The 98929-nt window shown below is 67.7% G+C and carries 89 protein-coding genes; 31 read left to right on the top strand and 58 right to left on the bottom strand.

The annotated features are described in order from the left end of the window. Positions 1-75 precede the first annotated feature (75 nt). Entirely contained in the window at positions 76-1038 is a 963-nt protein-coding gene (locus D3654_RS02210; protein ID WP_120519905.1) for a heme o synthase, read from the bottom strand. Between the two features lie 439 nt (positions 1039-1477). On the opposite strand from D3654_RS02210, the gene tkt reads away from it, so the two are divergent. From tkt to pgl, 6 genes are read left to right on the top strand one after another with little or no spacing between them, the layout of a single operon-like run. After that, entirely contained in the window at positions 1478-3595 is a 2118-nt protein-coding gene (tkt, locus tag D3654_RS02215; RefSeq protein ID WP_120519978.1) for a transketolase, read from the top strand. A 20-nt stretch (positions 3596-3615) separates the two neighbouring features. Continuing rightward, positions 3616-4731, top strand: coding sequence for a transaldolase (tal, locus tag D3654_RS02220; protein WP_120519906.1), 1116 nt, complete (start codon positions 3616-3618; stop codon positions 4729-4731). Between the two features lie 5 nt (positions 4732-4736). Further along, positions 4737-6368, top strand: coding sequence for a glucose-6-phosphate isomerase (locus tag D3654_RS02225; protein WP_120519907.1), 1632 nt, complete (start codon positions 4737-4739; stop codon positions 6366-6368). A 14-nt stretch (positions 6369-6382) separates the two neighbouring features. Continuing rightward, positions 6383-7936 (top strand): glucose-6-phosphate dehydrogenase, encoded by a 1554-nt coding sequence (gene zwf, locus D3654_RS02230; RefSeq protein WP_115787355.1) that lies wholly within the window; start codon positions 6383-6385, stop codon positions 7934-7936. After that, positions 7933-8856 (top strand): glucose-6-phosphate dehydrogenase assembly protein OpcA, encoded by a 924-nt coding sequence (locus tag D3654_RS02235; protein WP_120519908.1) that lies wholly within the window; start codon positions 7933-7935, stop codon positions 8854-8856. The genes zwf and D3654_RS02235 overlap by 4 nt, the downstream gene beginning before the upstream one ends. 6 nt (positions 8857-8862) lie before the next feature. Next, entirely contained in the window at positions 8863-9681 is an 819-nt protein-coding gene (gene pgl, locus D3654_RS02240) for a 6-phosphogluconolactonase (protein WP_120519909.1), read from the top strand. Here pgl and D3654_RS02245 read toward each other — a convergent pair. The 17 genes from D3654_RS02245 to D3654_RS02325 all read right to left on the bottom strand — a co-directional run bounded on the left by D3654_RS02245 (position 9652) and on the right by D3654_RS02325 (position 29192). After that, positions 9652-10029 (bottom strand): RNA polymerase-binding protein RbpA, encoded by a 378-nt coding sequence (locus D3654_RS02245; protein ID WP_120519910.1) that lies wholly within the window; start codon positions 10027-10029, stop codon positions 9652-9654. The genes pgl and D3654_RS02245 overlap by 30 nt on opposite strands. Before the next feature lie 108 nt (positions 10030-10137). After that, the gene (gene secG, locus D3654_RS02250; RefSeq protein WP_074589634.1) at positions 10138-10395 is read right to left on the bottom strand and encodes a preprotein translocase subunit SecG; all 258 of its coding nucleotides are present in this window, start codon (positions 10393-10395) and stop codon (positions 10138-10140) included. A 42-nt stretch (positions 10396-10437) separates the two neighbouring features. Beyond that, complete coding sequence (tpiA, locus tag D3654_RS02255) at positions 10438-11253, bottom strand: triose-phosphate isomerase (protein WP_120519911.1); 816 nt, start codon at positions 11251-11253, stop codon at positions 10438-10440. A 98-nt stretch (positions 11254-11351) separates the two neighbouring features. After that, positions 11352-12578, bottom strand: a complete 1227-nt coding sequence (locus D3654_RS02260) for a phosphoglycerate kinase (RefSeq protein WP_120519912.1) — start codon at positions 12576-12578, stop codon at positions 11352-11354. A gap of 9 nt (positions 12579-12587) precedes the next feature. Beyond that, entirely contained in the window at positions 12588-13595 is a 1008-nt protein-coding gene (gene gap / locus D3654_RS02265) for a type I glyceraldehyde-3-phosphate dehydrogenase (protein ID WP_120519913.1), read from the bottom strand. Between the two features lie 266 nt (positions 13596-13861). Then, the gene (locus D3654_RS02270) at positions 13862-14485 is read right to left on the bottom strand and encodes a superoxide dismutase (RefSeq protein WP_115787362.1); all 624 of its coding nucleotides are present in this window, start codon (positions 14483-14485) and stop codon (positions 13862-13864) included. A gap of 175 nt (positions 14486-14660) precedes the next feature. After that, entirely contained in the window at positions 14661-15641 is a 981-nt protein-coding gene (whiA, locus tag D3654_RS02275; RefSeq protein WP_070349529.1) for a DNA-binding protein WhiA, read from the bottom strand. Positions 15642-15650: 9 nt separating this feature from the next. Beyond that, on the bottom strand, positions 15651-16667 hold the full coding sequence (locus tag D3654_RS02280) for a gluconeogenesis factor YvcK family protein (protein ID WP_120519914.1): 1017 nt from the start codon (positions 16665-16667) through the stop codon (positions 15651-15653). Continuing rightward, positions 16667-17590: an RNase adapter RapZ gene (rapZ, locus tag D3654_RS02285; protein WP_120519915.1), complete on the bottom strand. Its 924-nt coding sequence runs from the start codon at positions 17588-17590 to the stop codon at positions 16667-16669. The genes D3654_RS02280 and rapZ overlap by 1 nt, the downstream gene beginning before the upstream one ends. An 87-nt stretch (positions 17591-17677) precedes the next feature. Beyond that, positions 17678-19693 (bottom strand): excinuclease ABC subunit UvrC, encoded by a 2016-nt coding sequence (gene uvrC, locus D3654_RS02290; protein ID WP_120519916.1) that lies wholly within the window; start codon positions 19691-19693, stop codon positions 17678-17680. A 41-nt stretch (positions 19694-19734) separates the two neighbouring features. Then, entirely contained in the window at positions 19735-20403 is a 669-nt protein-coding gene (locus D3654_RS02295; protein WP_120519917.1) for a lysophospholipid acyltransferase family protein, read from the bottom strand. Then, positions 20390-21124 (bottom strand): HAD hydrolase-like protein, encoded by a 735-nt coding sequence (locus D3654_RS02300; protein WP_120519918.1) that lies wholly within the window; start codon positions 21122-21124, stop codon positions 20390-20392. Before D3654_RS02300 ends, D3654_RS02295 begins: the two co-directional genes overlap by 14 nt. Positions 21125-21230: 106 nt before the next feature. Then, entirely contained in the window at positions 21231-24161 is a 2931-nt protein-coding gene (gene uvrA / locus D3654_RS02305) for an excinuclease ABC subunit UvrA (protein ID WP_120519919.1), read from the bottom strand. Positions 24162-24259: 98 nt separating this feature from the next. Next, positions 24260-24640, bottom strand: coding sequence for a GntR family transcriptional regulator (locus tag D3654_RS02310; protein ID WP_120519920.1), 381 nt, complete (start codon positions 24638-24640; stop codon positions 24260-24262). After that, complete coding sequence (locus D3654_RS02315) at positions 24637-26490, bottom strand: ABC transporter ATP-binding protein (protein ID WP_120519921.1); 1854 nt, start codon at positions 26488-26490, stop codon at positions 24637-24639. Before D3654_RS02315 ends, D3654_RS02310 begins: the two co-directional genes overlap by 4 nt. Further along, on the bottom strand, positions 26487-28259 hold the full coding sequence (locus tag D3654_RS02320) for an ABC transporter ATP-binding protein (protein WP_120519922.1): 1773 nt from the start codon (positions 28257-28259) through the stop codon (positions 26487-26489). Before D3654_RS02320 ends, D3654_RS02315 begins: the two co-directional genes overlap by 4 nt. 147 nt (positions 28260-28406) lie before the next feature. Further along, positions 28407-29192 carry a trans-aconitate 2-methyltransferase gene (locus tag D3654_RS02325; protein ID WP_120519923.1) on the bottom strand — a complete coding sequence of 262 codons (786 nt, stop codon included), beginning with the start codon at positions 29190-29192 and terminating at the stop codon, positions 28407-28409. Positions 29193-29249: 57 nt separating this feature from the next. On the opposite strand from D3654_RS02325, the gene D3654_RS02330 reads away from it, so the two are divergent. Continuing rightward, the gene (locus D3654_RS02330; RefSeq protein ID WP_120519924.1) at positions 29250-31796 is read left to right on the top strand and encodes a DEAD/DEAH box helicase; all 2547 of its coding nucleotides are present in this window, start codon (positions 29250-29252) and stop codon (positions 31794-31796) included. A 95-nt stretch (positions 31797-31891) separates the two neighbouring features. Here D3654_RS02330 and bfr read toward each other — a convergent pair whose 3' ends face one another. Next, positions 31892-32383, bottom strand: a complete 492-nt coding sequence (gene bfr / locus D3654_RS02335) for a bacterioferritin (protein WP_120519925.1) — start codon at positions 32381-32383, stop codon at positions 31892-31894. Next, positions 32370-32573: a (2Fe-2S)-binding protein gene (locus tag D3654_RS20995; RefSeq protein WP_120519926.1), complete on the bottom strand. Its 204-nt coding sequence runs from the start codon at positions 32571-32573 to the stop codon at positions 32370-32372. The genes bfr and D3654_RS20995 overlap by 14 nt, the downstream gene beginning before the upstream one ends. Positions 32574-33198: 625 nt before the next feature. Here D3654_RS20995 and D3654_RS02345 point away from each other — a divergent pair. Together D3654_RS02345 and D3654_RS02350 are read left to right on the top strand one after the other, a co-directional pair. Further along, complete coding sequence (locus D3654_RS02345) at positions 33199-33705, top strand: GNAT family N-acetyltransferase (protein WP_120519927.1); 507 nt, start codon at positions 33199-33201, stop codon at positions 33703-33705. A 13-nt stretch (positions 33706-33718) separates the two neighbouring features. After that, positions 33719-35050, top strand: coding sequence for an alpha/beta fold hydrolase (locus tag D3654_RS02350; RefSeq protein ID WP_120519979.1), 1332 nt, complete (start codon positions 33719-33721; stop codon positions 35048-35050). 5 nt (positions 35051-35055) lie between these two features. Here D3654_RS02350 and D3654_RS02355 read toward each other — a convergent pair whose 3' ends face one another. The 3 genes from D3654_RS02355 to uvrB form a co-directional block, all read right to left on the bottom strand. Next, complete coding sequence (locus D3654_RS02355) at positions 35056-36369, bottom strand: MFS transporter (protein WP_120519928.1); 1314 nt, start codon at positions 36367-36369, stop codon at positions 35056-35058. A 116-nt stretch (positions 36370-36485) separates the two neighbouring features. After that, a complete protein-coding gene (locus tag D3654_RS02360; RefSeq protein WP_120519929.1) occupies positions 36486-37514 on the bottom strand; it encodes a TerC family protein in 1029 nt (342 codons plus the stop codon). Between the two features lie 165 nt (positions 37515-37679). Further along, on the bottom strand, positions 37680-39812 hold the full coding sequence (gene uvrB / locus D3654_RS02365) for an excinuclease ABC subunit UvrB (protein WP_120519930.1): 2133 nt from the start codon (positions 39810-39812) through the stop codon (positions 37680-37682). 83 nt (positions 39813-39895) lie between these two features. Here uvrB and D3654_RS02370 point away from each other — a divergent pair, with 83 nt between their 5' ends. Next, positions 39896-40294 (top strand): RidA family protein, encoded by a 399-nt coding sequence (locus D3654_RS02370; protein WP_120519931.1) that lies wholly within the window; start codon positions 39896-39898, stop codon positions 40292-40294. A 19-nt stretch (positions 40295-40313) separates the two neighbouring features. Here D3654_RS02370 and coaE read toward each other — a convergent pair whose 3' ends face one another. After that, on the bottom strand, positions 40314-41522 hold the full coding sequence (coaE, locus tag D3654_RS02375) for a dephospho-CoA kinase (protein WP_120519932.1): 1209 nt from the start codon (positions 41520-41522) through the stop codon (positions 40314-40316). A gap of 26 nt (positions 41523-41548) precedes the next feature. On the opposite strand from coaE, the gene D3654_RS02380 reads away from it, so the two are divergent. Then, positions 41549-42235, top strand: a complete 687-nt coding sequence (locus D3654_RS02380) for a YigZ family protein (RefSeq protein ID WP_120519933.1) — start codon at positions 41549-41551, stop codon at positions 42233-42235. A 146-nt stretch (positions 42236-42381) separates the two neighbouring features. On the opposite strand, the gene rpsA is transcribed toward D3654_RS02380, so the two are convergent. The 3 genes from rpsA to polA all read right to left on the bottom strand — a co-directional run bounded on the left by rpsA (position 42382) and on the right by polA (position 48069). Next, positions 42382-43857, bottom strand: a complete 1476-nt coding sequence (gene rpsA / locus D3654_RS02385) for a 30S ribosomal protein S1 (RefSeq protein ID WP_120519934.1) — start codon at positions 43855-43857, stop codon at positions 42382-42384. Between the two features lie 189 nt (positions 43858-44046). After that, entirely contained in the window at positions 44047-45384 is a 1338-nt protein-coding gene (locus D3654_RS02390) for a GNAT family N-acetyltransferase (RefSeq protein ID WP_120519935.1), read from the bottom strand. Positions 45385-45426: 42 nt separating this feature from the next. Then, positions 45427-48069, bottom strand: a complete 2643-nt coding sequence (gene polA / locus D3654_RS02395; RefSeq protein ID WP_245413038.1) for a DNA polymerase I — start codon at positions 48067-48069, stop codon at positions 45427-45429. 202 nt (positions 48070-48271) lie between these two features. Here polA and D3654_RS02400 point away from each other — a divergent pair, with 202 nt between their 5' ends. Then, positions 48272-48739 (top strand): hotdog fold thioesterase, encoded by a 468-nt coding sequence (locus tag D3654_RS02400; RefSeq protein ID WP_120519937.1) that lies wholly within the window; start codon positions 48272-48274, stop codon positions 48737-48739. 45 nt (positions 48740-48784) lie between these two features. Here D3654_RS02400 and D3654_RS02405 read toward each other — a convergent pair whose 3' ends face one another. The 6 genes from D3654_RS02405 to D3654_RS02430 form a co-directional block, all read right to left on the bottom strand. Then, on the bottom strand, positions 48785-49339 hold the full coding sequence (locus D3654_RS02405) for a dihydrofolate reductase family protein (RefSeq protein WP_120519938.1): 555 nt from the start codon (positions 49337-49339) through the stop codon (positions 48785-48787). Between the two features lie 13 nt (positions 49340-49352). Next, on the bottom strand, positions 49353-50270 hold the full coding sequence (locus D3654_RS02410; RefSeq protein WP_245413034.1) for a hypothetical protein: 918 nt from the start codon (positions 50268-50270) through the stop codon (positions 49353-49355). Beyond that, positions 50267-51262 (bottom strand): hypothetical protein, encoded by a 996-nt coding sequence (locus D3654_RS02415; protein ID WP_120519939.1) that lies wholly within the window; start codon positions 51260-51262, stop codon positions 50267-50269. The genes D3654_RS02410 and D3654_RS02415 overlap by 4 nt, the downstream gene beginning before the upstream one ends. 122 nt (positions 51263-51384) lie before the next feature. Beyond that, positions 51385-51606, bottom strand: a complete 222-nt coding sequence (locus D3654_RS02420) for a hypothetical protein (RefSeq protein ID WP_120519940.1) — start codon at positions 51604-51606, stop codon at positions 51385-51387. Further along, positions 51603-52817 (bottom strand): inorganic phosphate transporter, encoded by a 1215-nt coding sequence (locus D3654_RS02425; RefSeq protein WP_120519981.1) that lies wholly within the window; start codon positions 52815-52817, stop codon positions 51603-51605. Before D3654_RS02425 ends, D3654_RS02420 begins: the two co-directional genes overlap by 4 nt. Positions 52818-52999: 182 nt before the next feature. Further along, positions 53000-53494, bottom strand: coding sequence for an HAD domain-containing protein (locus D3654_RS02430; protein WP_120519941.1), 495 nt, complete (start codon positions 53492-53494; stop codon positions 53000-53002). Between the two features lie 259 nt (positions 53495-53753). On the opposite strand from D3654_RS02430, the gene D3654_RS02435 reads away from it, so the two are divergent. The 7 genes from D3654_RS02435 (at position 53754) to D3654_RS02465 (ending at position 60216) form a co-directional block, all read left to right on the top strand. Next, on the top strand, positions 53754-54995 hold the full coding sequence (locus tag D3654_RS02435) for a kynureninase (protein WP_120519942.1): 1242 nt from the start codon (positions 53754-53756) through the stop codon (positions 54993-54995). Then, a complete protein-coding gene (locus D3654_RS02440) occupies positions 54992-55849 on the top strand; it encodes a PaaX family transcriptional regulator (RefSeq protein WP_120519943.1) in 858 nt (285 codons plus the stop codon). Before D3654_RS02435 ends, D3654_RS02440 begins: the two co-directional genes overlap by 4 nt. Positions 55850-55946: 97 nt before the next feature. Continuing rightward, the gene (locus tag D3654_RS02445; protein ID WP_205571709.1) at positions 55947-57044 is read left to right on the top strand and encodes a LolA family protein; all 1098 of its coding nucleotides are present in this window, start codon (positions 55947-55949) and stop codon (positions 57042-57044) included. Beyond that, the gene (locus D3654_RS02450; protein ID WP_120519944.1) at positions 57041-58018 is read left to right on the top strand and encodes an ABC transporter ATP-binding protein; all 978 of its coding nucleotides are present in this window, start codon (positions 57041-57043) and stop codon (positions 58016-58018) included. Before D3654_RS02445 ends, D3654_RS02450 begins: the two co-directional genes overlap by 4 nt. A 4-nt stretch (positions 58019-58022) precedes the next feature. After that, a complete protein-coding gene (locus D3654_RS02455; protein WP_120519945.1) occupies positions 58023-58907 on the top strand; it encodes an ABC transporter permease in 885 nt (294 codons plus the stop codon). A gap of 26 nt (positions 58908-58933) precedes the next feature. Beyond that, on the top strand, positions 58934-59554 hold the full coding sequence (locus tag D3654_RS02460; RefSeq protein WP_120519946.1) for an L-threonylcarbamoyladenylate synthase: 621 nt from the start codon (positions 58934-58936) through the stop codon (positions 59552-59554). Beyond that, positions 59551-60216, top strand: a complete 666-nt coding sequence (locus D3654_RS02465; protein WP_120519947.1) for an alpha/beta hydrolase family protein — start codon at positions 59551-59553, stop codon at positions 60214-60216. Before D3654_RS02460 ends, D3654_RS02465 begins: the two co-directional genes overlap by 4 nt. Positions 60217-60244: 28 nt before the next feature. Here the strand turns inward: D3654_RS02465 and hrpB are convergent, their stop codons facing one another. After that, positions 60245-62887 carry an ATP-dependent helicase HrpB gene (gene hrpB, locus D3654_RS02470; protein WP_425359383.1) on the bottom strand — a complete coding sequence of 881 codons (2643 nt, stop codon included), beginning with the start codon at positions 62885-62887 and terminating at the stop codon, positions 60245-60247. Positions 62888-63149: 262 nt separating this feature from the next. Between hrpB and D3654_RS20350 the strand changes: the two genes are divergently transcribed. The 6 genes from D3654_RS20350 (at position 63150) to D3654_RS02495 (ending at position 66599) form a co-directional block, all read left to right on the top strand. Beyond that, on the top strand, positions 63150-63320 hold the full coding sequence (locus D3654_RS20350; RefSeq protein ID WP_162943594.1) for a hypothetical protein: 171 nt from the start codon (positions 63150-63152) through the stop codon (positions 63318-63320). 81 nt (positions 63321-63401) lie between these two features. Beyond that, entirely contained in the window at positions 63402-63659 is a 258-nt protein-coding gene (locus D3654_RS02475; RefSeq protein WP_120519948.1) for a DUF6458 family protein, read from the top strand. Positions 63660-63728: 69 nt separating this feature from the next. Then, on the top strand, positions 63729-64550 hold the full coding sequence (locus D3654_RS02480) for a DUF1206 domain-containing protein (protein ID WP_120519949.1): 822 nt from the start codon (positions 63729-63731) through the stop codon (positions 64548-64550). Between the two features lie 8 nt (positions 64551-64558). Next, positions 64559-65410, top strand: coding sequence for a DNA topoisomerase IB (locus D3654_RS02485; RefSeq protein WP_120519950.1), 852 nt, complete (start codon positions 64559-64561; stop codon positions 65408-65410). 25 nt (positions 65411-65435) lie between these two features. Continuing rightward, on the top strand, positions 65436-66044 hold the full coding sequence (locus D3654_RS02490) for a cysteine hydrolase family protein (RefSeq protein WP_120519951.1): 609 nt from the start codon (positions 65436-65438) through the stop codon (positions 66042-66044). A 90-nt stretch (positions 66045-66134) separates the two neighbouring features. Continuing rightward, positions 66135-66599 carry an SRPBCC family protein gene (locus D3654_RS02495; RefSeq protein ID WP_120519952.1) on the top strand — a complete coding sequence of 155 codons (465 nt, stop codon included), beginning with the start codon at positions 66135-66137 and terminating at the stop codon, positions 66597-66599. A gap of 86 nt (positions 66600-66685) precedes the next feature. Here D3654_RS02495 and D3654_RS02500 read toward each other — a convergent pair whose 3' ends face one another. From D3654_RS02500 to D3654_RS02550, 11 genes are all read right to left on the bottom strand, one after another. Continuing rightward, positions 66686-66949: a hypothetical protein gene (locus D3654_RS02500; protein WP_162943595.1), complete on the bottom strand. Its 264-nt coding sequence runs from the start codon at positions 66947-66949 to the stop codon at positions 66686-66688. A gap of 120 nt (positions 66950-67069) precedes the next feature. After that, positions 67070-67609: an SRPBCC family protein gene (locus tag D3654_RS02505; RefSeq protein WP_120519954.1), complete on the bottom strand. Its 540-nt coding sequence runs from the start codon at positions 67607-67609 to the stop codon at positions 67070-67072. A 269-nt stretch (positions 67610-67878) separates the two neighbouring features. Next, positions 67879-68526, bottom strand: coding sequence for a D-sedoheptulose-7-phosphate isomerase (locus D3654_RS02510; RefSeq protein WP_120519955.1), 648 nt, complete (start codon positions 68524-68526; stop codon positions 67879-67881). A gap of 148 nt (positions 68527-68674) precedes the next feature. Continuing rightward, on the bottom strand, positions 68675-70522 hold the full coding sequence (gene ggt, locus D3654_RS02515; RefSeq protein ID WP_120519956.1) for a gamma-glutamyltransferase: 1848 nt from the start codon (positions 70520-70522) through the stop codon (positions 68675-68677). A 63-nt stretch (positions 70523-70585) separates the two neighbouring features. Next, complete coding sequence (locus tag D3654_RS02520) at positions 70586-72214, bottom strand: ATP-binding cassette domain-containing protein (RefSeq protein ID WP_120519957.1); 1629 nt, start codon at positions 72212-72214, stop codon at positions 70586-70588. Next, positions 72207-73034 (bottom strand): ABC transporter permease, encoded by an 828-nt coding sequence (locus D3654_RS02525; RefSeq protein ID WP_425359384.1) that lies wholly within the window; start codon positions 73032-73034, stop codon positions 72207-72209. The genes D3654_RS02520 and D3654_RS02525 overlap by 8 nt, the downstream gene beginning before the upstream one ends. Then, the gene (locus tag D3654_RS02530; RefSeq protein ID WP_120519959.1) at positions 73027-73968 is read right to left on the bottom strand and encodes an ABC transporter permease subunit; all 942 of its coding nucleotides are present in this window, start codon (positions 73966-73968) and stop codon (positions 73027-73029) included. The genes D3654_RS02525 and D3654_RS02530 overlap by 8 nt, the downstream gene beginning before the upstream one ends. Positions 73969-73984: 16 nt before the next feature. Further along, positions 73985-75532 carry an ABC transporter substrate-binding protein gene (locus D3654_RS02535; protein WP_205571710.1) on the bottom strand — a complete coding sequence of 516 codons (1548 nt, stop codon included), beginning with the start codon at positions 75530-75532 and terminating at the stop codon, positions 73985-73987. A 142-nt stretch (positions 75533-75674) separates the two neighbouring features. Further along, entirely contained in the window at positions 75675-76688 is a 1014-nt protein-coding gene (locus tag D3654_RS02540; RefSeq protein WP_120519961.1) for an isopenicillin N synthase family dioxygenase, read from the bottom strand. Positions 76689-76766: 78 nt separating this feature from the next. Continuing rightward, the gene (locus D3654_RS02545; protein ID WP_205571711.1) at positions 76767-78923 is read right to left on the bottom strand and encodes a bifunctional polysaccharide deacetylase/glycosyltransferase family 2 protein; all 2157 of its coding nucleotides are present in this window, start codon (positions 78921-78923) and stop codon (positions 76767-76769) included. Further along, positions 78920-79387: a hypothetical protein gene (locus D3654_RS02550; protein WP_162943597.1), complete on the bottom strand. Its 468-nt coding sequence runs from the start codon at positions 79385-79387 to the stop codon at positions 78920-78922. The genes D3654_RS02545 and D3654_RS02550 overlap by 4 nt, the downstream gene beginning before the upstream one ends. A gap of 133 nt (positions 79388-79520) precedes the next feature. Between D3654_RS02550 and D3654_RS02555 the strand changes: the two genes are divergently transcribed. Then, complete coding sequence (locus D3654_RS02555) at positions 79521-80003, top strand: NUDIX hydrolase (protein WP_120519963.1); 483 nt, start codon at positions 79521-79523, stop codon at positions 80001-80003. A gap of 9 nt (positions 80004-80012) precedes the next feature. Here the strand turns inward: D3654_RS02555 and D3654_RS02560 are convergent, their stop codons facing one another. Then, positions 80013-81707 carry a sensor histidine kinase gene (locus D3654_RS02560; RefSeq protein ID WP_120519964.1) on the bottom strand — a complete coding sequence of 565 codons (1695 nt, stop codon included), beginning with the start codon at positions 81705-81707 and terminating at the stop codon, positions 80013-80015. A gap of 281 nt (positions 81708-81988) precedes the next feature. On the opposite strand from D3654_RS02560, the gene D3654_RS02565 reads away from it, so the two are divergent. After that, on the top strand, positions 81989-82786 hold the full coding sequence (locus tag D3654_RS02565; RefSeq protein WP_120519965.1) for a response regulator transcription factor: 798 nt from the start codon (positions 81989-81991) through the stop codon (positions 82784-82786). 18 nt (positions 82787-82804) lie between these two features. On the opposite strand, the gene D3654_RS02570 is transcribed toward D3654_RS02565, so the two are convergent. The 11 genes from D3654_RS02570 to D3654_RS02620 all read right to left on the bottom strand — a co-directional run bounded on the left by D3654_RS02570 (position 82805) and on the right by D3654_RS02620 (position 92031). Next, positions 82805-83254, bottom strand: coding sequence for an Hpt domain-containing protein (locus tag D3654_RS02570; RefSeq protein ID WP_162943598.1), 450 nt, complete (start codon positions 83252-83254; stop codon positions 82805-82807). A gap of 124 nt (positions 83255-83378) precedes the next feature. Beyond that, a complete protein-coding gene (locus D3654_RS02575) occupies positions 83379-84263 on the bottom strand; it encodes a type II secretion system F family protein (protein WP_120519967.1) in 885 nt (294 codons plus the stop codon). An 8-nt stretch (positions 84264-84271) separates the two neighbouring features. Continuing rightward, positions 84272-85204, bottom strand: a complete 933-nt coding sequence (locus D3654_RS02580; RefSeq protein ID WP_120519968.1) for a type II secretion system F family protein — start codon at positions 85202-85204, stop codon at positions 84272-84274. Between the two features lie 7 nt (positions 85205-85211). Beyond that, entirely contained in the window at positions 85212-86819 is a 1608-nt protein-coding gene (locus D3654_RS02585) for a TadA family conjugal transfer-associated ATPase (RefSeq protein ID WP_425359385.1), read from the bottom strand. Then, the gene (locus D3654_RS02590) at positions 86820-88013 is read right to left on the bottom strand and encodes a CpaE/TadZ family protein (RefSeq protein ID WP_120519969.1); all 1194 of its coding nucleotides are present in this window, start codon (positions 88011-88013) and stop codon (positions 86820-86822) included. It lies immediately after the preceding gene. After that, positions 88010-88777 carry a Flp pilus assembly protein CpaB gene (gene cpaB / locus D3654_RS02595; protein WP_205571712.1) on the bottom strand — a complete coding sequence of 256 codons (768 nt, stop codon included), beginning with the start codon at positions 88775-88777 and terminating at the stop codon, positions 88010-88012. The genes D3654_RS02590 and cpaB overlap by 4 nt, the downstream gene beginning before the upstream one ends. Positions 88778-88814: 37 nt before the next feature. After that, positions 88815-89846, bottom strand: a complete 1032-nt coding sequence (locus tag D3654_RS02600) for a Tad domain-containing protein (RefSeq protein ID WP_120519970.1) — start codon at positions 89844-89846, stop codon at positions 88815-88817. After that, entirely contained in the window at positions 89834-90208 is a 375-nt protein-coding gene (locus tag D3654_RS02605; protein ID WP_120519971.1) for a TadE/TadG family type IV pilus assembly protein, read from the bottom strand. Before D3654_RS02605 ends, D3654_RS02600 begins: the two co-directional genes overlap by 13 nt. 130 nt (positions 90209-90338) lie before the next feature. Next, positions 90339-90584 carry a Flp family type IVb pilin gene (locus tag D3654_RS02610; protein WP_120519972.1) on the bottom strand — a complete coding sequence of 82 codons (246 nt, stop codon included), beginning with the start codon at positions 90582-90584 and terminating at the stop codon, positions 90339-90341. A gap of 193 nt (positions 90585-90777) precedes the next feature. Next, complete coding sequence (locus tag D3654_RS02615; RefSeq protein WP_245413036.1) at positions 90778-91176, bottom strand: hypothetical protein; 399 nt, start codon at positions 91174-91176, stop codon at positions 90778-90780. Between the two features lie 225 nt (positions 91177-91401). After that, positions 91402-92031, bottom strand: a complete 630-nt coding sequence (locus D3654_RS02620) for a TetR/AcrR family transcriptional regulator (RefSeq protein WP_120519973.1) — start codon at positions 92029-92031, stop codon at positions 91402-91404. 103 nt (positions 92032-92134) lie between these two features. On the opposite strand from D3654_RS02620, the gene D3654_RS02625 reads away from it, so the two are divergent. The 3 genes from D3654_RS02625 (at position 92135) to D3654_RS02635 (ending at position 96242) form a co-directional block, all read left to right on the top strand. Further along, complete coding sequence (locus D3654_RS02625; protein WP_120519974.1) at positions 92135-94087, top strand: primary-amine oxidase; 1953 nt, start codon at positions 92135-92137, stop codon at positions 94085-94087. Positions 94088-94113: 26 nt separating this feature from the next. Beyond that, the gene (locus D3654_RS02630; RefSeq protein ID WP_120519975.1) at positions 94114-94653 is read left to right on the top strand and encodes a hypothetical protein; all 540 of its coding nucleotides are present in this window, start codon (positions 94114-94116) and stop codon (positions 94651-94653) included. Between the two features lie 176 nt (positions 94654-94829). Further along, positions 94830-96242 (top strand): aldehyde dehydrogenase family protein, encoded by a 1413-nt coding sequence (locus D3654_RS02635; protein ID WP_120519976.1) that lies wholly within the window; start codon positions 94830-94832, stop codon positions 96240-96242. Between the two features lie 94 nt (positions 96243-96336). On the opposite strand, the gene nirD is transcribed toward D3654_RS02635, so the two are convergent. Beyond that, positions 96337-96705: a nitrite reductase small subunit NirD gene (nirD, locus tag D3654_RS02640; RefSeq protein WP_120519977.1), complete on the bottom strand. Its 369-nt coding sequence runs from the start codon at positions 96703-96705 to the stop codon at positions 96337-96339. Positions 96706-96982: 277 nt separating this feature from the next. Here nirD and nirB point away from each other — a divergent pair. Next, a partial coding sequence (gene nirB / locus D3654_RS02645) for a nitrite reductase large subunit NirB (protein WP_162943599.1) occupies positions 96983-98929 on the top strand: 1947 nt, incomplete at its 3' end.

The following is a 98929-nucleotide window of genomic DNA, read 5'->3' on the forward strand; positions in this document are numbered from 1 at the left end:
CACCCGCCGTCCTTTTCCGGACGGCGGGTGGCGCTTTCTTGGTATCGGTTTCTCCTTCGGGAACCTGGCGGGCGGCTAGCCGCCCATCAGCGCGCCGCCGACGAACGGGTCCACGGCCAGGGCGATGAACAGCAGGGTCAGGTAGCTGATGGAGCCGTGGAAGACCTTCATGGCGCCCTTGTTGGACACGTCGCCCTTCTGGGCGCGCTCGTACAGGGCGTGGGATTCGTACAGGAACCAGGCGCCCGCCAGGACAGCGGCAACGGTGTACACCCAGCCGGCGCCGCCCAACGGAACCATCAGCAGCGAGCAAGCAACCATGGCCCACGCGTACAGCACCACCTGCACGGAGACGACCTTGGCCCCGGCGATCGCGCCGAGCATGGGGACGTTCGCCTTGCGGTAGTCCTCGCCGTAGCGCATGGAGAGCGGCCAGTAGTGCGGCGGGGTCCAGAGGAAGATGACCATGAACAGCACGACGGCGGGCCATTCGACTGTGTTCGTCACGGCGGACCAGGCGATCAGCACCGGGAAGCAGCCTGCGGCGCCGCCCCACACGATGTTCTGCGCGGTGCGGCGCTTGAGGATCATCGTGTAGATGACGACGTAGAAGACGATGGCGGCGAGGCCGAGCCAAGCGGAGAGCGGGTTGGCGCCGAACCAGAGGATGGCGATCGCCGCGGCACCGAGCACCCAGCCGAACACCAGGGCCTCACGCGGTGAGACCTCACCGGTCACGAGGGGCCGGTTTTCGGTGCGGTGCATCAGCTTGTCGATGTCTCGGTCGATGTAGCAATTGAAGACCCCGGCGCTGCCGGCGGCGAACGCGCCGCCCACGAGCGTGGCCAGGATCAGCCCGATGGACGGGAACCCGCGCTGGGCGAAGATCATGGTGGGCAGGGTGCTGACCAGGAGCAACTCGATGACCCGCGGCTTAGTCAGTGCCAGATACGCCTTGAACTTCCGGGAAAATCCACTCCCCTGTATAGCGGCAGAGGCATCGAGGTTGGTATCGCTTGTGCTCACGGTGGCAGTCACTCTGTTCTTTAGCTCTTGGTGTTCCTGCGGCGAAGCAACCGCGCCGTTCCCGTGGATGGGTCCGGGGTTGCACATGCCGCTGGCGGCCTCCGAATATCATACCGTGGCCCGGATGGACAGAAGGAACCTGCGAAACACCCATGTTTCGGAATGTTCACCCCCTCCCGGACGCCATGGTGATTCATAAATCGGAATTTTGCGGACAAATTTCCTGAATCCCACCAATAGGCCCGTTCTCTCGGGCTAAGCTGTCAGCAGATCAGCTCGTGCAGCCTCCTGAGAAAACGCATTCTCAGAAGTCCGGGTCTGGATGATAGATCAACGTTTCAATGGTGAACGGCTGGTGGACACCTCGCAGCGGGCACCGTTTCCCGCTCCGCGTCTGCTGTTCACCCCCGCCGCCGTCAGCACAGAGAGGGGCTCGGTTTACGTGCCACATTTGGAAGAGCAAGAACTGACTTGGACCAGCCTGGACCAGCGTGCAGTGGACACCGTGCGTGTCCTGGCCGCCGACGCAGTGGAGAAGGTCGGCAACGGCCACCCCGGCACGGCCATGAGCCTGGCACCGGCGGCATACCTGCTGTTCCAGAAGCTGATGCGCCACGACCCGAAGAACCCGGACTGGATCGGCCGCGACCGCTTCATCCTGTCCCCCGGCCACACGTCCCTGACCCTCTACATCCAGCTGTTCCTCTCCGGCTACGGCCTGGAACTGAAGGACCTTGAGGCCCTGCGCACCTGGGGCTCCCTGACCCCGGGCCACCCGGAGTACAAGCACACTGCGGGTGTGGAGATCACCACCGGCCCGCTGGGCCAGGGCCTGGCCTCCTCGGTCGGCTTCGCCTACTCGCAGCGCCGCCAGCGCGGCCTGTTCGACGCCGATGCTCCCGCCGGCGAGTCCCCGTTCGACCACACCATCTGGGTCATCGCCTCCGACGGCGACCTGCAGGAAGGTGTCACCTCCGAGGCGTCGTCGCTGGCCGGCCACCAGGAACTGGGCAACCTCGTTGTGGTGTACGACGAGAACCACATCTCCATCGAAGACGACACCGACATCGCCTTCACCGAAGACGTGCTGAAGCGCTATGAGTCCTACGGCTGGCACACCCAGCGGGTCGACTGGACCAAAACGGGCGAGTACGTCGAAGACGTCCAGGAACTGTACTCGGCACTGCTCGCGGCGAAGGCCGAGACGTCCAAGCCGTCCATCATTTCGCTGCGCACCATCATCGGCTACCCGGCACCGAAGAAGCAGAACACCGGCAAGATCCACGGCTCGGCCCTCGGTGCCGAGGAGGTCGCAGCCCTGAAGAACGTCCTGGGCTTCGATGCTGCCAAGTCCTTCCAGGTCGACGACGAGGTCCTGGCCCACGCCCGCCAGCTGGTCGAGCGCGGCGCCGCTGCGCGCACCGAGTGGCAGGCCTCCTTCGAGGCATGGCAGTCGGCCAACCCGGAGAAGGCAGCCCTGCTCGAGCGCATCGAGGCCAAGAAGCTCCCGGCCGAGCTCGACGCCGCCCTCCCGGTGTTCGAAGCCGGCAAGGACGTCTCCACCCGTGCCGCCTCCGGCAAGGTCCTGAACGCCATCGGCCCGGTGCTTCCGGAGCTGTGGGGCGGTTCGGCCGACCTCGCTGAGTCGAACAACACCACCATCGAGGGCTCGCCGTCGTTCATCCCGGCCTCCCGCTCCACCGACGCGTGGACCGGCAACCCGTACGGCCGGGTGCTGCACTTCGGCATCCGCGAGCACGCCGCCGCGTCGATCGTGAACGGCATCAGCCTGCACGGACGCACCCGTGCGTTCTCGGGCACCTTCCTGATCTTCTCCGACTACCAGCGCCCCGCGATCCGCCTCGGCGCGCTGATGGGTGTGCCGTCCCTGTACGTGTGGACGCACGACTCCATCGGCCTGGGCGAAGACGGCCCCACCCACCAGCCGGTGGAACAGCTCGCGTCCCTGCGTGCCATCCCGGGCCTGGACGTGGTCCGCCCCGGTGACGCGAACGAGGTCGCCGTGGCATGGAAGACCATGCTGGAGAACCACGAGAACCCGGCCGGCATCGTGCTGACCCGCCAGAACATCCCCACCTACGCACGTGGTGCGGGCGACGCCGCGGGTGACACCTTCGCCTCCACCGCAGGCGTTGCAAAGGGTGCCTACGTGCTGGCCGAGGCTTCCAAGGACGGCGCCACCGTCCCGGCCGACGTGATCCTGATCGCCACCGGTTCCGAGGTCCAGCTGGCCGTCCAGGCCCGCGAAAACCTGCAGGCCGAAGGCATCGCCGCCCGCGTGGTCTCCGTGCCCTGCGTGGAATGGTTCAAGAAGCAGGACCCGGCCTACCGTGAATCCGTCCTGCCGGCAGCCGTGAAGGCCCGCGTCTCCGTCGAGGCAGGCCTGGCCCTGGGCTGGTCCGAGTTCGTCGGCGACGCCGGCCGCTCCATCAGCCTCGAACACTACGGCGCCTCCGCCGACTACAAGCGCCTCTTCAACGAGTTCGGCATCACCGCCGACGCCGTCACCGCGGCGGCCAAAGACTCCCTCGCCGGCCTTTCGGCCTGATTTCCAAGGAGAAACACAAAATGACTACTCCCACCCAGCAGCTGTCCGACGTCGGCGTTTCGATCTGGCTCGACGACCTGTCCCGTGAGCGCCTCGCCAGCGGCAGCCTTGCCAAGCTGATCGAGGAAAAGAACGTCGTCGGCGTCACCACCAACCCGTCGATCTTCCACGCGGCCATCACCTCCGGCCACGACTACGACGCGAAGATCGCCGAAGAAGCAGCCAAGGGCGCTTCGGTGGAAGAGACCATCTTCGAGATCACCACCACCGACGTCGCCGACGCCTGCGACCTGTTCGCGCCGGTCGCCGCAGCCACCAATGGCGTGGACGGCCGCGTGTCCATCGAGGTCGACCCGCGCCTGGCCTGGGACACCGAAGGCACCATCGCCGAGGCCAAGCACCTCTACAAGAGGGTCGCCAAGGACAACGTCCACATCAAGATCCCGGCAACCGTTGAAGGCCTCGCAGCCATCACCGCCGTGCTCGGCGAAGGCATCAGCGTCAACGTGACCCTGATCTTCTCCCTGGAGCGCTACCGGGCAGTGATCAACGCCTTCCAGTCCGGCCTCGAGCTGGCCAAGGAAAACGGCCACGACCTGTCCAAGATCCACTCCGTCGCCTCGTTCTTCGTCTCCCGCGTGGACACCGAGATCGACAAGCGCCTGGACGCGATCGGCACGGAGGAAGCCAAGGCCCTCAAGGGCAAGGCCGGCGTCGCGAACGCCCGCTTGGCATTCCAGGTCTACGAAGAGCTGTTCTCCACCGAACGCTGGGCCGTGCTGGCCGAAGCCGGCGCCCTGCCGCAGCGTCCGCTGTGGGCTTCCACCGGCGTGAAGGACCCGGCCTACCCGGACACCCTCTACGTCACCGAACTGGCTGCAGCCGGCGTCGTGAACACCATGCCGGAGAAGACCCTCGATGCCACCTTCGACCACGGCGTGGTCACCGGTGACACCATCGCCGGCAGCTACGAGGAAGCCAACTCCGTCCTGAACGCCCTCGAAGGCCTCGGCGTCTCCTACAACGACGTTGTCGCCCTTCTGGAATCCGAAGGCCTGGACAAGTTCGTGGCTTCCTGGAAGGAACTCCTCGGAGACGTCGAAGGCGCCCTCGCATCCGCACGGAAGGCTTCCTGACCCTTATGAGCTCACTCAGCTACGACGCAAGCGGTGCCGCACAGCAGGCCATCGAGCAGCATGTCCCGGCACTTGTTGAAGACCGGATCGCCAGCCGGATCTTCGCGAAGGACCACACCCTTTGGGGTGCCGACGCGGAATCCGAATCGGCCATCCGCCTCGGATGGGTGGAAGCGGCCACCGTTTCCCAGCCCCTGGTCGAAGGGATCCTGGAACTCCGGGACGCCCTGAAGGCAGAAGGCATCACCCGGATTGTCCTGTGCGGCATGGGCGGCTCCTCGCTCGCCCCGGAAGTCATTGCCGGAACCGCCGGCGTCGAGCTGACCGTGCTGGACAGCACCGACCCCGAACAGGTCGGTGCTGTCCTCGCGGACCGCCTCGCCGAAACCGCCATCGTGGTTTCGTCCAAGTCCGGCTCCACCGTGGAAACCGACTCCCAGCGGCGTGTCTTCGAGAAGGCGTTCGACGACGCCGGCATCGATGCCAAGAGCCGCATCATCATCGTCACCGACCCGGGCTCGCCGCTGGACAAGGCCTCCCGTGAAGCCGGGTACCGTGCGGTCTTCAACGCCGACCCCAACGTCGGCGGCCGTTTCTCCGCCCTGACCGCCTTCGGGCTGGTTCCGTGTGGCCTGGCCGGCGTCGACATCCAGGCACTCCTGGACGAAGCGGAAGAAGCCGCGGAAATCCTCCGCGAGGACTCCGCAGACAACATCGGCCTGCGCCTGGGCGCCGCCCTCGGCGGCACCTCCCCGCTGCGCAACAAGATCGTCATCGCCGAAGACGGTTCCGGCATCGTCGGTTTCGCCGACTGGGCCGAACAGCTCATCGCCGAATCGACCGGCAAGCTGGGCACCGGTGTGCTGCCCGTCGTCGCGGGCCCCTCGGCCCCCGAGGTCAGCGGCGGCGCCGACGACGTCCTGGTGGTCCGCCTGGTGGGCGCCGATTCCGACGTCGAACTCGGAGCGAACGAAGCGGCGATCGCCGGCGGCCTCGCCACCCAGATGTTCGTGTGGGAGTTCGCCACCGCCGTCGCCGGACGCCTGCTCGGTATCAACCCCTTCGACCAGCCCGACGTCGAGGCCGCCAAGGTGGCTGCGCGCGGCCTGCTGGACGCACGCCCCGAGCCCACCCCGGCCAACTTCACCGACGGCGCCATCGAGGTCCGCGGCGGAAACTGGCTGGGCGCTGCGGCCACTGTGGAAGAGGCTGTGAAGGCGGTGCTCGGCGGGCTCGGCCAGGACGGCTACCTCAGTGTCCAGGCCTACTTCGACCGGATCGCCTTCGCACCGTTCGAGGCCGTCCGCGACCAGCTCGCAGCTGCCAGCGGCCGTCCGGTAACGTTCGGTTGGGGTCCGCGGTTCCTGCACTCCACCGGCCAGTTCCACAAGGGCGGCCCGGCGATCGGCTCGTTCCTGCAGATCACGGCGGCCGGTTCCGGGGACGTCGAGATCCCTGAGCGCCCCTTCACGTTCGGCCAGCTGATCGCAGCCCAGGCCGCAGGTGATGCCCAGGTCCTCGAAAACCACGGACGTCCCGTCCTCCGCCTGCACCTCGTGGAGCGGAGCGCGGGTGTCGCCCAGCTCCAGGAAATCGTCGCCGCGCTGGCCCCCCAGGCCACCGCGCTCGAAAGCTAAGGCACAATCCAAACATGCCAGAAACTGAAAACGGCAGGAAAACTGCCGTCCGCAATCCCCTGCGGGATCCGCGCGACCGGCGCCTGAACCGCATCGCGGGACCGTCGTCGTTGGTGTTCTTCGGAGTCACCGGCGACCTCGCCCGCAAGAAGCTCATGCCGGCCGTGTACGACCTCGCGAACCGCGGGCTGCTGCCACCTAGCTTCGCGCTGGTCGGCTTCGGCCGCCGCGACTGGAGCAACGAGGACTTCGCCAACGAAGTGCGGGAGAACGTCAAGGCGCACTCCCGCACCCCGTTCGACGAGGCGGTCTGGAACCAGCTGTCCGAGGGCATCCGGTTCGTCCAGGGCGAGTTCGACGACGACGAGGCGTTCAAGCGCCTCGACGCCACACTGGCCGAGCTGGACGAGAACCGCGGCACCCGGGGCAACCACGGCTTCTACCTGTCGATTCCGCCGAAGGCGTTCGAGCAGGTCTGCCGGCAGCTGTCCCGCCACGGACTCGCCCAGGCCGCGGACGGCCAGTGGCGCCGTGTGGTCATCGAGAAGCCCTTCGGCCACGACCTTGAGTCGGCCCGGAAGCTGAACGACATCGTCGAATCCGTGTTCCCGCAGGACGCGGTGTTCCGCATCGACCACTACCTGGGCAAGGAAACGGTCCAGAACATCCTGGCGCTGCGCTTCGCGAACCAGCTGTTCGAACCGATCTGGAACGCCAACTACGTGGACCACGTGCAGATCACCATGGCCGAGGACATCGGCACCGGCGGCCGCGCCGGCTACTACGACGGCGTGGGCGCGGCCCGCGACGTCATCCAGAACCACCTCCTGCAGCTGCTGGCCCTGACCGCCATGGAGGAGCCCATCTCCTTCAACGCGGACGACCTGCGTGCCGAGAAGGAAAAGGTCCTGGCCGCCGTCAAGCTGCCCGAGGACCTGTCCACGCACTCGGCCCGCGGCCAGTTCACCGGCGGCTGGCAGGGCGGCGAGCTCGTCCAGGGCTACCTTGAGGAAGACGGCATTCCCGCCGATTCCAAGACGGAAACCTACGCTGCCATCCGGCTGGACATCAACACCCGCCGCTGGAGCGGGGCGCCGTTCTACCTGCGCGCCGGCAAGCGCCTGGGCCGCCGCGTCACCGAGATCGCGGTCGTGTTCAAGCGTGCCCCCAACCTGCTGTTCCGTGACCACAGCGAGGACGACTTCGGCCAGAACGCCGTGGTGATCCGGGTGCAACCGGACGAGGGCGCCACGATCCGTTTCGGGTCGAAGGTCCCGGGCACGCAAATGGAAGTCCGCGACGTGACCATGGACTTCGGCTACGGCCACTCCTTCACGGAGTCCAGCCCCGAAGCCTACGAACGGCTGATCCTCGACGTTCTGCTGGGCGAACCGCCGCTGTTCCCCCGCCACCAGGAAGTCGAAGAGTCCTGGAAGATCCTGGACCCCTTCGAGGAGTACTGGGCAGGCCTGGATGAACAGCCCGAACCTTATGCTCCGGGCAGCTGGGGGCCGGCTTCGGCCGACGAACTGCTGGCCCGTGACGGACGAAGCTGGAGAAGGCCATGATTGTAGATCTTCCCGACACAACCACCTCCAAGATCTCCAAGAAGATCACTTCCCTGCGCGAACAGGGCGGCGTCATCGCCCTGGGGCGGGTGCTGACTCTCGTGGTCGTCACCAAGTCCGGCCTGGAGGAAGAAGCGATCGAGGCGGCCAACGAGGCCAGCCGCGAACACCCCTGCCGGATCATCGTGCTGGCCGACGCCGGGGCCGAGGCCCCGGACCGGCTGGACGCCCAGATCCGTGTGGGCGGCGACGCCGGTGCCTCCGAGGTGATCGTGCTGCGCGGTTTTGGTTCACTGGCCAAGGAGAGCGAATCGCTCGTGGCCGGGCTGCTGCTGCCGGACGCCCCGATCGTGGCCTGGTGGCCGCACGGCGCCCCGGACAACGCCTGCGAAACGTCCATCGGCCGGATCTCGCACCGCCGCATCACGGATTCGGCCAATGAGCCCGATCCGTCTGCCGCCCTGGAACGGATCCGCACCACGTACCGGGCCGGCGACACCGACCTGGCCTGGACCCGCCTGACGAACTGGCGCCTGCAGCTCGCCGCGGCGCTGGACCAGGTGGACGACTCCCCCGTTACGGCCATCACCGTGGAGGGCGCCTCGGATTCACCGAGCACCCTGCTGCTCGCCGCCTGGCTGACCCTCTTCCTCGACGCCCCGGTGGAGATCGTGGAGGACCCGGCCGGCACCGGAATCCGGCGGGTACTGCTGAGCCGTGCCACCGGCGACGTCCAGCTGCACCGTCCGGGACTGACCGTGGCCGAGCTGACCCAGCCCGGCCAGCCGGCCCAGCGCATTTCGCTGCCCCGCCGCAGCCTGCGCGATTGCCTCGCGGAAGAACTGCGCCGGCTCGATCCGGATGACGTCTTCGGCGAAGTGATTACTATGGGACTGCCCCGCACCGACAGCAAGGAGTAGCGTTCCGTGACCGTTGAGCCCAGAGTAAGCATCCACCCCGACTCCACCGTCCTGATGGCCGCGATAGCGGCCCGCCTCATCACCAAGCTGGTCGATGTGCAGGACAAGCACGGGGAAGCCACCGTCGTCCTGACGGGCGGCACCGTGGGAATCGGAACCCTCAAGGCCGTGGCGGCCTCCCCGGCGGCCCCGGCCGTGGACTGGTCCCGAGTCAACCTCTGGTGGGGTGACGAACGGTTCGTGGCCAAGGACAGCCCGGACCGCAACACCCGCCAGGCACGCGAGGCGCTGCTGTCCGTCCTGCCGCTCGATCCGGAGCGAGTCCACGAGCCCGGTTCCTCGGACGAATTCGCCTCGGCCGACGACGCCGCCGCGGACTACGCCGCCCGGTTGAAGGCGGCCGCCGAGGCCGAGCACGCCGCCGACACCTCGGACAACCGTCCGGCGGAAGCAGGCAATCTGCCGCGCTTCGACGTGCTGCTGCTCGGCGTCGGCCCCGATGCGCACATCGCCTCGCTCTTCCCCGAGCAGGCAGGCATCCGGGTCCAGGACCGCACGGTTGTGGGCGTGGAGAACTCCCCCAAGCCGCCGCCGTCGCGCGTTTCGCTGACGCTGCCGGCTATCAACTCTGCGCAGGAGATCTGGATGGTCGTCGCAGGCGAGGACAAGGCCGGCGCGGTCGGCCTGGCCCTCGCCGGTGCGAACCCGGTGCAGGTCCCGGCAGCGGGACCGCACGGCCGCTCGCGCACGCTGTGGCTGATCGACGAGAACGCGGCCTCCCGCGTTCCCCAGCAGCTAGTCCGCAAGGATCCCGCGGGAGCGTAACCTTTTCAGCGCTCCAGCCAGGACACGTTCAGCGTCCTGGCTGGAGCGCCTTTCTTTAACGTAATCGAGGTGGCTCTTGAACACCTCGTCATCCTGCCGTTCGCAGGGCGCCACGCCGGGCTCCCGGGCGGCCACGAGGCCGCACTTCGGGCAGTCCCAAGTCGGCGGGATCTGGTCGTCGGGCAGCTTAAGAAAAACAAGCCGCGTCTCGTGTCCATTGGCGCACCAATAGGGGACACGAATACGCGGCAAGTTTTCGCCGACAGTGCTGTCGGACTCGTTTTTGGGACCTGTTCCGGCGGTTACGCCGGCCCTGGTGCCCCGGAATCCCTGGCTGCCATGGACCATCGTCAAGCTCCTTGAGAGTCGGCTGCATCGCGTGAAGCCACGCAGCCAAGTCTAATGCCGGGAGCCCGACGGCGGCAGTGCCGGTTTCCGTCGCGGAAAGGCTTTTGCCTAGGAGTCTCCGCCGGAGGTGAAGCGCATGATCAGCCCGAGGCCGATGATCACCACGCCCCAGGTGCAGCCGAGCACGATGGTGAAGCGGTTGAGGTTGCGCTCCGCGACGCCCGAGGAGCTGAGGCCGGAGCTCATGCCGCCGCCGAACATGTCGGACAGCCCGCCGCCGCGGCCCTTGTGGAGCAGGATGAGCAGGGTCAGCAGAAGGCTGGTGATGCCCAGCAGGATCTGCAGGATTACTTGAAGAACGTCCACGACGGCCTTTCAGGAGTGCGGAAAGCGGGAGCGCTACCGGGCCTAGACCGCGGTGATGTGGCTCTCGAACCTGACAATGTTAGCAAACTCGGCCGGGTCGAGGCTGGCGCCACCCACGAGGAGTCCGTCCACGTCGGCTTCGGCCATGATCGCTGCGGCGTTGTTGGCCTTGACGGAGCCGCCGTAGAGGAGGCGGGTGCCGGCGGCCACGGCGTCGTCGAACAGGGAAGCCAATTCCGCGCGGATGGCGGCACACATTTCCTGGGCGTCTTCCGGACCTGCGACCTCGCCCGTGCCGATGGCCCAGACGGGCTCGTACGCGACGACGAGTTCATTGGCCTGGTCTGCGGTGAGGCCTTCGACGCCGGCGCGCAGCTGGGCGAGCGTGTGCTCCACGTGGGTGCCGGCCTGGCGGATGTCGAGGCCTTCGCCGATGCACAAGACCGGGGTGACCTCGTGGCGGAAGGCAGCCTTCACCTTGGCGTTGAGGACCTCGTCGGACTCGTTGTGGATGGTGCGGCGTTCGCTGTGGCCCACCAGGACGTAGGAGCAGCCGAGCTTGTTGAGGAACTGGCCGGAGATGTCGCCGGTGTAGGCGCCGGAGTCGAACTGGGACAGGTCCTGCCCGCCGTAGACGACCTTGAGCTCGTCGCCCTGGACGAGGGTCTGGACGCCGCGGAGGTCGGTGAACGGCGGGAAGACGGCAACCTCAACCCGGCTGTAGTCGTGCTTGGCGTCGGACAGGGTCCAGGCAAGCTTCTGCAGCAGGGTGATGCCCTGGACATGGTCCATGTTCATCTTCCAGTTGCCGGCGATGAACGGCGTGCGGACGAAGTTTCCGTTGGCAGAGGTTGTCACGTGTGCTCCAAAGAAGTAGTGAAAAGGGAACCGGCAAGGTGCTGCTCCAAATAGAGCGGCACCTTGCCGGCCTGGTGCCTGCTGGCGGGTGTTGCTGCCTAGCGGTCGAGAACGCTCAGGCCCGGGAGTTCCTTGCCTTCAAGGTATTCCAGGCTGGCGCCGCCGCCCGTGGAGATGTGGCCGAACTGCGAATCCTCGAAGCCGAGCGTGCGCACGGCCGCGGCAGAGTCGCCGCCGCCGACCACGGTGAAGGCTTCGGTTTCCGTCAGCGCCTGCGCGATCGCGCGGGTGCCGGCGGCGAAGGCCTCGAACTCGAAGACGCCCATGGGGCCGTTCCAGAACACGGTGCGTGCGCCCTTGATCTGTTCGGCGAACAGGGCCGCCGATTCCGGTCCGATGTCCAGGCCGATGCCTGCGGCACCGAAGGAGCTTTCTTCGATGGCGTCCGCGGCGACGGTCTCGTGCTCGGCGTCAGCGGCGAAGCGGCTGACGACGACGACGTCGACCGGGATCACGAAGGTGGTGCCGGCGTCGGACGCGCGCTTGAGGTAGTCCTGGACCACCGGGATCTGGTCTTCCTCGAGGAGGCTGCTTGCCACCTTGTGGCCGGCGGCGGCCAGGAAGGTGAAGAGCATGCCGCCGCCCACCAGGATGGTGTCGGCCTTGCCCAGGAGGTTGTCGATCACGGCGAGTTTGTCCGAGACCTTGGAACCGCCGAGGACCACCACGTAGGGACGCTGGGTGTCGGCCGTGAGCTTGCGCAGGACCTCGACCTCGGTGCGCACGAGGTCGCCCTGGTAGGACGGCAGGCGGGTGGCGACGTCGTAGACGCTGGCGTGCTTGCGGTGCACGGCACCGAAGGCATCGTCCACGAAGGCACCGTTGTCCCCGGTCAGGGCCACCAGCTCGTCGGCGAAGGCGCCGCGCCCGGCGTCGTCCTTGCTGGTTTCGCGGGCGTCGAAGCGGACGTTCTCCAGGACGAGCACTCCGCCGTCCTGCAGGCCGGCTGCGGCCTCCTTGGCGGCGGTACCGACGGTATCCGCTGCCAGGGCGACCGGGAAGTCAGCCAGTTCGGCGAGGCGCGCCACGGCGGGCTTCAGGGAGTACTTGTCTTCGGGAGCGCCCTTGGGGCGGCCGAGGTGGGCGGTTACGAGCACACGGGCACCGGCGTCCGAGAGCTTCTTGAGGACCGGGAGGGAGGCCTTGATGCGGCCGTCGTCGGTCACTGTAGAGCCGTCGAGCGGCACGTTCAGGTCACTTCTGACGAGAACGTACCGCCCGCGGACACCTTCAGCGATGAGTTCGTTGAGGGTGTGAGATGTCATGTGTCTACCCTAGCCCAGCTTGGATGCGACGAGCTCCGTGAGGTCGACCAGGCGGTTGGAGTAGCCCCACTCGTTGTCATACCAGGACACAACCTTGACCTGGTTGCCGATGACCTTGGTCAGGCCGGAGTCGAAGATCGAGGAGGTGGGGTCGCCGACGATGTCGGAGGAGACGATCGGGGCGTCGGTGTAGCTGAGGATGCCCTTGAGGCTGGACTCTGCGGCGGCCTTGACGGCGGCGTTGACCTCGTCGACCGTGACTTCGCGGGAAACGGTGACGGTGAGGTCGGTGGCGGAGCCGGTGGGGACGGGAACGCGGATGGCGTAGCCGTCGAGCTTGCCCTTCAGTTCCGGCAGGACCAGGCCGATGGCCTTGGCGGCACCGGTGGAGGTGGGAACCATGTTGATGGCGGCGGCGCGGGCGCGGCGGAGGTCGCCGTGCGGGCCGTCCTGGAGGTTCTGGTCGGCGGTGTAGGCGTGGACGGTGGTCATCAGGCCGCGTTCGATGCCGAAGGAGTCGTTGATGACCTTGGCCAGCGGGCCGAGGCAGTTGGTGGTGCAGGACGCGTTGGAGATGATGTTGTGCGCTGCGGGGTCGTAGAGGCCGTCGTTCACGCCCATCACGATGGTGATGTCCTCGTCGCTGGCGGGTGCGGAGATCAGGACCTTCTTGGCGCCGGCGTCGATGTGCTTCTGTGCAGCGGCGGCCTTGGTGAAGAAGCCGGTGGACTCGATGACGATGTCCACGCCGAGCTCGCCCCAAGGCAGGTTTGCGGGATCGCGTTCGGCGAGGACCTTGATGGCCTTGCCGTCCACCACGAGCTGGCCGTCGACAACCTCGACGGACTGGGTCAGGCGACCACCGACGGAGTCGTACTTCAGCAAGTGGGCCAGCGCTTCGGGGCTGGTGAGGTCGTTGACCGCAACGATCTCGAGGTCGGCGCCCTGGGCCAGAGCTGCGCGGAAGTAGTTGCGTCCGATGCGGCCGAAGCCGTTGATACCAATACGGGTGGTCACTTTTTGTCTCCTTGGTGCTTTCTCAAGCACATCTAGTGAGTCGGAACTTGAGTCCAACTAACAAATCCCGCACGTCATTGGGCAGAAGTGATTATCAGATCGGAGGGCGACCAGCCACGTTGCTGAAGGCTGACGACGCCTTCCGTGACCTATCTTACGTTCAAGAAAGCCCGCCCCTGCAACTGCAGGGGCGGGCTTTCCGCCATTTGGGCGAAATTCACGCGAATGTGAAGTTTGTTACACCCGCGTGTATTCCGGATCACGCACTAGAGGACGATGAGTCCCGTGGCGTTGGCGCGGGCTGCTTCGAAGCGCTTGGCGACGTCGGCCCAGTTGACGATGTTCCAGAACGCCTTGACGTAGTCGGCCTTCACATTGACGTAGTCCAGGTAGAAGGCGTGCTCCCACATGTCCAGCATCAGCAGCGGGGTGGTGCCGACGGCGACGTTGCCCTGCTGGTCGTAGAGCTGCTCGATCAGCAGGTTGCCGGCGATGGGCTCGTAGGCCAGGAACGCCCAGCCGGAGCCCTGCAGGCCGAGGGCGGCCGCGGTGAACTGGGCGCGGAAGGCGTCGAAGGAGCCGAAAGCGTCCTCGATGGCGGCCGCGAGTTCGCCTTCGGGCTTGTCGCCGCCGTCCGGGGAGATGTTGTTCCAGAACACCGAGTGGTTGATGTGGCCGCCGGTGTGGAACGCCAGGTCCTTCGACAGGCGGTTGATGTTGGCGAAGTCGCCCTTTTCGCGGGCTTCGGCCAGCTGGGCCAGGGCGTTGTTGGCGCCGGCAACATAGGCGGCATGGTGCTTGCTGTGGTGCAGCTCCATGATCTTCGCCGAAATGTGCGGTTCAAGCGCCGCGTAGTCGTAGCCAAGCTCGGGCAGTACGTACTCTGTCACGAAACCCTCCAATGTCGTGGACCGTCGGTCCTGTTGCTAACTCTCGTTCTGTTCATCCGGCCGGAGCACCGGCCGGAAATCCCTGGGGAGTACTGCTGTTCCCGGCCGACCATCGGCATAACCGAGGGATCCGCCCGGGTATTTCACCCCGCCGTGTCGATTCTAGGCACGGTGGCTATTCGTCCATCATTTCCGGAGTCACATTTGCCTCAGTGCCCGGGATGTCCAGCTCGGCGGCGCGTTTGTCGGCCATGGCGAGCAGGCGCCGGATCCGGCCGGCGATCGCGTCCTTGGTCATGGGCGGGTCAGCGAGGCGGCCGAGTTCATCCAGGCTTGCCTGCTTGTGCGCAACGCGCAGCTCACCCGCGTACTTCAGGTGGTCCGGGACGTCGTCGCCGAGGATCTCCAGAGCGCGGTCCACACGGGCTCCGGCGGCGACAGCCGCCTGGGCGGACCGGCGCAAGTTGGCGTCGTCGAAGTTGGCCAGGCGGTTCGCGGTGGCGCGCACCTCCTTGCGCATGCGCCGCTCTTCCCAGACCATCAGTGCGTCATGGGCGCCCATCCGGGTAAGGAGCTCGGCGATCGTGTCGCCGTCGCGGATCACCACGCGGTCCACGCCGCGCACTTCGCGGGCCTTGGCCTGGATGCCGAGGCGGCGGGCCGCGCCCACCAGGGCGAGGGCGGACTCGGGGCCGGGGCAGGTGACTTCCAGCGAGGAGGAACGGCCCGGCTCGGTCAGCGAGCCATGGGCGAGGAAGGCGCCGCGCCAGACAGCTTCGGCGTCGGCGGCGGAGCCGTTCACGACGGCGGACGGCAGCCCGCGGACGGGTCGGCCCCGGCCGTCGAGCAAGCCGGTCTGCCGGGCGAGGGCCTCGCCGTCGCGCACCACCCGGACGACGTAGCGGCTGCCGCGCCGCAGTCCCCCGCCGGAGACGACGATGATCTCGCTCTGGTGGCCGTAGACCTCGGCGATGGCGGCGCGCAGCCGCCGGGCCGTGGAGGCGAGGTCGACTTCGGCCTCGATGACGATCCGGCCCGAGATGATGTGCAGCCCTCCGGCGAAGCGCAGCATGGCCGAGACTTCGGCTTTGCGCACGGAGGACTTCTTGATATCCAGCCGGGAAAGTTCTTCCTTGACCGACGCGGTCAGTGCCATGGCGTGTTCCTAACTGTTCCCGAAAATATCGTGGTACGCCGCCGCCAGGAGGAGGGGGTCGTGGACCGGGCGGCGCCGGGACGCACCTACTCTACCGAAGACGACCTCCGCGCCGATGCGCCCGGCGGCCTTTTCGAATGTAGCGACGTCGGACACGGATTCCGGATCGGCCAGGACCACGTCCACGCTGAACTCCGGGGCGTACTTGCGCAGCGCGTCAAGGTGGTCGGCCGCGCTCATGCCGGAGGTTTCCTTGGTGTCCATGGCAAGGTTCATGGTCAGGCACCGCTTGGCGGCGGTGCCCACGAGGGCCTGGCGCATCTCGGGAAGGAGCAGGTGCGGCAGCACGGAGGTGTACCAGGAGCCGGGGCCGAGGATGATCCAGTCCGCCAGCTCGATGGCCGTGAGGGCGTCGGTGCAGGCCGGTGCGTCCTGCGGGATGAGCCGGACGTCTTCCAACGACCCGGCCACCGCGCATTTGGCCTGGCCCGTGATGGTCTGGACGTCGTAGCCGCCGGCGGGCAGCGGGACGCGGACGTCGCCTTCGATGGTGAGCGGCACGCTGGACATCGGCAGCACCTGCCCGCGGGCGCCGAGCAGCGCACCGGCCCATTTCAGCCCGGCGACGGTGTCGCCCAGGAGTTCCCAGAGGGTCATGATGAGCAGGTTGCCCATGGCGTGGTTGTCGAGCGGGCTTTCGCGGCCTTCCGGGGCCTTGAAGCGGTGCTGCATGACGTCGCGCCAGGTGCGTCCCCAGTCGGTGTCGTCGCAGAGGGCGCTCAGCGCCATGCGCAGGTCGCCCGGCGGGAGGACGCCGTACTGTTCGCGGAGGCGCCCGGACGAGCCGCCGTCGTCGGCCACTGTCACGATGGCGGTCAGCTCGGAGGTGAGGAGGCGCAGCGCGGACAGCGACGCGGCCAGGCCGTGGCCGCCGCCGAGCGCCACCACGGAGGGGGTCTTGTCCTTCTGGCTACCCGGCGTTCCCTTCGGCGGGATGAGCGGCAGCGGCCCAGTCAGGACCCCCATTACTCGCGGCCCAGATCGCGGTGGCTGGTGGTGACGGTCACGCGCGGATACTGCGCGAGGCGTTTGGAGAGCTCGACGGCGACCGCCACCGAGCGGTGCTTGCCGCCGGTGCAGCCCACGGCGATGGTGGCGTAGTGCTTGTTCTCGGTGCGGTATCCGTCCAGGACGGGTTCCAGGGCGCGCACGTAGCGGTCCACGAATTCCTTCACCCCGGCGCCCTCGAGCACATAGTCGCGGACGTCGGCGTCCAGCCCGGTGTGCGGGCGCAGCTGGGGGACCCAGTGCGGGTTGGGGATGAAACGGGCGTCGGCCACGAAGTTGGCGTCCACGGGGAGGCCGTACTTGAAGCCGAAGCTCATGACGTTCAGGCGCAGCGTCACCGGTCCGGTTTCGCTGAACAGTTCGGTGATGGCGGTGGCGAGCCCGTGGACGTTGAAGGCGCTGGTGTCCAGGACGATGTCCGCGGATTCGCGCAGTTCCCGCAGCACCTCGCGTTCAGCGGCGATGCCGTCCAGGATGCGTCCGCCGCCCTGCAGCGGGTGGGGCCGCCGGCCTTGTTCGAAGCGCCGCACCAGGACGTCGTCGCTGGCGTCGAGGAAGAGGACCCGGAACGTGATTCCGCTGGTGCTCAGGGCACCCAGTGCGGCACGGATCTCGCTGAACAACCCCTTGCTGCGGACGTCGACGACGATCGCGAGTTTCGGGATGGAGCCAGGGGCGTGGGAGACGATCTCGGCCAGTGTGCCGAGCATCTGGGGCGGGAGGCCTTCCACGACGTACCAGCCGTGGTCCTCAAGCGCGTCGGACGCGGTGCTCCGGCCCGCCCCGGACATGCCTGTCACCACCAGCAGTTCCGCTTCGGCAGGCTTGACGGGAACCAGTCCGTCCTGCTCCGCGCCGGATTCTGCCGTTGGTTCTGACATCAAATCTCCCCCGTTTTCGAGATGGTCCGTTACCGGAGCCGCTGCGGCAGCGGCCGGTTCCTTCGTTGGCTGGCTTTCCTACCCTAGCTAAGATTCGAGGATTTCGCCGGTGGCCATGTTGATGGCGACGGCGGCTTCGTTGCCTTCGGCTGCCTCGCCCAGATGCCTGCTGATCGCCTCCGCCAGTGCAGGCCCGATGCCCTTGGCCGCGGTGAGTTCGACGACGGACGCGGCCTTGATCTTCTTGAGCGAACCGAAGTGGGTCAGGAGGGCCTTCCGCTTCGCTTCGCCTAGGCCCGGCACGCCGTCCAGCGCGGAGACGGTCATGGCCTTTCCGCGCTTCTGGCGGTGGAAGGTGATGGCGAAGCGGTGGGCTTCGTCGCGGATGCGCTGGAGCAGGTACAGGCCCTGCGAGGTGCGGGGCAGGATCACGGGGAAGTCGCTGTCCGGCAGCCAGACTTCCTCGAGCCGCTTGGCCAGGCCCACCACGTAGACGTCGTCGATGCCGAGGTCCGCGAGGGCCCGCGCGGCGGCGTTCACCTGGGGCTGGCCGCCATCGACGACGACGAGGTTGGGCGGGTAGGCGAACTTGGCTTTCGCAGGGGCCACGGCGTCGTCGGCCTGCTGCGTGCCAGGCTCCCTTGCCGGGCTTCCTGCGGGCTCCCCGGCGGGGATCTCGCCCGATTTGGGCGGCTGCGCTGCCTTGTCCTGCAGGTAGTGCCGGAAGCGCCGGGTCAGGACGTCGTGCATGGCCGCGGTGTCGTCGCGGGCGGCCTCGCCGGTGATCGAGAACTTGCGGTAGTCGGCCTTCTTGGGCAGCCCGTCCTCGACCACCACCATGGAGGCCACCACGTTGGTGCCCTGGACGTGGGAAATGTCGAAGCATTCGATCCGCAGCAGGGGCACGGGAAGCTCGAGGGCCTCCTGGAGTTCCTGCAGCGCCTGGGAACGCACGGTGATGTCCCCGGCGCGGCGCACCTTGTGCAGCTTCAGCGCCTGTTCGGCGTTTTCCCGGACGGTGGACATGAGGGCTGCCTTGTCGCCGCGCTGCGGAACGCGGATGTCCACCTTAGCGCCGCGCAGCCCGCCCAGCCACTCAATGAGTTCGGCGTGGTTGGCCGGCGTCTCCGGAACGAGGACTTCCCGGGGGATCCGTTCCTGGTACTCGCCGTCCTCGCCGTAGACCTGCTGCAGGAGGTGTTCGATGAGTTCGGGCGTCGTCACGTCTTCGACCTTTTCGACGACCCACCCGCGCTGGCCCCGGATGCGGCCGCCGCGGACGTGGAAGACCTGCACCGACGCTTCCAGGTCGTCTTCGTGCAGGGCGAAGACGTCTGCTTCGGTGTCCTCCGAGAGCACCACGGCGTTGCGTTCGAACACCTTGCGCAGCGCGGCGATGTCGTCGCGGACCCGGGCGGCGCGTTCGTAGTCGAGTTCGGCGACGGCCCCGGCCATTTCCTTCTCCAGGCGGCGGATGAACCTGCCGGCTTCGCCGCCCATGAAGGCGCAGAAGTCCTCCGCCAGCTGCCGGTGCTCTTCCGGTGTGACACGGCCGACGCACGGGGCGGAGCATTTGTCGATGTAACCCAGAAGGCACGGCCGGCCGCTCGCCTGGGCCCGTTTCAGGACTCCGGCGCTGCAGCTGCGCACCGGGAAGACCCGGAGGAGGGTGTCCATGGTTTCCCGGATGGCGCCGGCAGTGTAGGGGCCGAAGTAGCGGGTGCCCTTGCGCCGTTCCCCGCGCAGCACCTGCACGCGGGGCAGCTTCTCCCCCATCGTCACGGCGAGGTAGGGGTAGCTCTTGTCGTCGCGGAAGACGACGTTGAAGCGGGGCTTGAATTCCTTGATCCAGGTGTATTCGAGCTGCAGGGACTCCAGCTCGCTGGCGACCACGGTCCACTCGACGCTGCTCGCGGCGTGGACCATGGCATGGGTTTTGGGCAGGAGCCCGGCGGGGTTGGCGAAGTAGGAGTTCAGCCGGGAGCGGAGGTTCTTGGCCTTGCCGACATAGATGACCCGGCCGTGCGGGTCCCGGAAGCGGTACACGCCCGGCGTCGTCGGAATTTCGCCCGTCCGGGGCCGGTAACTCGCTGGATCTGCCACGGGTCCAGTCTAGTAAGGGAAACCGTGTCCCGCCGCCAGGGCTATTCGGCGCTCTTGCTCTGGTTGTAGCCGGCAGCGCGTTCCTGCCCGCTCAGCTCCGCGATGGCGTCCATGATCCGGTCCGTGACCTCGCGGCGCGCCGGCAGGGAGTGGTCCGGGCCCGTCTTGTCGAAGTACAGCGGCTCCCCCACCTTCATGGTGAAGTGCTGCGGACGGACGGCGTTGGTTTCGATCGACTGAAGCTTGTCCGTGCCGATCAGGCCCACCGGGACCACCGGGGCGCCGGTGGTGAGGGCGAGCCAGCCGACGCCGGTGCGGCCGCGGTACAGCAGCCCGTCGCGGGATCGGGTGCCCTCCGGGTAGATGCCGATTCCGCGGCCGGCTTCGAGGATGTCCAGCAGGGTCTTGAGCGCCTGCACGCTGGCCGCCTGCTCGCCGCGCTCCACCGGAATGGACCCAACGGCCTGGAAGAACGCCTTCATGGCACGGCCCTTGAAGCCCTTGCCCGTGAAGTATTCGGCTTTCGCGAAGAATGCCACACCGCGGGGCATCAGCGCCTGGACGATCACGCTGTCGAGGAAGGAAAGATGATTCGGGGCGACGATGAACGGGCCGTCCTTGGGCACGTTCTCCAGGCCGATGACCGTGGGCCGGCAGGTCCCGGAGATCAGTCCGCGGGTTGTCCAGCGGATGACATCAAAGGCTTCCATCGTTCTGCACCTCGCTCAGCGCCGCCGCACGGACAACGTCCAATTCTTCAATCTTCTTCCGCAACTCGTCCGTGGTGTGGACCACCGCGACGGCGCCGGCTTCTTCAAGCTCCCCGTCCGGTGCGAAGCCCCAGCGGACTCCGACGCAGTCGAGGCCGTTGGCCATGGCCCCTGCGACGTCCTGGTGCCGGTCCCCGACCATCACCGCGCACTGGCCGCCCAGTTCGGCGAGGGCCGCGCCCACGATCTCGACCTTTCCGGGGGGCACGCTCCTGCCGGACGGCAGCACGGCGTCCGGGGATTCGTCGTCGGACGATCCGCAGATCGCCGTGAAGAACCCGGCGATGCCGTGGTGCTCCAGGACGATCCTGGCCAACCGTTGCGGTTTCTGAGTGGCGACGGCGACGGGCCGGCCGGCGGTGGAGAAGTGGTCCAGCAGTCCGTGGATGCCGGGGTAGAGCCGGCTGGCGGCGATCCCGGTGGCCAGGTAGTGGGCCCGGTAGCGGGTGATCGCTTCCTCGACCAGCTCCGCGGGGACGCCGGCGATGGTGCCCAGGGAGTCGCTGAGCTTGGGCCCGACCATTGAATCCAGGGTTTCCTGGTCCGGGACGGGCAAGCCCATTTCCCCCAACGCGGCGGCGATGCCGCCTGTGATTCCGCCGGCAGGATCGACAAGGGTGCCGTCCAGATCGAAGATTACGGGCACCGATGTTTGAGTCACCGGGTTAGTTTCTCACGAGTTCAGGCATGCCTGAAATTCACATTCCGGCCGGGGAATACTCCGGAGTGCGTCGGACGCGCGACACCGGGTTCCCCGGCCGGGGAGCCTACAACCGGCCCAGGATCTCCGACAGGAAAGTGCCTGTGTGGCTGTCCGGGGACTTGGCGACCTGCTCTGGGGTGCCCGTGGCCACGATGCGCCCGCCGCCGGAACCGCCGTTGGGGCCGAGGTCCACGATCCAGTCGGCGGACTTGATGACGTCCAGGTTGTGCTCGATGGTGATCACCGTGTTTCCCTTGTCCACCAGGCCCTGGAGCACCAGGAGGAGCTTGCGGATGTCCTCGAAGTGCAGGCCGGTGGTCGGCTCGTCCAGGACGTAGATACTGCGGCCGTTGGAGCGCTTCTGCAGTTCCGAGGCAAGCTTCACGCGCTGCGCCTCACCGCCGGACAGGGTGGTGGCCGGCTGGCCGAGGCGCACATAGCCCAGGCCGACGTCGACCAGGGTGTTCAGGTGCCGGGCGATCGGGGTGAACGCGGCGAAGAACTCCGCTCCCTCCTCGATGGGCATGTTCAGCACATCGGCGATGGTCTTGCCCTTGTAGTGGACTTCCAGGGTTTCGCGGTTGTAGCGCGCACCGTGGCATACCTCGCACGGAACGTAGACGTCCGGAAGGAAGTTCATCTCGATCTTCAGGGTGCCGTCACCCGAGCAGGCCTCGCAGCGCCCGCCCTTGACGTTGAAGGAGAAGCGCCCGGGCTGGTAGCCGCGGACCTTGGCCTCGGTGGTCTCGGCGAAGAGCTTGCGGATGTTGTCGAATACGCCCGTGTAGGTGGCCGGGTTGGAGCGCGGGGTGCGGCCGATGGGGCTCTGGTCCACGTGCACCACCTTGTCCAGGTGCTCCAGGCCCTGGACGGAGCGGTGCCGGCCGGCCACCTGCTTGGCGCCGTTGAGCTTGTTCGCCAGCACCTTGTAAAGGATCTCGTTGACCAGGGTGGACTTGCCGGAACCGCTGACGCCGGTCACCGCGGTGAGCAGGCCGAGCGGGAAGGTGGCGTCCACGTTGTTGAGGTTGTTCTCGCGGGCGCCGATGACCTTCAGCTCTCGCTTCTTGTCATACTTGCGACGCTTCGCGGGGATTTCGATGCTGCGCCGGCCGGACAGGTAATCGCCGGTGAGCGACTGCCGGTTTTCCAGGAGTTCCCGGTAGGGACCGGAGTGCACCACCTGGCCGCCGTGCTCACCGGCGCCGGGTCCGATGTCCACCACCCAGTCGGCTTCGTGGATGGTGTCCTCGTCGTGCTCCACCACGATCAGGGTGTTGCCGAGGTCGCGCAGGCGGGTGAGGGTTTCGATCAGCCTGCGGTTGTCCTTCTGGTGCAGGCCGATGGACGGCTCGTCCAGGACATACAGCACGCCCACCAGGCCGGACCCGATCTGGGTGGCCAGGCGGATGCGCTGGGCTTCACCGCCGGACAGGGTGCCGGAGGGGCGCTCGAGGTTCAGGTATTCGAGCCCGACATCCAGGAGGAAGGTCAGGCGCGCCTGGATCTCCTTGAGGACCTGGTGCGCGATCTGGGCTTCACGGCCGGTCAGGGTGAGGTTGCCCAGGAATGCGGCGCATTCGCGCATGGGCAGCGCCGAGACCTCGGCAATGGACTTGCCGTTGATCAGGACGGACAGGGAGGCCGGGTTCAGGCGTGCTCCATTGCATTCCGGGCACGGGATCTGGCGCATGTACTCTTCATAGCGGTCGCGGGCCCAGTCCGAATCGGTTTCACCGTGCTTGCGGTGCACGTACTGGATGGCGCCCTCGAACCCGGTGCTGTACTTGCGTTCCCGGCCGAAGCGGTTGCGGTACTGGACGACGACCTTGTGGTCCTTGCCGTGCAACACGGTGCGGCGGACGTCGGCGGGCAGCTTCTCCCAGGCGGTGTCCATGGAGAAGCCGAGCTCCAGGGCCAGGCCCTCGAGCAGCCGGTTCCAGTATTCCGTGGTGGCGGTGCCCAGGGACCACGGGGCGATGGCGCCCTCATTGAGCGAAAGCTCGGGGTTGGGGACCACCAGTTCCTCGTCCACCTCTAGCTTGGTGCCGATGCCGGTGCAGGCTGGGCAGGCGCCGAAGGGGTTGTTGAAGGAAAAGGAGCGCGGCTCGATTTCGTCGATGGCCAGCGGGTGCTCGTTGGGGCACGCCAGGTTCTCCGAGAACGCCCGGATGCGGTGGGGGTCCTCCTGGTCCAGGTCCACGAACTCGGCGAGCACACGGCCTTCGGCCAGGGACAGGGCCGTTTCGATGGAGTCGGTGAGGCGCTGGCTGATGCCTTCCTTGACCACCAGGCGGTCCACCACCACTTCGATGGTGTGCTTGAACTGCTTGCCGAGCTTGGGCGGGTCGCTCAGCTGGATGAGTTCGCCGTCCACGCGGGCGCGCGCGTAGCCCTTGGCGGTGAGTTCCTTGAAGAGTTCTACGAACTCGCCCTTGCGTCCGCGGACCACCGGCGCCAGGACCTGGAAGCGGGTTCCGGCGTCGAGCTCCAGGAGCTGGTCCACGATCTGCTGCGGCGTCTGGCGGGTGATGGGCTCATGGCACACCGGGCAGTGCGGGCGGCCGACACGGGCCCACAGCAGGCGCATGTAGTCGTAGATCTCGGTGATGGTGCCCACCGTGGAGCGCGGGTTCTTGCTGGTGGACTTCTGGTCGATGGACACCGCCGGGGACAGGCCCTCGATGAAGTCGACGTCCGGCTTGTCCACCTGGCCGAGGAACTGCCGGGCGTAGGCCGAGAGGGATTCCACGTAGCGGCGCTGGCCCTCGGCGAAGATGGTGTCGAACGCGAGGGACGACTTGCCGGACCCGGACAGGCCGGTGAACACGATCATGGCGTCACGGGGCAGGTCGAGGTCGACGTTGCGGAGGTTGTGCTCCCGCGCACCCTTGACGACGAGCCGGGACAGGTCATGTCCGGCTGGCTTCAGGGGAGCTGGGGGAACGCTCTTGAGGGTTTCGACGGCGGAGTCTTCAGCTACGGCTTTGGGCACCCACTAATGCTAATCGAAAACTTCTTCGAATTTCCATGTGTGCCTGGCCACCCATGCCGCACTGCCGAAGCAGGGTCCGACGGCGGCCCGGACCGCGGCTACGCTTCGTCGTAGGCGGCCGCGAGAAGCTGGACGGCCTCGGCGAAACTAGCGCCCTGCGCCCGGGCGGCGGCGGCGTATTCGGCGGCGACGGCGGCGAGCACGCTGTGCCGTTCGTCGCGGGCGCAGACCACGGTTCCGTTCCGGCCCCGGGTGGCGACGACGCCGGCTGCCTCGAGTTCCTTGTAGGAGCGGGCCACGGTGTGCGGGGCGACGTCCAGCTGCTCGGCCAGCTTCCGTACTGCGGGCAGCCTGCTGCCGACCGGAAGCGTGCCGCTGTCCGCGAGGTCGATGATGCGCAGCCGGAGCTGCTCAAACAGCGGCACCGAACTCGTCTGGCTGGGCCGCCACTCCCCTGGGAACACGTCCTGGGCGCTCATCGCGCCATCCCGCTGCCAGCGCCGTCGAGCGGCGTGTCCGGTTCGTCGCTCCCGGCGAACTGCGCCTCGTGCAGCGTGGCGTAGTGGCCACCCCGGGCCAGCAGGGTCTGGTGCGTGCCGTGCTCGACAATCCGTCCGTGGTCCATGACGAGAATTAGATCAGCGTCCCTGATCGTGGACAAGCGGTGCGCGATCACGAAGGACGTCCGGTTGCTCCGGAGCCGGTGCATGGCGTGCCGGATCAGCACCTCCGTGCGGGTGTCCACCCAGCTGGTGGCCTCATCCAGGACCAGGACCGGCCGGCCCGAAAGCCTGGCCCGTGCGATGCTGAGCAGCTGCCGCTGGCCCTGGCTCAGCGGCTCCCCGCCGTTGCTGAGCATGGTGGCGTACCCGTCGGGGAGGGAGCGGACGAAGTGGTCCACGTGGCTCGCTTCGGCGGCGGCGACGATGTCCGCGTCGCTGGCGGACGGGTCACCGTAGGCGATGTTCTCCCGGATGGTCCCGGTGAAGATCCAGGGTTCCTGGAGGACGACCCCGAAATGCTGCCGGAGGGCGTCGCGGGGCATCTGCGAGATGTCCACGCCGTCCACGGTGATCCGGCCGGCGTCGGGCTCGTGGAAGCGCATGAGCAGGTTAACGAGGGTGGTCTTGCCGGCGCCGGTGTGCCCTACGATCGCCACGGTCTGGCCGGGATCGACCGCGAAGGAGAGGTCTTCCAGGACCGGGGTGTCGGGGCGGTAGCGGAAGGAGATGTGCTCGAAGGCGACCGCGCCGCGCCGGCCGTTCGCCGAGGCAGCATCAGGTACCGTCGCCGCTTCGGGGGGTAGCTCGGGGGCGTCGAGGAGTTCGAAGATCCTCGCGGCGGAGGCGGAGCAGGACTGGAGCGCCTGGACCATGCCGCCGATCTGTCCGAGCGGCTGGCTGAACAGCCGGTTGAACTGGATGAAGGCCTGGATGCCGCCGATTGTCATGGCCCCGGCGAGGAATTGCAGCCCGCCCACCAGGGCCACGCCCACGTAGCTGGCGTTCGAGACGAAGGCCATGAGCGGCTGCACCAGCCCGGAGAGGAACTGGGCCCGGGCGCTGGCGGTGTACAGGGCGTTGTTCCGGGACGCGAAGCGGTCCGCCATGAGGCCCCGGGCGCCGAAGAGTTTGATGGTCTCGTGGCCGGAGGCCGTTTCCTCCACGATCGAGTTGACGTCGCCGGTGGCCGACCACTGCCGGGCGAAGTAGGTCCGGGCGGGCCGGCTCACCACATACGACAGCAATGCCGAGACGGGCACGGTGAGGAGCGCCACCAGCGCCAGCAACGGGGAAATCAGCAGCATCATGCACAGCGAGGCGAAGGCCATCAGCAGGGAGGTGACCAGCTGGCCCAGCAGCTGGTTGAGGAGCTGGGCCACGTTGTCGAGGTCGTTGCTCGCCCGGCTCAGCACGTCGCCGCGGCTGCGGCCGCCGTAATGGGCCACCGGGATGCGGTGCAGTTTGGCTTCGACGGCCTCCCGGAGCCGGTATGCGAGCCCTTGGACGGCGGTGGCGGTCAGCGTCCCCTGCGCCCAGCTCAGCATGGACGCGGCGATGTAGATCGCCGTGACGGGGACGAGCAGGGCGGCGAAGCGGGCCGCGTTGAAGCCTCCGCCCAGCACCGCTTCGGCGACGACGTCGGTGGCGTCGCCGAGGATCTTCGGCGCGGAGACGTTGAGGACCACGAAGCAGGCAATGCACAGCAGCGCGCCGGTCATCGCCCTTCGGGACGGGTCCAGGAGCTCGATCAGGCGAAGCAGCGCACGCCCGCGGCGCGGCCGACGTTCCTTGGCCTCCCCCTCCCCCGGGCGCGCCGGCCGGCTCATGGCCCGTCCGCCGTGTCGAGCTGGGAGGCGACGAATTCCCGGTAGTGGCCGGACTCCGCCAGCAGCCTGGCATGGGTGCCGCTGCCGACGATCCTGCCGTTGTCCACCACGAGGATGCGGTCCGCGGCTTCGACGCTGCGCACCCGTTGCGCCACCATCAGGACCACGGACGCGGCGAGGCGCGGCCTCAGCGCCTCGAGGATCCGGGATTCGGTGACCGCGTCCAGGGCGGAGAAGCTGTCGTCGAAGAGGTGGATCGACGCCGGCCGGAGGATGGCGCGGGCGATGCAGAGCCGCTGCTTCTGTCCGCCGGAAAGCCCGCCGCCCTGCGCGAGGACGGTGTTGAGGCCGTCCGGGAGGGCGGACACGAACGACGCCGCCTGCGCCGTGTCGAGGGCCTCCCACAGTTGTGTGTCGCTCGCCGCGGGGAGGGCGATCCTGAGGTTGTCCGCGACGGTTCCGTCGAAGAGCCAGTTCCGTTGCGGCACGGCGGCGATGCTCCGCCGCAGCACGTCGACGGGAATTCCGTGCGTGTCCTCGCCGCCGATCGTGATGGTGCCGCTGCTTGCTTCGAGCAGCCTGGGCACCAGCCGCAGCAGGGTGGACTTTCCGCCGCCCGTGGAGCCGATGATGGCCGTTGTGGTGCCCGGCTGCGCCTCGAAACTGATGCCCTCCAAGACACGGGCCTCGGCGCCGGGGAAGGCGAAGGAGACATCCTCGAAGCGCAGGACCCGCCCGCCTGCCGGCGTCGAGGAGTCCCTGCCGTGCAACGCGGGCAACGAGGCAGCAGGAGCCGGATTTCCATTGGCCGCGTGCCGCTCGTCCGGGCTGGCGAGGACTTCGCTGATCCGTTCGGCGCTGACCTCTGCCCGGGGCGCGGCGGAGAGCACATACATGGCCATCATGATGGCGAGCAGGATCTGCATGATGTATGCGGTGAAGGCAGTCAGAGCGCCGAGATTCATCGCGCCCCCGACAATCCGGAGCCCGCCCAGCCACACCACCGCCACAGAGGACAGGTTCACCACGATCATCACCAGCGGGAGCATCACCGCGACGATCCGCGCCGACCGTAGGTTGTTGGCCGTGAGGGCGCCGTTGGCGGCGGCGAAGCGTTCCTTTTCGTACGGGCGCCGGACGAAGGCGCGGATCACCATGACGCCCAGGATCTGCTCCCGGGTCACGGTGTTGATGCGGTCCACGAGCCCCTGCCCTTGCCGGTACAGGGGGACCAGTTTGTGGACGATCCGGAGCATGATCAACATCAGCAAGGGAATGATGGCAAAGACCAGCCACGCGAGGGTGCCGTCCTGCGCCACTGCGAGCAGCACCCCGCCGACACCCATGACCGGGGCGGCGACGAGCATGCTGAACACGAGGATCACCGCGGTCTGGACCTGGAGGACGTCGTTGGTGGTGCGGACCACCAGGCTGGCCGGTCCGAAGCGATCCGCTTCCTGGGCGGGGAGGGCATGGATCTTCTCGAAGAGTTCCTGCCGCAGGCGCCGCCCGATCTTCATCGCGACGACGGCTCCCAGGTAGCCTGCGGACACTGCCGCCAGCACCTGGACGAAGGCCAGCGCCAGCATCCGTCCGCCGAGTTCCAGCACCACGGAGCTGTTGCCGGCCACCAGGCCGTCGTCGACGATCCCGGCGTTCAGGGTGGGAAGCAGGAGGGTGGCGCCGACCTGGAGCAGTTGGAGCACCGTGATGGCCGCGACGTGCAGGCGGTACGGAGCGAGGCGCCGCAGTACGAGCGCTGCGAGCATCCGGCCTCCGTCCCTCAATCCTGGAGGCTGCGGCCACCGAACGATTGCAGCGCCCCCACTGTCGCGTTTGTCATTGTAGTGCAGATCACAGTCGGGGCGGCCAAGACGGGTGTCCGTCCCGTCGGGTTGTCCGCTGACGGTGCAAGGTCAGGAACGCCCGGACTTGTGCCCGACCGCGAAAATCCGCCGGAACGGGAACACCGTGCCGTGCCGGTTCGAGGGGTAGGCCTCACGCAGCAGCGCTGCATATTGCTTCTCGAAACGTTCCGCCTCCTCCGGGGTCAGGGCGGCCAGCACCGGCCGCAGGCCCGTTCCGCGGACCCATTCGAGCACAGGATCCGGCCCTGGCAGGAGCTGCTGGTAGCTGGTCTCCCAGGCGTCGGCCGTCCACCCGGCGTCGAGCATCACGGCGAGATAGTCCGCCGGCTCGCCCACGGCGTCGTCGTGGCGCAGCGCTCCTTCCAGTCCTCTAGACCACTCCGGGGACGCGGCGAGTTCCCGCATCAGGGTGTGCGAGGGCGCCCCGAAATTGCCCGGGACCTGCAGCGCGAACCAGGCACCGGCGGGCAGGGCGTCCAGCCAGCGGGGCAGCAGCTCCAAGTGCCCGGGAACCCATTGCAGGGCGGCGTTGCTGACCACGACGTCGCACTCGGGGCCCGGCATCCAGTCCTTGATGTCGGCAGCGTCGAAGGCAAGGCCGGCGTGCCCTTCAACCTGGAGGGCGGCGCGCCGCAGCATGTCGGGCGAGGAGTCGAGGCCCAACACCCGGGCCTCCGGCCAGCGGACCGCCAGTGTCGCCGTCAGGTTTCCCGGGCCGCAGCCGAGGTCCACCACCTGGCGGGGCGAGTCCGCTGCGATCCGGGCGGTCAGGTCGAAGAACGGCCTGTCCCGGTAGTCGCCGAACTGCACGTATTTGCCCGGGTCCCATGTCATCGCCTGTGCCAAAGCCGCCTCCTCGTCGGTGCCTGGCTCCACACTAAGCTGGAGGCAATGAAACTTCTTGAGCAGCTCTCCGGCATGTCACTCAGCGGCCCGGACGGCGGATCCCCCGACCCGGACGATATCTACACCCGCTTCGTTGACTGGACGGAGAGCCGCGGGCTCCAGCTGTACCCGGCGCAGGACGAAGCCATCATGGAGCTGTCCGCGGGCGGGAACGTCATCCTCGCCACCCCCACGGGCTCCGGGAAGTCCCACGTGGCCATCGCCGCGCATTTCACCGCCATGGCCCGCGGCGGCCGCAGCTACTACACGGCTCCCATCAAGGCGCTGGTGTCGGAGAAGTTCTTCGCCTTGTGCGACATTTTCGGCGCGGAGAACGTGGGCATGATCACCGGCGATTCGGGAGTCAACCAGGACGCGCCGATCATCTGCTGCACCGCCGAGATCCTGGCCAACATCGCCCTGCGCGAGGGCGCGGCGGCCGACCTTACCGCCGTGATCATGGACGAGTTCCACTTCTACGCCGACCCGCAGCGCGGCTGGGCCTGGCAGGTGCCGCTGCTCGAACTGCCGCAGGCCCAGTTCCTGCTGATGTCCGCCACCTTGGGCGACGTGAGCCGCTTCGAGCGCGGCCTGACCGAGCTCACGGGACGACCGACGGCGACCGTCAGTTCCGCCGAACGCCCCATTCCGCTGCACTACTACTACCAGGAGACCCCGGTCCACGAGACCCTGGAGGAACTACTGGAGACGAAGCAGGTCCCCGTGTACGTGGTGCACTTCAGCCAGCTGGAGGCGATCGAGCGGGCGCAGAACCTGATGAGCATCAACATGTGCACGCGCGAGGAAAAGGACCGGATCGCCGAGCTGATCGCCGGGTTCCGTTTCGCCGCCGGGTTCGGCAAGACCCTCAACCGGCTGGTGCGGCACGGCATCGGCGTCCACCACGCCGGCATGCTGCCCAAGTACCGCCGCCTCGTGGAACAGCTGGCGCAGGCCGGCCTCCTGAAGGTCATCTGCGGCACCGATACCCTCGGCGTCGGGATCAACGTGCCGATCCGCACGGTGCTGCTCACCGCGCTGAGCAAGTACGACGGCGTCCGCACCCGGCTGTTGAACTCCCGTGAGTTCCACCAGATCGCCGGGCGGGCCGGCCGTGCGGGCTATGACACCGCCGGCACGGTGGTGGTCCAGGCGCCGGAGCACGTGGTGGAAAACGCGAAAGCTATGGCCAAGGCCACCGCGAAGTTCGGCAACGACCAGAAGAAGCTGCGCCAGGTGGTCAAGAAGCGCCCGCCCGAGGGCTTCGTCTCCTGGGGCCAGCCCACGTTCACCAAGCTGGTGGAATCGGTGCCGGATCCCCTGTCCTCCAGCTTCACCATCACCCATGCGATGGTGCTGAACCTGATGGAACGACCCGGGGACCCCTTCGTAGCGTGCCGGCGGCTGCTGAGCGGGAACCATGAGACGCGGCCGGCGCAGCTGAAACTCATGAAGAAGGCCCTGGGCATCTGCCGGGAGCTGCTCGCCGCCGGCGTCGTGGAGCGCGTACCGGAGGACGAGCAGGCGGCCGAAGGGCGCTCCCTGCGGCTGACCGTCCACCTTCAGCCGAACTTCGCCCTCAACCAGCCGCTCTCGCCGTTCGCGCTGGCGGCGCTGGAGCTGCTCGACCCGGAGTCGCCGTCGTACGCCCTCGACGTGGTGTCCGTGATCGAGGCGACCCTCGAGAAGCCCCGCCAGATCCTCTCCGCGCAGGAGAAGAAGGCCCGCGGCGAAGCCGTGGCCGCCATGAAGGCGGACGGCATCGATTACGAACAGCGCATGGCGATGCTGGAATCCGTCAGCTACCCGAAGCCGCTGGCCGAGATCCTCGGCGACGCGTTCGAAGTGTACCGGCGGGCGGCGCCGTGGGTGGGCGACTTCGAGCTGGCTCCCAAGTCGGTCATCCGGGACATGTACGAGCGCGCCATGAACTTCGGCGAGTTCGTCCAGTTCTACGGCCTCGCCCGTTCCGAGGGCATCGTGCTGCGCTACCTCGCCGACGGCTTCCGCGCACTGCGCCAAACGGTGCCGCAGGACGCACTGCGCGACGACCTGGAAGACCTCGTCGCCTGGCTCGGCGAACTCGTACGCCAAGTGGATTCCTCGCTGCTGGACGAGTGGGAGGAACTCACGTCCGGCGCCGCTCCCACCCCGCACGACGCTCCCCCGCCCTCGCCGCCGGCCCTGACCGGCAACATCCGGGCGTTCCGGGTGATGGTCCGCAACGAGATGTTCCGCCGGGTGGAATTGTTCGCCGCCGAAGATTCGGCTGCGCTGGGAGAGCTCGACGGCGGCAGCGGCTGGGATGCCGCCCGCTGGGAAGATGTACTGGACGACTACTTCGACGAACACGACGACATCGGCGACGGTCCCGACGCCCGCGGCCCTGGCCTGCTGATCATCACCGAGGAGCCCGGGCTTTGGCGGGTGCGGCAGATCTTCGACGACCCCGCCGGGAACCGCGACTGGGGCATCTCGGCTGAGATCGATCTGGCGGCCTCTGACGAAAGCGGAACCGCGATGGTGACGGTGACGGCGGTCAACCGGCTCTAGCTGGCTCGGAACCGTCTTCTCGATCTTCTGCTGCTGGCGCAACTACGGGGGGGTGACCCCTCAAGCCTGGATCTGGGGCTCGGCAGCCGGCCGGGTCAGGCCCCTGGGCCGGAGCCGGCCGCAATGTGCTGGGCAAGGTACGCCTCGACCCCGACGCGTTCGATCGCGTCGAGCTGCCCCTCGAACCAGTCGGCGTGCTTCTCCTCGTCGCGGACCATTTCCTCGAAAACCGCGGCGGTGCCATGGTCACCGAGCTCGTGGCACTCCTTCGCCGAGGCGTTGAACTGCGTGACAGCCGCCTTCTCGCTGTCAAGCGCGAGGGAGAGCATCTCTTGCGCCGTCTCACCGACGATGATGGATCCCAGCTTCTGTAGGTTGGGATGGCCGTCGAACATGAGGATCCGGTTGATCAAGTCGTCGGCGTCGCGCATCTCGTCGATGGACAGTTCATAGAAGATCTTGCCGAGTGTGCTGAGGCCCCAGTTGTCGAGCATCCGGGCGTGGAGGAAGTAGGTGTTCGTGACGGTGAGCTCGAGGGTGAGCGCGTCGTTGAGGAGCTCAGTGATCCGTGGGCTAGCTGGCTGCACCGTCGACCTCCAGGAATGCTTGTTGTTGCTCCCGATACTGGCATACCAGCGCCTTTACCGTAAAGATGCAGGAACCGCAATCCTGGGCGGCCCCGGTACTGCGGCAGACGGCCCCGACCGAGCTGGCGCAGTCAGCGAGGGCAGCCTGGATGTCACGGTCGCTGACGACGTTGCAGTGACAGACGATCACGGTGACCTCCTTCCTCGGAGTCCAAGGTTAGGGAAGCCTTACCTATTTGTCCATTCGGGGATGTCACGAACGCCGCGGTGAACCGGACAACGGAATACTGCGGCCTGGCAGTGGAATCGATATGCCGGACCGGGCGGCGCATCGATGACCTCGGCGGCCTGCCCTTTGGCCGAGGTCATCGAGGCGCAGGTTGGCAGAGTGCTGAACGGCGTTGTCCAGGAGTGGCGTTTAAACTGGGTCTGGATGCCCCGTGGGGACCGGATCGAATCTCCGAAGAAGGCCAAGAACAGATGCGTACCTTTGGCTTCAAACTCTAGGATCCCGGTGCAAGCTCCCGGGGTTGATTGCCGCAGCGTGAGCTTCCCCGCTGAGGAGCGCCGGCGCCCAGGATACACAGGCATTCCACGGAGCCTTATTGCCGTCACGGTGCCGTGGAGGGTCATGAGTCGACGATTTTGCGGTATCCGGAGCCTGTGGCCAGGAACGGGACTGGTTGATACAGGCTCCTATGAAGTCACGTCTGCCTGACTCAACACTCCCGGACGGAACTTGAACCGGTGGACGAATCCCCTGGCCGGAGGGCAGCGGAGGTTAGGTGGCCGTGGGGTTTAGTAAGCTCGGAGCCATGAGTGTGATCCGTTCCGCAACCCCGGCCGACGTCCCCGCAATCCTCCAGATGATCCACGAACTGGCGGTGTACGAGAAAGAACCGGACGCGGTCAAGAACACCCCGGAGATGCTGCACGGTGCACTGTTCGGCGACAACCCGCGCGTGTATGCGAACATCGCCGAGAACGACGCCGGCGAGGTCAGGGGTTTCGCCCTGTGGTTCCTGAACTACTCCACCTGGGAGGGCGTGCACGGGATCTACCTCGAGGACCTCTACGTCACCCCGGAGGCCCGCGGCGAGGGCCACGGCAAGGCGCTGCTGCGGCACCTGGCCGCCACTGCCGTCGAGAACGGCTATGCGCGCGTGGAATGGAGCGTGCTCGACTGGAACGAACCGTCCATCGCCTTCTACAAGAGCCTGGGCGCCGTGCCCATGGACGAGTGGACCACTTTCCGGCTCACCGGCGACGCGCTGGCGTCCTTCGGCGCGGCTTCCCTCGGCGAAAGCCTGGCCCGTGGCTGAGGCATTTGCCGCCCTGACCACCGGGAACCCGGCGGCCACGTCCCTGGCCGCCGGCCACACCGTCGGCGCCCGCCACGAATTCCGCGGCGTCCGCACCGTGGAGCATTTCTTCACGGTGCCGCTGGACCACGCGCGCCCCGCGGAAGCCGAGATCACCGTCTTCGCGCGCGAGTACGTGTCCGCGGATCACAACGATGCCGAAGCCGCCGCCCTGCCCTGGCTGCTGTTCCTGCAGGGCGGACCCGGAGGCCGCGGCAACCGGGTCACGTCCCTTTCCGGGTGGATGAAGGCGGCTGCCCGCGACTTCCGGATCCTCATGCTGGACCAGCGGGGCACCGGCCTGTCCACCCCGTTGGACCGCAACACCCTGCCGCTGCGTGGCAGCGTGGACGAGCAGGCCGACTATCTGGCGTTCTTCCGGGCCGACTCTATAGTGGCCGACGCCGAGCTGATCCGGGCCGCCCTCGGCGCCGCACCCTGGACGGTGCTCGGGCAGAGCTTCGGCGGCTTCTGCGCCCTGAGCTACCTGTCATTCGCCCCGGCCGGGCTGAAGGAGGTCCTCATCACCGGCGGGCTGGCGCCCCTGCACGGCCCCGCGGACAGGGTCTACCGGGCCACGTTCCAGAGGGTGGCCGCTCGGAACGCCGAGTACTTCGCCTGGTACCCGGAGGACCGCGCACGGGTCACCCGGATCGTCCGCCACCTCGAGCTCCACGAGGAGCTGCTTCCCGACGGCAGCCGCCTCACTCCGGAGCGTTTCCAGATGGTCGGCTCCTTCCTGGGCGGCAACACGCGCGTGGACGCCCTCCACTACCTCCTTGAGGACGCCTTCGTGGCCACCCCGGACGGTGAACGGCTCTCCGATGCGTTCCTGGAGCAGGTGCGCGCCCAGGTGTCGCGGGCAGCCAACCCCTTGTACGCCGTGCTGCACGAATCGATCTACGGCCAAGGCCACGCCACGGACTGGGCTGCCTGGCGCGTGCTGGAGGAATTCCCGCAGTTCCGCCCGGATGCCGCCGAACCGCTGCTGACCGGTGAAATGGTCTACCCCTGGTACTTCGAACAGGACCCGGCGCTGCAGCCCTTGGCGGACGTCGCCGAACTACTCGCCGCGAAGCAGAACTGGGCTCCGCTGTACGACCCGGAGCAGTTGGCCGCCAACACGGTCCCCGTTGCCGCCGCGGTCTATAAGGACGACATCTACGTCGACTACGAGCTGTCGATGGAGACCGCCGCAGCGGTCCGCGGCCTGCAGGCCTGGACCACCACTGACTTCCACCACGACGGCATCGGCGAAGACGGCGAAGGCATCTTCCGGCGGCTGCTCGGCATGGTCCGCGCTTAGGGCTCTTAAGCCGCCGCCGGCTCCTTGCGGAACATCCGCAGCAGGACCGCGGCGAGGACGACGGCGGCGAGGGCCAGTGCGGCCATATTGAGTCCCGGGTAGCCGAGCCAGGCCAGGAGCAGCCCGGAAAAGCCGCCGCCAACCGCGCCTGCTGCACCCATGAGGGTATCCGAGACGCCCTGCACGGTGACGCGTTCCTCCTGCGGCACGCTCTCGGCCAGCAGGGTCGACCCGGCGATGGTGGCGGCGGACCACCCCAGGCCCAGAAGCACCAGGCCTGCAGTCACTGCCACGGGTTCGTGCTGCCCTAAGCCCGCCACGCATGCGGCGGCGATCAGCAGCACATAGCCCAGGCCGATGGTGGGAAGCCTGCCCGCCTTGTCCGTCAGCCAACCCATCAGCGGCGACAGCGCGAACATGCCGGCGATGTGCAGCGAGATCGTGAACCCGATGATGGTCAGCGCGTCCGTTCCCATGGTGTGGCCGCCGTGCCCGGTCATTGGTCCCTCGACCAGCTGCTGCAGGTGCAGCGGCGTCATCGACATGACGCTGACCATGATGCCGTGCGCCGCCACCACCGACGCCAAGGCGAGCAGGGACATCGGCGAGGAACGGGCTGCCTTGAGCCCCAACGCCAGGGACCTGCGGCGCGGACCGGGGTTCCCGCCGTCGGGCTCTGTTCCACTCAGGCGGCGGGCGAGCAGCAGCGGATCCGGGCGCAACCCGGCGAGGAGCAAGGCGGCCGCCAGCAGGAGCCCCGCCACGGAGAAGATGAACGGCCCGGCGCTGGCCGGGAGCCCAAGCGCTTCGCCGACGGCGGCACCGGGCTGGATCAGGTTGGGTCCGGCGACGGCGCCGATGGTGATGGACCAGACCACCGTGGACAGGTCGCGGCCGCGGCGCGCCGGATCGGCGAGGTCGACGGCGGCGAAACGGGCTTGCAGGTTCGCCGCGGATCCGAGGCCCAGCAGTGCGCCGCCCAGCAGGAGCAGCGGGAAGCTGCCGGCGGTGGCCGACACGATGACGAAGAGCGCGCCGATCATCGCGGCGAGCATGCCGGTGACAAGCCCTATGCGCCGGCCGCGGCGTTCGGCCAGACCTGCCAAAGGCAGGGCGGCGACGGCGGCGGCGAGGGTCAGGACCGTGGTCACCGAACCGGCCCACGCTTCCGAGCCGCTGAGCTGCACCGCGAGCAGAGAGCCGATGGAGAGGGTGGCGCCGTTGCCGATGCCGCTGAGCAGTTGCGCCGCGCTCAGGAGGACGACGGAACGGCGCTGGACGGCTGCGGGGTCGATGGTTTCAGTCGGAGTCAAAGCCACTACCCGAGCATATCCCCGCAGCGCCCGGGCAGCTCCCGGATACGCCGGAACCCCGGTCACATGGTGACCGGGGTTCCAGACAAGGGTGCGGGGCGGCGTCAGTCGACGTCGCTGTGTCAGTCCACGTCGCTGAGGCTCTTGCGGGAGTCCTCTTCGAGGCGGGCGTCCAGCTTGGACTGCTTGGCCGCCGGGCTGAGCAGGCTGGCCACCACCGCGATGACGATGGTGCCGATGATGACTGCCAGCGACACGAAGGTGGGGATCTCCGGGGCCCACTCGATGTGGTGGCCGCCGTTGATGAACGGCAGTTCGTTGACGTGCATCGCGTGCAGCACCAGCTTCACGCCGATGAAGGCCAGGATGACCGACAGCGCGTGCTTGAGGTAGACCAGGCGGTTCATGAGGCCGCCCAGCAGGAAGTAGAGCTGGCGCAGGCCCATGAGGGCGAAGATGTTGGCCGTGAACACGATGAAGGCGCTCTGGGTGAGGCCGAAGATCGCCGGGATGGAGTCCACGGCGAACAGGAGGTCGGTCATGCCGATGGTCACGAAGACGATCAGCATCGGGGTGAAGACCTTCTTGCCGTCTACCGTGGTGCGCAGCTTGCCGCCGTCGAACTTCTCGGACATCGGCAGGACCTTGCGAAGGCGGGCCACCAGCGGGTTCTCGGCGCCCTCTTCCTCGTCATGGCCGTCGTCCTTGGCCTGCTTCCAGGCGGTCCAGAGCAGGAAGGCGCCGAAGATGTAGAACACCCAGCTGAACTGCTCGATGACCACGGCGCCCAAGGCGATGAAGATGCCGCGCAGGATCAGGGCGATGATGATGCCCACCATCAGCACTTCCTGCTGGTACTTACGGGGCACCGCGAAGCGGGCCATGATGATGATGAACACGAACAGGTTGTCGATGCTCAGGCTGTACTCGGTGACCCAGCCGGCGACGAACTGGCTGCCGTGCTCGACGCCGGCGAACGCGAACATGGCGCCGGCGAAGGCCAGGGCCAGGGCGACGTAGAAGGCCACCCACAGGCCGGCCTCCTTCATGGAAGGTTCGTGCGGGCGCTTGACCACCAGCAGGAGGTCGACGAGCAGGATGATTCCGAGGACGACAAACGAGCCGACCTCGAACCAGACGGGAAGCTGCATGAAAAAAGCCTTTCGCAGGGTACGTCGATGCGGTGTAAGTCTCTCCGGCCTGCCGGCGCACTTGGTGCAGATTTGGCGGCCCGCTGCGTCCGGCGAGGCATCTGTGCCTGGCGTGTTGACGGACGTAGCGCTCGGGATACTCCCCTACGTTCCCACCACTTTACCCTAGGCGTGTCCGGCGGACTGCATTTGACGCAGCTCCCGCTTCAGTTCACCTACTTCATCGCGCAGCCGGGCGGCGATTTCGAACTGCAGTTCCGCGGCCGCGGAGTGCATCTGTTCGGTGAGCTGCTCGATGAGTCCCACGAGGTCTTCGGCCGGCGCCGCGGCGAGTCCGTCGCTGCGCACGGTGGCTGCGCCCTTCTTGGCCCCCTTGCCGGCCTTCGCGCCGGGCTTGGCCGCCCCGGTAATACCGCGCTTGCCCTTGCCGTAGTCGAAGCTGCCCAACAGCGCATCGGTATCGGCATCTTCCCGGGCCAGCTGGTCGGTGATGTCTGCGATCTTCTTGCGCAGCGGCTGGGGGTCGATGCCGTTTTCGGTATTGAACTTCACCTGGATGTCGCGGCGCCGGTTGGTTTCCTCGATGGCGTGGGCCATGGAATCGGTGATCCGGTCCGCGTACATGTGCACCTGGCCGGAGACGTTACGCGCGGCACGGCCGATGGTCTGGATCAGCGAGGTGGAGGAGCGCAGGAAGCCTTCCTTGTCCGCGTCCAGGATGCTCACGAGGGAGACTTCCGGCAGGTCCAGGCCTTCGCGGAGCAGGTTGATGCCGACCAGGACGTCGAACACGCCCAGCCGCAGTTCCCTCAGGAGTTCCACGCGGCGCAGGGTGTCGACGTCGGAGTGCAGGTACTGGACCTTGATGCCGTGGCCGAGCAGGTAGTCGGTGAGGTCCTCGGCCATGCGCTTGGTGAGGGTGGTGACCAGGACGCGTTCGTCCCGGTCCACGCGGGTGCGGATCTCCCCGAGGAGGTCGTCGATCTGGCCCTTGGTGGGCTTGACGACAACTTCGGGGTCGATCAGGCCGGTGGGGCGGATGATCTGCTGCACGAAGCCGTCCGCCTTGCCGAGCTCGTACTTGCCGGGGGTGGCCGACAGGTAGACGGTCTGGCCGATGCGCTCCAGGAACTCGTCCCACTTCAACGGCCGGTTGTCCATGGCTGACGGCAGCCGGAAGCCGTGGTCCACCAAGGTGCGCTTGCGGGACATGTCGCCCTCATACATGGCGCCGATCTGAGGGACGGTCACGTGGGATTCGTCGATGACGAGCAGGAAGTCGTCCGGGAAATAGTCCAGGAGGCAGTGCGGCGCGGTGCCGGAACCGCGGCCGTCGATGTGCCGGGAGTAGTTCTCGATGCCGTTGCAGAAACCCATCTGCTGCATCATTTCGAGGTCGTACGTGGTGCGCATGCGCAGGCGCTGCGCCTCGACCAGCTTGTTCTGCCCTTCCAGCACCTTGAGCCGCTCGGCCAGTTCGTCCTCGATGCCCGTGATGGCCCTGCCCATCCGTTCCGGACCGGCGACGTAGTGCGAGGCCGGGAACACATACATCTCGGTCTCTTCCCGGATGACCTCCCCCGTCACCGGGTGCAGGGTGTAGATGTTCTCGATCTCGTCGCCGAAGAACTCGATCCGCAGCGCCAGTTCCTCGTACATGGGGATGATTTCCACAGTGTCGCCCCGCACCCGGAAGGTGCCGCGGTGGAAGTCCATGTCATTGCGGGCGTACTGCATGGACACGAACTTCCGAAGGAGATCATCGCGGTTCATTTCCGCGCCTTTGCGCAGCGTCACCATCCCGGCGATGTACTCTTCCGGCGTGCCGAGGCCGTAAATGCAGGACACGGTGGCGACCACGATAACGTCCCGCCGGGTGAGCAGGGCGTTGGTGGCCGAGTGCCGGAGACGCTCCACTTCCTCGTTGATGGAGGAGTCCTTTTCGATGAAGGTGTCCGTCTGCGGGACGTAGGCCTCGGGCTGGTAGTAGTCGTAGTAGGAGACGAAGTATTCCACCGCGTTGTTGGGCAGCAGTTCCCGGAATTCGTTGGCCAGCTGCGCCGCGAGGGTCTTATTCTGCACCATCACCAGGGTGGGCCGCTGGACCTGTTCGATCAGCCAGGCCGTGGTGGCGCTCTTGCCGGTACCGGTGGCCCCAAGGAGCACGACGTCCTTCTCACCGTTGTTGATGCGTTCAGTCAGCTCTGCGATGGCGGCCGGCTGGTCACCGGCGGGCTGGTACTCGCTGACGACTTCGAAGGGCGCGACGACTCGGTTGATTTCCTGGGCGAGGCTCATGCATCAAATCTACCCCTGCCCGCGGACAGTTACTGTCCGCGTTCCGGCGGCACTTTACGCCGCCTGCGTGGCAGGATGGCGCCATGGAAATCACCTTCGTGCAGCCCGACGGGCTGGTCCGCAGCCCCGCCTTCAGCCACGCCGCCGTCGTCCCGGCAGGTGCCACCACCATCTACCTGGGTGGCCAGAACGGCGTGGACGCCAACGGCGTCCTTGTCTCGGACGATGTTGCCGAGCAGTCACTCAGGGCCATCGCGAATGCCCGGATTGCCCTGGAGGCGGCCGGGGCGTCCCTGGCCGATGTGGTGCAGTGGACCGTGCTCATCCATGTCGACGCCGATCTCTCCGCGGCCTACGGTGCCATCGCGCCACAGTTGGCCAGGGAAGGCGCCCCGCCGCTGGTCACCGCAGCGCGTGTGGCCGCCCTCGGCCTCCCTGGCGCCCTCATCGAGGTGAGCGCCATCGCGGCGGTGTTGCCCTGACGCTTCGGGTTCTCCGCGATCAGGAGTACGACGGCGGCTGCCAGCCGCTGCTTCGGGCCCAGGCTTCCATGCGTGGCAGCGCCTGCCCGGTGAACCAGGGTTCCTTCGCTTCGGCGTAACGGGCGGTGCCGGTGTCGTCGGCGAACTGCGCAGACAGTTGTTCCTTGTGCCCGGCGTAATCCGCCCGGGCCTCCGCGTCGGAGCGCAGCCAGTCCCGGAACAGGAGGGCGTACCGCCAGCCCGGGCTGCCGGCCACGCGGAGGTGGACATTGGCCGCCTGGCCCGGGTCGGCGTTCGCGTGGAGCCGTTTCTGCCAGAGGTCCGGATCTTCGAGTCCGGGTTTGGCCGTGTCCCGCCATGCACCGGGCACCGCGGGGAAGCCGGCCTCCGCCAGCGCGGGCGTGAGGCTGTCCGCCGTCGCGAGCGAATCGACGGTGAGCTGCAGGTCGATGACGTCCTTGGCGGGCAGCCCGGGGACCGCCGTCGAGCCGATGTGGTCGACGGCCAGCAGCTCTGGGGCGGCCCGGCGGATCCGGGCGGCGAGGCGTTCGGCGACGGCGGGCCAGGCCGGGTCGGGCGGCAGCAGCCGGGCGCCGCCCGGGCGTTCCGCTCGCGTGCCGGCGGCGAGGTTCGCGGCGAAAGGCAGCAGCCGCTCAGTCCACAGGCGGTCCACCCGGGCCACGATGTCCTCCCGTGTCCCGGCGTTCTCCAGGACCACGTCGGCTGCCGCCAGCCGTTCTTCGCGGGTGGCCTGAGCCGCGATCCGGGACCGTGCTTCGGCCTCGGCCATGCCACGGCGTCCGGTCATCCTTTCGACGCGGAGTTCTTCCGGTGCGTCGACCACGACCACCAGATGGAAGCTGCTCCCCTGCCCTGTTTCGACGAGCAGCGGGATGTCCTGGACCACGATGTCCCCGGGGGACGCGGCTTCAAGGAGTTCGGCCGCACGGGCGCGGACGAGCGGGTGGACGATGCCGTTGAGGACCTCGCGCCGTGCGGGGTCGGCGAACACGATCCCGCCCAGCCGGGCACGGTCCAGACCGCCGTCCGGATCCACGATGTCCGGGCCGAAGGCGTCCACGATCCGGCGGAGGCCCTCGGTGCCGGGCTCCACGACTTCGCGGGCGATCACGTCGGCATCGACCAACACCGCCCCGAGCTCCCGGAACCGCTGGGCCACAAGGGATTTTCCGGAGGCGATCCCGCCGGTGAGTCCGATTTTCAACACTCTTCCACCTTACTTAAACTGGCCCAGTGCCAGAACAAGAGAGCCGGGCCACGGCGTACACCACCCTTGCGGCCGGCGGCGACCTCCGCCATGAACTCGAGATCAAACGCTCACGCTTCATCACCGTGCTGCGCCGTTCCGCCGACGAGGACGCGGCCCGGTCCCTCGTGGCGGACCTGCGCAAGGAGTTCCATGACGCGCGGCACCACTGCTCTGCCTTCGTGCTCGGAGCCGACCGCGACATCCAGCGTTCCAGCGACGACGGCGAACCGTCGGGCACGGCAGGCATTCCGATGCTGGAGGCCTTGATCAAACGCGAGACCCTGCCCGGGGTGAGCGACCTGAGCGACATCAGTGCCGTCGTCGTGCGCTATTTCGGCGGGATCCTCCTGGGCGCCGGCGGGCTGGTCCGTGCCTATTCCGAATCGGTGTCCTCGGCGCTGGACGCCGCGCCGCTGGTGCGGCGGAGCCGGCTGCGGATCTGCGCGGTGCCCGTTCCGCACGCCCAGGCCGGACGGCTGGAGAACGAGCTGCGGGCGGCGGGATTCGTTATGGCGGACAGCAGCTACGAGGCGGTGAACACGGTGCTGCGGCTCGCGTTGCCGGACAACGTAGCGGATATCGCCGACGCCGGTGCACGCCTTGCCGCGCTGACGGCCGGGAGCGCCGAGCTGCTGCCCCAGGGCACCGAATGGATCGACACGGCTTCCTAACCGCAACACGGGGTCAGATAAGGCCCATGTTTGGCGCGAACATGGGCCGTAAGTGACCCCGCGTTGGCGTTAAACGGAAGGCGCCCCCTCCAAGTGGAGGCGGCGCCTTCGTGGCTATTCAGCTGTACCCGTGAGGGAGAGCGGAATTAGTTGCCGGTGAGCTTCTCGCGCAGTGCGGCGAGGGCCTCGTCCGAAGCCAGGGTGCCCGAGGAAGCCTCGGAAGCAGCCGGCTCGGAAGAGTAGCTGGTGGCAGCAGACTCGTTGTCGCCGGAAGCGGCGGCAGCGGCGTCGTCAGCAGCGTGCTGTGCAACCTGCTTCTTGTGGGCTTCCCAACGGGCCTGGGCGTCAGCGTACTGCTGCTCCCATGCGGCGCGCTGTGCTTCGTAGCCCTCGAGCCATTCGTTGGACTCGGGGTCGAAGCCCTCGGGGTACTTGTAGTTGCCCTCTTCGTCGTACTCGGCGGCCATGCCGTACAGAGCCGGGTCGAACTCGGTGCTGTCGGCGTCAACGCCCTCGTTCGCCTGCTTGAGGGAGAGGGAGATGCGGCGGCGCTCGAGGTCGATGTCGATGACCTTGACGAACAGTTCGTCGCCAACGGAGACAACCTGCTCGGCCAGTTCAACGTGGCGGACAGCCAGCTCGGAGATGTGGACGAGGCCTTCGATGCCGTCTTCGACGCGGACGAACGCACCGAACGGAACGAGCTTGGTGACCTTACCCGGAACAACCTGGCCGAGGGCGTGGGTGCGGGCGAAGGTCTGCCACGGGTCTTCCTGCGTAGCCTTGAGGGACAGGGAGACACGCTCGCGGTCCAGATCCACTTCGAGGACCTCGACGGTGACTTCCTGGCCGACCTCGACAACCTCGGACGGGTGGTCGATGTGCTTCCAGGACAGCTCGGAAACGTGAACCAGGCCGTCTACGCCGCCCAGGTCCACGAAGGCACCGAAGTTGACGATGGAGGAAACGACGCCGGGACGGACCTGGCCCTTTTCCAGCTTGTTGAGGAAGGTGGAGCGGACCTCGGACTGGGTCTGCTCGAGCCATGCACGGCGGGACAGCACAACGTTGTTGCGGTTCTTGTCCAGCTCGATGATCTTGGCTTCGATCTGCTGACCGATGTACGGAGCCAGGTCGCGCACGCGGCGCATTTCGACGAGGGATGCGGGGAGGAAGCCGCGCAGGCCGATGTCGAGGATAAGACCACCCTTGACGACCTCGATGACGGTACCGGTGACAACACCGTCTTCTTCCTTGACCTTCTCGATGTCGCCCCAGGCACGCTCGTACTGAGCGCGCTTCTTGGAGAGGATCAGGCGGCCTTCTTTGTCTTCCTTGGTGAGCACCAGGGCTTCGACCTGATCGCCGACGGCGACAACTTCGCCGGGGTCAACGTCGTGCTTGATGGAAAGCTCGCGGGAGGGGATGACACCTTCGGTCTTGTAACCGATGTCGAGCAGAACTTCGTCGCGGTCGACCTTGACGACGGTACCTTCGACGAGGTCACCGTCGTTGAAGTACTTGATGGTGGCGTCGACTGCTGCGAGGAAGTCCTCGGCGGTGCCGATGTCGTTGATCGCGACGACGGGGGCACCGGGCTTCTCGGTGGAGGTGATGGTCATGTAGTAGGGGCTCCGTTGTGGATAGTATGTCGGTCAGGCAAACCGCCCGCTTCCCGTTCCGGGATCCGGGACACAGCACAAGGCCGGGTCATCCTGAATTGTGGATTGTATTGATCGCGTGCACGTAGTACACGCCCGTTTATTCTAGTCGCACCCGCCAAGAAGGGTCAAAAGCAGCGGCCCGGGGCCCTAGAAGTGCGTGGCGCAGTGCGCCGGGCGGTCGACGGCGAACAGCTGCTGGGCGCGGAAAGCCGCCCCGGGCGTGTGCTCCCGGATCCGCCCGGCCGCCAGGAGGGTGAGCGGACTAACCGCGCCGAGGTAGATCGAGCCGAGGTCCGCGACGTCGAGGACGAGGTCCGGTGCGGCACCGTCCGGCGCCGGGACCACGGTGGCGTGGCTCTCGGTGGCCTCCAGTACCCAGCGGCCTTCGGCGTGGCCAAGGCCGTCGCTGACGTCGAGCACCAGGTGCCCGGTGCCGGCGTAGCTCCTGGCGGAGAGCGCGGCGGGGACGTCGAGGACCCGCAGCCACAGCATGTCGCGGTGGTCCGAATCGGTCACGCACCGAGGGTCGGCCAGTGCCCAGGCCAGCGGGTCGTTGACGGGCGCGTCCTGCCAGCTGACCTGCTCCACGAGGTCGATGCTGCCCAGGAACTGCCACAGCTCGAGGTAGGCGGCATCGGTTGCGGCCACGAGATCGAGCACGTCCACGGTGTAGGGCTTGCTGTCCCAGCCGGCGAACTTGTAGGAGACGTAACCGTCTACGGCGCCGCTGGCATCGTAGTGCAGGGCGCATTTGACCGCGCGGTCTTCATTGCCGTCGCGGCCCAGCAGCCCGGACGCGTGGTGGCGGTAGTACTCCTGCCGCACGATTGAACCCGGGGTGCGGCGGTGGGCCTGCCCGAAGACGGCCGGCGCCAGTTCCAGCAGCACCTTGGGGTCCGCTACTTCCACGCTGCCCACGGCCTCATGCCGGAGCCGGAACTTCGGGCCGGTGTCCACCTTGATGCTCCGTTCAAAGGTGGCGACGCCGAAGCCGAAGCGGCCGTAGATCGACGCCTCGGAGGCGGTCAGGGCGGCCATCGCGGTCCCGGCAGCCTTCGCGGCCGCCAGGTCTTCCTCCATCATCCGCCGCAGCAGGCCCTTGCGGCGGTGCGTGCCGCGGACCGTGACAGCGCTGATCAGGTGGGTGCGGAGCTGCCTGCTGAAGCCGATGTTGAGCTCTTTTTCGAAGCTGGCGAACGTCGCCACCGGATGCGCGGCGTCCAGCGCGTGGGACGGGGTGCCGCCGGTCAGGTAGGCCCCGGTCAGCTCCCGGCCGTCGGCCAGGTGCATTGCGATGATCTTGTCGATGTGGGCGTCGGCGCGGTGTTCGTCGTGGAAGCCGTGTCCGACGGCTCGGATCCAGTCGCGCGCCCGGCCGTAGCCGGGTTCGTCCCTGGGTGCGGAATGGAAGCGCTCGATGACGTAGTTTTCATTGGGATCTGCCACTGGCCCAGCCTGCCAGACGCGCGCAGGGCGCGCCACCATATTGGCGGCGCGCCCTGCGCTCGGTTCCGTGGCCGCGGGACCTTAGTGGCCGGCGTCGTGCCAGCTGGTCCCGACGCCGATCTGGACGTCCAGCGGGACGCTCAGCTCGGCCGCCGAGCCCATCTGCTCGGCCACGAGCTTCTCCACGGCCTCGCGTTCGCCGGGGGCGACCTCGAGGACGAGTTCGTCGTGGACCTGCAGCAGCATGCGCGACTTCAGGCCCTGGCCGGCCAGTTCGGCGGACACGCCCAGCATGGCGCGCTTGATGATGTCCGCCGCCGAGCCCTGGATGGGCGAGTTGAGGGCGATGCGCTCGGCCAGTTCGCGGTGCTGGCGGTTGGTGCTGGTGAGGTCCGGTAGGTAGCGGCGGCGGCCTTCGATGGTGGAGGTGTAGCCGTCCACGCGCGCCTGTTCGACGACGCCGCGCAGGTAGTCGCGCACAGCGCCGAAGCGGTCGAAGTAGTCCTTCATGAGCGAGCGGGCCTCGTCCACCGAGATTTCCAGCTGCTTGGACAGGCCAAAGGAGGTCAGGCCGTACGCGAGGCCGTAGGACATGGCCTTGACCTTGGAACGCATGGCGCTGGTGACGTCTTCCGGGGCCACATTGAAGATGTGCGAGCCGACGTAGCGGTGCAGGTCTTCGCCCTCCTTGTACGCCTGGATCAGCCCTTCGTCCCCGGAGAGGTGGGCCATGATGCGCATTTCGATCTGCGAGTAGTCGGCGGAGAGCAGGCATTCATAGCCTTCGCTGACCACGAAGATCCCACGGACCCTGCGGCCTTCCTCGCTGCGGACCGGGATGTTCTGCAGGTTCGGGTTGTTCGAGGAAATGCGTCCAGTGGCGGCGACGTTCTGGGCATAGTCCGTGTGGATGCGGCCGTCCTCGGCCACGGACTTCTTGAGGGTCTCCACCATCTGGGCGAGCTTGGACGATTCGCGGTGGGCCATGAGCTGGACCAGGAATTCGTGCCCGGTCTTCTCCAGGAGCGCTTTCAGGGAGGCGGCGTCCGTGGTGTAGCCGGACTTGATCTTCTTGGTCTTCGGCAGCCCGAGTTCCTCGAAGAGCACGGTCTGCAGCTGCTTGGGCGAACCCAGGTTGACTTCGTGGCCGATCGCCGCGAACGCCTGCTCCTGGGCGTGCTGGACCACCTTGGAGAGATCGGCGAGCTGTTCGTTCATGCGGTCCGTGGACACGCCGATGCCGGCGAGTTCCATGCCGGCCAGCACCCGGGCGACAGGAAGTTCGAGGGTGGTGAGCAGCGCACCGGCCTGGCGGTCGCTGAGTTCCTTTTCGAAGTGCTTGCTGAGCGTCTGCACGACGGCGGCCTGCCGCACCAGTGCGGTGGCCGCTGCGCCGTCCGGGCCGTCGCCGAGGTCGAGTTCGAGCTGCCCGGACGCGGAGGCCGCGGATTCCAGGGCGATCTTGAGGTGGTGCTGGGCGAGTTCCGCCAGCTCGTAGCTGCGCCGGTCCGGTTCGATCAGGTAGCCGGAAATGGCGGTGTCGTCGACCACGCCTTCCAAGCCGAGCCCGCGGTGGTGCAGGGCCTTCAGCGCGGCCTTGAACTCGTGCATCACCTTGGCTTCTTCGGGGTCCGTCAGCCAGCCGGCCACCACGGATTCGGCCGCGGCGTCGAGCCTGGGCAGCTCGATGAAGGCCGCCCCGTTGGCGCGGACGACGGCGAGGGCTTCGGCGTCGTACCCGATCCGGCCGGGGACCAGCTGCACGGCCAGCGCGGAACGCATCCCGGAACCGGCGGCGAAGAAGGCCTGCAGTTGCGCGGCGTCTTCCAGGACGGCGAAGTCCGGTACGTCGATGGTGTCCGGGGCGGCTCCGGCGGTGTCGTCGCCGTAGAGGTCGAACAGCCGGCTGCGGAGGGTCTTGAATTCGAGTTCGTCGAAGAGCTCGTCGATTTCCTTGCGGACGGGCCGGGGTTCTGCGAGATCCGCCAGGCCCACCGGGAGGTCCAGGTCCCTCAGGAGGTGGTTGAGGCGCCGGTTCCGCTTGACGGCGTCGATGTTCTCGCGGAGGGCTCCGCCCACCTTGCCGCCGATCGCGTCCAGGTTCTCGAGGATCCCCTCAAGGCCGCCGTATAGGTTGATCCACTTCGCGGCGGTCTTGGGCCCGACGCCGGGCACGCCGGCGAGGTTGTCCGCGGACTCCCCCACCAGCGCGGCGAGGTCCGAGTAGCGCGACGGGGCGACGAAGTACTTTTCTTCGATGGCCGCGGCATCCATGCGCGGGATGTCGGAGACGCCCTTCTTCGGGTAGAGGACGAAGACGTTGTCCGTGATGAGCTGGAAGGAGTCGCGGTCACCGGAGACGAGGAGCACCTCGAAGCCGGCCGCTTCACCCTGGGCCGCGAGGGTGGCAAGGATGTCGTCGGCTTCGTAGCCGGGCATCTTGATGGTCTTGATTCCCCAGGCGTGCATGACCCGTTCGATGAGGCCGATCTGTCCGCCGAACTCCGCCGGGGTCTCGTTGCGGCCGCCCTTGTACTCGCTGTATTCGGCCTTGCGGAAGGTGGTGTCGTCCGAGACGTCGAAGGCCACGGCGACGTGGGTGGGTTTCTGGTCCCGGATGAGGTTGATCAGCATGGACGTGAAGCCGTGCACGGCGTTGGTGTGCTGGCCCGCGGACGTGGCGAAGTTTTCGGCCGGAAGTGCGTAGAAGGCGCGGAAGGCCATCGAGTGGCCGTCAAGGACCAGGAGCCGTGACCGGCCGCCGGCTGCTGTTCCCGGAACGGCGTCCGGAAGCGTTGCTGCGGGGGCGGGAGTAACGGCCGCGGGCGCTGCGGCGGCGATTTCGATGGATGGGTCTTCGATGGCCTGGTTTTCGACGGTACCGGCCGGTTTGGTTGTTTCGCTCACAGGTGCCAGCCTAGTTGCCATGATGGACAATTTCACGCCGGGCAGGTTCACCGAAGAGCTCATCGCCGCCGGAGTCCCGCAGGAATTCCACGGCTGGCTGGAGCGCTACGGCGTGGGGGCGCTGGTGGTGAAGATGGGGATCAAGTTCCTGGAGCTGGGCCCTGCGCGGGCCGTGGCTACGATGCCGGTGGAAGGAAACACCCAGGTGGCCGGCATCCTGCACGGCGGAGCCCATGTGGTGCTGGCGGAAACGCTCGGTTCCTTCGCGGCGTCGCTGCATGCCGGGCCGGGACGCCACGCGGTCGGGATCGAGGTGGGCGCCACCCACCACCGTTCGATCGCCGGGGGCCTGGTCACGGGAACCTGCACGGCCATCCACCTCGGCGGCACCCTCGCCACGCACGAGGTGGTCATGACGGACGAATCCGGCAGGCGGCTGTCCACCGCGCGCATCACCAACATGATCCGGGACAACCGGGGACACTAGCGCCAGGCGCCCGTAACCGGCAGGGTGGCGGAGACGCCCCCGGAGCTAGCCGGCGTTCCTGCCCGGAATCCTGTACCGGAGCTCGACGGCGGCCCCTCCGATGGTGCGCGAGGAGAGCAACTCAAGCGGCGCCGTCGGGCCGTCAACGGGAAGCAGACGCTTTCCCGAGCCGAGGACCACGGGAATCAAGGTGACGATCATCTCGTCCAGAAGCCCCGCCTGCGCGAACTGGGCCACAAGGTCCCCGCCGCCCACCAGCCACACGTTCTTGCCGGCCGCGCTGTCGATGAGGTCCTGCGCGAATTCGGCGACGTCGCCGCGGACAAAAGTAATGTCCGCTCCCTTCGGCGCGGCATATTCATGGTGGGTGAAGATCCAGCACGGAAGGTCCGGGTAGGGCCACTTGCCGGGTTCGTGCTCCAGCAGCCAGCGGTAGGTCTGGCCGCCCATGACAACGCATCCGATGCCGGACATGAACTCCGCGTAGCCCTCGCCGACCCCTTCGGTGCTGTCGAACTGGAGGAGCCAGCCAAGGTCGTCGTCGGGGGTGGCAATGAAGCCGTCGAGGGAGGATGCCACGTAGTACTGGAAAGCGGACATGGCCCCAGCGTACTCATCCCGGCGCGGGGTTCCCAGAGGAGGGGTTGCCGTACTCGACGCGGACACTGCCGTTGTCCGGGAGCACCACCACACGGCCGTCCTTGAGGGTCCAGCCGTCGTTGAGCAGGAAGATCCGGCCGCCGCTGACCACCAGGAGGCGCAGCCCGCTGTAGCGGTAGAGGGGCGCGGCGGTGGTTCCGGCGGAGGCTTCGCGCACGTTCGGTGCCGAGACGGCGAGCCGTTCCTTGCTGTAGACGACGGCGGTGGGCAGCAGGGTGGAGCGTTCCTGGTAGTCGACGGCGGCCCCGCGGCCGAGCGCCTGGGCGTAGTCGGCGGTGCCCCAGAACAGCAGCAGGGTCACTAGGATGAACATGAAGGCCCGTTCCAGTCCGCGCGGTGTGAGGATCGGGCTGCGCGCTGCGTATTGCATGGTGCGCCGGCGCAGAGCTACTCCCCAGCTGCCCAGCAGCAGACCGCCGGCGATCAGGTAGGGCACGTAGAGGAGTATGCGGTCGGGCTGGGCGACGGTGATGATCCACATGGCGGCGGCGAACAGGTAGCCGGCCGCGGCGAGGACCGTGGCCGCGCGTCCCAAGGCCCGGCGGTAGCGGCCCGTGGCGATGACTTTGTTGAGGGCGCGGTCCACCATGAGCCACGCGAGCCCGATAAGCGCGAGCCAGGCGAGGGGGCGGAACAGGGACTGGATGCTGCGCAGGATGAAGTCCTGGACGGTGTAGCCGAAGAGGCTGACGTCCAGGCCCATCGACTTGGCCTGCGCGTCGCTGCGGGCCCAGCCGAAGTAGACCAGGAGGGCCGTGGCCACGGTGAGCGGCGGGCCGATGACCGAGAGGACCTCGAGGGTACGCTGCCAACGGGTGTCAAGCAGCGCCCGGCCACCCTCTTCCGCGGCTGGCTCCGGTGCGCTGCTCACGGGGCCTCCGAGCCGCCGCCCCCGGAGGGTGACGGGTTCACCGGCGGGGGTTCCGTTCCTGCGGATTCCGACCCGGATGGCGAGGGTGTGCCCGGTCCGCCGGTGGCAGCGGCGTCGTCGTAGAAGAACTGCACCTCGCCGGGTGCATCGAGGGTGTCGGTGATCGACACGGTGATCGAGGCCTTGTCGCCGGCCGGCGGCGTCCTGAAGTAGACAGGTGAGTAGTCGCCGTCGCTGCGGGTTTCGACACCGGAGGCCTCGCCGTCGATCTTCACCTCGGAGACCCGCACGTAGTAACCGTCCAGCCGGACCCAGGTGCCCCCGGCCCGCGGCCCGGACGGCCGGCTGAGGCCCGGCACCGGAACGAAGTTCCCGTCCACCACGGTCAGGCCGGTGAGCTTCCGCGGGCAGGCTTCTCCGCTTCCGGGTTCCAGCGGGACCGTGGTCGTGGGATTCGCGTTGTGGAACTCGACGGCGCTGCGGGCCACGGCGAGGACCGCCAGTTCCAGGCACCGGCCCCCGGGCGGCGCCTGGACGGCGGACAGGGCCGTCGCCGCTTCCTGCCACTGGGCGGCGGTGCCGTCGCGCAGGGCGTAGCAGACGGCCCCGACGGCACGCCACACGTCCTTGAACGTGGTACCGTCCACGCCGTCGCGGAGCTGCTCACAGTCGCGGCCCTGGGCGAACAGGTACATCCGCCCTTCCTGGGGATCGTTGGGCCCGACGGGCCCGATCGGTATCCACCGGACCACCGGCGCTTCGGCGGGCGGCGGAACATCGGGGACGGGCGGTCCCGGCACGGGTTGGACGGTGGGCTCCATCGGCGCGGGATCACTGCTCGCCGGGACACTGGGCGAGGTCAGCGCGGGAGTCTGCTGGGAGCCGGCGCTTTCCGCTCCCGCGGGCGGGCCGCAGGAAGCCAGCGCGAAGGCAGCCAGGATCACCGGAAGGAACGTCCCGGATCTGCCGTTGGTTTTCAGCCGTCCGAACATGGCCCCACACCTGCCCCAGGGCGGCGCAATGGCCCCCGGAAAGGGGGCCGGTCAGCTTGCGCAGCTACACAGCCGATTATTCTCCCGAATGGACTGAACGGCCAGAGCCCGGCAGTGGCAGGCTACTTGGTGAAGTACGGCACGATCAGGTAGATGCCGAAGAGCACGGCGGCACCGCAGGCGGCGAAGCACAGGTAGGCCACGGAACGGAGCAGCACCGGCGACTTGTTCCCGGCGTCACCGGCCACTGCCGTGAGCCGCACGCCCAGGGAATACAGGACCACCAGGACCACGGCGGAAACCAGGGTGGCTCCGGCAACCTGCAGCAGTTCCAACCACTTCATCGCTGGGCGTCCTTGCTCTTGTTCTCCGCGGCTTTCTTGCGCGCGGACTTCTTCTTCTGGAACCTGACGGCCGTGCCGGCCTCTTCGACCTCCACGGCGTTGTGATGGCCCACGTGCGACTTCCTGGAGTACAGGAACATGAAGAGCACGACGCCGGTGCCCACCACTGCGGCGATGACCACACCGACGATGCCGGTGCCCACGAGCAGGGCGGTGAGGGCGCCGACGACGGCGGCGGCCGGCAGGGTCAGCAGCCAACCGATGGCGATGCGGCCCACCATGCCCCAGCGCACGGTGGTGCCCCGGCGTCCGAGGCCGGAGCCGATGACCGAGCCGGAGGCAACCTGCGTGGTGGAGAGGGCGAAGCCCAGGTGGGAGGAGGCCAGGATGGCCGAGGCCGTGCTGGACTCGGCCGAGAAGCCCTGAGCCGGCTTGACCTCGGTGAGGCCGGAGCCCATGGTGCGGATGATCCGCCAGCCGCCGGCGTAGGTACCGATGGCGATGGCGAAGGCACAGGCCGCGATCACCCAGAACTGCGGACCGCTGCCGGTCGCCTGGGTGCCGGCAGCGATGAGCACCAGGGTGATGATGCCCATGGTCTTCTGGGCGTCGTTGGTGCCGTGGGCCAAGGCGACGAGGCTGGACGTGAAGATCTGTCCGGTGCGGAAACCGCCGCGCTTCTGGGTGAGCTTGTCACCCGTTTCGGGGTCGTGCCGGGAGGTCAGCGCGTAGGCCAGGCGGGTGCAGACGTAGGCTACCGCGGCGGCGATCATCGGTGCGAAGATGGCCGGCAGGATCACCTTCTGCAGCACGGTTTCGAAGTTCACCGAGTGGAAGCCGATGCCGATGATCGCCGCACCGATGAGTCCGCCGAACAGCGCATGCGAGGAGCTGGACGGCAGGCCCTTAAGCCAGGTGAACATGTTCCAGAGGATGGCACCCATGAGGCCAGCGAAGATGATCTCCGGGGTGATGTGGATGCCGTCCGTACCCTCGCGGATGAGGCCGCCGGAAATGGTCTTGGCGACCTCGGTAGACAGGAAGGCGCCCACGAGGTTCAGCACGGCGGCCAGGGCCACGGCGGTCTTGGGCTTGATGGCGCCGGTGGCGATGGGCGTGGCCATCGCGTTGGCGGTGTCGTGGAAGCCGTTGGTGAAGTCAAAAAATAAGGCCAGCGCTATGACAAGCGCGACCATGAAGGTGATTTCCACCTGGTTGCCCAATCTGCAGAGTCGAAGGTCAGCAGTTCCACTTCCCCGCGCCTGCCACACCACATGTTCAGCAAATATTCACCTGCTTGCCCTTGCGGAGGCCATCCGTGGCCAGCGTGAAACCTTAAGAATCCTACGTTGCATCGGGGTCAGTGCCAAACACTCCGGAGCCGGGATCCGGTTCACAGGAAAGCCTCGACGGCGTCCAGTTGGTCCGGCGTCAGGCCGCGGCGCGGATCGGGTGAAATGTGCAGCATCCGGCCGCCCCACGCGTCCGCCCATGCCAGTGCACGCGGCTCGCTGTCGAGCTGGTCGTCCAGCCAGACAAGGCGATCGGCGGGATTGCGGGCGACGTCCTGGCGGATGGCGTCGAGCTTCCACCAGTCCGGCGACAGGCCCCTGCCGGCGCTGGAAAGGACGGGCCAGTCACGCCCATCAAGCTTGATGGCCGGGCACAGGAACTCGGGAGCGAGCCGCTCCCATGTGGTCAACCACACAAAGCGTGCACCCGGCCGCCGGGACAGGGCATTCAGTTTGGCCACCAGTTCCGGCGCGAACGCCACTTCGATGACTCCGGCGTCGGCCAGTTCCCACTCGCTCCCCCAGCCGCTCCTGCCTTGGACGGCGAAGGGACTCACGACGCCGTCGACGTCGAGGTACAAGGACACCCGGGACATAGCGCCTCCTGCTGCCGGAAAACGCGCCTGCCGCACCCCCCGGCACGTCCCACCCTAACGCCGCTGCGGAATGGAAAACAGGTCCGCCGGCGCGTTCCGGCATACCGGAACGCCCTAGACATTTCACTAACGATACGGCCGTCACGAAGATGTTATGCTATTGCGGAGGTGGCCATGTGGGCCGCACCCACAGAGCCTGCGTGAGGAGCATCCGTTGAGCGAACCCCGACTCGATACAGCGTCCGAAACCCCAACGACGATGGACCCAGGACCCGGCGCCCACTTCGCCGCCGCCTCGGCCGCCCTGGACGCCGCCGATCCCCTCGCCGGCTGCCGGGACCTCTTCTACAGCCCGGACGAAGGCGAGCTCTCCGCGTACCTGGACGGCAATTCGCTGGGCCGTCCGCTGAAGGCCACCGCGGAGAACCTCCCCCGCTTCGTCGAGGACGCCTGGGGCAGCCGGCTCATCCGCGGCTGGGACGAGAAATGGATGGACGAGCCCTTGGCCGTCGGCAACCGCCTGGGCGAGGTGGTGCTCGGCGCCGCCCCAGGCCAGGCCTTCATCGGGGACTCCACCTCGGTGCTCCTGTACAAACTGATCCGGGCCGCCGTCGACGCCCGCCCGGGCCGCGACGAGATCATCGTTGACCGGGACAACTTCCCCACCGACCGCTTCATCATCGAAGGGATCGCCGCGGAACGGAACGCCACCATCCGCTGGGTCGAAACCCGCGCGGCCAGCGGTGTCCGGCCCGAAGACCTGGCGGAGCTGCTCACCGGGCGGACCGCCGTCGTCGTCCTCAGCCACGTCGCCTATCGCTCCGGCTTCCTCGCCGACGCACCGGCCATCACCGCCCTGGTGCACGACGCCGGCGCGCTGATGCTGTGGGACCTGTGCCACTCCGTGGGCTCGGTGCCGCTTGAACTGGACGCCTGGGGTGTGGACCTCGCGGTCGGCTGCACCTACAAGTACCTCAACGGCGGCCCCGGCTCCCCCGCCTTCGGCTACGTGAACAGCGCGCTCCAGGGCCGGCTCCAGCAGCCCATCTGGGGCTGGATGGGTGCGCACGATCCCTTCGGCATGACCGAAAGCTACCGGCCCGCCGACAACCTCCGCCGCTTCATCACCGGCACCCCGCCCATCCTCGCGATGCAGCCGCTGAAGGACATGGTGGAGCTCATCGCTTCCGTGGGCATGGACGCCGTCCGGGAGAAGTCGGTCAAGCTGACCTCCCACGCGCTTGAGCTGGCCGACGCCCTGCTGGTGCCGCTGGGCGCGGAGGTGGTGAGCCCCCGGGACGCCGCCGAGCGCGGCTCGCACATCACCGTGGACCACCCCCGTTTCGCCGAGGTGACGCAGCTGCTCTGGGAGCGCGGCGTCATCCCGGATTTCCGGCCGCCGCACGGCCTCCGGATCGGCCTCTCGCCGCTGAGCACGGGCTTCGCCGAACTCGAACACGGCATCCGCTCCATCCGCGAAGTGCTGCTCGGACTGGCGTGAGCGCCTTCCTCGACGACGTCGACTCCCGCCCGGGGAGCACCACCTCCCTGCTACGGACGGTGATCGGCCTGTACCTGCGCGACGCCGGCGGCTGGCTGCCGGCGTCGGCGTTCCTGCGCCTCATGGTGGCGCTGGAGGTGCCCGCCGTCGTGACCCGGACCGCGCTCAGCCGGCTGAAGAAGAAAGCGGTCCTCGAGCAGCAGCCTCGGGACGGCGTCGCCGGGTACGCATTGACCCCCGACGCCGCGGCGATGCTGGACCGCGGCGACAGCCGGATCTTCGCACCGCAGGCCATGGCCGACGGCGACCCCTGGTGCCTGGTGTCCTTTTCCATTCCCGAAACGGAACGGGAGAAGCGGCACCAGCTCAGGCGGCGGCTGCACTGGACCGGCTGCGGCACGGTGGCGGCCGGGCTGTGGATCGCCCCGGCGTTCCGGCAGTCCGAAATCGAGGAGGTCCTGGCCGGGCTGGGGCTGCGGGAACAGGCCACGCTCTTCATCACGGACACCCCGATGCCCGGCGGCGGCCACAGCAGCGCAGGCCTCCGGGACGCGGCAGCGCAGTGGTGGGACCTGGAGACAGTCGCGGCGCTGCACCGGGACTTCATCCGTGAATGGGACGGCGGCCGGGACCTGCCTGCCGGTGACGGTCCGCTGCCGCCGGCCGGGGCCTTTGCCGCGTATGTCCGGTGCATCGACAATTGGCGGGTCATTCCGTACCTCGATCCCGGACTGCCGCCGGAGTTCCTCCCCGAAGACTGGCCCGGAAGAGAAGGGTTTGCCGTGTTCGAGCACATCATGGCCGTCCACTCGGGCCCGGGCGCAGACTTCGTGCGCGCGGTGGCCAGGGAATAGGCAGCGGCCCGGGATTCGGCAGGGCACCGGGAGTACTCTGGAAGCATGGCCGCCGCCGATGGCGCGTGGCCAGGTAACGGTGGTCCGGGAGGTTGCCATGACCCGTAGGTGGTTGCGCTGGTTGCCGGCCGCACTGGTGCCTGCAGTCCTGACGGCAGCAGCTTTGGCCGGGTCGTACCAGGCCGGAGCGGCCGTCAGCCTCCCGCAGAAGTCGGCCGCGGAGATCATCGCCATGATCGGCCATTCGGACGTCCGTGCCCTGTCCGGAACACTCCGGCAGGCCTCCGAGCTGGGGCTTCCGCAGCTTCCCTCGGCAGGACCCGCCCCGTCCGCCCGCCTTGGTGACGGCCAGGGCCTTGCCGCCGTGATCGAACTGCTGGGCACCCCGCATACAGCCCGGATCTACCTGGACGGCCCGTCGAAGGCCCGGTTCCAAATCCTGGACAGGCTCGCCGAGCGCGACATGGTCCGCAACGGCAACGACCTCTGGCTCTACAACTCGGCGGACAACAGCGCCGCCCATGTCACGCTGCCTGACGCCCACGCGCCGGCGGACAACCACCCGAAGACAGCGACGCCGGGAGCAACGACCCCTGAGGCCCTCGCGCAGCGCTTCCTCGCCGCCGTCGACCCCAGCACCGAAGTGACGGTCGGTGACGCAACCATCGTGGCCGGCCGCACGGCCTACCAACTGGTCCTCACGCCACGCAGTACGGCCACCTTGGTCGACTCGGTGACCCTCGCCGTCGACTCCGCGTCCGGCCTGCCGCTCGGAATCCACCTGCGGGCGCGAGGACAGGGCGACCCCGCGTTCTCACTCGAGTTCAGCGACATCAGCCTGTCCGCCCCCGACTCCTCCGTGTTCACGTTCACGCCGCCCCCCGGAGCCTCGGTGGAGGAAAAGACCATTCCTTCCAAGGCTCCTGACACCAAGCATGCCGTTCCCGGGACACGCCCGTCGGCGGCACGGCCCGTTGTCACGGGCAAGGGCTGGGACACGGTGGTGGGCTTCCCCGCAGGAATGCTTCCCGCCGACGTGCGCTCCGCTCCCGCGTTCGCCCAGCTCACCCAGGCGGTGCCGGGCGGCCGCGCCCTCACTTCCAGCCTGGTGACCGTCCTGGTGCTCGACGACGGCCGGGTGTTTGCGGGATTGGTGCCCCTTGAGCGGCTGCAGGCTGCGGCCGCCCCGCAATGAGTGACACGTCCGGGCCGGCCGGACCGGCGATCGAAACCAATGGCTTGAGCAAGCGCTTCGGCCGCCGCTCCGCCGTCGACTCCATCAACCTCGCCGTTCCGCGCGGCTCCGTTTTCGGATTCCTGGGCCCCAACGGCTCCGGCAAGACCACCACCATCCGTTTGCTGCTCGGCCTCGCCTCAGCCACGGGCGGCGAAGTCCGGGTCCTCGGCAGGCAGATCCCGGCGGGCCTGGCATCCGTCCTGCCGGAGGTCGGCGCCCTGGTGGAAGGCCCGGCCTTCTACCCTTTCCTCTCGGGAGCGGCGAACCTGCGCAGGCTGGACGCCGCCGACCGGCACGCCCCGCGGAACACCAGGGCCGCGCGGGTCGAGGAGGCCCTGGAACGCGTGGGCCTGTCCCACGCCGCCGGCAAAAAAGTGCGCGCGTATTCGCTGGGCATGAAACAGCGCCTGGGAATCGCCAATGCCCTGCTCCGGCCCCGGGAACTGCTGGTCCTCGACGAGCCCACCAACGGCCTGGATCCCCAAGGCACGCGTGAGGTCCGCAGCCTGGTGCGCTCCCTGGCGGCGGGCGGCACCACCGTGTTCGTCTCCAGCCACCTGCTCGCCGAAGTCGAACAAATGTGCACCCATGTGGGCGTCATGAGCGTCGGCAGGCTCGTGGCACAAGGCACGCTCCGCGAGCTGCGCGCGGCCGGGACAGCCAGGATCATGCTCCGTACCCCGGATGTTGCCGCCGCAGCCCGCGTCCTCTCGGGCCTCGGCCTGCAGCCCGAGCCGGCCGGTGTCCTGCAGGGCGCGGACCATGGCGGACAGCTCAGCACCAGCCCCCCTGGCCACGTGGTGGCGCCCGAGGACATCGTGGCCGCCCTTGTGGCGGCCGGGGTGCGGGTGCAGGGGTTCGGTGTGGAAGACGCCAGCCTCGAAGAACGTTTCGTTTCCCTGACCGGAGAGGGATTCGACGTTGCAGGATGAAGCCATGGCCGCCCGGCCGCAAGCTGCGGGGCCCGGACCCGCCGCGCCAGCACCCGCCGCGACGGGCGGGCGTTCGGGTTCGTGGGCGCTCATGGCGTCCGAGCTTTCGGTGCTGTTCCGGCGGCTCCGCACCTGGGCCATGCTGGCCGCCCTCGCCGCGGTTCCCATCCTCATCGCCACGGCGGTCCGGCTCAGCTCTCCGGTGCCGCCGGGCCGTGGCCCGACCTTCCTGGACCGCATTTCCCAGAACGGGCTCTTCGTGGGCATGACGGCGCTGCTGGTATCCGTCCCGCTGTTCCTGCCCCTCACGGTGGGAGTCGTCGCCGGCGACACCATCGCGGGCGAAGCGAACCTCGGCACCCTCAGGTACCTGCTGGTGGCACCCGCCGGCCGCGTCCGGCTCCTGCTCATCAAGTACGCCGCTGCGGCGGTGTTCTGCCTGACCGCGACGGTGACCGTCGCCGCCGTTGGCGCGCTGGCCGGCGTCGCGCTCTTCCCGGTGGGGCCGGTGACCCTCCTCTCGGGGGACACCATCGACGCCGGCGAATCCCTGCTGCGTTCCCTGCTGATCGCCGCGTACATCGCGGTGTCCTTGCTGGGGCTCGCAGCGATCGGACTGGCAATCTCGACCTTCACGGACATCCCGGTGGGCGCCATGGCAGCGACAGTGGTGTTGTCGGTGGTGTCCCAGGTGGCGGACAACCTGCCGCAGCTGGAATGGCTTCATCCCTGGCTGTTCAGCCACTACTGGCTGGACTTCGCCGATCTGCTGCGCCAGCCCATCTCCTGGACGTCGTTCGGCGAAAATGCCCTACTCCAAGGCGGCTACATCCTGGCCGCCGGCGCCATCGCGTACGGCCGGTTCACCAGCAAGGATGTCCTGTCCTGACGAGCCGCCTGCCGTAAGCTCGGGGAATGGCCAGATTCTTCGATGTCCACCCGCAGGACCCCCAGCCCCGCTTGGTCGGCCAGGTCGCCGAGATCGTGCGCTCGGGAGGCCTGATCGCCTACCCCACCGATTCGTGCTACGCCCTCGGGGCCCAGCTGGGCAACAAGGACGCCCTGGACCGAATCCGCAGCATCCGCCAGCTCGACGACAAGCACCACTTCACCCTGGTCTGCAAGGACTTCGCGCAGCTGGGCCAGTTCGTGATGATCGACAACGACGTCTTCCGCAGCATCAAGGCCGTCACGCCGGGAAGCTACACGTTCATCCTCCCGGCCACGAAGGAAGTGCCGCGCAGGTTGCTGCACCCGAAGAAGAAGACCGTGGGCGTGCGCATCCCGCGGCACAACTTCGTCCACGCCCTCCTCGCCGAACTCGGCGAGCCCCTGCTCTCCAGCACCCTCCTGCTGCCCGGCGAAGACGAACCCCTCACGCAGGCCTGGGAGATCAAGGAACGGCTGGACCATGTGGTGGATGCCGTGGTCGAAGCCGGCGATGTCGGGGCCGAACCGACCACAGTGGTGGACTTCTCCAGCGGCGGCGCCGACGTGGTGCGCCGCGGCACCGGCGATCCCTCGAGGTTCGAATGAGCACCCCCGAGGACGCCATCACCATCGACGTCGATGGCACGCCCGTCTCCGCCCGGTACGCCCGGCCGGAGAACCCGTTCGCCACGGTGCTCGTGGCGCACGGCGCCGGTGCCGGGATGGAACATCCGTTCATGGGCGGTTTCGTGCGGGCCCTGAACGACGACGGCGCCGCCACCTTGCGCTTCAACTTCCCCTACCGCGAGGCCGGCCGGAGGTTCCCGGACCGCCCGCCGCTCGCAATCGCCACCTGGCGGGCCGCCCTGGCCGAAGCACAGGCACGCTCCGCCGGAGAACCCCTGTGGGCGGCCGGCAAGTCCTTCGGCGGACGCATGGCGTCGATGGCCGTGGCCGAGGGCATGCTCGCGGCCGGGCTCATCTATCTGGGCTACCCGCTGCACCCGCCGGGCAAGCCGGACAAGCTCCGCGATGAACACCTGTACGGGATCACCGTGCCCATGCTGTTCCTGCAGGGCACCAAGGACACCTTCATGACGCCGGACGTGCTGGAAGGCGTGGTTTCGCGGATCGGCCCCAACGCCGTGCTGGAGTGGCGGGAAGGCGGCGGTCATTCCTTCGAGGTGGCCGGGGTCAAGCGCAGCCCCGCGGAGCTCGGTGCCTCGCTGGCCCCGTCCGTCAGCGCCTTCATCCGCCGGAACAGCTGAGCTGCTTCCCGCGCTCCTGAGCCCGTCCCTACGCCCGCGGTTTCACCCGCGCCGTGGCGGGCGCCGTCCACGGGTCCTCGGGCCAGGGATGCTTCGGGTAGCGGCCGCGCATCTCGGCGCGCACCTGCGCATAGGGCCCGGCCCAGAAGGACTCAAGGTCGTCCGTCACGGCCAGGGGCCGCCGCGCGGGAGAGAGCAGGTGGAACAGCACCGGCACCCGGCCGCCGGCAATCCTGGGCGTTCCGGCCCAGCCGAAGCACTCCTGCAGCTTGACCGCCACCACCGGCCGGCCGCCGTCGGACTCCACCTCCGGGTAATCGATGGCAACGCGCGAACCGCTGGGTACTTCCAACCGTTCCGGCGCGAGCTCGGCGAAGCGGGAGGCCTCGGGCCAGGGCAGCAGCCGGCGCAGCGGTTCGGCGAGGTCGATCCCGGCGGCCGGGGCGCCGTCGGCCAGTGCCCCCAGTTCCGGGGCGAGCCAGTCTTCAAGCCGCGCGAGGAGCGCATGCTCGGACACGTCGGGCCATGGTGCGCCCAGTTCACGGTGCAGCAGGGCCATCCTGCGGCGTACGGCATCCGCACCTGCTGACCAGCCGATCATCGCCAGGCCCTCGGCCGCCAAGGCCGCAGCGACGGCGGCACGGCCCTCCGCCGGTCCGGGCCGCACGGGAGTGGAGGACAGCACGATCGCGCCCAGCCGGCGCTCCCGCCGCGCGGTCACCCTGCCCTTGGCGAAGCGCGCATCCACCGTGTCTGCCAACAGGTGGGCGGCGGCGGCTTCGGCAGCTTCCGCGGACAGCGGCGCCGCGGAGCGGATGACCGCACCGGTACCGGCGGCATCCCGCCCTGCCGCCCGGGAAACCTCGGCGACCGCGAGCCAGTCATGCCCGGACAACGGACTTCCGCCGGGCAGTCCGGCCCGGGTCCCGGATGCGAGGAGGTACTGCGGCGCCCCGTCACCCGGGACGCGCCGGGCCACACGGTCCGGATACGCGAGGGCCACGACGAACGCCACGGCTTCCTTCCCGTCCGGCGCTGTATCCAGTGCGCCACGCAGGGAGGAAGCGGCGACGGCGGCCGCTTCCTGCTGCGCGATCGACTCCAGCCGCCGGGTGTCGTCCGCCCAGCGTTTCGACCCCGGGTCCTTCCCTTGCCGCAGTGCGGCAAGGAGCCCGGGCAGGTCGGCACCGGCGGCACGTTGCTCCCCAGCGACGAGCGCGACCGTTTCGGCGGCAGCGCGCCTGCCGACGACGGCGGCCCCGTCCAGCAGGGCGCGCGCGAGACGCGGTTCCGCCGGCACGGCGGCCAGGATCCGGCCGAGAGCGGTGGCGTGACCGGCACCGTCTACCGCACCGATTTCCCGCAGCACTTCGACGGCGTCGTCCATGGCGGCGCGCGGCGGCGCGTCGGGGAGGGCGAGGCCGGCTCCCCCGGGCGCGCCCCAGCAGGCGAGGGTCAGGGCGGCCCCGCTCAGCTCCGCGACGGCGATTTCCGGGGTCCGGTGGGCCGGTGCCGCGGCGAAGGCCCTCTGTTCGTAGCAGCGCACCACGGTCCCCGGCCCCTGCCGCGCGGCCCGGCCCGCGCGCTGTTCGGCCGAGGCGCGGGAACAGGACACGGTGACCAGCCCGGACATGCCGCGGCCGGAATCGCGGCGCGGTTCACGGGACAGCCCAGCGTCCACCACGAGGCGCACGCCGGGCACGGTCAGCGAGGATTCTGCGAGCGCCGTGGACACGATGATCCGTGCGGGACCTCCCGGCTCCCTGCCGGAGACGGCCCTGTCCTGGGCAGCGGGGCCGATCTGCCCGTGGAGTTGGAGGATTTCCGTGCCTGCCGCGCGCTGGCGGAGGCGGTTCACGACGTGTGCCACCTCCCGCGTACCGGGGAGGAAGACGAGGGCGTCGGTTCCGGGCTCGGCAGCCAGTGCTGCGGCGTGCGCCGCCGCGGCGGTGTCGGCCACATGGTCCAGGAAGGCGGAGGTGACGCCGCGTCGGTCGAGGCGGGGACCGGGCGCCGGCGCCCACACGGTTTCCAGCGGGTACAGCGCGGAGGGGCAGTCGACCACCGGAAGCGGGTGGCCGCCGTCGGGCCCGCCCAGCAGGGCCGCGAAGCGCGGGGCGTCCACCGTGGCGGACATCGCCACCAGGCGAAGGTCGCCACGGAGTTCACGCACCTCGGCCAGCATGCCGAGCAACAGGTCGCTCTCGAGGCCGCGTTCATGGACTTCGTCCAGGACCACGGCATGGATGCCCTCCAACCCGGGGTCGGCGAGCAGCCGGCGCAGCAGGATCCCTGGGGTGACGAATTCGACGGCGGTCCGCGGGCCCGCCTGCCGTTCCCCGCGGACTGTGTAACCCACGGACTCCCCCAGCCGGCTCCCATGGAGGGTGGCTAGCCGGCGGGCCGCGGCGCGCGCGGCGACACGCCGGGGCTGGGTGACGATGACCCTGGGCACCACGCCCTCCGCCGCGCACAACCCGGCCACCAGCGGCGGGACCAGGGTGGTCTTGCCGGTTCCCGGCGGCGCCTGGACCACTGCTGCCGATCCGGCGTCTGCGAGCGCGGCCGCGAGGTCCGGCAGCGACCGGGCGAAAACGAGTCCGTCCCCGATTCTTTCGAGGTCGAAGATGGCCTGCGCGCCGGCAGTGCCGGGAGGGAACGGTGAAATCACCCATCCATTGTGGATGACCGCCGCCGATCACCACCAAACTTGATAAGTATACTTAGTAATGACATGATGTGAGGTGTGACACGGTTTGCCGTAGCGAACGAATGTACTGCTAGGAGGAAAACGGCACAGCCGTGACTGACCGTCCTGGGGACGAAGCGGGGACACCCTGCGAGGGTCGCAGCGCATCTTTGCGCTACTGCTGAATATCACGCGTGGAAGCAGCTGTGGTTTCGGTTTCCGCGCCAGGAAAGGAAACTCCATCATGAATACCCTTCTCATTGTTGCCGGCGTCATCGCCATCGTTCTTCTGCTTGTCGGCGGCTTCACCCCGGCCTTGAACTTCCTGCTCTGGGTCGGAATCATCCTCTTGGCCATCGCCGCCATCGGCTGGCTCCTCAGCTACACGAGCGGACACCGGCACAGCGGCGCCTGATGCGCCCTGCCCGGGGAACCCCTTGACCGGCCCGTCCCGGGCGTCAGCCGCCACACGAAGCCGACTACGAAAGGAACGGACATGTACATAGGTTCCTCGATCTTCCTCATCGCGCTGGGCGCAATTCTCGCCTTCGCGCTGGCACCGGGGCTGATCCCCTTCCTGGACCAGCAGATGACCGGTTACAGCCTGATGGTCGTCGGCGTCATCGGCCTGATCGCGTCGCTGGTCATGGCGGCTCCGCGCCGCCGCTTGCGGACCACTGAAAGCCGGCAGGCCACGGACCCGGGGACCGGTGAAGCCGTTACCCACAGGGAGACCCGCGACACCGGACTCTGAGACAAGCAGGCAATACCGCGGCTCCCGCCCATCGCGTGGCGGGAGCCGCGGCATGAACAGGAGCGCACTGTGGACAAGAGCGCAAACAAGACAGCGCGGACCGCCGAGGCCGCGAGCAACTCCCCCGCCCTGGAGACAGCGGCCAGGGCAGGGTTCGCGGCGAGCGGCGTGCTCCACGTGATCGTGGGTGCCATCGCCTTCCAACTGGCCCGCGGACTGAACGGAGAGGCCGACGTCGGCGGTGCGGTCGCCCAGTTGGCCGGCAGTCCCGGCGGGCCGTTCCTGCTGTGGGCGTGCTTCGCTGCCTGCGCCGCACTCGCCCTGTGGCGGCTCGGGGACGCAATCTTCGGCGGGCCCGGGCCGGCTACCGGAACGAAACGCCTCACCTCCCGCGCCGGCGCTGCGGGACAGGCCCTCGTGTTCGCGCTCCTGTCCGCCACCGTGCTTTCCTTCGCCCTTGGGGGCGGGAAGAGCAACAGGGAGTCAGCGAGCGACCTCACGGTGACCCTGCTCCGGATGCCCTTCGGCGTCGTGCTCCTGCTGATGGCCGGCGCGGCGATCATCGGCGTCGGCATCTTCTTCGCCGTGCGCGGCGCCCGCGTGTCCTTCCGCAAGGACCTTTTCCTTCCGGGCTCTCCGGTTCCGCGCCGGGTAGTACTGACCACCGGCGTCACCGGCTACTTGTCCAAGGGCTGCGCCCTGCTCCTGGTGGGTGTGCTGGTCATCATGGCCACCGTCCGGCACCAGCCCGAACAATCAACGGGACTCGACGGCGGACTCAAAGGCCTGCGCGAACAGCCGTATGGACCGTATCTCCTCGGGGCCCTCGCGCTCGGGTTGGTCTGCTACGGCTGCTTCCTGATCCTGAAAGGCAAGTATGCGCGTATGTAGCCGGCGACGTGCCAAGGCTTAAGCGCAGCGACCCTTCCCTGCCGGGCATCCGACGGCGGCGGGCGGGCCGCGGGTTCAGCTACCGGGACGCAGGGGGCTCGCCGGTCTCCGACGCCGGCCGCCTCCAGTACCTCTACCACCCGCGCTGGCGGGAGAGGCAGGACGCCGAAAAGTTCGTCCGGGCCGCCCGCCTGGGGCAGGCCATGCCACGGCTCCGGAGAACCGTGGCGCGGCATCTGCGGGAATCACACTCGCAGAGGACGCGTACCCTCGCCGCAGCCGTACGGCTTATGGACCTCGGGGCGCTTCGGATCGGCGATGAGAACTACCGGAAACAGAACGGATCGTACGGGCTGACCACGCTCCGCTGCCACCATGTAGCCGTCCACGGTGACTCGTTGAAGCTGAGTTTCCCCGGCAAGAGTGGCCAGCTGTGGGAATGCACCATCCGGGACCGGCCGCTCGCCGCGTTCCTTGGCCCCTTGGCTTGCCGGGCGGACGATGAGGCGCTCCTGGCCTTCGAGGAACACGACGCCTGGACTGCCGTGGATCCCGGAATGCTCAACGACTACATCCGCCGGTCCGCCGGGGACGGCTTCACGGCCAAGGACCTGCGCACGTGGAAGGGAACACTTACCGCCGCACGCGCGTTGGCGCGCACGGCAGCCGATGTACCGGCCCAGGCAGCACTGGCAAACGCCTTCGAGGAAGCTGCAACCCTACTGGGCAACACGGCGGCCGTGGCCAGAGATGCGTATGTCGATCCGCGGGTCGTGGCAGCATTCCTCGACGGAAGCCTGCGCAAGACCAAAACCGGCGAGGCGGCCATTGCGGGGCTCCTGGCCGACGAGGCAGGGTAAAGCGGAGGAAGCAAGGAGGGGTCCAATGTTTGCCGTCCTGGTCATCGACATGCAGAACGCCTACTTCGAAGATCCGGCTCTCGCCCCGCACCGCGAGCGGACCGTCGCTGCCTGCAACGCCTTGATCTCTTTGGCAGCGGCACATGGGATCCCCGGTTTGCTGGTGAAGACGGAGCACGAGCGGGACCGCTCCACCTGGACCCTCAACATGCTCGATGACGGGCAGGGATTCATCTACCGGGGCAGTGCCCAGGCTGACTTTGTTGCCGGACTGCATACTTCCGGCCTGCCCCAACTCACCAAAACGCGCGACAGCAGTTTCATGGGTACGGACCTCCTGTGGCGGCTGCATAACTGGCGGGTCGAAACCCTGGTGCTGGCTGGCGTGTCAGCACACAACTGCATCGCGCAGACCGCGGCGGATGCCTTCGCGCACAATTTCCGCGTGGTGCACGCGGTGGACGCCGTCGCAGGCAACGATCCCGCATTCCAGGGGTTTACGCAGGACCTCCTGGCACGCGAATACCGGCAGAAGATGCTTTCGCATGAAGAGATCATGGCGCTTTTCTCAAGGCATCCCGTGAACCAGTCCAGCGCTCCGACAGATGGCATCGTGCTTCCCGGTTCCCCTTGAACCGACCGGCCGATCGTCCTAGCGTGGAAATGAGGCCAATGGCCCTCGGACAAGCCCAGGGTCTGACCGGGATCACGGGAGGGATCTGTCATGGCCACAGTTCACGAATCAGTCCGCGTCAACGTTCCGCTGGCACAGGCCTACAACCAATGGACCCAGTTCGAGGAGTTTCCCCGCTTCATGAGCGGCATCGAATCGGTCCGCCAGATCGACGAGGCCTTGGTCCATTTCACCACCGGAATCGCCGGCGTACGCCGCGAATTCGACGCCAGGATCACCACCCAGGTCCCGGACGAACGGATCGCCTGGGAAAGCGTGGATGCGCCGCGCAGCAAGGGAGAAGTCACGTTCAGGGCTTCAAGCGCAACCGAAACGGAAATCACGGTTGACCTGGACTGGCAACCGGAGTCGCCCGCTGAACGGTTGGGTGCCGGCACACGGTTGGACGACCGCCTGGTGAAAAGGGACCTCCGGAAGTTCAAGGAGTTCATCGAGCACAGGGAAACAGAGACCGGAGCCTGGCGCGGCAGCATTACCGAAGGCCATGTCGACTGACAGGAAGAACGTGCGCAAGCGCTGCACCACGGAGCCCTGCCTCCTAGAGGCAGGGCTCCGTGTCGCAGGCGGGCCATCATGGGCCGCTAGTCGCTGGGACTGAGCTTGGTGGTCAGGCTGCGGTCGTCCGCGCTCGCGTCGTCGGCTTCTTCGGCAGGCCCGCTGGGATCCTTCGAACCGGCGGTCCCGGGCTCGCCGGTGGGTTCCCCGCCCAAGGTCCGCGGCGGGGCCCCTCCGGATTCGCCGGCCGCCAGCTGCTCTTCACGGGCCTTCGCCTGCTCTTCATCCGTGTCCCTCGGCACCGGCTGCTCCGGATTCTGGATTCCGTCATGGACTGGGGATGAGCTCATGCGCTTCATTGTTCTTCCTCCTCGGGCCGTGGACGCCGGGGGCCGCCCCACCGGCCGCCCCGACAACGCGGCGATTTCCATTCCTCGGGTAATTTCCACCCGGACGCAGCCGACGCCGGCTCAGAAGTCCCTTCCGCCGGTGGGAGGCGGGGGCTCCTCGTCCAAGCCGATTCCGCCACCGGTACCCAGGGGCGGGTCTTCTACCTGCCCCTCGACCACTGTGGATCGCCAGGCCCCGGTCTCGTAGCGGCGGTCTTCGATGAACTTCTTGAACTTCTTCAGGTCCGCCCCGACTTGGAGTTCGTCCGCGCCCACCGCGGTGCCGGTCTTCTCGGCGAGGCCTTCGGGTGTCCACTCGATGCTGATGCTGACCTTAGAGCGTTCCGGGCCCACGGGTTCAAAACGAACCACGCCTGCGTTCCGCGGGCCATCCGTGCTTTCCCAACTGATCAGCGAGTCGGGAACCTGATCGAGGATCCTCGCGTCGTACTCGCGGTGCACTCCCGCGGTGGTGGTCTCGAAATGCAGGGTTGTATCGTCCAATTGCCGGACGGCGTCTACCCCGCTCATGAATTCGGGGAAGGTTTCGAACTGGGTCCACTGGTTGTACGCCGTGGATACGGGAACGTCAACTTCGATGGTCTGATCGACAGTAGCCATCACGGTCTCCTCACATGGTGGATTCGATGGGGTGTGGTACTACGTTTTTCACGCTATCGAGGCCCCCGGCGAACATCAAGGGATTTTGCTAAGTATGCTTAGTTTTTTCCGGCTGCGGGGCTGCGAGGGGCGGCCAAGGGACAGCGCGGGGGCGCGGTGGCGCAACCACAGGCGGTGGGACGGCGCCCGGATGCAGGCGCTTATGGGGGCAACGCTTCACGGGAAAATAGTTGCGGGGGTATCTCATCGTGCCCGGTCCGCCGCGAGAGTCATATCCGCCCTTCCTTCCGGAACCGCTCCACCGCGGCATCAAAGCAGCCGCACAGCGCATGGATGGCGATGAGGTGGGCCTCCTGCGCGTGGGAGGGGTCGGTGTCGATGCAAATGGCTTCGTCGGCCGAGCCGGCGAGCGGGTTCGGCGAAGCGCCGGTCAGCGCCCACACCGTCGCGCCCGCCCTGTGCGCCGCCTCCACCGCGGCCAGGAGATTGGGGCTGTGCCCGTCGGCGGAGAGCACGAGAAGCACGTCGCCGTTCCGAATGTGTCCGCTGACCTGCCGGGCAAAAACCTCATCGTAGCCGTAGTCGTTGCCGATCGCCGTCACAGCGGAAGCGTCGGCCGGCAGGGCAATGGCCGGAAAGGCTTGGCGGTCCTTCACGTGCCGGCCGATGAGTTCGGCGGTGAAATGCTGGGCCTCGGCGGCATCGCCCCCGTTGCCCGCAGCGAGCACCTTTTTCCCCGTCACCAGGCGGCGGGCAAGCTCCTCGCCCCACTCGGCCAGCCTGGAGGATTCGCGCCGCAGCGCCGCGACCGCCGGCCCCACCTGGCCTAGATGCGCCAGCACGACGTCGACGGCTTCCCGCGGGAGTTCCTCGGCCGCGGGCTCCGGAGTGCGCCCGCGGTCAATGACCACCTTCATGATGTCCTTCTTCCGATTGCCCGCCAGATTCCGTCACGGGCGCACCGGTTGTGCCCTTGCCGGACACACTTCCAGCGAAGCAGAGCAATCGGATGAATACAAGACTTTTAGTAAGTTTGCTTAGTTTCTTCCCGGGGCGGGAGGGCTTCTAGGGCGATGCCGTCACCACCATGGCCGAGCCGCCGCCACGACGCGACGGTTCCGCGGCGGCGAGCATGGCGCCGTCGGGCAGGAATTCGATGGCAGTGGCTGCGCCGATCTCCGCCGCCGAGGTGAACGCGTCGCCCGACGGCACCAGGGTGTGGCCGAACGGCGCAAGCTGGCTGCCGTAGGCGGTGATGAACTCCGGTTCCGCCGTGACGTTGGCCGTGTTCCGTTGCGCCGCCCGGGGCGCTGCGACCGCCTCGGGAGTGGTCATCCCGCGGTCAACCCGGTTCAGGATGGTCTGCAGCACGGTGGTGATGATCGTGGAACCGCCGGGCGAACCAAGCGCCAGGAACGGCTTGCCGTCCTTCAGGATGATGGTGGGCGACATCGAGGAGCGAGGCCGCTTGCCGGGGTCGATCCGGTTCGGGTCCTCGGGGTTGTAGACCGTTGAGAAATCGGTGAGCTCGTTGTTGAGCAGGAAGCCGCGCCCGGGAACCACGATGCCCGAGCCGCCGGTCTGTTCGATCGTGAGGGTGTATTCGGCCACGTTGCCCCACTTGTCGGCGACCGTCAGGTTGGTGGTGGAGATGTTCTCGGTGTCGCGGTCCTCGGCGGCGGCGACGGCGCCGGCCGGGCACGCGCCGTCGTACGCTGTGACATCACCCGGGGCGACGGGCTTGGCGGCGGCGTGCAGCGGATCGATTTCGCAGGCGCGTTCCTTGCCGAACACCGCGTCGGTGAGGGCCGCCGTCGGGACGTCGACGAAGGCCGGATCGCCCACGTACTTGCCGCGGTCGGCAAAGGCGAGGGCGCTCGCCTCGAGGTAGTGGTGCAGCGCGTTGGCGGCGGGCATCTCCGACACATTGAAGGTGCCCAGGATGTTCAGCGCCTCGCCGACCGTGGTGCCGCCGCTGCTGGAAGGCGCCATGCCGTAGACGTCCAGGCCGCGGTACTTCACGTGGGTGGGTGCCTGGTCGATGACGCGGTAGGCTGCAAGGTCCGCGGCCGTCATGTGGCCGGTGGGGACGGGCAGGCCGGTGGTGGCGGTCTTCGGCGGGGACTGGACGGTGCCGGCGATCTCCCCGGCGAGCGGGCCGCCGTAGAAAGCTCCGGTGCCCTGTTCGGCGAGCAGCCGGTAGGTCGCGGCGAGTTCGTGGTTCTTGAAGATGCTGCCGACGGCGGGTGCGTTGCCGCCGGGAAGGAACAGCTTGCTGGTGGACGTGAAGGCCTCGAAGCGGACCTTGTTGTCCAGGGTCTGCTGGCGGAAGGTCTTGTCCACCACGAAGCCGCGGGTGGCCACCTTGATGGCGGGCTTCAACGCCTCACCCAGGCCGAGGGTTCCCCACCGTTGCAGCGCACGTTGCCAGGTGGCAGGGGTGCCGGGGACGCCGACCGAGACCCCGCTGGTAACCAGTTCCGGGGTGAAGCGGTAGGGGCTGCCCGCGGGATTCTCCGGCGTCACCGTGGCCGGATCAATGAACGCGTCATGCGGCATGGCCGCGGGCGCGGTCTCCCGGCCGTCGATGGTGCCCACCTGGCCGCTCCGCGCGTCGTAGTAGACGAAGTAGCCGCCCCCGCCGATGCCCGCGCTGTACGGTTCGGTGACGCCGAGGGTCGCCGCGGCCGCGACGGCGGCATCCGCCGCGTTGCCGCCCTTCCGCAGCACCTCGATCGCCGCAGCCGAGGCCTCCGGGTCCACGGTGCTCACCGCTCCCCCGTAGCCGGTGGCGGTGGCCGTCTTGTCGGTAGTCCGCGGGTCCGCGGACGCGGGGCTCAAGGCCGCTCCGCTCGTAACGCTCAAGGCCAGAACCGCCGTAATGGCAGCCAGTCGACGTCTCATTTCAGGCATGGTCGCTCCCTGGGTCCGGTGCTCGTGAAGGTGCGCCCACCCTACCCGGGTGCACGGACGGACTCAATGGCGTGCCGGTACCGGCTCCTCCGGATTCGATGCCTCCTGCACGCCGGTGATTTGCTTCAGGTGCAGCCCCCTGCAGGGAATCGAGGCCTCCACCAATGCCCGGCTGTGTTCGTGCTTCGGGCCGGCAAAGAAGGCGGCCGTCTCGGCGAGTTCCACCAGGGCCCCCTGGTAGAGCACGGCCACGCGTTGGCACATATGCCGCACCACGTCCATGTCGTGGGTGATCATCAGCAGGCTCAGCCCGCGGTCCCGGTGCAGCCGCCGCAGCAGGTCCAGGATGGTGCGCTGGGTGAGGGCATCCAGCGCGGAGGTGGCCTCGTCACAGATGAGCACCTGCGGCTCCAGCAACAGGGCCCGTGCAATGGTGGCGCGTTGCAGCTGGCCACCCGAGCATTGGGCCGGACGCCTGTCCAGCAGCACGGCCTCGAGCCCCACCTCGGCCAGGACAGCCTTGACGCGCCGTCCGCGCTCCTCAGCCGTGAGCCCGGACCGCAACAGCGGCGCCTCAAGGCTGGACCGCAGGGTGATCCGGGGGTCGAAAGAGCCGTGCGGTTCCTGGAAGACGAGCTGCACCGCCGTCGCCGCGCCCTGCGGACCCTTCGGAAGGTCCCCGTGCAGGGAGATCGTTCCCCGGTCGGCCTTCTCGAGGCCGACGATCAACCGTGCCAGGGTGCTCTTCCCCGAGCCCGACTGGCCCAGGACGCCGAGGATCTCGCCCTTCTTCAGCTCGAGGGAAACCCCTGCGAGGGCTGCTTTGCTTCGCCGGTCCGCGGAGAAGCTCTTGCCGACGGCCTTCAGGGCGAGCATGTCCGATTCGTCCCGTGGCGGGGCAGGCACATCCACGGGCTGGAGATTGGAGGCGTCCAGCAACGACCGGGTGTAGGCGGCCTGGGGGCGTCCGAGGACTTCCCGTGTGGGGCCGGACTCGACCACGCGGCCGGACTCCATCACCAGCACACGGTCCGCGAAGGCGGCAACCGATGCGAGGTTGTGCGTGATGTACAGGATGCCCAGGCCACGTCCGGCACGTTCCCGGTCCAGCAGTTGCAGGATCTGGCGTTCCAGCACTTTGTCCAGGGCCGACGTCGGCTCATCCGCCAGCAGGAAGTCGGGGCGCCCGGCCAGGGCCAGGGCGGTCATGGCGCGTTGGGCCATGCCTCCGGAGAGTTGGTGCGGGTAGCTGCGGGCACCGGCGCGGGGATCGTCGAATCCCACTTCGGCCAGGAGCCCCAGTGCCTTCTCCCGCGCCCTTGCGCCGCGCAGCCCGGCATGGATCCGCAGGGGTTCGAGGAGGTGCCGGCCGATCCTCCGGTTCGGATTGAACATCCGTTTGGGTTGTTGGAAGAGCATGCCGATCCGGCCGCCGCGGATCTTGTCCAGGTCCGTCTCCGGGGCGGTGGTGAGCTCGGTGCTGCCGAGCCGGATGGATCCGGACTCGAGGGCCAGCCGGGCGGGAAGCAGGCCCAGGACCGACATCGCCGTCATGGTCTTGCCGGATCCGGAACCGCCCACCAGTGCCACGAACTCGCCCGGTGCCACGGACAGGCTGACCCCGTCCAGGACGGGCCGGCCCGGGCCGCCGTTGCCGACCCGCAGGCCGTCGATGACCAGTTGCTCAGGCATGGGCTTCCTCCCGTGCCGCAGTGACCGCGGCCTTCTTCGCTGCTCGCTGCCCGATCAGGGTCACGCACAAGGCCACGATGAAGATCGCAAGTCCCGGCGCGATGATACCCATCGGTGCCCGTTCGGCGTAGGGTTGCGCGGCCGCCAGCATCGACCCCCAGTCCGATTGCGGGGGCTGCACGCCGAGCCCCAGGTAGGACAGGGCGCCGACACTGATCAGCAGCTGGCCGAACCTCAGCGTCGCCTGGCCGAGCAGCGGGGCGGCCAGGTGCGGGAGGAGGTGGCGGAAGACAATGAACGACGGCGGGCAGCCCAGCACGCGGGCCGCTTCCACGAAGCCGCGGGCCGAGACGTCGTACGCCAGCGTGCGGGCAAGCCGGGCGAAAGGCGTCCAGCCAGTCACCGTCAGGGCGGCCAGGAGGGGCCAGAAGCCCGTGCCCATGGCCGCCACGATGAACAGGGCCACCACCATTTCCGGGAGCGCGAGCAGCACGTCGTTCGTGCGGGTGAGGAACTCGTCGAGCCAGCCCCGGCGGCGCGCGCTGGCCACCCCGATCACTGTTCCCAGCACGGCGGTGAACACTGTGGCGGCCGCGGCCATGCTCATGGAGAAGCGGCCGCCGTCGAGCACCCGGCTGAGGGTGTCCCGCCCGAGGTGATCCGTTCCGAGCCAATGTTCCGGCCCCGGAGGGGCCAGCCGGACCGCGAGGTTCTGAGCGTCGGGCGCGTAAGGCATCACCAGGGGTGCGGCGGCAACGGCCAGGACGGCGAGCGTGAGGACCGCCAGGGCGGCGCGGTCGATCGTTATGCGCTTACGCAAGGCCCGCACCTGCCTGCGGACTCAGGACACGGTGGACGAAATCGGCGAGGGTGGTGATTCCGACGGCCAGGGCTACCACGACGACCACCCCTCCCTGGGCGAGCGGAATGTCGCTGTTGACCACGGCGTCGTAAAGCAGCCGGCCCATGCCCGGTACGGCGAAGATCACCTCGACGATCACGGAGCCGCCGAGCAGGCCGGCGAACCACACGGCGAACAGCGTGGAGAGGGGAACAAGTCCATTGGGAATGACATGGCTGAGGACGGTGCGGGTCTTTCCCAGCCCGCGGGCCCGGGCAGCGAACACGTGGTCCGAGGAAAGGGCATCGAGCATTCCCGAGCGCACGGCGGCCGTGAAATAGCTGATGGGACGCAGGGCGAGCGTGGCCGCGGGCAGGACCACCGAGGCGGCGTCGTTCCAGCCCGCCGAAGGCAGCACTGCGAGCTTCAGGGCGAAGAGAAGGACCAGCATCGGCGCAAGCCAGTACTCGGGCATGGCGATGAAGGACTGGGTGACGGCGGTGATCAACCGGTCCGTCCGGCGGCCTTGCCTGAGTGCGGCGGCCGTCCCCAACGGCAGCGAAACCAGCACGGCCGTCCCCAGCGCGGCGGCAACAAGGCTCACGGTCACAGCGAGTGCGGGCATGACCTGTTCCGCCACGGGGGTGCGGCTCACGTAGGACAATCCCATGTCTCCGGAGAGGAAACTGCCCAGCCAACGGAGGTACTGGACGAACAGGGGGTCGTGCAGGCCCAGGCTCACGCCCAAGGACTCCACGGTCGAGTCGTCAACCACATCCCCGGCGACGCGGGACCTGATGATCTTCCGCACCGGATCACCCGGGGTGACGTACGGAATCAGGAACACCGCGAACGAGGACAGGAGAACGGCTGCCACAAGGGTCGCCGTTCTCCTGGTCATGAACTTGATCATCGGGTCGGCACTGCTATCAGCCGGACTTCGCGGTCTGTGCGGTCAGGACGTACCGGGCAAGCGGGTCCTGAACGTAGGACTGGACGTTGCTGCGCGCGGCGTCGGTGGCCTGCTCGTTGACGAGCCACAGGTTCACTGCCTGGTCGTCCAGGATTTTTCCGGCCCGGGCGTAGAGCTTGTAGCGCTCCTCGTTGTTTCCGGTCTGCGCGGCCTCGGCGATGAGGCGGTCATACCCGGCGTCGCAGAAGTGGCTGAGGTTGTAGCTTCCCTCACAGCTGTAGTCGGCCGTCAGGAAGCCGGCGGGATCGGCGATGTCGATCAGCCGGTTCCGCTGGCTGAGCAGCATGTCGTACTTGCCGGCCAGGACATCGGGTTCCGCCGCGGCGTACTCCTTGCTCTGGATGGAGACGGGAATGCCGATCTTCTTGAGGTTCTCCTGAACCACCGTGGCAACGTCCGCGAATTCGGCGCGTTCCACGATCGCGATGATCTCCAGGGGCCTGTCGGCGGAGTACCCGGCCGTGGCCAGGAGCTTCTTCGCCGCTTCCAGATCCTGCTTGGGCGGAACGGCACCGTCGATGGCCCACGGCTCGGACGGTGCGAACGGTCCAGACGCCGGCAGGGCCGCGCCTTCGTAGACGCTCGCCGCGAGGGCCTCGAGGTCAAGGGCCGCGCGGAGCGCCTTCCGGACATTGACGTCGTCCAACGGCTTGCGCTTGTTGTTCAGGTAAAGGGTTGCCGTGCGCGGCGAATCGGCCTTGAGGATTTTCACGTCCTTGGCGCTTTCCAACGACGGCAGGCTGGAAACCGGGATGGACAGAGAGATGTCCGCTTCGCCGGTCTGCACCTGGGCCGCGCGGGTGGCGCCGTTGGTGATGAAGCGTACTTCGGCACCGGCCAGCTGGACCTTGCCGCCCCAGTAGTTTTCGTTGCGGTCGAGCGTCAGGGACTGCTTGGGCTTTTCGGACACCGGGGTGAAGGGGCCGGTGCAGTGGCCGAAGGGGTCGACGGAACTGCCCTTGTATGCCGCCGGGGCGAGGATCCCGGTGTTGACGCTCGCGACCCGGTACGGCACCAAGGGGCTTTCCGTGGGAGTGGTCACCCGGATGGTGCCGGCGTCGATCACCTTGACTGCGCTGATGACCTTCTTGTTGAAGGCACGCGCGGGAACGTCGGCATCGAGCACGTGCTTCAGGGAAGCCGCAACGGCTGCCGCCGTCAGGTCCGTGCCGTCCTGGAACTTCACACCCGCCCGGAGGGTGAAGTCCCATTCCAGGGGCGAAACCTGCTTCCAGCTGCTCGCGAGGAACGGCACTACCTTGCCCTGGGCGTGGTCATACTTGGTCAGGGTCTCCAGGCACCCGGAGAGCGAAAGGATGTAGGCGGCATCGGACTCGGGCGCCCAGTCCGCCACAGGGGCCCGGAAGTTGTCCACCACGATCCGCTGGTTCAGGTCCGGCGCCTTGCCAGCGTCGCCGCCCTGGCTGTTGCCGAGGCCGCAGCCGCCGAGGGCAAGCACCGCCGCCACGCCGATGGCCGCACGGGACCCCTTGAATACACGCAAAAGAAAACCGCCTACACAGCCTGCCCGGGGCGAAGACACCGGGCGCACAAAACAAAGACTATTTAGGTTAGCCTTACCTCGGCGGAATCGCGTAGCCGGGAGTTTGGGCGGTGTAACAATTGCACCGCGTGCCGGCCGTGCGTCAGTCCTTCAGCAGGTCCGCGTGCTGGGCGGCCACCACGTTCGGGTGGGCGCGGAGCCGGTACCGGAGGGCGTTGTCGCCGTAGGTTTCCAGGATGGGGCTGTTGGTCGGATCGACGGACAGCCCCCGTGCCCTGGCCTGGAACTCCGAGCTCACAGCCAGCTGCGGCATCCGGGCATCGAGGGCCGGATTGTAGAAGAACGGCAGCGAAATCCGGTCCGTGCCGCGCAGGGGCGAGATCACGCGGTGCAGGGTCGCTTTGAGGTAGCCGTTGGTGGCCAGCTCAAGCATTTCGCCGATGTTCACCACGAAACTGCCCGGCACCTGCGGGGCGTCGATCCAGTTCCCGTCGTGCTCGACCTGCAGGCCGCCCTTGCCCGGTTCCACCAGCAGCAGGGTCAGCACGCCGCCGTCGCGGTGCGAACCCACTCCCTGCTTGGGGTCCGGATCGGACTCCCCGGGGTACCGGACGATCTTCAGCACGGGAAAGGCGCGGGCGGCGAAGGCTTCGTCGAAAGTGTCTTCGGGGGCGCCCAGGGAAACCGCCAACGCCCGCAGCAGGTCCAGGGATACGGCACTCAGCCGGTCCATCCACTCGGCCACGATGCCCCGCATTTCGGGAAGCGCCTCCGGCCACAGGTTGGGTCCCTCAAGGCGCCAGTAATCGGCCACGCCCGGGCCGGCCTGCACCGGCTCACGTTCGACGCCGATGTCGATCTGCTCGCGCCAGTCGACCGCACCGGCGGTCAGTTCGCCGCCCATCCTCGTGTAACCGCGGAACTGCGGGCTGTTGACGTTTTCCAGGGCGAGCTTCTGTTCCTCCGGGAGTCCGAAGAACCGCCGGGACACATCGAGCATCGCGTCGGTGAGGTCCTGGGGAATGCCATGGCCGGACAGATACAGGAAACCGACCTCATGCATGGCGTCCCGGAGCTCGTCGCGGAAGCGGGCCGCCTCCTCAGGGCCAGCCTGCAAGCGGGAAAAATCGAGCACGGGCAAAGTCTCAAGAGCCACTGCGTCATTCCTTTTCGACGGACTTGTCAAGCCGCAGCTTGTAGTGGCTCCAATGTTACGTATCCGCCGCGATGGTGCCTACCGTTCGGACGGGACCTTCAGGCTGCCGTATCTCTCCATCCTGTGCCAGCGCAGGTGCAGCCCGGCCACCGCAGTCACGAGGGAATGGATGACCACCACGTACATGAGCTGCCGGTACACGAACTGCTGGAGCGGAAGGGCCCACAGCGGCCGGAGCGGCTCCTTGTCCAGCCGGAAGGCGTAGGCGGCCATCAGGAACTGCACCAGCAGGAAGCCAAGCCAGAGCGCGGCAATCCGCACCGGGTCGAGGAAGAAGAGCCCGTAGAGCGCAAACACATCGACCACCGGTGCGAACAGGGGAAGCAGCACCTGGAGGACCAGCAAGTACCCGAGGCCGCGCCTGCCGAGCTTGCCGGCGGCTCCGCCCTGCACGACGGCGCGGCGGTGCTTCCACATGGCCTGCAGCGTGCCGTAGCACCAGCGGTACCGCTGCCGCCACAAGGCGCCCAGGGTTGCGGGAGCTTCGGTCCACGCCAGCGCATTGTCCTGGTACACCACCCGCCAGCCGTCCCGGCACAGCGACATGGTGAGGTCGGTGTCTTCGGCGAGGGTGTCCTCGCTGACTCCCCCAATGGCGAAGAGTGCCTCACGCCGGAAGGCGCCGATGGCGCCCGGCACGGTCGGCATGCACTCGGCCAGGTCGAAGAGCCTGCGGTCCAGGTTGAAGCCGACCACATACTCGATGTGCTGCCAGGCGCCGAGGATGCCGCCGCGGTTGACCACCTTGGTGTTGCCGGACACGGCGCCCACCGCAGGATCGGCGAAGGCCTGGATGAGGGCGTGGACCGTGCCGGGTTCGAACACGGTGTCGCCGTCAACCATCACTACGAGATCGTGCGTGGCGGCCGCCAGCCCTGCATTCAGCGCGGAGGGCTTGCCCCCGTTGGCCTGGCGGATGACCTTGACACGGGGAAGCCCGAGTGCCTTCACGAGGTCAGCGGTGCCGTCGGTGGAGCCGTCGTCGACCACGATGATCTCCACCGGATGGGTCGAGGCCGCGATGGAACGCACGGCCGCTTCGATGCCGGCCGCCTCGTTGTACGCGGGGACGATGACGCTGACCGGAGCCGTGACCTCGGGCCGGACGGCGACGTCCGTGCGGCGCCGGCCGCGGCCGCTCGCACGCAGGCGGCGCGCCATCCGGCTGTGGCGTGCGGCGAAGCCGACCACGAGCACGGCGCGGGCAAGCGTCACAACCCCGGCCACCACGAGTGCCCACGAGATGGCCGTGACGACGAAGTCGCTGAGCCGGATGCCCCACACGAAGGCCGTGCCGCTGAGCTGCTCCACCATGGAGGCCTGCCGCATGCTTTCGATGCCGACGGCGGCGCCGACGGTGGTTACCTTGTACCCTTGGGCGGCCCACCGCCCAAGGGTCGCATCCAGGGCGGCGACGGTCTCCGCCCGGTCCCCGCCGCCGTCGTGCATCAGGACCACCTGGCCCTGGGCCCCGGGTGAGGCGAGCTTCTGCTCGATCTCCGCGGCGCCGGGGCTCTGCCAGTCCTTGCTGTCGAGAGTGCTGAACACGCTCAGGTATCCGTCGTCCGCGAGGTCCTGCATTGCCGACCAGGTGCCGTCGTTGACGGCGTCGTTCCCGGAGCTGTACGGCGGACGCAGCAGGGACGCGGCCTGCCCGGTGATCCCGCTGATGACCTTCTGCGCGCCCTGGACTTCGAGCTGCCGGCGCCATTGCGGGGCATTGCCGAGGTCGGCGTGGGTCAGGGTGTGGACACCGATCTCATGGCCCTCGGCAACGATCCGCTTGACCAGGTCCGGGTGGTCGACGGCGGCCGAGCCGACCAGGAAGAAGGTCGCGTGGACGTGGTGTTTCCGGAGGACGTCCAGGATGCGGGGTGTCCACTCGGGGTCGGGTCCGTCGTCGAAGGTCAGCGCGAGGGTGCGCTCCGGTGGGCGGACGGAGTGGACGGCGCCTCCGCGGGCGTCGACCACGGGGCCGCCGCCGCTCACGGTTTTCGGGACGGTGGTGGCGGTCCCGGCGGCTGGCGCGGAGTCGTCGCTGATTCCGGCGAGGTGGTGCGTGTACCCCTGGACGAGCAGGGCGGCAGCTATCGATAGCAGGACGGCGAGCAGGATGAACCAGTGTGCCCTGACGCCGGCCGGAGCCTCGCGCCGGAACGGATGGCGGGCGCTCACGGATGCGCGGGGCTGCTTGGCCGCTTGGCCTGGCCCGGGGCCTCGTCGCGCTTGCCCTGGCTCGTGGCGGCCGGGTCTGCGCTGGGAGCGACAGCGGTGGGTTCGGGCACGCTGGTGGCCGGGCCCGCAGCGGGAACAGCCTCCACCGGGGCTGCCGGTTGCCCGACGGCGGGCGGTGCTGAGGGTTCCGGGGCCGGGGTCCCGTTGCCCGGCGGCTGGGTTTCCTTGGAGGGCGCCGGACGGTCGCCGGCGGCGGGGACCGGAAGCGGCAGGTAGGGCGCTGCAACGTTGGACCCGCCGATGAAGGCGAGCAGCAGCAGGACGAGATATCCGGCTACGAGGGTTGCGGCTGCCAGGCCTGCGATTTTGACTTTCCGCAGGCGCCGCCCCGAGGCGTCCACAAAGATCGGCCCCTGGGGATTCAGGGGCTGGACACGAACGGGGTTTTCTTTAAGATCTGCCATCGGGCATCAATTTTAGCCGATCCGCGCCCCCTCTAAGGGAGAGCTTCCTCCCGGGCCGCCGTGACGGACACCGGCCGCGGTCCGCGCGCCGCCATGGCGCCCGTCGCGGTTAGCCTAGGACCATGGAGTGCAAATGAGCGTCGTCAGCGCGGGCATCCTGTTGTACCGTCGCAACGCAGGCGCCGGCATTGAAGTGTGGATCGCCCATATGGGTGGACCGTTCTGGGCCGGCAAGGAAGCACATGCCTGGTCCCTTCCCAAAGGCGAATACGCCGCCGACGAAGACCCCTGGCTGGCCGCACGGCGCGAGTTCGCAGAGGAGATGGGAACCCCTGCCCCGTCTGCCGACTACTTCCGGCTCGGCGCCTTCCGGCAGCCTTCGGGCAAAGTGATCACGGTCTTCGCGGCCGAGGCAGGCTTCGCGCCGGAAGAGATCCGGAGCAACACCTTTCCCCTGGAATGGCCGAAAGGATCGGGCCGGGTCCAGCACTTCCCCGAGATCGACCGTGCGGCATGGACCTCGGAAGCCCAAGCCCGGACTTTGCTGGTCCGGGGCCAGGTGCCCGTTCTAGACGCACTGTTGGAGCACCTGGCGACCGCGCGCGGGCCGGGCTAAGAGTGGCAGCTAGTTGAGGCTTTGAGGCCGTACGTCCGGGTCCCCCGCCCCGTTCCCCGCGGGCAGCGCCACGGTGAACGTACTTCCCTTTCCGGGCCTGCTGCTGCAGGTGATGCTGCCCCCGTGCCGTTCCACGATGGATTTGGTGATAGACAGTCCGAGCCCGACGCCCGGAATCGACGCCTGGCGGGCCGCGGGGGTCCGGAAGAAGCGGGTGAAGATCCTGGCGGCCTCGTCCTCGGTCATGCCCATGCCGGTGTCACGCACTTCAAGGCGGACCCAGCCCTCGTCCCGCGTGGCGCTGACGCTTACCAGCCCGCCGCCCGGCGAATACTTGATGGCGTTGGAAACCAGGTTGTCCAACGCCTGGCCCAGCCGCAGCGGATCGGCATCTGCCCAGAGCGGCGCCGGCACGTCCGCCACGAGGCCGACGTTGGCGGCGTCCGCTTGGGCGCGGGCCGAACCAAGGCTGTTTTCCACGAGTCCCGCCAGATCCGTCCGCCGCAGTTGCACGCTTTCGACGGACGCGGCCGAGGACAACAGATCCTGAACCAGGACGCGCAGCCGCTCGGCGTTCCGTTCGGCGACCTCCAAGCCCCGCCGCGTTCCTGCCTCGAGTTCCGGGGCGTTGCGCATCACGATGTCGAGGTTGCCGAGGATCGCCGTGAGGGGCCCGCCGAACTCGTGCGAAACGTTCGCGACCAGTTCATCCTTGGCCGCGAGGGCGTTGACGACGTCGGTCAGGTCCCGGTAGAAGACCACCGCGCCGCCGAATCCGCCGTCGACGTCGTTGCTCATCCCGCGGGCGGCAGTGGAGATGGCCCGCTGCTCCGTTCCGGTACCGAACCACAGCAGGTAGTCGGAGTAGGTTTCCCCCTGCACCGCCCGCTTCACGGGGTCCTTTTCAGGCGGGAGCGGTGTGTGGCGGTCCTGGCCGAAAACCAAGCGGTCCCCGTCGGACGGCGCGCTTCCGGTGGGGTCGGCCAGTCCCAGGAAGGCCTTTTGCTGGTTGTTGACCAGCAGCGTTTCGCCCTTGGAATCAATGGCGACAATCCCGACGTCGATGGTGTCCAGGATGGTTTGCAGCAGCGTTTCGCGCTCCCTGCTGGCGGCGAGCAGTTGCCGCAGTGCCCGGTCCCTGTGCTTGACCCGCCGCTCCTGGAGGCGGGCATAGGAACCGGCCAGCCGGATGGAGAGCGCCACCGCAAACATCATGAGCGGCAAGAGGAGCACCGAGGAAATGTCCGACGCCGTGGGGTTGGGCAGGTGCGCAAGGAGGGTCGGCAACGCGATGAGGAAAGGTCCCGCAAAGCTGAGGATGAGGCTCGTCCTGGAAAGCATGCCGGAGGCCGCCAGCCAGATCACTGGAAAAACGGAAAGCACTGTGAGGCCCGGGATCACGCTGAACGCGCCGTTCCGGGTAAAACACAGGGCCAGCAAATCCAGGATGGGAATGGCCAGGCTTGCCTTTGGTTCGAGGCGCTCCCAGGGAATCAGCAGGCAGCCAAGGAACAGGATTCCGTGGAGGACTACCCCGGTGACGAACACCCAGTTCTGGAGCAGGCCCGGCCAAAGGGAGGGCGCCGCAATCACCAGGCCGCCGACGATGATGGTCAGCGGTAATTCAGAGACAGCCACGCGCGCCCGCGGCCTGAGTTTCCTGAAGAAACGGCCGGCGGTGCGGAGAATAGCCTGCTCACTCAAGGCAGGACCTTTCGTAGGCGAAACCGTTGGGGGGAATTGCTACTTCGGGCGATTGTAGCAACGGCGGTTCCAGGAACAAGGACCCTTGCAGGAAGAATTCGCATCCGCCGTCGTGCAGACCGCCGGAAATGTCGGCCTTGCGCAGCGGACCTGGACCTTTGACTCGGAACATAATCCACATATTAGGTGCGAATAAACTTCGATGCTTGTATCGTTGCTATTCGGAGACACCCCCGCATTGCGCTGGGCGGTGCGGCGGTGTCGCCAACTCGAGGATATACATGAGCGAGCCTGGGGTAGCTGTAGTCATCGAGGATGACGAAGACGTCCGGAATTTGGTTGACGCCATCCTCAAGGAGGCCGGTTTTGTGGTGCACTCCGCCGCGACCGGCCGCGAAGGCGTGGAAGTCGTACGACATCAACAGGCGGCAATTGTCACCCTGGATATCGGGCTTCCGGACATGGACGGCCATGAAGTCCTGCGCCGCATCCGGCAATTCAGCGACGCCTATGTGCTGATGCTGACGGCCAGGCAGGACGAGAGCGAGACGCTGACGGCGTTCCTCACCGGCGCCGACGACTACGTCAGGAAGCCGTTCCTTCCCCGCGAACTGCGGGCCCGGGTCACCGCCATGATGCGCCGGCCCCGCGCCGCGTCCCCGGCCACTGCGGCGGAGTTCCGCGAAGCATTGCCCGACGGCGGCCGGAGCGGCCGGGATGCATCCCGGCCGGACCGCCCTGATGACGCGGTGATCAGGCACAACGGGCTCGCGCTCAACTACAAGACCAGGACGGTTACGCTCGAGGGTTCTGCCTTGAACCTGACAAGGAGCGAATTCGACCTGCTGGTCGACATCCTGCGCGGCAAGGGCGCAGTACGGACGAGGACGGACCTGGTCAGGGCGGCCCGCGGCGATTACTACGAGGCCGACGCGTATATCGGCGAGGCCGACGAAAGGGCAGTCGAAACCCATATCGGCAACCTTCGCCGGAAGCTCCGCGAAGATCCGCAATCGCCGCGTTTCCTGGTGACGGTGCGGGGCATCGGATACCGGCTTGCTCCAGAACGGTCGGATTAGCCGGCACCTGTTGCGGCGTTATTCATTCCGGAGAACGTAACTGCCCCGCAGTTCAAGGACCGTGGCACGGCCGCATTCCGCCACGGCGGCGAGCAATGAGCCCGTGTCCTTCAAGTCGCCGTTCCGGATGCGCTCCTCGAATTGTCCCGCCAACAACGCCAGCCGGACACCTCCGACCATTGTTGACGAGGTTTTGAGGCTGAGGACGGCTTCCATTGCCCCGGCGGCGTCACCGCGTTCCACCGCACCGGCAAGGACTTCGTAGCGAAGGGTCCAGAGTTTAGCGAAATCGCTGGCAAAACTGCGGGCAATGAGCGGATTGTCCAGTTGGTCCTCCAGGAGCTGGAAAACCGCGAGATCCAATATGGGCTGCGCCGACCCGGCGGGAGTCGGCACCCTTGAATCGTCGATGGAACCCGTACGCACGGGTTGCACATCTCCGGTTTCGCTGGTCCCTGGACTGGACATAGCTCAATGCTACTTTCTGAATTCCGGCAAAACGGTTCTTGTGGTTTTCCTGAGGAAATCTTAAGTCTTCTGGTTTTAGGGGACTTTTGAGGGCCACCCGATTCCAGTACCGCAAATGTCCGGCTCAGCCGCCGCTGAAGGTCGTGATGGTGTTGATGACAGCCGGGCCGAGGATCGCGATGAACAGCACGGGAAAAATGAAGAACAGCAGGGGGAAGAGGATCATCACCGGAAGCTTCATGGCCTTCTCCTCGGCGCGCTGGCGGCGCTTGACCCGCATGACCTTCGCCTGGACCCGGAGGACACGGCTGATGGCGATGCCGTAGGTGTCCGCCTGGATCACGGCCTGTACAAAGCTCCGGAGTTCCGGAACGTTGGAGCGCTCCGCCAGGGCCAGGTAGGACTCGCGGCGGCTGCGGCCCACCTGCATGTCCTGGAGCGTGCGCACCAGTTCCTCGGCCAGCGGGCCCTTCCCGTTTTCACCGGCCCGGGCCATGGCACCTTCGAAACCGAGGCCGGCCTCGACCGAGATCAGCATCTGGTCCATGGTGTTGGCCAGTTCCAACTGCATGGTCTTCTGCCGTTCCTGTCCCTTGCTGTACAGCATCAGGTCCGGAATGAAGTAGCCCAGCAGCACCACGAAGATCCCCACGAGCTTCATGATCCCGCTGTTGCTGCTGCTGCCGATGTAGAAGCCAAGCAGCGCGCCGCACAAGGCGAGCACAGGTTTGGCCGCGAGGACCCGCCCCAGCGGAAGGGACGGGGGCCGGCCGGCCAGGGAGAGCAGACGGTCCAGCTTCTGGGCATAACTTCCGGGAGTCAGCCTGTGCCCGAGGCTGTCGAGCGCGCTGCCGCGGCGTTGCGGACCGACGTCGACGGCGGCTCGCCCTCGCGCCAGCAGCTCCCGGACGGAACGCCGGGTGCTGCGGTCCACCGACAGGACCGACCACGCAAGGTAGGCGAGCGGCACCGGTACCAGCAGCAGGGACAGAAGGAGCAGGGAATTCACGGTTCACCTCAGAATTTCAGGTCGATGATCTTGCGCATCCAGAGTCCGCCGATGGTCATGAGGACGGCCGATGCCGCGACCATGCCCCAGCCGAGCGGGTTGGTGAACATCACATTCATGTAGCCGGGATTCACCACCATGAGCAACGTGGTGATGCCGAAGGGAAGGGCCATCAGGATGTATCCGGAGAACTTTCCTTCCGCCGCGAGGGCCTTGATGTGGCCCTTGATTTCGCTGCGCTCCCGGATGGTTTCGTTGACCTGGTCCAGCACTTCGGCCAGGTTGCCGCCCACTTCGCGGTTGATCTGGATGGCCTGGGCGATCCATACGAAGTCCTCGCTGCGCATCCGCTCCGCGGTGTCGTTGAGCGAGGCCTGGAGTTCCCGGCCCAGGCTGGTTTCGGTGATGATGCGGCGCATTTCCTCGGCGGTCGGACTGATCGATTCGGTGGCGGCGGCGTCGATCGCGCGCAGGATGCTGTGCCCGGCGCGCAGGCCGCCGGACAGCAGCTGCAGCGTGTCCCCGAGCTGCTCGTCGAACTTCGCGCGCCTCTTGCCGGTCCGGACTCTGAGGACGAGCTTCGCCACGAAGGGCGCCAGGATGAAGAAGAGCACGGCGAGCAGGATTCCGCCGGCAACAACGCCGATCAGGGCGCCCACGAACGCGCCCGCGAGCACGAGGATGAAGAACTCGGCCTGGCTCGTCCGCAGCCCGGCGTTCTCCAGTTCTTCCCGGTTGAACAACCGCACATTGCGGCGCACCAGGACCCCGTGGATGGCGCCGGAGGCGGAGCCTGCAAAGCGTGTCAGCTGGGAACCGGCGTCTGCCCGGTAGGGCCGCCGCCGGTCCAGGGGAACCCCGGGGCTCTTGGGCAGGATCACCGCGACGCTGAACAGCACGATGGCTGAAAGCATGAAGGCCGTGCCTGTCAGGAGGATCATGGCCTGCTCACGCCCTCGCGGCCGATGCCAGCGGCGCGGCGAAGACCTCGGGGGAAACGTGGATGCCCAGGTCGTTGAAGCGGTCGATGAACCGGGGCCGGATGCCGGTGGACACCGGCCTGCCCAGGAATGTCCCGTGGGCATCCACACCCGCGGAGTAGTCGAAGACGAAGGCGTCCTGCAGGGTGACCACCTCCCCTTCCATGCCCTGGACCTCTGTCACATGCGTGATCCGGCGCGTACCGTCGCGCAGGCGGGAGATCTGGACGATGAGGTTCACGGCGGAGGCGATCTGTTCGCGGATCGCCCGCAGCGGCAGGTCCATGCCCGCCATGAGGACCAGGGTTTCAAGGCGCGCCACCGCGTCACGCGGCGAGTTCGAGTGAACCGTGGACAGCGAACCGTCGTGGCCGGTGTTCATGGCCTGCAGCATGTCCAGGGACTCCCCGCCGCGGACCTCGCCGACGACGATCCTGTCCGGCCGCATGCGCAGCGAGTTCCGCAGGAGTTCCCGGATGGTGACCTCGCCCTTGCCCTCGGTGTTCGGGGGCCGGCTTTCGAGCCTCACCACGTGGCGCTGCTGGATCTGCAGCTCCACGGCGTCCTCGATGGTGACGATGCGGTTGTCATCGGGGATGAAGGAGGACAGGACATTGAGCAGGGTGGTCTTTCCGGTGCCGGTGCCGCCGGACACGATGATGTTCAGTTTCGCCTTGACGCAGGCGTTGAGGAGTTCGGCCATTTCGGGTGTAAGCGTGCCGAAGTCGATCAGGTTCCGGACGGTCAGCGGCACCTTGCTGAACTTCCGGATCGTCAGGGACGAACCGCCGACGGCGAGCGGCGGGATCACGGCGTTGACGCGGGATCCGTCTTCGAGGCGCGCGTCGACGAGCGGGGACGATTCGTCGATCCGGCGCCCGACCTTGGACACGATCCGCTCAATCACCCGCCGGAGGTGCTCTTCGGAGCTGAAACCTGAGTCCGTCAGGGTGAGCCTGCCTTTCCGTTCGACGTAGATCTGGTCCATCCTGTTGACCATGATTTCCGTGATGTCCGGGTCGTCCAGGAGGCGCTGGAGCGGCCCGTAGCCGAGGACGTCGTCCGCGACGTCTCCCACGAGGCGGCTCCGCTCCTCGGCGGACAGCGGAACCTGCTCGGCGTCAACGATCCGGATCAGTTCTTCGCGGGCCGTCGCCCGGAGCTCGTGTTCGCTCAGCGCCGAGTCGTTGAACCGGGCACCCAGCCGCTCGAACAACGCCGTTGCGGCCCGCGCCTTGAGCGCGGCGAAGGCATCCACCGGTTGCTGGACCTTGGGCTTGCCCTGGTCCGAGTGCTCAGAGAGCTTCAGGGATGTGTGCGTCTTGACGGGTCCGGCGGACGCGGATCCCGGACCGGACTGGGCCGGACCCGCTGCGCGGCGGCCCGGTTCAGAGCGGGCAGGGGCCGACTGGGTCGATAGGGCCTGGGTCTGGGTCGATGGGGTCTGGGTCGATGGGGCCAACGCCGAAGGGCTCGGTGCGGGGCGGCCCAGGGCGGAACGGCTGTCCGCCTGGCCGGCACCGAAGGGACCGCCCGCCTTGTCCTCGGCGGCGCGCAGCCGCTGGGAGAGTTTCACCTAGACCACCACCCTTCTGTGCAGTTGGCGCTGCGTGGTGGCACGCCACGCCGGATTGAAGCGTTCAACGAGTTGTTTGAGGCCCTTCACGGCCGGGTCCTTCACCGCTTCCTGGAGCACAGGGACGCCGCGGTTGGTGGAAAGCGCAACGGCCTTCGACCGGGGAAGGCTCACATCGACAGGGGCGCCGATGTTTGCCTCGACGTCCTGCACCGACAGGCCGGCCTTCGAATCAGCCATGTTGAGCACCACATGGCGGGTTTCCGGCAGCAGGTCCAGCTTCCGGAGGATGTCCAGGCCGGAGCGGAGACCGCGGACGCTTGGGACGTCCATGCCCGTGACCCACACGGCGTCTGTGCACTGTTCGAGCGCGGCAAGGCCAACTTCGGGCAGTCCCGGCGCGGTGTCCACCACCACGTACTGGAACTCCTCCGCCAGCTGTTCGAGCAGCCGGCTGACCTGTTCCGGCGTGATTTCGTCAGCCTCCACCGGGTCCTTGGGGGCGCACAGGGCGTAGATGCCGGCCGGGTGGACGCTGAGGAACGCCTTGAGCACCAGGGAATCCTGGCTTGCCGACGGCGTGACGGCGTCGGTGACCGTGTGTTCCGGGTTGAGGTACAGCCCAGAGGCGACGTCGCCGAACTGCAGGTCCAGGTCCACGATCACCACGCTCATCGGGGCGATCTTGCCCAGGCCCACGGCAATGTTCGTGGCGATGGTGGTCTTGCCCACCCCGCCCTTGGGCGAAAAGACGCCGATCACCATGCCCTTGGGTGTGTGGGCCTGCTTCGGTTCCAGGGTGCGCTGGCGGCTGGCGAAGGACTGGCACGCGCGCTCCAGCATGATGCGGATCTGGGCGATGTCCGCGGCAGGGCTCATGATGTCGCGGATGCCCGATCGCATCGCCTGCAGGACGAACCCGGATTCGGGCTCGGTGACGAGGATGACGCTCAGCTCCGGTGCCCGGACGTCGAGGACCGTGGCCAGGCGCAAGGCCTCCTCCACGGGAACCTCGGGTCCCAGGATCAGCACTTCGAACTGTTCCTGGTTGAGGGCACCGAACAGCTCGGAGGGGTCGGCTGGCAGGACGTTGGTGAAGAAGGTCTGCACGCTTCCGGGCAGCCCGCCCGCCACGGCCTGGCGCACCCGCTGGTCGAATTCGGCATCCGGGGTGATGAGGACAAAGCGGCTCATTTGAAGACCTCCTTCCCGTCGATGATCCTGGGTCCGTTGACTTTCGCGCTCAGCGGCTCCTTGCTGAGCCAGATCTTGGCGAACTCGTTGCCGTACACGATCTTCGCCGCGTCCACATCGTTGACGGCCACGGTCAGCAGGAGGAGGCCGTTCGGAAGGGCGGTGTCCGCCGGGTCCGCAGCGGGCGCACCCTGGCTCGGGGCCGGTGTCGGCTGCGTGGCCGCAGCCTGCGGCGCGCGCTGGACCGCCGTCACGAGGACCTTGTGGATGACCAGCTTGGTTGCCTGCGAATTGTCCCCGTCCTTACCGCCCGTCTGGGAGATGAACACGCCGATATGGTCACCGGGGGCCAGGCGGCCCCCGACAACCCGTTGGGGCTCCAGCTGGAAGGAGACCTCCTGGAGGCCTGCAGGCACGGTGACGCTGCCCGGCGTCTTGAGCTCCTCCGGGGCGACCAGCCGCTCGGCGACGAGCGTCTCGCCGGGGATCAGGTCCACCGCGGCCACCTTGCCGGCGGCGTCACCCAGGGTGTGCAGCGCCGTTTTCGGAACAGCCGATGCGGGCAACTGCTGCGTGGCCAGCGAGGCCTTCATGGCCTCCACGGGCGTACCGGCGGGAACCGCCGCCTTGACGATCAGGACGTCGACCGGCGTGAGGTTCTGCACCGCACGCTGGTCGGCAGCCTGGGCGTATGAGAAGACGAGGATCACTCCGATGACGGCGAGCAGCGCAGCTGCGGATCCGGCCAACAAGCGGGACTTCACTTGCTACTCCTGTTCAAACTTCTGGGGGTGAAAAAGGCTAGTTGGTGAGGCGCACAATGGTGGCTCCGAACGCGTCCACCGGGCCCAGCGAGTAACCGTCGGCCAGGGACACGTACCTGACGAAGCTGCCGATGATTCCGCGGCAGTTTCCGGTGCAGGAGAGCGCCGAGGGGACGTCGGGGCTCGAATTGCGGAAGGCGTCCGGCAAGGTGCTGTTGCCGCTGAACTTCCACCCCGTGACTTTGAAGGCGGCAAATGACTTCAGGTGGTACACGGCCCCGCTTCCGGTGCCCGTCACGGCGTCGAAAACCGGGAGCAGGACGATGACGTCGCGTCCGGCGGCAATGTTGTCGGCCCACTTTTGCAGGGTGGCAGCGCAGTTGCCGGGCGAACTGTTGCCCGGTGCGCTTCCGCCTTCGCTGACTGCGAGGTTGATCGTTCCGCCGCAGACGCCAAGGTCCTGGACGAGCCAGCCGAACCCGCCGGCCACGGCCGCTCCCGAAGGACCGTACAGGCAGCCCGGGTTGGCGCCGGTTCCGTGGTCCTGGAGCAGTTGCAGGGCTCCCCCGATGTAGCCCTGCACCTGGCAGACGGAAAAGGCGAGGGGGAACGCCGTCCTGCCGGCGTAGGCGCTGCCCCACTCGACCTTCGAGGTGGTCTCGACGTCCGCTGTGCCGAAGCCGAGGGCCCTGGCAAAGAAGAGCGAAACCCCGCCCTGGGATGCGCCGGCCCGTTTGGCCCCGCCCGTCACGGTCACCTTGCGGTTCACCAGGTCGAGGTTGACCGACTTGACGTTGCTCGCGCCGTCCACGGCGTTCTTGTTGACGAGGTCGGCCGCGAGGTGGGAGGCCGCCAGGCAGTTCGGGTCGACGATGTTCGCTGCGCATTTTTGCGCGACGGCAAGGGCCGCAGCATCGGAGCCGTTCTGCACCTGAGCCCGTTCGGAATACAGCATTCCCGCATCCACTGCGAAGGCCGCGAACCCAAGGAGCACCACAAGCGCCAGTGCGATCAGCACAGCGACTCCGCCGCGCTCGCCGTCTTCGCCGCGGGGCATTAGCCGGCGCATACCATGACTCCTACGCCTTGCATCGGGAACGGACCGGCGATACCGGTAAGGGTGGTGAGCGTGTAGTTGATGGTCACCGACATCTGGCCGCCGGAAGTGCAGCTCGCCTGGCTGAAGGTGAAGTTGGCGTCCGCGAGCCGCGGATTCAGGGAGACGGCCGCATTCTTGGCCGCCGTCCTGGCCGCAGCTTGGTCGTTCGAGATCGCCATGACTCGGACTCCTTCGCGGGCCGCGTTGGACAGGGAAACCTGTGCGTTGTAGGCCCTGCCGAATTCCATGATTCCCAGCAGGAGCAGGACCAGCACGGGGGCAAGCAGGGCGAATTCGACTGCCACGGCGCCGCGTTCTGAGTTCCTGGACATAGGGAACTGCCTTTCGTGCTGCAGCGTTGTATGCGACTCAAACGGGAGTTGAGGCAGGGGGCGCCTGATTGGAAGGTGCAGGTGGGTGGGGAAGCGGCCCCGCCCACCCGCACGGTTCCGGGACTGGCTGCTACTTCGAGCAGCTGCCGACAACCGCCGCCGTTGAACCGGAGGCCGGTGCAGACGCGGTCCAGGTGCCGCCCTTGACGCTACATGCCGTGCTGTTGAACAGTTCCGTGAGGGTTCCGCCCAGCAGGCCGACGGCGACGATGATGACGACGGCGATGAGGGCGACCATGATGCCGTATTCGACGGCGGTGGCGCCTTTTTCATCGCGGCGGAGGCGGGATGCGGTGTTGGAGATGAGAGAAAACATTTGATAACTCCTGAGCGAGTTTGGGGGGATTCGGGCTGGCCCAGCACCAGCTCACAATCAACATAGCAACGCCCAACACCGCGTTGCCGGGTCCTTGGAACATCCTGTGGGAATGCTCGCCAAACTGCGCAAATCCTGCGTTAAACCCGGGGAAACCCCGGCTTCGGAACCCTGTTGAGGAACCCCTAGGGACTCAGCCCATCGCCGGCGCAAATACGCCGCGCGGGGCCAACTGCCGGCGGGCCCAGCCGGCCAGCTTCTTGCCCTTGCCTTTCCACCAGTTGTCCTCGTCCTTGTCCTGGTGGAAGCGGAAGATGATCGTCACCATCACGAAGACGCCCAAGGCCAGATCGGCCCAGGACAGCCTGATGACATCGACCAGGACACTGACGGCCATGACGAGGAGGGACGGCACGGCCAGGGTCCGGAAGACGGTGCTGGCCAGGTAGCGGCGGTGCGAGCGGGGCACGGAGAGGGCACGCACCAAATCGCAGCACAGGCAGGCAACCACCATCGTCTGGCCCAGGGTCATCAGGATCAGGCCGGGCAGCGACCCCGCGAACATGGCGGCGGATTCCATTCCCGCGCTCATCGCACTGCCTCCGTCACCAGGCGGCGCGGAAGAGGAACAACGGGATTGCAGATAGCAGACATCGTATGACCCCCAGAGTCATGAACGGCGGTTGAGACCAGCTACGCTCCATTGAATCCGCAGCCGCCAAAAGCTGTCACGAGTGGCAGGTACTCCATTTTCGGGGGCGGCATTTCGCGTAATTCCGGGGCGTGTACTCAATTCCCTACGCAGGAATAGCGCGTACTACTTGCTTCGTCCCTGGGCCCCGGCCCCCGCGTCCTGCGGAACGCGCATGAGCGTGACCCAGGACTCGAGCTGGGAACGCAGTTGCTCCGGGGAGTGGTGCGACGGCGAGAGGGTCGCCGTGATCTGCGCGCCAAGCACGAACGTCATGATTCCGCCAACCACGTCGTCGTCCTCCAGGCCGCCCTTCAGTTCGCCGGCGTCCCGGGCTTCGCGCAACCGGCCGAAGAGCTCCCGGCGCCACTGTTCCATGGACCTGTCGTGGAGGGCTGCCTTCTCCGGATCGGTCAGGGCGCGCTGCCAGTACGCGATTGCGATCCGGGCTTCGTTCAGCCGCTCCGCGTCGAGCGGAAGGATCTCATGGCAGAAGCTGCGCAGCGCGGCGAGGCCTTTCAGGCCGCCTGACACGGTTCCGATCCGTGCATTCGTCTGGTTGAAAACGTGGGCGAAGGCAAAGGAGAGGAGGTCGTCCTTGGTGGGGAAATAGGGTTTGAGCGCACCGTTGGCGAAGCCGGCTTCCGTGGCGATCTCGCGCATCGTGGCGCCCTCGATCCCCCGCCTGGCAATGATCCGCCAGGTGGCCTCAACCAGCTCCACGCGGCGCTTGTCATGATCGACGATTTTCGGCACGCAGCCCCCCGAATCTTTTTTCTACAACCGTTGTGACTCAGCTTACACACTGCTATTGTCTACGCACATAGAAAATAAACCGCCGTTCCCAAGGGGCTTATCCATGAGCGCATCCACCATTCCCGAAACCGCCGCAACCACCGCCTACTCCCCCGTCACCGCCGGCGAGATCACCGCCGTCAAGGCCGTCCTCGCCGACGCCGGGCTGTTCGACGAATCCGCCCGGGTGGCCTACCTCGGCCTCCTCGATCCACCACGCAACACCGCGGATCACGCAGCAGAGGCGGCGGACCGCCGCTTCCGGGTCTTCCTGCACAACGTGGCCACCGGGACTGCGCGCGACGTCGTCGTCTCCCTGGATACCGCGGACACCAGGCGCGGCGGGATCGTCCGCAACGCCGAACTGGACACCGCAGTCGCCGGCGAACTCCCCGTCATCGAGGAAGAGTTCGAACTGGTCGAAGCCGTGCTGGCCCAGGACGAACGCTGGCTCAAGGCCCTCGCCGCGCGGAACCTCGACGTCGCCAAGGTGCGGGTCGCGCCCCTGTCCGCCGGCGTCTTCGAGTACCCCGAGGAGAAGGGCCGCCGCATCCTGCGCGGGCTGGCGTTCGTCCAGGAGTTCCCCGAAGACAACGCCTGGGCGCGCCCCGTGGACGGACTGGTGGCCTACGTTGACGTGGTCAACAAGGAAGTCACCCAGGTGCTGGACTTCGGCGCGATGCCGATCCCCTCAGAGCACGGCAACTACACCGACCCGGAACTGACCGGCCCGCTGCGCACCACCCAGAAGCCCCTCCACATCACCCAGCCCGAGGGCCCCAGCTTCAGCATCCGGGGCGGGAACCACCTCGAATGGGAGAAGTGGAGCCTCGACGTCGGGTTCGACGTCCGCGAAGGCGTGGTGCTGCACAATGTGGCGTTCGACGACGGCGGCCGCCGCCGCAGCATCCTCAAGCGGGCGTCCATCGCCGAAATGGTGGTCCCCTACGGTGATCCCTCCCCCGTGCGCTCCTGGCAGAACTACTTCGACACCGGCGAGTACCTGGTGGGCCAGTACGCGAACTCGCTGGAATTGGGCTGCGACTGCCTCGGCGAAATCACCTACCTGAGCCCCGTGGTCAGCGACTCCTTCGGCAACCCGCGCGAAATCCGCAACGGCGTCTGCATCCACGAAGAGGACTGGAGCATCCTGTCCAAGCACAGCGACTTGTGGAGCGGCGTCAACTACACCCGCCGCAACCGCCGCCTGGTGGTCAGCTTCTTCACCACCATCGGCAACTACGACTACGGCTTCTACTGGTACCTCTACCTGGACGGCACCATCGAATTCGAAGCGAAGGCCACCGGCGTCGTCTTCACCAGCGCCTTCCCGGAAGGCGGATCGGACAACATCTCCCAACTGGCACCGGGCCTCGGCGCCCCCTACCACCAGCACCTCTTCAGCGCCCGGCTGGACTTCGCCGTCGACGGCTTCAGCAACCGTGTGGAGGAGGAAGACGTGGTCCGGCAGGCCATGGGACCGGGCAACGAACGCGGCAACGCGTTCTCCCGCAAACGCACAGTGCTCACCAAGGAATCCGAGGGCGTCCGTGAAGGCGACGCACGCAACGGCCGCACCTGGATCATCTCCAACCCTGAATCCAGGAACCGGCTGGGCGAAGCCGTGGGGTACAAGCTGCACAGCGAAAACCAGCCCACCCTGCTGGCCGACCCCGGTTCCTCGATCGCCCGTCGCGCAGCCTTCGCCACAAAGGACCTCTGGGTGACCCGTTACGCCGAGGACGAGCTCTACCCCACCGGCGACTTCGTCAACCAGCACTCCGGCGGGGCGGGCCTGCCGTCCTACATCGCCCGGGACCGGGACATCGATGGGCAGGACATCGTGGTGTGGCACACCTTCGGCCTGACCCACTTCCCGCGCCCCGAAGACTGGCCGATCATGCCGGTGGACACGGTGGGCTTCAAGCTGCGTCCCGATGGGTTCTTCGACCGCAGCCCGGTGTTGGACGTTCCGGCGTCGAAGCCTGCCGGCGGCCACTGCCACAGCGGGCGCTGAGCCGGCCCGGAACCGCAGGAGATCCCATGTACACGGTGCTCACCGCTGTGATGCTGGCTTGCTGCGCGGTCGGCGTCCTGTGCCCCCTGCGCGAAGGAAGACGGCGGGGCGGTGTTCTGCGGTGCGGCGTCCTGGGGAATTTCGGCCAGTGGGGGCCGATGGCCGTGATGCTGGCCGCGATGGCGGACACCACCGCCGGCCCGGGCCTGCTCCCCGGAGTGGTGTGGGCGCTGCTCCTGCTGCTGGCGGCACCCTTACCGCTGGTCCTGCTGCGCCGGGAACACCGCAGCGGCATGGAACTGCACCGGGCCCTCTCCGTCCTGGGGATGTTCGCACTCCTCGTCACCGGCCTCCAGCCGGTGGCGGGGAGCGCACTCCACAGTGCCCACGCGCATCAGGGCGGAGGCGGGTTCACGCCTTTCCTGGCCGCCGCGCTCGCCGCCGCCGTCGCGGGCTATTCGGTGCTGCTGGCCATGCGGGGGCTGCGGTCCCGCCGGCTGGTCCACCCCGTCGAGGCGTTCTCCTCGGCGGGGGCCCTCGGGGCCATGCTCCTCATGGCCGCCTGAGCTGTTGGCGGTGGACCTGTTCAGCGGTGGACCTGCTCCGCTGCGGACTTTGTTCACCCGCCAACAACTGCCCTTCCCGGATAGACAAGCCGCCCCACCGCGGGGCAGGCAGACTCAACACACCGCCTGCGGCCAGGCCGCCGGCGGACACCAACTACTCAGAGTGGAGTGACACCTTGGAAAGCTACGACGCCTTGCTGGCCTCGATTGCCCCGGTTGCGGGCCAGAACACCCGGACGATCCTGGATCCTGCGACCGGCGCCGTCGTCGGCCAGGCCCCGGTCCACACCCTCGAGGACCTCGAACAGGCCATCGCGTCCGCCGCCGAAGCCCAGCCGGCCTGGGCCGCGGCCGGCCACGACGCCCGCTCCGCCGCGCTGCTCAGGGCAGCCGACGCCGTCGAACGCAACGCCGAAGAACTCGCCCAGTTGCTCTCCCGCGAACAGGGCAAGCCCCTGAACGGACCCAACGCCCGCTTCGAAGTCGGCGCCTGCGCCGCCTGGCTGCGCACCGCCGCCACCACCGTTTTGGAGCCCGAGACGGTAGTGGACGACGGGACAACCCGCGCCGAACTGCACTACCGGCCCATCGGCGTCGTCGGCGCCATCGGCCCCTGGAACTGGCCCATGATGATCACCATCTGGCAGATCGCCCCCGCCCTGCGCATGGGCAACACCGCCGTCGTCAAACCCTCCAAGATGACGCCCCTGTCCGTCCTGGCCCTGATCAAGGTCCTCAACGAGGAACTGCCTGAAGGCATCCTGCACGTGGTCGCCGGCGACCGGCACGTCGGCGCCCGCCTGGCCGAACACCCCGCGATCGGCAAGGTCATGTTCACCGGCTCCACCGCCGCCGGCCGCGAAATCATCCGCTCCTCCGCCGACACCGTCAAACGCCTCACCCTCGAACTCGGCGGCAACGACGCCGGCATCGTCCTGCCCGACGCCAACCCCCAGTCCATCGCCCAGGACCTCTTCTGGGGCGCCTTCATCAACACCGGCCAGACCTGCGCCGCCCTGAAGCGCCTCTATGTGCACGACAGCATCTACGACGCCGTCTGCACCGAGCTCACCGCCGTCGCCAAGGCCATGCCCATGGGTATCGGCCTGGACGAAAACAACGTCCTCGGACCCCTGCAGAACAAAGCCCAGTACGACGTCGTCGCCACCCTGGTCGAAGCAGCCCGCGACTCCGGCGCCCGGATCCTCACCGGCGGCAACCCCGACCCGGAACAGCCGGGCTACTTCTACCCCGCCACCCTGATCGCCGACATCGACAACGACAACCCCCTCGTCACCGAAGAACAATTCGGCCCCGCCCTGCCCATCATCCGCTACAGCACCGTGGACGACGCCGTCCAGATGGCCAACGCGCTCGACGTCGGACTCGGCGCCTCCGTCTGGTCCACCGACCCCGCCGCCGCCCGCGACGTCGCCGCCCGCCTCCAGGCCGGAACCGTCTGGATCAACAAACACGGCGCCGTGGACCCCCGCGTCCCCTTCGGCGGCGCCAAACAATCCGGCTACGGCCTCGAATTCGGCACCGAAGGCCTCAAAGCCCTCGGCATCCCCCAGGTCATCAACGGCTAAGCCCATCAACGGCTGACACCGCAGAGCCAAAAGGGCACCACCGGAGCAGTTCCGGCGGTGCCCTTTAGGCTGTGGAAGGATGCCTGTGGAAGGCTTAGACCGCCACTTCGAGGAAGCCGTCCACGATCCGCGTGGCAAAGCAGTCCAAGCGAAGTCCCGGGGTGGTGAAGCATTCGCCGGTCTGCAGGTCGTAGACCTCCTTGTGCAGCGGCGAGGCGATGGTGGGACGTCCGCCACGGGAGCCGGTGATGCCGCGGGCCATGACGTTGGACAGCGTGGCGGGGTCCTGCTGGGTCACGGCATAGACCTCACCGGACTCCAGGCGGAACAGCGCGAGCTGCCTGCCGTCCACCAGCGCGGCCTCGCCCCAGGCGAATTCCAACTCCTCGACGGCGCAGACGCGGTGCCACGCGCCGGCCTGCTCTTCAACCGGACGTTCGATGCTTTCAAGACCAATGGCCATGGTTCAACCCCTATCGCTTGGCCCGCCGGGCGGCGGCTCCGATGCCGCCACCGGACAGGCAGTGTGCAGCCAGACAACAACGCTAGGTGCGGGATGTTTCGGCCGGATGCGGCCTGTGTGTCGGCCCCGTAAAGGAGTACTCACAGCGGCGTGAAAGCCGTGGTGATGCGAAAGTTAAGCCCCCGAAACAATCGGGAAACTGTCGCGAAACTGCCCGTCCATATGCTGCTGGAAGGAGTCGTAGAGGACGTTCTGCGGCGCATGTGAAAGGGTGCCGATGAACGCACACACCACCAGCCCCAATGCCCCGCGCCGGATTGTCGTTGTCGGCGGCGGACCCGCTGCCCACCGCTTCGCGGATGCCATGCATACGCGCGGCCTCGAGGGATGGCAGCTCACGGTGCTCACCGAAGAGGCCCACCTGCCTTACGACCGTGTGGCGCTGAGCAAGGCCCTCACCGACATGGACCATGACCTCACCCTGGGCGACGCCGCCATGTGGGATCAAGAGGCACTGGACCTGCGCACCGGCGAACGCGTGGTGAAGATCAACCCGGGGTCCAGGACCGTGGAAACTGCGGCCGGCAACAACTATGACTACGATGCCCTGGTGATTGCTACGGGATCGAACGCAGCCCGCCTGCCCATCCCCGGCGCCGAGCACACCCATGTCTACCGGACCCTCGAAGACGTGTGGGCCATCAACGCCGCGATTGCGGCGCTGCGCGAAAAGCTCGGCCGCGAGGTCACCGCGGTGACCATCGGCGGCGGCCTGCTGGGCTTGGAGGCCGCGGCCGGCACCGAGCAGTTGGGCGCCACCCCCGTGGTGATCGACGGCGCCAACTGGCTGATGGCCACGCAGCTCGATGAAGGGGCCGGCCAGGCGCTCGGCCGCCTCATCAAGGAAAAGGGATTCGAGATCCACGGCGGAGTGTTCCCCTCCGAGGTCCTGTCCGACGACGACGGCCAGGTCACCGGCGTCCTGATGGCCGATGGCCGGACCATCGCAGCGGATATGGTGATTGTCGCCATCGGCGTGCGTCCGCGCGACGAGCTGTTCCGGGCGGCCGACGGCGAGGAGCAGCTGTTCTCACTGGGTCCCCGCGGCGGTGTGGTCATCGACGAGGCCTGCGAGACCGAGATTCCCGGCATTTACGCGATCGGTGAGGTGGCGAACTTCGGCGGGATGTGCCTGGGCTTGGTGGCTCCTGCGAACACGATGGCCGAGATCGTCGCGGACCGCCTGCACGGCGGGGCGGCGACCTTCCCGGGCTTTGACACCGCCACCAAGCTCAAGCTCTCCGGCGTGGACGTGGCCAGCTTCGGCGACGCCTTCGCCAAGACCGAGCACGCCCTGGAAATCGTCTACGCCGACCCCGCCCGCGGCGTCTACCAGAAAATCGTCACCACCGACGACGCCAAGACCCTGCTCGGCGGCATCTTCGTCGGCGACGCCACCCCCTACATGAGCCTGCGCCCCCTCCTGGGCCGCGAACTCCCGGCAGAACCCGGCGCCTTCCTCTCCGCCGCCGGCGGCGGCGAAGCCCCCGAAACCGAACTGCCGGACGACGCGATCCTGTGCTCCTGCAACAACGTCGCCGCCGGCAACATCCGCGACGCCATCAACGGCTGCGGCAGCTGCGAGGGCAACGCCCCGGTCCAGGACCTGGCCGAACTCAAGAGCTGCTCCCGGGCCGGCACCCAGTGCGGCTCCTGCGTGCCCATGCTCAAGAAACTCCTCGAAACCGAACTGACCAAGTCCGGCGTCGAGGTCTCCAAGGCCCTGTGCGAACACATCAGCCTCTCCCGCCAGGAACTCTTCGAAACCATCCGCATCCTGGAACTGACCTCCTTCGAAGACATCATGGCCCGCTACGGCACCGGCGCAGGCTGCGACATCTGCAAACCCACCATCGCATCGATCCTCGCTTCGCAGCATTCGGCGTATGTCCTGGATGCGGGGCGGGGAACGCTGCAGGACACCAACGACCGCGCCCTGGCCAACATGCAGAAGGACGGCACGTATTCGGTGGTTCCCCGGATTGCGGGCGGTGAGATCACGCCGGACGGATTGGCCGTGATTGCGGCGGTGGCCAAGAAGTATGGCCTGTACACGAAGATCACCGGCGGGCAGCGCATCGACATGTTCGGCGCCCGGCTCGAACAGCTCCCGGAAATCTGGAAGGAACTGGTCGACGCCGGCTTCGAATCCGGCCAGGCCTAC

The sequence above is a fragment of the Arthrobacter celericrescens genome (assembly GCF_003614925.1).
Lineage (GTDB): Bacteria > Actinomycetota > Actinomycetes > Actinomycetales > Micrococcaceae > Arthrobacter > Arthrobacter celericrescens.

What these genes read in the sequence shown, in the direction of transcription:
- tal (WP_120519906.1), top strand. Translation starts at nt 3,616, where the DNA reads ATGACTACTCCCACCCAGCAGCTGTCCGACGTCGGCGTTTCGATCTGG.
- D3654_RS02225 (WP_120519907.1), top strand. Translation starts at nt 4,737, where the DNA reads ATGAGCTCACTCAGCTACGACGCAAGCGGTGCCGCACAGCAGGCCATC.
- zwf (WP_115787355.1), top strand. Translation starts at nt 6,383, where the DNA reads ATGCCAGAAACTGAAAACGGCAGGAAAACTGCCGTCCGCAATCCCCTG.
- D3654_RS02235 (WP_120519908.1), top strand. Translation starts at nt 7,933, where the DNA reads ATGATTGTAGATCTTCCCGACACAACCACCTCCAAGATCTCCAAGAAG.
- D3654_RS02245 (WP_120519910.1), bottom strand. Translation starts at nt 10,029, where the DNA reads ATGGTCCATGGCAGCCAGGGATTCCGGGGCACCAGGGCCGGCGTAACC.
- D3654_RS02260 (WP_120519912.1), bottom strand. Translation starts at nt 12,578, where the DNA reads ATGACATCTCACACCCTCAACGAACTCATCGCTGAAGGTGTCCGCGGG.
- whiA (WP_070349529.1), bottom strand. Translation starts at nt 15,641, where the DNA reads ATGGCACTGACCGCGTCGGTCAAGGAAGAACTTTCCCGGCTGGATATC.
- D3654_RS02280 (WP_120519914.1), bottom strand. Translation starts at nt 16,667, where the DNA reads ATGGGGGTCCTGACTGGGCCGCTGCCGCTCATCCCGCCGAAGGGAACG.
- rapZ (WP_120519915.1), bottom strand. Translation starts at nt 17,590, where the DNA reads ATGTCAGAACCAACGGCAGAATCCGGCGCGGAGCAGGACGGACTGGTT.
- D3654_RS02295 (WP_120519917.1), bottom strand. Translation starts at nt 20,403, where the DNA reads ATGGAAGCCTTTGATGTCATCCGCTGGACAACCCGCGGACTGATCTCC.
- D3654_RS02310 (WP_120519920.1), bottom strand. Translation starts at nt 24,640, where the DNA reads ATGAGCGCCCAGGACGTGTTCCCAGGGGAGTGGCGGCCCAGCCAGACG.
- D3654_RS02315 (WP_120519921.1), bottom strand. Translation starts at nt 26,490, where the DNA reads ATGAGCCGGCCGGCGCGCCCGGGGGAGGGGGAGGCCAAGGAACGTCGG.
- D3654_RS02320 (WP_120519922.1), bottom strand. Translation starts at nt 28,259, where the DNA reads ATGCTCGCAGCGCTCGTACTGCGGCGCCTCGCTCCGTACCGCCTGCAC.
- D3654_RS02325 (WP_120519923.1), bottom strand. Translation starts at nt 29,192, where the DNA reads ATGACATGGGACCCGGGCAAATACGTGCAGTTCGGCGACTACCGGGAC.
- D3654_RS02330 (WP_120519924.1), top strand. Translation starts at nt 29,250, where the DNA reads ATGAAACTTCTTGAGCAGCTCTCCGGCATGTCACTCAGCGGCCCGGAC.
- D3654_RS02345 (WP_120519927.1), top strand. Translation starts at nt 33,199, where the DNA reads ATGAGTGTGATCCGTTCCGCAACCCCGGCCGACGTCCCCGCAATCCTC.
- D3654_RS02360 (WP_120519929.1), bottom strand. Translation starts at nt 37,514, where the DNA reads ATGCAGCTTCCCGTCTGGTTCGAGGTCGGCTCGTTTGTCGTCCTCGGA.
- uvrB (WP_120519930.1), bottom strand. Translation starts at nt 39,812, where the DNA reads ATGAGCCTCGCCCAGGAAATCAACCGAGTCGTCGCGCCCTTCGAAGTC.
- D3654_RS02370 (WP_120519931.1), top strand. Translation starts at nt 39,896, where the DNA reads ATGGAAATCACCTTCGTGCAGCCCGACGGGCTGGTCCGCAGCCCCGCC.
- rpsA (WP_120519934.1), bottom strand. Translation starts at nt 43,857, where the DNA reads ATGACCATCACCTCCACCGAGAAGCCCGGTGCCCCCGTCGTCGCGATC.
- D3654_RS02390 (WP_120519935.1), bottom strand. Translation starts at nt 45,384, where the DNA reads ATGGTGGCGCGCCCTGCGCGCGTCTGGCAGGCTGGGCCAGTGGCAGAT.
- polA (WP_245413038.1), bottom strand. Translation starts at nt 48,069, where the DNA reads ATGGCCTTCCGCGCCTTCTACGCACTTCCGGCCGAAAACTTCGCCACG.
- D3654_RS02400 (WP_120519937.1), top strand. Translation starts at nt 48,272, where the DNA reads ATGATGGACAATTTCACGCCGGGCAGGTTCACCGAAGAGCTCATCGCC.
- D3654_RS02405 (WP_120519938.1), bottom strand. Translation starts at nt 49,339, where the DNA reads ATGTCCGCTTTCCAGTACTACGTGGCATCCTCCCTCGACGGCTTCATT.
- D3654_RS02415 (WP_120519939.1), bottom strand. Translation starts at nt 51,262, where the DNA reads ATGTTCGGACGGCTGAAAACCAACGGCAGATCCGGGACGTTCCTTCCG.
- D3654_RS02420 (WP_120519940.1), bottom strand. Translation starts at nt 51,606, where the DNA reads ATGAAGTGGTTGGAACTGCTGCAGGTTGCCGGAGCCACCCTGGTTTCC.
- D3654_RS02430 (WP_120519941.1), bottom strand. Translation starts at nt 53,494, where the DNA reads ATGTCCCGGGTGTCCTTGTACCTCGACGTCGACGGCGTCGTGAGTCCC.
- D3654_RS02435 (WP_120519942.1), top strand. Translation starts at nt 53,754, where the DNA reads ATGGACCCAGGACCCGGCGCCCACTTCGCCGCCGCCTCGGCCGCCCTG.
- D3654_RS02445 (WP_205571709.1), top strand. Translation starts at nt 55,947, where the DNA reads ATGACCCGTAGGTGGTTGCGCTGGTTGCCGGCCGCACTGGTGCCTGCA.
- D3654_RS02450 (WP_120519944.1), top strand. Translation starts at nt 57,041, where the DNA reads ATGAGTGACACGTCCGGGCCGGCCGGACCGGCGATCGAAACCAATGGC.
- D3654_RS02455 (WP_120519945.1), top strand. Translation starts at nt 58,023, where the DNA reads ATGGCCGCCCGGCCGCAAGCTGCGGGGCCCGGACCCGCCGCGCCAGCA.
- D3654_RS02460 (WP_120519946.1), top strand. Translation starts at nt 58,934, where the DNA reads ATGGCCAGATTCTTCGATGTCCACCCGCAGGACCCCCAGCCCCGCTTG.
- D3654_RS02465 (WP_120519947.1), top strand. Translation starts at nt 59,551, where the DNA reads ATGAGCACCCCCGAGGACGCCATCACCATCGACGTCGATGGCACGCCC.
- D3654_RS20350 (WP_162943594.1), top strand. Translation starts at nt 63,150, where the DNA reads ATGAATACCCTTCTCATTGTTGCCGGCGTCATCGCCATCGTTCTTCTG.
- D3654_RS02475 (WP_120519948.1), top strand. Translation starts at nt 63,402, where the DNA reads ATGTACATAGGTTCCTCGATCTTCCTCATCGCGCTGGGCGCAATTCTC.
- D3654_RS02490 (WP_120519951.1), top strand. Translation starts at nt 65,436, where the DNA reads ATGTTTGCCGTCCTGGTCATCGACATGCAGAACGCCTACTTCGAAGAT.
- D3654_RS02495 (WP_120519952.1), top strand. Translation starts at nt 66,135, where the DNA reads ATGGCCACAGTTCACGAATCAGTCCGCGTCAACGTTCCGCTGGCACAG.
- D3654_RS02500 (WP_162943595.1), bottom strand. Translation starts at nt 66,949, where the DNA reads ATGAGCTCATCCCCAGTCCATGACGGAATCCAGAATCCGGAGCAGCCG.
- D3654_RS02505 (WP_120519954.1), bottom strand. Translation starts at nt 67,609, where the DNA reads ATGGCTACTGTCGATCAGACCATCGAAGTTGACGTTCCCGTATCCACG.
- D3654_RS02510 (WP_120519955.1), bottom strand. Translation starts at nt 68,526, where the DNA reads ATGAAGGTGGTCATTGACCGCGGGCGCACTCCGGAGCCCGCGGCCGAG.
- ggt (WP_120519956.1), bottom strand. Translation starts at nt 70,522, where the DNA reads ATGCCTGAAATGAGACGTCGACTGGCTGCCATTACGGCGGTTCTGGCC.
- D3654_RS02520 (WP_120519957.1), bottom strand. Translation starts at nt 72,214, where the DNA reads ATGCCTGAGCAACTGGTCATCGACGGCCTGCGGGTCGGCAACGGCGGC.
- D3654_RS02530 (WP_120519959.1), bottom strand. Translation starts at nt 73,968, where the DNA reads ATGATCAAGTTCATGACCAGGAGAACGGCGACCCTTGTGGCAGCCGTT.
- D3654_RS02550 (WP_162943597.1), bottom strand. Translation starts at nt 79,387, where the DNA reads ATGGCAGATCTTAAAGAAAACCCCGTTCGTGTCCAGCCCCTGAATCCC.
- D3654_RS02555 (WP_120519963.1), top strand. Translation starts at nt 79,521, where the DNA reads ATGAGCGTCGTCAGCGCGGGCATCCTGTTGTACCGTCGCAACGCAGGC.
- D3654_RS02565 (WP_120519965.1), top strand. Translation starts at nt 81,989, where the DNA reads ATGAGCGAGCCTGGGGTAGCTGTAGTCATCGAGGATGACGAAGACGTC.
- D3654_RS02570 (WP_162943598.1), bottom strand. Translation starts at nt 83,254, where the DNA reads ATGTCCAGTCCAGGGACCAGCGAAACCGGAGATGTGCAACCCGTGCGT.
- D3654_RS02580 (WP_120519968.1), bottom strand. Translation starts at nt 85,204, where the DNA reads ATGATCCTCCTGACAGGCACGGCCTTCATGCTTTCAGCCATCGTGCTG.
- D3654_RS02590 (WP_120519969.1), bottom strand. Translation starts at nt 88,013, where the DNA reads ATGAGCCGCTTTGTCCTCATCACCCCGGATGCCGAATTCGACCAGCGG.
- D3654_RS02600 (WP_120519970.1), bottom strand. Translation starts at nt 89,846, where the DNA reads ATGCGCCGGCTAATGCCCCGCGGCGAAGACGGCGAGCGCGGCGGAGTC.
- D3654_RS02605 (WP_120519971.1), bottom strand. Translation starts at nt 90,208, where the DNA reads ATGTCCAGGAACTCAGAACGCGGCGCCGTGGCAGTCGAATTCGCCCTG.
- D3654_RS02610 (WP_120519972.1), bottom strand. Translation starts at nt 90,584, where the DNA reads ATGTTTTCTCTCATCTCCAACACCGCATCCCGCCTCCGCCGCGATGAA.
- D3654_RS02615 (WP_245413036.1), bottom strand. Translation starts at nt 91,176, where the DNA reads ATGAGCGCGGGAATGGAATCCGCCGCCATGTTCGCGGGGTCGCTGCCC.
- D3654_RS02625 (WP_120519974.1), top strand. Translation starts at nt 92,135, where the DNA reads ATGAGCGCATCCACCATTCCCGAAACCGCCGCAACCACCGCCTACTCC.
- D3654_RS02630 (WP_120519975.1), top strand. Translation starts at nt 94,114, where the DNA reads ATGTACACGGTGCTCACCGCTGTGATGCTGGCTTGCTGCGCGGTCGGC.
- nirD (WP_120519977.1), bottom strand. Translation starts at nt 96,705, where the DNA reads ATGGCCATTGGTCTTGAAAGCATCGAACGTCCGGTTGAAGAGCAGGCC.